91 protein-coding genes, 4 tRNA genes and 1 other RNA gene (2 of these 96 cut by a window edge) are annotated in these 115,343 nt (G+C 61.7%); 84 read left to right on the forward strand and 12 right to left on the reverse strand.

What is annotated here, in order from left to right:
• Nucleotides 1-45, reverse strand: the start of a protein-coding gene (gene rpiB / locus ACKUTP_RS06845) for a ribose 5-phosphate isomerase B (protein ID WP_035138007.1). It extends 423 nt beyond the left edge of the window; 45 of the gene's 468 nt are visible here — the first part of the coding sequence; the start codon lies at nucleotides 43-45; its stop codon lies off the left edge, out of view.
• Nucleotides 46-317: 272 nt separating this feature from the next.
• On the opposite strand from rpiB, the gene ACKUTP_RS06850 reads away from it, so the two are divergent.
• Nucleotides 318-1,637 (forward strand): serine dehydratase subunit alpha family protein, encoded by a 1,320-nt coding sequence (locus tag ACKUTP_RS06850; protein WP_409063902.1) that lies wholly within the window; start codon nucleotides 318-320, stop codon nucleotides 1,635-1,637.
• 189 nt (nucleotides 1,638-1,826) lie between these two features.
• On the opposite strand, the gene ACKUTP_RS06855 is transcribed toward ACKUTP_RS06850, so the two are convergent.
• A complete protein-coding gene (locus ACKUTP_RS06855; protein ID WP_409063903.1) occupies nucleotides 1,827-2,585 on the reverse strand; it encodes an HAD family hydrolase in 759 nt (252 codons plus the stop codon).
• A gap of 315 nt (nucleotides 2,586-2,900) precedes the next feature.
• On the opposite strand from ACKUTP_RS06855, the gene rpsA reads away from it, so the two are divergent.
• The 3 genes from rpsA to ACKUTP_RS06870 all read left to right on the forward strand — a co-directional run bounded on the left by rpsA (nucleotide 2,901) and on the right by ACKUTP_RS06870 (nucleotide 5,624).
• Nucleotides 2,901-4,067, forward strand: a complete 1,167-nt coding sequence (gene rpsA, locus ACKUTP_RS06860) for a 30S ribosomal protein S1 (protein WP_022095232.1) — start codon at nucleotides 2,901-2,903, stop codon at nucleotides 4,065-4,067.
• A 327-nt stretch (nucleotides 4,068-4,394) separates the two neighbouring features.
• Nucleotides 4,395-4,756: RNase P RNA component class A (gene rnpB / locus ACKUTP_RS06865), an RNA gene on the forward strand.
• Between the two features lie 229 nt (nucleotides 4,757-4,985).
• On the forward strand, nucleotides 4,986-5,624 hold the full coding sequence (locus tag ACKUTP_RS06870; protein ID WP_409063904.1) for a YigZ family protein: 639 nt from the start codon (nucleotides 4,986-4,988) through the stop codon (nucleotides 5,622-5,624).
• Between the two features lie 67 nt (nucleotides 5,625-5,691).
• On the opposite strand, the gene ACKUTP_RS06875 is transcribed toward ACKUTP_RS06870, so the two are convergent.
• Complete coding sequence (locus tag ACKUTP_RS06875; protein WP_409063905.1) at nucleotides 5,692-6,138, reverse strand: C-GCAxxG-C-C family protein; 447 nt, start codon at nucleotides 6,136-6,138, stop codon at nucleotides 5,692-5,694.
• A 230-nt stretch (nucleotides 6,139-6,368) separates the two neighbouring features.
• Here ACKUTP_RS06875 and ACKUTP_RS06880 point away from each other — a divergent pair, with 230 nt between their 5' ends.
• The 4 genes from ACKUTP_RS06880 to ACKUTP_RS06895 all read left to right on the forward strand — a co-directional run bounded on the left by ACKUTP_RS06880 (nucleotide 6,369) and on the right by ACKUTP_RS06895 (nucleotide 10,300).
• Nucleotides 6,369-7,652 (forward strand): O-acetylhomoserine aminocarboxypropyltransferase/cysteine synthase family protein, encoded by a 1,284-nt coding sequence (locus ACKUTP_RS06880; protein ID WP_250787382.1) that lies wholly within the window; start codon nucleotides 6,369-6,371, stop codon nucleotides 7,650-7,652.
• Between the two features lie 143 nt (nucleotides 7,653-7,795).
• Nucleotides 7,796-9,100 carry an MFS transporter gene (locus ACKUTP_RS06885; RefSeq protein WP_409063906.1) on the forward strand — a complete coding sequence of 435 codons (1,305 nt, stop codon included), beginning with the start codon at nucleotides 7,796-7,798 and terminating at the stop codon, nucleotides 9,098-9,100.
• Nucleotides 9,101-9,257: 157 nt separating this feature from the next.
• Nucleotides 9,258-9,836 (forward strand): xanthine phosphoribosyltransferase, encoded by a 579-nt coding sequence (locus ACKUTP_RS06890; protein ID WP_055286127.1) that lies wholly within the window; start codon nucleotides 9,258-9,260, stop codon nucleotides 9,834-9,836.
• 83 nt (nucleotides 9,837-9,919) lie between these two features.
• Nucleotides 9,920-10,300 carry a peptide chain release factor family protein gene (locus ACKUTP_RS06895; protein ID WP_409063907.1) on the forward strand — a complete coding sequence of 127 codons (381 nt, stop codon included), beginning with the start codon at nucleotides 9,920-9,922 and terminating at the stop codon, nucleotides 10,298-10,300.
• A gap of 87 nt (nucleotides 10,301-10,387) precedes the next feature.
• Here ACKUTP_RS06895 and ACKUTP_RS06900 read toward each other — a convergent pair whose 3' ends face one another.
• The gene (locus ACKUTP_RS06900; protein ID WP_409063908.1) at nucleotides 10,388-11,350 is read right to left on the reverse strand and encodes a diacylglycerol/lipid kinase family protein; all 963 of its coding nucleotides are present in this window, start codon (nucleotides 11,348-11,350) and stop codon (nucleotides 10,388-10,390) included.
• Between the two features lie 87 nt (nucleotides 11,351-11,437).
• Nucleotides 11,438-12,859, reverse strand: coding sequence for a chloride channel protein (locus ACKUTP_RS06905; RefSeq protein WP_409063909.1), 1,422 nt, complete (start codon nucleotides 12,857-12,859; stop codon nucleotides 11,438-11,440).
• Between the two features lie 210 nt (nucleotides 12,860-13,069).
• On the opposite strand from ACKUTP_RS06905, the gene glp reads away from it, so the two are divergent.
• The 22 genes from glp (at nucleotide 13,070) to ACKUTP_RS07015 (ending at nucleotide 35,183) form a co-directional block, all read left to right on the forward strand.
• Nucleotides 13,070-14,332, forward strand: a complete 1,263-nt coding sequence (glp, locus tag ACKUTP_RS06910; protein ID WP_409063910.1) for a gephyrin-like molybdotransferase Glp — start codon at nucleotides 13,070-13,072, stop codon at nucleotides 14,330-14,332.
• Between the two features lie 10 nt (nucleotides 14,333-14,342).
• Nucleotides 14,343-14,822 (forward strand): molybdenum cofactor biosynthesis protein B, encoded by a 480-nt coding sequence (locus ACKUTP_RS06915; RefSeq protein WP_250787388.1) that lies wholly within the window; start codon nucleotides 14,343-14,345, stop codon nucleotides 14,820-14,822.
• 203 nt (nucleotides 14,823-15,025) lie between these two features.
• Nucleotides 15,026-15,901: a molybdate ABC transporter substrate-binding protein gene (modA, locus tag ACKUTP_RS06920; RefSeq protein WP_409063911.1), complete on the forward strand. Its 876-nt coding sequence runs from the start codon at nucleotides 15,026-15,028 to the stop codon at nucleotides 15,899-15,901.
• 68 nt (nucleotides 15,902-15,969) lie between these two features.
• Entirely contained in the window at nucleotides 15,970-17,412 is a 1,443-nt protein-coding gene (gene modB, locus ACKUTP_RS06925) for a molybdate ABC transporter permease subunit (RefSeq protein WP_409063912.1), read from the forward strand.
• A 3-nt stretch (nucleotides 17,413-17,415) separates the two neighbouring features.
• Nucleotides 17,416-18,486 (forward strand): sulfate/molybdate ABC transporter ATP-binding protein, encoded by a 1,071-nt coding sequence (locus ACKUTP_RS06930; RefSeq protein ID WP_409063913.1) that lies wholly within the window; start codon nucleotides 17,416-17,418, stop codon nucleotides 18,484-18,486.
• 429 nt (nucleotides 18,487-18,915) lie between these two features.
• The gene (locus tag ACKUTP_RS06935) at nucleotides 18,916-20,199 is read left to right on the forward strand and encodes a double-cubane-cluster-containing anaerobic reductase (protein ID WP_409063914.1); all 1,284 of its coding nucleotides are present in this window, start codon (nucleotides 18,916-18,918) and stop codon (nucleotides 20,197-20,199) included.
• 184 nt (nucleotides 20,200-20,383) lie between these two features.
• On the forward strand, nucleotides 20,384-21,994 hold the full coding sequence (locus ACKUTP_RS06940; protein ID WP_409063915.1) for an ABC transporter substrate-binding protein: 1,611 nt from the start codon (nucleotides 20,384-20,386) through the stop codon (nucleotides 21,992-21,994).
• An 88-nt stretch (nucleotides 21,995-22,082) separates the two neighbouring features.
• A complete protein-coding gene (locus ACKUTP_RS06945; RefSeq protein WP_409063916.1) occupies nucleotides 22,083-23,036 on the forward strand; it encodes an ABC transporter permease in 954 nt (317 codons plus the stop codon).
• Complete coding sequence (locus ACKUTP_RS06950; RefSeq protein ID WP_409063917.1) at nucleotides 23,036-23,863, forward strand: ABC transporter permease; 828 nt, start codon at nucleotides 23,036-23,038, stop codon at nucleotides 23,861-23,863. The genes ACKUTP_RS06945 and ACKUTP_RS06950 overlap by 1 nt, the downstream gene beginning before the upstream one ends.
• Before the next feature lie 3 nt (nucleotides 23,864-23,866).
• Nucleotides 23,867-24,862: an ABC transporter ATP-binding protein gene (locus ACKUTP_RS06955; RefSeq protein WP_409063918.1), complete on the forward strand. Its 996-nt coding sequence runs from the start codon at nucleotides 23,867-23,869 to the stop codon at nucleotides 24,860-24,862.
• Nucleotides 24,852-25,637 (forward strand): ATP-binding cassette domain-containing protein, encoded by a 786-nt coding sequence (locus ACKUTP_RS06960; RefSeq protein ID WP_409063919.1) that lies wholly within the window; start codon nucleotides 24,852-24,854, stop codon nucleotides 25,635-25,637. The genes ACKUTP_RS06955 and ACKUTP_RS06960 overlap by 11 nt, the downstream gene beginning before the upstream one ends.
• A 76-nt stretch (nucleotides 25,638-25,713) precedes the next feature.
• Entirely contained in the window at nucleotides 25,714-26,877 is a 1,164-nt protein-coding gene (locus ACKUTP_RS06965; RefSeq protein WP_409063920.1) for a double-cubane-cluster-containing anaerobic reductase, read from the forward strand.
• A 154-nt stretch (nucleotides 26,878-27,031) separates the two neighbouring features.
• On the forward strand, nucleotides 27,032-27,796 hold the full coding sequence (locus tag ACKUTP_RS06970; RefSeq protein ID WP_409063921.1) for an acyl-CoA dehydratase activase: 765 nt from the start codon (nucleotides 27,032-27,034) through the stop codon (nucleotides 27,794-27,796).
• Between the two features lie 14 nt (nucleotides 27,797-27,810).
• Nucleotides 27,811-29,028: a glycosyltransferase family 4 protein gene (locus ACKUTP_RS06975; RefSeq protein ID WP_409063922.1), complete on the forward strand. Its 1,218-nt coding sequence runs from the start codon at nucleotides 27,811-27,813 to the stop codon at nucleotides 29,026-29,028.
• Nucleotides 29,021-30,070: a selenide, water dikinase SelD gene (gene selD / locus ACKUTP_RS06980; RefSeq protein ID WP_409063923.1), complete on the forward strand. Its 1,050-nt coding sequence runs from the start codon at nucleotides 29,021-29,023 to the stop codon at nucleotides 30,068-30,070. Before ACKUTP_RS06975 ends, selD begins: the two co-directional genes overlap by 8 nt.
• 61 nt (nucleotides 30,071-30,131) lie before the next feature.
• Nucleotides 30,132-30,758 (forward strand): sulfurtransferase-like selenium metabolism protein YedF, encoded by a 627-nt coding sequence (yedF, locus tag ACKUTP_RS06985; protein WP_409063924.1) that lies wholly within the window; start codon nucleotides 30,132-30,134, stop codon nucleotides 30,756-30,758.
• Nucleotides 30,759-30,777: 19 nt separating this feature from the next.
• Nucleotides 30,778-31,029 (forward strand): DUF3343 domain-containing protein, encoded by a 252-nt coding sequence (locus tag ACKUTP_RS06990; RefSeq protein ID WP_196025405.1) that lies wholly within the window; start codon nucleotides 30,778-30,780, stop codon nucleotides 31,027-31,029.
• The gene (locus ACKUTP_RS06995) at nucleotides 31,026-32,165 is read left to right on the forward strand and encodes an aminotransferase class V-fold PLP-dependent enzyme (RefSeq protein WP_409063925.1); all 1,140 of its coding nucleotides are present in this window, start codon (nucleotides 31,026-31,028) and stop codon (nucleotides 32,163-32,165) included. The genes ACKUTP_RS06990 and ACKUTP_RS06995 overlap by 4 nt, the downstream gene beginning before the upstream one ends.
• A gap of 77 nt (nucleotides 32,166-32,242) precedes the next feature.
• Complete coding sequence (gene brnQ / locus ACKUTP_RS07000; protein ID WP_409063926.1) at nucleotides 32,243-33,601, forward strand: branched-chain amino acid transport system II carrier protein; 1,359 nt, start codon at nucleotides 32,243-32,245, stop codon at nucleotides 33,599-33,601.
• A 91-nt stretch (nucleotides 33,602-33,692) separates the two neighbouring features.
• Nucleotides 33,693-33,769 (forward strand) — tRNA-Pro (locus tag ACKUTP_RS07005).
• Nucleotides 33,770-33,775: 6 nt separating this feature from the next.
• A tRNA-Gly gene (locus tag ACKUTP_RS07010) sits at nucleotides 33,776-33,849 on the forward strand.
• A 332-nt stretch (nucleotides 33,850-34,181) separates the two neighbouring features.
• Nucleotides 34,182-35,183 carry a hypothetical protein gene (locus ACKUTP_RS07015; protein ID WP_409063927.1) on the forward strand — a complete coding sequence of 334 codons (1,002 nt, stop codon included), beginning with the start codon at nucleotides 34,182-34,184 and terminating at the stop codon, nucleotides 35,181-35,183.
• Between the two features lie 141 nt (nucleotides 35,184-35,324).
• Here ACKUTP_RS07015 and ACKUTP_RS07020 read toward each other — a convergent pair whose 3' ends face one another.
• Both ACKUTP_RS07020 and ACKUTP_RS07025 read right to left on the reverse strand, forming a co-directional pair.
• A complete protein-coding gene (locus ACKUTP_RS07020) occupies nucleotides 35,325-35,801 on the reverse strand; it encodes a PIN domain-containing protein (protein WP_409063928.1) in 477 nt (158 codons plus the stop codon).
• Nucleotides 35,794-36,117: a type II toxin-antitoxin system RelB/DinJ family antitoxin gene (locus ACKUTP_RS07025; protein WP_409063929.1), complete on the reverse strand. Its 324-nt coding sequence runs from the start codon at nucleotides 36,115-36,117 to the stop codon at nucleotides 35,794-35,796. Before ACKUTP_RS07025 ends, ACKUTP_RS07020 begins: the two co-directional genes overlap by 8 nt.
• Nucleotides 36,118-36,544: 427 nt before the next feature.
• Here ACKUTP_RS07025 and ACKUTP_RS07030 point away from each other — a divergent pair, with 427 nt between their 5' ends.
• The 29 genes from ACKUTP_RS07030 (at nucleotide 36,545) to ACKUTP_RS07170 (ending at nucleotide 73,301) form a co-directional block, all read left to right on the forward strand.
• The gene (locus tag ACKUTP_RS07030; protein WP_022095206.1) at nucleotides 36,545-37,063 is read left to right on the forward strand and encodes a 4Fe-4S dicluster domain-containing protein; all 519 of its coding nucleotides are present in this window, start codon (nucleotides 36,545-36,547) and stop codon (nucleotides 37,061-37,063) included.
• A gap of 76 nt (nucleotides 37,064-37,139) precedes the next feature.
• Nucleotides 37,140-39,362 carry a formate dehydrogenase subunit alpha gene (fdhF, locus tag ACKUTP_RS07035; RefSeq protein ID WP_082421866.1) on the forward strand — a complete coding sequence of 741 codons (2,223 nt, stop codon included), beginning with the start codon at nucleotides 37,140-37,142 and terminating at the stop codon, nucleotides 39,360-39,362.
• 78 nt (nucleotides 39,363-39,440) lie between these two features.
• On the forward strand, nucleotides 39,441-40,058 hold the full coding sequence (locus tag ACKUTP_RS07040; RefSeq protein WP_409063930.1) for a 4Fe-4S dicluster domain-containing protein: 618 nt from the start codon (nucleotides 39,441-39,443) through the stop codon (nucleotides 40,056-40,058).
• Nucleotides 40,051-42,069, forward strand: coding sequence for a hydrogenase 4 subunit B (gene hyfB, locus ACKUTP_RS07045; RefSeq protein ID WP_215673407.1), 2,019 nt, complete (start codon nucleotides 40,051-40,053; stop codon nucleotides 42,067-42,069). Before ACKUTP_RS07040 ends, hyfB begins: the two co-directional genes overlap by 8 nt.
• A gap of 12 nt (nucleotides 42,070-42,081) precedes the next feature.
• Nucleotides 42,082-43,008 (forward strand): respiratory chain complex I subunit 1 family protein, encoded by a 927-nt coding sequence (locus ACKUTP_RS07050; RefSeq protein ID WP_022095201.1) that lies wholly within the window; start codon nucleotides 42,082-42,084, stop codon nucleotides 43,006-43,008.
• Between the two features lie 15 nt (nucleotides 43,009-43,023).
• Entirely contained in the window at nucleotides 43,024-44,481 is a 1,458-nt protein-coding gene (locus tag ACKUTP_RS07055) for a hydrogenase 4 subunit D (protein WP_055286165.1), read from the forward strand.
• A 13-nt stretch (nucleotides 44,482-44,494) separates the two neighbouring features.
• Nucleotides 44,495-45,148, forward strand: a complete 654-nt coding sequence (gene hyfE / locus ACKUTP_RS07060) for a hydrogenase 4 membrane subunit (protein WP_195363860.1) — start codon at nucleotides 44,495-44,497, stop codon at nucleotides 45,146-45,148.
• 3 nt (nucleotides 45,149-45,151) lie between these two features.
• Nucleotides 45,152-46,711, forward strand: coding sequence for a hydrogenase 4 subunit F (locus ACKUTP_RS07065; RefSeq protein WP_409063931.1), 1,560 nt, complete (start codon nucleotides 45,152-45,154; stop codon nucleotides 46,709-46,711).
• A gap of 3 nt (nucleotides 46,712-46,714) precedes the next feature.
• Complete coding sequence (locus ACKUTP_RS07070; protein ID WP_409063932.1) at nucleotides 46,715-48,487, forward strand: NADH-quinone oxidoreductase subunit C; 1,773 nt, start codon at nucleotides 46,715-46,717, stop codon at nucleotides 48,485-48,487.
• Nucleotide 48,488: 1 nt separating this feature from the next.
• On the forward strand, nucleotides 48,489-49,205 hold the full coding sequence (locus tag ACKUTP_RS07075; RefSeq protein WP_409063933.1) for a formate hydrogenlyase complex iron-sulfur subunit: 717 nt from the start codon (nucleotides 48,489-48,491) through the stop codon (nucleotides 49,203-49,205).
• Between the two features lie 2 nt (nucleotides 49,206-49,207).
• Complete coding sequence (locus ACKUTP_RS07080; RefSeq protein WP_006234107.1) at nucleotides 49,208-49,990, forward strand: NADH-quinone oxidoreductase subunit B family protein; 783 nt, start codon at nucleotides 49,208-49,210, stop codon at nucleotides 49,988-49,990.
• Complete coding sequence (locus ACKUTP_RS07085; protein WP_409063934.1) at nucleotides 49,991-50,572, forward strand: formate hydrogenlyase maturation HycH family protein; 582 nt, start codon at nucleotides 49,991-49,993, stop codon at nucleotides 50,570-50,572. It begins immediately after the preceding gene.
• Entirely contained in the window at nucleotides 50,572-51,075 is a 504-nt protein-coding gene (gene hycI / locus ACKUTP_RS07090; RefSeq protein WP_349127594.1) for a hydrogenase maturation peptidase HycI, read from the forward strand. The genes ACKUTP_RS07085 and hycI overlap by 1 nt, the downstream gene beginning before the upstream one ends.
• Before the next feature lie 39 nt (nucleotides 51,076-51,114).
• Nucleotides 51,115-51,954, forward strand: a complete 840-nt coding sequence (locus ACKUTP_RS07095) for a formate/nitrite transporter family protein (protein WP_349127593.1) — start codon at nucleotides 51,115-51,117, stop codon at nucleotides 51,952-51,954.
• A 121-nt stretch (nucleotides 51,955-52,075) separates the two neighbouring features.
• Entirely contained in the window at nucleotides 52,076-54,193 is a 2,118-nt protein-coding gene (locus ACKUTP_RS07100; protein ID WP_409063935.1) for a molybdopterin-dependent oxidoreductase, read from the forward strand.
• A 76-nt stretch (nucleotides 54,194-54,269) separates the two neighbouring features.
• A complete protein-coding gene (gene selA, locus ACKUTP_RS07105; RefSeq protein ID WP_409063936.1) occupies nucleotides 54,270-55,727 on the forward strand; it encodes an L-seryl-tRNA(Sec) selenium transferase in 1,458 nt (485 codons plus the stop codon).
• On the forward strand, nucleotides 55,724-57,691 hold the full coding sequence (gene selB, locus ACKUTP_RS07110) for a selenocysteine-specific translation elongation factor (RefSeq protein WP_409063937.1): 1,968 nt from the start codon (nucleotides 55,724-55,726) through the stop codon (nucleotides 57,689-57,691). Before selA ends, selB begins: the two co-directional genes overlap by 4 nt.
• A gap of 36 nt (nucleotides 57,692-57,727) precedes the next feature.
• A tRNA-Sec gene (locus ACKUTP_RS07115) sits at nucleotides 57,728-57,824 on the forward strand.
• A gap of 155 nt (nucleotides 57,825-57,979) precedes the next feature.
• Nucleotides 57,980-58,612 (forward strand): molybdenum cofactor guanylyltransferase, encoded by a 633-nt coding sequence (locus ACKUTP_RS07120; protein ID WP_409063938.1) that lies wholly within the window; start codon nucleotides 57,980-57,982, stop codon nucleotides 58,610-58,612.
• A 15-nt stretch (nucleotides 58,613-58,627) separates the two neighbouring features.
• Nucleotides 58,628-59,023 (forward strand): DUF3343 domain-containing protein, encoded by a 396-nt coding sequence (locus ACKUTP_RS07125; protein ID WP_138374436.1) that lies wholly within the window; start codon nucleotides 58,628-58,630, stop codon nucleotides 59,021-59,023.
• 256 nt (nucleotides 59,024-59,279) lie between these two features.
• A complete protein-coding gene (gene gdhA / locus ACKUTP_RS07130; RefSeq protein WP_117746384.1) occupies nucleotides 59,280-60,635 on the forward strand; it encodes an NADP-specific glutamate dehydrogenase in 1,356 nt (451 codons plus the stop codon).
• 241 nt (nucleotides 60,636-60,876) lie between these two features.
• Nucleotides 60,877-61,779 carry an FAD binding domain-containing protein gene (locus ACKUTP_RS07135; RefSeq protein ID WP_409063939.1) on the forward strand — a complete coding sequence of 301 codons (903 nt, stop codon included), beginning with the start codon at nucleotides 60,877-60,879 and terminating at the stop codon, nucleotides 61,777-61,779.
• A complete protein-coding gene (locus ACKUTP_RS07140; RefSeq protein WP_409063940.1) occupies nucleotides 61,779-64,610 on the forward strand; it encodes a molybdopterin-dependent oxidoreductase in 2,832 nt (943 codons plus the stop codon). Before ACKUTP_RS07135 ends, ACKUTP_RS07140 begins: the two co-directional genes overlap by 1 nt.
• Before the next feature lie 421 nt (nucleotides 64,611-65,031).
• Nucleotides 65,032-65,115: transfer RNA gene (locus ACKUTP_RS07145), tRNA-Leu, on the forward strand.
• Between the two features lie 88 nt (nucleotides 65,116-65,203).
• Nucleotides 65,204-66,505 carry a trigger factor gene (tig, locus tag ACKUTP_RS07150; RefSeq protein ID WP_409063941.1) on the forward strand — a complete coding sequence of 434 codons (1,302 nt, stop codon included), beginning with the start codon at nucleotides 65,204-65,206 and terminating at the stop codon, nucleotides 66,503-66,505.
• Between the two features lie 162 nt (nucleotides 66,506-66,667).
• The gene (locus tag ACKUTP_RS07155; protein WP_022095182.1) at nucleotides 66,668-67,288 is read left to right on the forward strand and encodes an ATP-dependent Clp protease proteolytic subunit; all 621 of its coding nucleotides are present in this window, start codon (nucleotides 66,668-66,670) and stop codon (nucleotides 67,286-67,288) included.
• A 1-nt stretch (nucleotide 67,289) separates the two neighbouring features.
• The gene (gene clpX, locus ACKUTP_RS07160) at nucleotides 67,290-68,696 is read left to right on the forward strand and encodes an ATP-dependent Clp protease ATP-binding subunit ClpX (RefSeq protein ID WP_238022719.1); all 1,407 of its coding nucleotides are present in this window, start codon (nucleotides 67,290-67,292) and stop codon (nucleotides 68,694-68,696) included.
• 284 nt (nucleotides 68,697-68,980) lie between these two features.
• On the forward strand, nucleotides 68,981-71,677 hold the full coding sequence (locus ACKUTP_RS07165; RefSeq protein WP_409063942.1) for a valine--tRNA ligase: 2,697 nt from the start codon (nucleotides 68,981-68,983) through the stop codon (nucleotides 71,675-71,677).
• A 280-nt stretch (nucleotides 71,678-71,957) separates the two neighbouring features.
• On the forward strand, nucleotides 71,958-73,301 hold the full coding sequence (locus tag ACKUTP_RS07170; protein ID WP_409063943.1) for a bifunctional folylpolyglutamate synthase/dihydrofolate synthase: 1,344 nt from the start codon (nucleotides 71,958-71,960) through the stop codon (nucleotides 73,299-73,301).
• A gap of 351 nt (nucleotides 73,302-73,652) precedes the next feature.
• Here ACKUTP_RS07170 and ACKUTP_RS07175 read toward each other — a convergent pair whose 3' ends face one another.
• Nucleotides 73,653-74,741, reverse strand: a complete 1,089-nt coding sequence (locus tag ACKUTP_RS07175; protein WP_409063944.1) for a M24 family metallopeptidase — start codon at nucleotides 74,739-74,741, stop codon at nucleotides 73,653-73,655.
• Nucleotides 74,742-75,254: 513 nt separating this feature from the next.
• On the opposite strand from ACKUTP_RS07175, the gene ACKUTP_RS07180 reads away from it, so the two are divergent.
• Nucleotides 75,255-76,589, forward strand: a complete 1,335-nt coding sequence (locus ACKUTP_RS07180) for an IS256 family transposase (protein ID WP_409063237.1) — start codon at nucleotides 75,255-75,257, stop codon at nucleotides 76,587-76,589.
• 217 nt (nucleotides 76,590-76,806) lie between these two features.
• Here ACKUTP_RS07180 and ACKUTP_RS07185 read toward each other — a convergent pair whose 3' ends face one another.
• The 3 genes from ACKUTP_RS07185 to ACKUTP_RS07195 are packed head-to-tail and all read right to left on the reverse strand — an operon-like array spanning nucleotide 76,807 to nucleotide 80,020.
• Nucleotides 76,807-77,205, reverse strand: coding sequence for a DUF1667 domain-containing protein (locus tag ACKUTP_RS07185; protein WP_409063945.1), 399 nt, complete (start codon nucleotides 77,203-77,205; stop codon nucleotides 76,807-76,809).
• A 3-nt stretch (nucleotides 77,206-77,208) separates the two neighbouring features.
• Complete coding sequence (locus tag ACKUTP_RS07190) at nucleotides 77,209-78,564, reverse strand: NAD(P)/FAD-dependent oxidoreductase (protein ID WP_409063946.1); 1,356 nt, start codon at nucleotides 78,562-78,564, stop codon at nucleotides 77,209-77,211.
• 1 nt (nucleotide 78,565) lies between these two features.
• Nucleotides 78,566-80,020 carry an NAD(P)/FAD-dependent oxidoreductase gene (locus ACKUTP_RS07195; protein ID WP_409063947.1) on the reverse strand — a complete coding sequence of 485 codons (1,455 nt, stop codon included), beginning with the start codon at nucleotides 80,018-80,020 and terminating at the stop codon, nucleotides 78,566-78,568.
• Nucleotides 80,021-80,427: 407 nt separating this feature from the next.
• Between ACKUTP_RS07195 and ACKUTP_RS07200 the strand changes: the two genes are divergently transcribed.
• From ACKUTP_RS07200 to ACKUTP_RS07265, 14 genes are all read left to right on the forward strand, one after another.
• On the forward strand, nucleotides 80,428-80,859 hold the full coding sequence (locus ACKUTP_RS07200) for a double zinc ribbon domain-containing protein (protein ID WP_409063948.1): 432 nt from the start codon (nucleotides 80,428-80,430) through the stop codon (nucleotides 80,857-80,859).
• A 216-nt stretch (nucleotides 80,860-81,075) separates the two neighbouring features.
• Nucleotides 81,076-82,839, forward strand: coding sequence for a threonine--tRNA ligase (thrS, locus tag ACKUTP_RS07205; protein WP_117757052.1), 1,764 nt, complete (start codon nucleotides 81,076-81,078; stop codon nucleotides 82,837-82,839).
• 750 nt (nucleotides 82,840-83,589) lie between these two features.
• Nucleotides 83,590-85,728: a hypothetical protein gene (locus tag ACKUTP_RS07210; RefSeq protein ID WP_409063949.1), complete on the forward strand. Its 2,139-nt coding sequence runs from the start codon at nucleotides 83,590-83,592 to the stop codon at nucleotides 85,726-85,728.
• Entirely contained in the window at nucleotides 85,725-86,630 is a 906-nt protein-coding gene (locus ACKUTP_RS07215) for a hypothetical protein (protein WP_409063950.1), read from the forward strand. The genes ACKUTP_RS07210 and ACKUTP_RS07215 overlap by 4 nt, the downstream gene beginning before the upstream one ends.
• Entirely contained in the window at nucleotides 86,627-88,507 is a 1,881-nt protein-coding gene (locus ACKUTP_RS07220; RefSeq protein WP_409063951.1) for a DUF2194 domain-containing protein, read from the forward strand. Before ACKUTP_RS07215 ends, ACKUTP_RS07220 begins: the two co-directional genes overlap by 4 nt.
• Entirely contained in the window at nucleotides 88,504-89,931 is a 1,428-nt protein-coding gene (gene pelF / locus ACKUTP_RS07225) for a GT4 family glycosyltransferase PelF (protein WP_409063952.1), read from the forward strand. The genes ACKUTP_RS07220 and pelF overlap by 4 nt, the downstream gene beginning before the upstream one ends.
• A gap of 3 nt (nucleotides 89,932-89,934) precedes the next feature.
• Complete coding sequence (pelG, locus tag ACKUTP_RS07230; RefSeq protein WP_409063953.1) at nucleotides 89,935-91,479, forward strand: exopolysaccharide Pel transporter PelG; 1,545 nt, start codon at nucleotides 89,935-89,937, stop codon at nucleotides 91,477-91,479.
• The gene (locus ACKUTP_RS07235; protein ID WP_409063954.1) at nucleotides 91,469-93,238 is read left to right on the forward strand and encodes a CotH kinase family protein; all 1,770 of its coding nucleotides are present in this window, start codon (nucleotides 91,469-91,471) and stop codon (nucleotides 93,236-93,238) included. Before pelG ends, ACKUTP_RS07235 begins: the two co-directional genes overlap by 11 nt.
• The gene (locus ACKUTP_RS07240; protein ID WP_409063955.1) at nucleotides 93,225-94,016 is read left to right on the forward strand and encodes a polyphosphate polymerase domain-containing protein; all 792 of its coding nucleotides are present in this window, start codon (nucleotides 93,225-93,227) and stop codon (nucleotides 94,014-94,016) included. The genes ACKUTP_RS07235 and ACKUTP_RS07240 overlap by 14 nt, the downstream gene beginning before the upstream one ends.
• A 3-nt stretch (nucleotides 94,017-94,019) precedes the next feature.
• Complete coding sequence (locus ACKUTP_RS07245) at nucleotides 94,020-94,685, forward strand: DUF4956 domain-containing protein (RefSeq protein WP_409063956.1); 666 nt, start codon at nucleotides 94,020-94,022, stop codon at nucleotides 94,683-94,685.
• Between the two features lie 52 nt (nucleotides 94,686-94,737).
• Nucleotides 94,738-95,709 carry a LacI family DNA-binding transcriptional regulator gene (locus tag ACKUTP_RS07250; protein ID WP_409064223.1) on the forward strand — a complete coding sequence of 324 codons (972 nt, stop codon included), beginning with the start codon at nucleotides 94,738-94,740 and terminating at the stop codon, nucleotides 95,707-95,709.
• Nucleotides 95,710-95,894: 185 nt separating this feature from the next.
• Nucleotides 95,895-97,295 (forward strand): PTS transporter subunit EIIC, encoded by a 1,401-nt coding sequence (locus ACKUTP_RS07255; RefSeq protein ID WP_409063957.1) that lies wholly within the window; start codon nucleotides 95,895-95,897, stop codon nucleotides 97,293-97,295.
• 106 nt (nucleotides 97,296-97,401) lie between these two features.
• Nucleotides 97,402-98,943: a glycoside hydrolase family 32 protein gene (locus ACKUTP_RS07260; RefSeq protein ID WP_409063958.1), complete on the forward strand. Its 1,542-nt coding sequence runs from the start codon at nucleotides 97,402-97,404 to the stop codon at nucleotides 98,941-98,943.
• Nucleotides 98,944-99,039: 96 nt separating this feature from the next.
• Entirely contained in the window at nucleotides 99,040-100,032 is a 993-nt protein-coding gene (locus ACKUTP_RS07265) for a PLP-dependent transferase (RefSeq protein ID WP_161116081.1), read from the forward strand.
• A gap of 134 nt (nucleotides 100,033-100,166) precedes the next feature.
• Here the strand turns inward: ACKUTP_RS07265 and ACKUTP_RS07270 are convergent, their stop codons facing one another.
• The gene (locus ACKUTP_RS07270) at nucleotides 100,167-100,511 is read right to left on the reverse strand and encodes a winged helix-turn-helix domain-containing protein (RefSeq protein ID WP_161116080.1); all 345 of its coding nucleotides are present in this window, start codon (nucleotides 100,509-100,511) and stop codon (nucleotides 100,167-100,169) included.
• Nucleotides 100,512-100,704: 193 nt separating this feature from the next.
• On the opposite strand from ACKUTP_RS07270, the gene ACKUTP_RS07275 reads away from it, so the two are divergent.
• The 10 genes from ACKUTP_RS07275 to dnaG form a co-directional block, all read left to right on the forward strand.
• Complete coding sequence (locus ACKUTP_RS07275; protein WP_055251158.1) at nucleotides 100,705-102,216, forward strand: IMP dehydrogenase; 1,512 nt, start codon at nucleotides 100,705-100,707, stop codon at nucleotides 102,214-102,216.
• A gap of 370 nt (nucleotides 102,217-102,586) precedes the next feature.
• On the forward strand, nucleotides 102,587-105,163 hold the full coding sequence (leuS, locus tag ACKUTP_RS07280; RefSeq protein ID WP_161116079.1) for a leucine--tRNA ligase: 2,577 nt from the start codon (nucleotides 102,587-102,589) through the stop codon (nucleotides 105,161-105,163).
• A 259-nt stretch (nucleotides 105,164-105,422) separates the two neighbouring features.
• A complete protein-coding gene (gene rimP / locus ACKUTP_RS07285; protein ID WP_152068090.1) occupies nucleotides 105,423-105,917 on the forward strand; it encodes a ribosome maturation factor RimP in 495 nt (164 codons plus the stop codon).
• 1 nt (nucleotide 105,918) lies between these two features.
• Entirely contained in the window at nucleotides 105,919-107,166 is a 1,248-nt protein-coding gene (gene nusA / locus ACKUTP_RS07290) for a transcription termination factor NusA (RefSeq protein WP_006234042.1), read from the forward strand.
• Nucleotides 107,167-107,257: 91 nt separating this feature from the next.
• Nucleotides 107,258-109,972 carry a translation initiation factor IF-2 gene (gene infB, locus ACKUTP_RS07295; protein ID WP_006234040.1) on the forward strand — a complete coding sequence of 905 codons (2,715 nt, stop codon included), beginning with the start codon at nucleotides 107,258-107,260 and terminating at the stop codon, nucleotides 109,970-109,972.
• Between the two features lie 11 nt (nucleotides 109,973-109,983).
• Nucleotides 109,984-110,394, forward strand: a complete 411-nt coding sequence (gene rbfA / locus ACKUTP_RS07300) for a 30S ribosome-binding factor RbfA (protein ID WP_006234038.1) — start codon at nucleotides 109,984-109,986, stop codon at nucleotides 110,392-110,394.
• A complete protein-coding gene (locus ACKUTP_RS07305) occupies nucleotides 110,387-111,430 on the forward strand; it encodes a DHH family phosphoesterase (RefSeq protein WP_409063959.1) in 1,044 nt (347 codons plus the stop codon). Before rbfA ends, ACKUTP_RS07305 begins: the two co-directional genes overlap by 8 nt.
• A 15-nt stretch (nucleotides 111,431-111,445) precedes the next feature.
• Nucleotides 111,446-112,378, forward strand: a complete 933-nt coding sequence (truB, locus tag ACKUTP_RS07310; RefSeq protein ID WP_161116076.1) for a tRNA pseudouridine(55) synthase TruB — start codon at nucleotides 111,446-111,448, stop codon at nucleotides 112,376-112,378.
• Entirely contained in the window at nucleotides 112,375-113,382 is a 1,008-nt protein-coding gene (ribF, locus tag ACKUTP_RS07315; protein ID WP_240126058.1) for a riboflavin biosynthesis protein RibF, read from the forward strand. The genes truB and ribF overlap by 4 nt, the downstream gene beginning before the upstream one ends.
• Nucleotides 113,375-115,343: the 5' portion of a DNA primase gene (gene dnaG / locus ACKUTP_RS07320; protein WP_161116075.1), read on the forward strand. The gene runs 140 nt beyond the window's last position; only the first 1,969 of its 2,109 coding nucleotides appear in the window; it begins with the start codon at nucleotides 113,375-113,377; its stop codon lies off the right edge, out of view. The genes ribF and dnaG overlap by 8 nt, the downstream gene beginning before the upstream one ends.

A 115,343-nucleotide genomic window follows, 5' to 3' on the forward strand; every position in this document is an offset into this window, starting at 1 on the left:
CTTGAGCTCGACGGCGGCGTGGTCGTTACCGATACCGATCTTCATGGATGGTTCCTCTCTGGTCTGTGCGGCGCAAATGCTAAAGGTGTTTACCGCGTTCGACTGCATGATAGCGCGACTTTTGCGTAAACGCTCGGGCGTTTTTTGGTCAAACGCTTTAGCATGCAACAAGACCGGCTTCTCGTGAATGAATGTCGTCAGTTTGCGCTTGAGCGCCGTCTGCCGGAACCATGGTTGCGGTTTTTGATGCATTGTTATCAAATAAAAGAACTAATTATTTTCGAGAGCTCAGTCCGTTATACAAGTAGGAGATACCTATGCCTACCGATTCCCTTCGTGATGCCGCGTTTTGCGATGTTTTGAACCGCGAGCTTGTCTGTGCGCTCGGCTGCACCGAGCCCATTGCCGTTGCCTATGCAGCGGCACTGGCGAGCCAGACGCTCGGTTGCGAGCCCGATCATATGGACGTTGCCTGCTCGGGCAACATCATCAAGAACGTTAAGAGCGTGACCGTGCCCAACTCGGGTGGTATGCACGGTATTGAGGCGGCAGCCGTGCTGGGTGCCGTGGGTGGCGACGCTAAGAGCGCTCTCGAGGTGCTCGAGAGCGTTAACGATGAAGACCGTGCACGCGTGGCCGAGCTCCTCGCCGACGCCGGCTACTGCGATGTGTCGCTTGTCGAGGGTGTGCCCAACCTCTACATCAAGGTGACTGCCACGGCCGGGGGCCATACCGCGGTCGTCGAGATTACCGATCATCACACCAATGTCACGTGCCATACGCTCGACGGTATTCCGGTATGCGGCAAGTCGGCGGGGGAGTGTGCCGCCTGCGCCGAGCGTGTGGTGGCCGAGCGGGCGACGGATAAGGCCGACACGCCCATGTCGATTGAGTCCATCATCGACTTTATTGAGGACGGCGACATTGAGGACGCCCGCGCTGCCGTTGAGCGTCAGATTGAGCTGAATGGCGCGATCAGTGCCGAGGGCCTTGCGCACGCTTGGGGCGCCGAGGTGGGCCGCACGCTGCTGGGTGCTCGTGCCGATGACGTCGCCTGCCGTGCCCGTGCCCGTGCGGCCGCCGGGTCCGACGCCCGCATGAACGGCTGCGCGCTGCCGGTCGCCATTGTGTGCGGCTCGGGCAATCAGGGCATTACCTGCGCATTGCCCGTCATGGAGTATGCCGAGTACCTGCGTTGCGACCACGAGCGCCTGGTGCGCGCCGTGATGCTGTCCGATCTTATCGCCGTGCATATCAAGAGCTATATTGGTGCGCTCTCGGCGTTTTGCGGTGCTATTTGCGCCGCGTGCGGCGCCGGCGCTGCGATTACCTGGCTGTGCGGTGGCACGCGCGAGCAGATTGGTGCGACGGTCTCGAACACGCTCGGTAACGTGGGCGGCATCGTGTGCGACGGCGCCAAGGCGAGCTGTGCCGCCAAGATCTCGGCTGCCGTCGATGCGGCGATTCTGGGCCATGATATGGCCATGCAGGGTCGCGGCTTCCGCGCCGGCGAGGGCCTGATCCAAGATACCGTTGAGCAGACAATCGCCAGCATGGGCTACGTGGGCCGTGTGGGTATGAAAGATACCGACGTCGAGATCCTCAACATCATGATCGGCAAAACCCAGGTGTGCTAGTTACGCGGTTTTACCAAACCGCGTAACCAGTCGACGCTGCAAACGCCCCTAAGCGGCAATCTGCCTTTCAATCGTCGGGCATGGCCAGAAGGCCTATGCCCTCCTCTTTCAAGGCACATTGCTCGCTTAGGGGCATTTTCGCTGACTTGTGCTCAACCTGCGGCGATATTTGGTTTGGAGCGAGGGGTCCTACGACAGTTCGTCGGCTACTTGGTGTTCGTAGAAGGCTTCTACTACGGCGTTAAAGTCGCGGGCGAAGTCTTCCATGGTTCCGCGCCAGGTGGCTCGGCCGGGTTTTCCCTGGCCAACATAGGCAGTTTGAATGCCGCAGGCGGGACTGGGGAAGTCGCGCTTGGGATCGTTGCCCACCATAAGGACCTCGTGCGGCTCGAGCCCCATCACCTGAAGCTGCTCTAGATAGTAGGTGGCATCGGGCTTGCAGCGGGTGGTGTTTCCCATGTGCGTGACGAGCTCAAAGGGGGCGTCGGCCAGGTCGCCCCAACCCATGCGGCACTCGATGGCCCCCTGCGGAAAGCTGGGGTTGGTAAAGAGCGCGCAACGTAGCCCTGCATCCTGTACGGCCTGAAGCGCGGCGTGTGCGCCCGGCATGGCGTGGGCGTTGATGACATCGTCGTTCTTGTACGGAAGAACTTCGCGGTCGTAGTAGGTAAACGCCTCGTAGATGAGTGGGTCCGAGAGGCAAATGCCGCACCGGCGCCCAACCTCTTCTTGGTAGAACTCAAGATTGGTGCGATTATCCGTGCCGCTTCGGCGATTGGCGTTGAGGTCGACCAAGATAGTGCCGAGGCGTGCCATCGTGCCACCGTGGCTGCGGCGACCGATATCCGCGAGCATCGACGAGACATCCTTAAAATAGCGAAGGATGAACGCGTTGAGGTTGATGCTGAGAAGCGTTTCGTCCATATCGAAAACGACTGCTTTGAGCACGCGGGCACCTTTCTCGATAAATCGTTCCAGAATCGTTGGCTCCGGATACTTTACCCCAAAGCCAAATGCCTGGCTGGTTATCGTCAAGTTGTGGAGACGTGTGTTCATAAGATTACGAAAAAGTCTCCACACGAGTAAAAAATCGCAGTTCACGCTTGAAATCGAACTCATTTCCCCGTAACCTATACGAACGTGATTGCATAAGCGTCACATTAGTATCTGTCGGCTCCCGAGTGTTCCTAAACGTTGTGTGCTTGTCGCACCCTTCTGTAGGTCCTAGCAATCGGGGCCCCGTAGTTCGAAAGGGGTCCACCTTTGAGTGAGATTCAGAACTCGTCCATTTTCTCTCTTGACGATGTCAATGAGGAGGAGATGAACAACCTCATCGACGGTACGATTACCGACTTTGATGAGGGCGATCTCGTTAACGGCACTGTCGTTAAGATCGAGCATGACGAGGTGCTCGTTGACATCGGATTCAAGTCCGAGGGCGTTATCCCGGTCCGCGAGCTGTCCATCCGCAAGGACGCTAACCCTGCAGACATCGTTGCACTCGGTGATCCCATCGAGGCTCTGGTTCTCCAGAAGGAGGACAAGGACGGTCGTCTGGTCCTGTCCAAGAAGCGTGCCGAGTACGAGCGTGCTTGGAACCGCATCGAGGAGAAGTTCAACTCCGGCGAGAACGTCGAGGGCGAGGTTATCGAGGTTGTCAAGGGCGGCCTGATCCTCGACATCGGCCTGCGTGGCTTCCTGCCCGCTTCCCTCGTCGACCTCCGTCGTGTCAAGGACCTCACCTCCTACATGGGCACCCGCATCGAGGCTCGCGTCATCGAGATGGACCGCAACCGCAACAACGTCGTCCTCTCCCGTCGCGTCGTGCTCGAGGAGTCCCGTAAGGCCGAGCGCTCCGAGATTCTGTCCAAGCTCAAGTCTGGCATGCGTCTCCAGGGCACCGTTTCCTCCATCGTCGACTTCGGCGCCTTCGTCGACCTCGGCGGTATCGACGGCCTCATCCACATCTCCGAGCTCTCCTGGAACCACGTCAACCATCCTTCTGAGGTTGTCAAGGTCGGCCAGGAGGTCGAGGTCGAGGTTCTCGACGTCGATCTCAACCGCGAGCGCATCTCCCTTGGTCTCAAGCAGACCACCGAGGATCCGTGGCGCGCATTGGTCAAGAAGTACCCTGTCGGCGCTATCGTCGAGGGCACTGTGACCAAGCTTGTCCCGTTCGGCGCTTTCGTCGACCTGGGCGAGGGCATCGAGGGTCTGGTGCACATCTCCGAGATGGCCAACAAGCACGTCGACCAGCCTTCTCAGGTCACCCACGTGGGCGACAAGGTTCAGGTCAAGGTCATGGAGATCGACCTCGACCGTCGTCGTATCTCCCTGTCCATGAAGTCCGCTGCTGAGACTCTGGGCGTCGAGATCGAGGTTACCCCGCTTCCTTCCGAAAAGAAGGACGAGGAGACCGACGCCGAGTAAATCGGTTTGACGATCACTTGTTTTAAGGGATCCGTCCGTAATGGACGGGTCCCTTTTTGCATTTGGTGCCGAGATACGCGATGCTGCCCATGCTGTACACAGGCTATTTGGTTGTCGGTGCATGAAAAAATGCCGACATCCCGCCTCGGGGAGGAGGCGGGAACGCACCGAGTAGACGGAGGGGTGCGGAGCGCGGTCGCGTCTCGACTGACGACGTTGCCCATCGACAACCCTATTGTACTGCATGGCGTGGTTCTTGGTTTATCGTGTCGAGCGCTTGTGTTGTGCCATTGCCTGTGGTGACGGTGTGCTACACTCTTGCACTGCTGAGTGGGCCAGACGGTTGCGCGATGTGCTGCTTGCAGTACGCGTGAGGAAAGTCCGGGCTCCAGAGGGCGGGATGCCGGCTAACGGCCGGGCGGAGTGATCCGACGGAAAGCGCCGCAGAAAAGAAGACTCCCACCTGCGCCGCAAGGCGTAAAGGGAAAAGCTGAAACGGTGGTGTAAGAGACCACCAGCGTCGTGGCAACACGGCGGCTTGGCAAGCCCCATCCGGAGCAAGCGCGAGTAGGAACGCTATGGGCCGGCCCGGTCCGCGTTCGGGTAGCGTGCGTGGAGCTGCATGGTAACGTGCAGACAAGATAAATGACCGTTCACGACAGAACCCGGCTTATAGGCCCACTTGGCAACTATGTTGACGCTGCGAACCCGTCAGCGCGGCAATCTGCCTTTCAAGCCTTCGGGCATGACCATAAGGTCAATGCCCTCGTCTTTCAAGGCACCTTGCTCGCGCTGACGGGTTTTCGCTGTTGGTGACGGTATCATTGGCGTTTCCGTTCTTGTTGGCGAGGGCAACAGTGCTGTCTTTGCCGTATTATTGAGGCTGTTTGTTGCTGCGCTTTATTCTGTTGAGGGACTTTGTTGGACAGCTATTTAACTCTGCAATCGAATATTGAGGTTTCGGGCGAGTTTGTGGACCGTAAGAGCCGGTTTATTGCCCAGCTGGTCCATATTGAGTCCGAGGATGAGGCGAATGCCTTTATCGAGATGGTTCGCAAGCGTCATTACGACGCTCGACACAATGTTCCCGCGTGGATTTTGGTCGATGGGCGCGAGCGCCAGAGCGATGATGGTGAGCCGAGCCGCACGAGCGGCATGCCGACGCTCGAGGTGCTGCGCGGTGCGGGGCTCAAAAATGTTTGCTGCGTGGTGACGCGCTATTTTGGTGGCACGCTGTTGGGGCCTGGTGGCTTGGTACGCGCCTATACCGCGGCGACGCAGGCGGCGGTGGCCGCGGCTCAGGAGGCAGGGCAGATCGTTGAGATGACAAGCGTCGTGCCGGTTGACGTGCATGTGGCCTATCCGCAGTATGAGCAGGTGCTTCGTTTGGCGCAGGATTCGGGTGCCAAGGTTTCGGATACCGATTTCGCGGATGCCGTGACACTTCATTTTGTGTTTAAGGCAGGGGAGCAGGAGTCGTTTTGCGTTAAGATGCGCGAGCTTATGGCGGGGCGCGAGGAGATCGAGGTCGGCGCTCCCGAGTTTGCCGAGTTCTAACGACGACGGCCGGCGTTCTTTTGGATGGATCCCAAACGCGCCGGCCGTCGTTTTATGTTGCTGCCGTTTACTCGGCGAGCTGCTTTAGCACATCGCAGGCGATCTCGACGGCATCGTCGATGCAGCCGGGGCAGCTGCGGAGCGGACCTTTATCCGATCCGATGCCCTTGAGCGTGCCGCAGACGGTCGTCGTGTTCTTCTCGCCAAATCGCTTGGCAATCTCGCGCGACAGCTTGTAGGTCTGGCCTTTGGTCTTGGGGTTCTCCATGCCGTTGCTCATTACAAAGCCCATGATGGCAACAGCGCCCGAGATGGCGCCGCAGGTCTCGGTCATGCCACCCATGCCGGCGCCAAAGCCCTCGGTGAGGGTAAAGGCGGTCTGGGGGTCGAGCCCGGCGGCAGGTGCGAGCGTGCAGGCAACGGCCTGTGCGCAGTTAAAGCCGCGGGCGTGGTATTCGGCAGCCTGAGCCTGGCAGGCGGCGGTGTCGAGCTGGGTGGTATCGATCTGCTTCATCGTTGTCTCCTTGGTCACGGTGTACCCGCCTATGGTACCCGTGACGGGGCATGTAATCATCGAGAGCTTCATGTATGCCTCATTTTTATCTATCGAGCAAATGCCCAAGGCTTGAGATAAATACCCCTAATCAATTTGTCCCATAACCTACCTTGGGGATGGGTTGAGAGGGGTGCAGGGTAGCGGTATCGTGAACCGAATAAAACGTAACCCAGGTAAGGGAGCTAGATATGAGCGAGCAGACTATCGGTACTACATGTGTTCAGGGCGGCTATCACCCGGGAGATGCGGAGCCGCGCCAGGTGCCCATCTACCAGTCCACCACGTGGAAGTACGACACGTCGGAGCACATGGGCAAGCTGTTTGACCTGGAGGAGTCTGGCTACTTCTACAGCCGTCTGCAGAACCCCACGTGCGATTTGGTTGCCGCCAAGATCTGCGAGATGGAGGGCGGCACCGCAGCGATGCTCACGAGTTCGGGCATGGCTGCGAACTTCCTCGCGATCTTTAACGTTGCCGGTGCCGGCGATCACGTGGTCGCAAGCTCTGCCATTTACGGCGGTACGTATAACCTGCTCGCCCACACCATGGGCCGCATGGGCGTGACCTGCACGTTCGTCGCCCCCGACTGCACCGATGAGGAGCTCGAGGCAGCCTTCCAGCCCAACACAAAGCTCGTCTTTGGCGAGACGATCGCAAACCCCGCCCTTGCCGTGCTCGATATTGAGCGCTTTGCCAAGGCCGCACATGACCACGGTGTGCCGTTGATGGTCGACAACACCTTCCCGACGCCCGTGATGTGCCGTCCCTTTGAGTGGGGCGCCGACATCGTTACGCACTCCACCACCAAGTACATGGATGGACATGCTGCCTACCTGGGCGGCGTGATCGTCGACCACGGCCAGTTTGACTGGATGGCCCATGCGGACAAGTTCCCGGGTCTCACCACGCCTGACGAGAGCTACCATGGCGTGACCTATGCCGAGAAGTTCGGTCGCGAGGGCGCCTTCATTACCAAGGCCACCGCGCAGCTCATGCGCGATCTTGGCCCCATGCAGAACCCGCAGGCGGCGTTCTTCTTGAACAGCTCGCTCGAGAGCCTGCATGTGCGCATGCCGCGTCATTGCGAGAACGGCCTGGCCGTTGCCAAGTTCCTGCAGAGCCATCCCAAGGTGCGCTTCGTGAGCTATCCGGGCCTGGAGGGCGACAAGTACTATGACCTCGCTCAGAAGTACATGCCAAACGGTACCTGCGGCGTTGTGAGCTTTGGCTTTAATGGTGGTCGCGCGGCGGCCGAGACCTTTATGAAGAGCCTCAAGCTCGCCCAGATCGCCACGCACGTGGCCGACGCCCGCACTTGTTGCCTGCATCCCGCTAATGCCACACATCGTCAGATGAACGATGAGGAGCTCATCGCCTGTGGCATCTCCGCCGACATGGTACGCCTGTCGTGTGGCCTCGAGGACACGGCCGACTTGATTGCCGACCTTGAGCAGGCACTCGAGCAGTGCTAGGCTAGCGTTCGCATAAGGCGCCGATGCTGGCAGAAAGCTTCGGCGACCTTTCGTTCCGATTCCGTAGGCGGGACCCCAATCGCGGCTGTTTGCAGGCGATCGGGGCCCCGTTTTTTTGCGTTAGGCCACTCGAAAGGATGGATATGGAGAAAACTGCAGAGCAGTTGCGCCGCGAGCACATTGCTCTAGAGGGTGACACCCATGGCAAGAACAAATGGGCGATTCTGTTTACCGTGCTCATCATGACGTTTATGGTGTGTCTGGATTCGACCGTCGTTACCGTGGCGCTGCCCGTGATGCAAAAGGAGCTGGGCGTGGGCCTCGATCGCATTCAGCTGGTAAGCTCGGTGTATCTGCTTGCGACATGCGTGGCTATGTTGCCGTTTGGCCGTCTGGGCGACGTGCGCGGCAAGGTGAATGTGTTCCAGCTGGGCGTCATCGTCTTTTCGGTCGGTTCGCTGCTGTGCGGCCTTTCGGCCTCGCTTGAGGTTCTTATCCTGGCACGCATTGTTCAGGGCATCGGTTGCGCGGCGGCCATGGCTAACAACATGGGTATCATCACCGAGTCGTTTCCGGCGCGCGAACGAGGCCGTGCCATGGGTATTCTCGCGACCTTTGTGGCCCTCGGCATGATGTGTGGCCCCGTGCTCGGCGGCATGCTGGTGGCAAGCTTTCCCTGGGAGAGCATCTTCCTCATCAACCTGCCCATTGGCGTGATCTCGTTTATCGTGGGACTCTACACGCTGCCGCATGTTAGGCCAGAGGCCGGCGAACGTCCCATGCCCCTTGCCGAGGCCGCTCGTCGCTGCTTTGCAAATTCGGCCTTCACCATCAACCTTGCCTGCATGCTCATCGTGTTCGTTGGCATTGGCGCATCCGAGTTTATTCTGCCGTTCTATTTTCAGGACGCCCACGGCTTTGGTTCTGACATTTCCGGATTGCTCTTTTTGGCGCTGCCAATGGTGAATGCCTTTATCGGCCCGCTTTCGGGAACGGTTTCGGACCGTGTTGGCTGCGAGGGTCCCACGGCGGTCGGCCTGGGCGTGTATGTGTGCGGTCTCTTTGCAGTAAGCACGCTCGACGAGCACTCCTCTATCCCTGTGATCGTGTGCTGCGTCGCATTTATGTCGTGCGGTACGTCGATTTTCCAGAGCCCCAACAACTCGCTGTACATGGGCTCGGCTCCGCGCGAGGCACTTGGCTTTGCGGGTAGTCTGGGTAGCCTGGCGCGTTATGCGGGTATGGCACTCGGCATTACGGTGGCGTCGAATATCCTGTATGGACAGATGAGCGTGGCGATGGGCGAGGCCGTGACCAGTTTTGTTGCAGGACGTCCGGATGTGTTCCTGTTTGGTTTCCGTTCGGTGTTCTATGTGTTGATGGCTGTGGCCGCTGTGGGCTTTGCGCTTGCCATGGTGCGTTTGGTGAAGATGCGCGCCCGCCATTAGCGTGTTGGGAGGCTGTCTGCCACGATTCGCGCCGTCCCAAAAAGACTGGTTTGTGGTGCGATGCGGCTTGTGGGACGGGCGGGGGTCGGTCCGTGGTAGACTATCGAACAACGTTTATTAATCGCGCGGTATCGTTGCCGCGAGAAGGGGTTGCGCCATGCAGGAGCTTGAGGATCGTATTCGCCATGACGGCATCGTAAAGGCCGGTAACGTCCTTAAGGTTGATGCCTTCCTCAACCACCAATGCGACGTTGAGCTGTTCGACCACATGGGCGCCGAGTGGGCCCGTCTGTTCGAGGGTGTCGAGATCAACAAGATCCTGACGATTGAGGCTTCGGGCATTGGCATGGCTTGCATCGCGGCTCAGCATTTTGGCGGCGTGCCGGTGGTCTTTGCCAAGAAGGCGCAGTCCATCAACCTCGACGGCGAGCAGTATGCCACGACCATCTACTCCTTTACCAAGCAGAAGGAGTACCCGGTCATTGTGGGTAAGCGCTTCCTGTCCGAGGGCGACAAGGTCCTGATCATCGACGACTTCCTGGCCAACGGCTGCGCGCTTGAGGGCCTTATTAAGATCTGCGAGGCTGCGGGCGCCGAAGTTGCCGGCATTGGCATCGCCGTTGAGAAGGGCTTCCAGGGCGGCGGCGATAAGCTCCGTAAGCGCGGCTTCCGCGTTGAGAGCCTGGCACGTATCGCCGATATGGACTGCGAGAACGGCGAGATCACCTTCGCCTAAGCGCGCAACACAAGCGATTGGTATGCGATGTGACAAAGGGACTGTCCCTTTGTCACATTTTTTGTATGAGGGGAGGTGTTGATATGGACGAGAACAAGATGGGATGGCGCGAGTATGCGCGCTATGCCGAGATGTCGGCCGAGGAGTTGGCGCGCGATTGCGAGGTACAGGTGTTTCGCGCGACTGGTCCGGGCGGACAAGGCGTCAACACGACGGACTCGGCGGTGCGCATGAAACATATCCCTTCGGGAATTACCGTGACGGCGCGCGAGAGCCGCAGCCAGTTCCTAAACCGTAGCAGCTGCCTACGTAAACTGCGCGCTGAGCTTGAGCGTCGCGGGCGTCCGCCGCGCCGCCGCGTCAAGACCAAAGTGCCACAGCGATCGCGCCAGCGCAGGCTCAACGACAAACACTTCAATGCGATTAAAAAGGCCAACCGTCGCAAGCTGGGCGGGGAGGAATGATCTTATCAATAAGTTGCGGTGAAATAGGGACTGTTTTGCGGCTTTAGCTACATAAACAGTCCCTATTTCACCGCAACTTAGGTGGGGTTAGCGGGTGGGATGCCAGACGTGGAGGACGCCGGCAAGGATGTCGACCTCGATGCGCGAGGCGACAACGGGCTCGCCGTCGGCCTGGATGGGGTAGTCGGGCTCCTCAAAGGTGAGCTCGACATGGCGGCAGCGGCGCATGCGAACCGGCGGCAACTTGGTATGGTGGCCGTCCTTGGCCGAAAGAAACATAGGCAGGGCAACCGCACGCGGAACGGGGCCGCAGGCGTAGCAGACGTCGAGTACGCCGTCGCAGGGGTCGGCATCGGGGCAGATGCGATAGCCCGAGCCATAGGTAGGACCCAGCTGGATGGCCATGATGATCGCCCGCACGCGCTCGGCGGGCGCGCCATCAAAGCTGATGGTCATGGGGTAGTTGCGATAGCGCAGGCCAAACTGCTCAAGTCCCGATAGGGTGTAGAGCGGAGCGCCGGCGAGGCCCGTCTTTTTGCGCAGCTCGGTGGTGCCCAGGCCGATGGCGGCATCGATGCCGACCGAGAGCGTCTGGTCGTAGTACTCAACGGTAGCCTCGCCGCTGCCGCTCGCAGGGCTCCACGAGCGAATGCGCCCGATGTCCTGACGCTGCAGCTCGCAGGTGAGCAGCGCGCCAAAATCCTTACCGGAGAAATCGTCGATGCCGAGCGTTTGGGCAAAATCGTTGCCAGAGCCCACGGGTAGGATGGCAAGAGCGGGGCGGGTGTCCTCCTCTTGCGTCATAAGCCCGTTGACGACCTCGTGAATCACGCCGTCGCCGCCAAGGGCGATAACGGTGCGATAGCCCTGGGCCTGTGTGGCCAGCTCCTTGGCGTGTCCCATGCGCTCGGTTAGCACCAAGTCAAACTGGGATGCGCGTGCAGTCATGTCCAAAAAGCGTTGCAGGCGCTCGGCAACTTCGTGCGCCGCACCCGACTGGGCGGCTGGGTTGGCGATGATGAGCGTGCGGCCAAAATCAGTTGCGTGCATGGGGCGACTCCCGGCGTATGACGTGACGGTGCGGTCGCGCTCAGGTCGAATTGCCCCCGATTGTGGCTGCACGTCGAATACTTACGTCTACTCTATCAGGTCGTTGTGGCGCTCGATAGCATCCGCTACCGTACCGCCCTCATCCACAATAAGCGAACGGCGCTTGGGCGAGATGATGCGCTGGGCGGGGTACACGCCGCGGTGTCCGGCAGTTAGGTAGCTGATAAAGGCCACGATGACAAAGAACCCGGCTGCCGTGCCGTGGAACAGGTCGATGGCCATCATGCAGGTGGTGATGGGCACGTTGAGGCCGGCACAGAACACGCCGAGCATGCCGAGAGCCGCCAGAAAACTGGGGTCGATTCCGACGAGGCAACCGATCCAGCCGCCGAGCGCCGCACCGATGCCAAACAGGGGCGTGACCTCGCCGCCTTGGAAGCCCGCACCCAGGGTAAGCGCTGTGACGACCAACTTGATGGCTGCGTCTGCCAGGGTGGTGTTGCCGGCAAATCCGGCGCCGGAAAGCCACGTGGAAAGGCCGGCGTAGTCCCAGGCGTCGAGAAGGGCATAGGCGGCCAAAACCACGAGTGCGCCTATGAGTGCGCGAACGAGGTAATTGGTGATAAAGCGACCGTACAGGCTCTTGACGGTTCGAACTGACCAGGCAAAGAGGCGTGCCGTCAGACCGAAGATAATGGCGCTGATAACAACGATGACAACCGTCCGTGGTGTCATGTTGGGAACGCTGGCGATAACATTCGCCTCGTACTCGGTACTCAGGGCGAGTGATGTAAAGTAGCCGGTAAACGAGGCGACCAGGCAGTAGATGCCCGCGGTGTAGTCGATCTTGCCGATAAAGCACATCTCCATGCCAAAGAAAGCTCCGGCAAGGGGCGAACCGAACACGGCGCCAAAGGCCGACGAGATGCCGGCGAGCATGAGGTCGTGGTGGTCATGCTTTTTGAGGTGGGCGAGGCTCGAGATGTTGCTGGCGATGGTGCCGCCAATCTGCACCGCAGCTCCCTCGCGACCGGCCGATCCGCCCGTTAGGTGCGTGAGCGTGGAGCAGACGAAGGTGAGGACGGCCATGCGCATATGGATGAGGCGGGTGCCCAGAGCGGAGTCGATGACCAGGTTGTTACCGCGTTTGGCGGCGAGACCGTGGTTTTTGTACACCCATGCGGTGGCAACGCCCACAACGGGAAGCAAGGCGTAGACCCACACATGGTGCTCGCGATAGTCGGTCGCGATATTCAACGAGGCCAAAAACGCCCAAGCGGCAACGCCCATGGCGAGCGAGACGATGACGACGAGTGCGAGCAACTTGGCGCTCGCGAGTAGGTTGCGGGCGTTGCGGCGCGTGTCGGCAGCCAAGAGATGCTCAGAGCGGGTGAGCTGATGCCTGCCTGCCGCGATGACGTCGTTCAGGGAGAAAAAACCGCCTTCGTCGAGCGGCTGGGAATGATCCTGCGCTTCGTTTGCGCTTTCGGGTTTGTCGTTATGAGCCATACGTTCCTCTTTTAGGTTGCAACGCAAGCATTATAAAACGCGGTAAACGCGACGAGCCGGTGGGTTGGTTTCCATTCTGTTTCGCGGCCTGCAACCGACAGGTGTATTTGCGGGTACAGGCCGAGTCGCGGTCGTGCGTCGGGGGATTATACTGAGACAAGCATAAAGAATCGGCGCCCCTGTTGTGCGCCGTGGCATTAAGAGGTGCATATGGCAGAGAAACTCATTCCGCTGGAGGACGCGCAGTCGATTGTTCTGTCGCACGTTGCTCCGACCGATCTCGTCGAGATTCCCGTGTGGCAGGCCGCCGGTCTTCCCTTGGCCGAGGACGCGGTGGCCGATATCGACATCTCGCCGTTTGCCAACAGCGCTATGGACGGATATGCCGTGCGCTCGGCGGACTTGGCGCAGGCGTCTGGCGAGGCGCCGGTGACGCTCGACGTTATCGGACACGAGGCTGCGGGACATGTGTTTGAGGGCGCTATCGGCGCGGGCGAGGCGGTCCGCATTATGACAGGCGCGCCGGTGCCCGAAGGTGCCGACGCCGTGGTGAAATACGAGATCGTCGATGTGCTCGACGGTGACGGCAACGAGGGCTCGCGTGCGAGGTTCTCGGCGCCGGCCAAGGTGGGGGAGAATGTTCGTTCTGCCGCCGAGGAGGCCCATGCCGGCGATGTTGTGATGCACGCCGGCGAGGTCGTGGCTCCGGCGGGCGCGGGCCTGCTGGCAAGCGCCGGATACGCGAGCGTGAAGGTGCACGCTGCCCCACGTGTGGGCATTATCTCGCTGGGCACGGAACTGGTCGCACCGAGTAAGGTGCCGGCGCGCGGCCAGATTCGCGATTCCAACTCCTCGGCGCTGATGGCCGAGGCGCTCGATGCCGGTGCCGAGCCCGTGTTCTACGGCATTGCACCCGATGATGAGCAGACGATTGCCGAGCTGGTGCATCGCGCCGTGCAGGAGTGCGATTTTGTCATTACGAGCGGCGGTGCCTCGGCGGGCGACTACGACTATGTGACGGCGCTGGTCCAGCGCGAGGGCGAGGTGCTGTTCGACCGCATCTCGATGCGTCCGGGCAAGGCCATCACGTTTGGCCTGCTTGGAGGCAAGCCGTATTTGGGGCTTTCGGGCAATCCCGCGGCGGCGTATGTGGGCTTTGAGATGCTCGCGCGCCCGGCGATTCGCAAGATGCGCGGCTTTGCCGAGGGCGTGCGCCCCGTGCAGCAGGCGACGCTCACACATGGCGTGAAAAAGCGACAGCATCGCCGCTTCTTCGATCGCGCCACGGTTTTGCGCGACCCCGAGACCGGTGAGCTGTTGGTGACCGAGGCCAAGACGCAGAATTCGGCGCTGCTCGGCACGATGCAGCGGGCCAATTGCCTGCTGCGCATTGACGAAGGACCGTGCGAGCTCAAGGCGGGCGACGTCGTGGGTGTCGTGCGTGTCGACCTGCCCGAGGGCACGGTGTTGTAGGAGGAAGACTATGGAGTTGAAGATTTCGATCGTGACGTGCTCGGATACGCGCGATCTTGCTCAGGACGAGGCTGGAGCCGCACTCGAGGAACTTATCAAGGCGCAGGGCTGGACGGTCGTCTCGCATGTGGTCGTGCGCGACGACGCCAGCGAGATCGGTGATGCCATTGTGGAAGCTGCCGATGAGTGCCACGCCAATGTCGTGCTCACCTGTGGCGGCACGGGACTTTCGATGCGCGACGTGACGCCCGAGGCGACGCGTGCCGTCTGCGACCGCGATGTGCCGGGTATTGCAGAGGCAATCCGTGCGTACTCCATGACCAAGACGCGCCGCGCTATGCTCTCGCGCGCTATTTGCATGCAACGAGGTCATACGCTTGTCGTAAACTTTCCCGGTTCTACGAAGGCCGCCCGCGAAAGCTGGGAGGCCATAGCAGACCAGCTGGAGCATGCGGCTCAGATGACAGCGGGCGGCGGACATACCAACTAAGCGGTTTACCTGCGGCGGGGCGACCTGAACGGCTGCTCCGCCTTTGTTTTCCGCCGAAGCGACGCCGAGGTGCACGGCAACTCGAAACTATATTCTCTGGCGAGAATAATTTCTCACTATCATTATTCTCGCGTAAGTATAATCTAGTAACAGAATAAAGCCTGCGGCGGGGTGCCCGGGCATAGCGTTCGAAAGGGTTGAATATGTTCGATATGGTTTCACGCCGCGGTTTTGTCTCGCTTTCTGCTGCCGCTGCCGCCGGCCTTGGCCTTGCCGGCTGCTCGGGCAACAAGACGTCCGAGCCCGCTGGCTCCGATGTCGGCTCCGCCAAGTCTTCCTCTAAGAAGAAGGCTGTCGAGCTGCAGGTCTTTGCCGCCAACTCGCTCGAGAAGGCCCTGCCCGAGGTTCAGGGGCTCTACACCGAGCAGACCGGCACTACGTTTGCCGACACGCAGTTTAAGGCGTCTGGCGACCTTGTCGAGCAGATGCGCGCCGGTGCCGCCGTCGACGTGCTCATCACGGCCTCCAAGGGCACCATGGACGACGCCGTGGCCGCCGAGCTCGTCGATACCGATACCCGCGAGGACATGTTCGTCAACGACCTCGTGATCATTCGTGCCGAGGGCTCCGACACCAAGGTCGAGGCCATCGCCGACGTCGCGAATCTGGACGGCAAGATCGCCATTGGCGACGCCAAGACCGTTCCCGCCGGCAAGTACGCCAACCAGGCGCTGGCTTCTGTGGGCCTTTATACCGGCACCGAGGGCGACGACGGCGAGTATGCGCCCGAGATCGCCGACAAGGTGGCCCTGGCCGACAAAGTTGGTACCGCCGCCGCCTATGTGTCCACGGGCGACTGCGTGGCTGGCTTTGTCTACAGTTCCGATATCTTCCGCTACGACGGCATCGAGGAGGCCTTCGTGTGCCCCGAGGATTCGCACAAGCCCATCGTGTATCCGGGCGCTGTTGCCGATGGCTCCGAACATGCCGACGAGGCCAAGGCGTTTATCGACTTCTGCCTGTCCAACAAGAAGGCGCAGAAGATTTGGGCGAAGTACGGCTTTGAGCTTTCCGCGTAGTGCGGCTTGGCGCGATAATTCCATCGTTTTGTGTTTTACTCCGTCCTTGTATTCGCTTGGAGCTTTTCGTGCTTAATAGATTCCGCATGCTTATCGCCTGTGCTTTGACCTTCGCGCTTTGCTGGGTGCCGGGATTTGCATTTGCTGGGGACGCTGAGGACGGGGCCCAGAACGCTGCGACCGCTCATGGGCTTTCCTATGGGATTGAGGGTTTTGAGCGGTTGGCCAAGGGGACCGCTCGTGCCATGGAGGGCCAGCCTGAGGGCTACCGGTTTCCCGTTGACGAGGACGTGGACCTTGTAGTGGCGCCTGCTGCCGACCGCGTTGTTGTGTGGATATCGCCCAAGGCGGTCGAGAAGTATGGATTGGATCCGCAGGACAACGAGTGCGTATCGGGTCTCAAGGCCCTCGTCTGTGAGCTCGACAGCGCAAACTGCATGGGAGGTGCGCAGCTAGGGGACGTGGATCTTCCTTGGTATGTCACGGCGGAAACAACGTTTGATGCCGGCGGGTATACCTATGGCTTTGACGAACGCGGTGCGGATGGGGACCGCTATGTGGTGATTGCATCAGCCTCGGGTGATGCCAAGGGCGGCGCGCGTTGGCTTGATAGCGCTCAAATGGTAGAAGCATCGTCTGTCGTGTTACGGGATGAGCAGGGGCCCTTGACCTCTCTGGCCTCCTTATTGGGCGACATCGACTACCGCCCGTTTTGGGTGTCCATTAAAACGAGCGGCCTTGCCCTGCTGATCTCCCTTGCGCTGGGCCTGTTCGCCGCGTGGAAGACTATGGGTACCCCGAGTCGCATCAAGGGCTTGCTCGACTCGGTCTTTACCATCCCCATGGTGTTGCCGCCTACGGTGTGCGGCTTTTTGCTGCTTATGCTATTTGGTCGATCGACCAATGTTGGCCAGTGGCTTATCGCGCACGGCGTCTCGATCGTCTTTACGTGGCCGGCGGCGGTGATCTCTGCTGTGGTGGTGTCGTTCCCGCTCGTCTACCGTACGGCACTCGGCGCCTTCGAGAGCCTCGACACGCAGATGCTCGATGCGGCGCGAACCCTGGGATGGTCCGAGCGTCGCATCTTTACCAAGCTTATGATGCCCCTTGGGTGGCCCTCAATCGCAGCGGGCACGGTGCTCGCCTTTGCCCGCGCGATGGGCGAGTTTGGCTGCACCCTGTTCTTTGCGGGCAACTACGCCGGTATTACGCAGACCATTCCCATCGCCATCTACTTTGAGTGGATGGGCGGCAATACGTCGGTGGCCCTCTTTTGGGTCGTGGTCGTAATTGCGTTCAGCTTCCTGGTCATCCTATTCATCAACATGTACACGGCGCATTCGCAAAAGTATCGCGAGCGGGGCCTTTCCCGTGCGGAGCGCAAGCAGGCCAAAGATCTCGCCGGACAGGGCGATTCGCTCGACCCGGCGGGCGGCGATGCCTTGCGTATCGATCGCGAGGCGTTGGTCGAGCTCATGCGCGATGATGCGGCGCCGCAGGGAGGTCGATAAGCTATGTCGCTCGTTCTGGATATTAAGAAACGTTATCCCGGGTTTGTGCTCGACATGCGGCTTGAGGCCGACGAGGAGCGCGTGGCGCTGCTGGGCGCCTCGGGTTGCGGCAAGAGCTGTACGCTGCGCTGCATTGCCGGTGTGGAGATGCCTGACGAGGGCAAGATCATCGTCAACGGCGTGACCTTTTTTGACTCGGCCGCGGGCATCAACCTGTCGCCCCAGGAGCGAAAATGCGCCCTGCTGTTCCAAAACTATCAGCTGTTTCCCAATATGACGGTGGCCGATAACGTATGTGCCGGCGTAAAGGACGCGGGCGACGCCGCGGCGCGCAAAAAACTTGCCGAGCGCTACCTGGGCATCTTTGGCTTGGCCGATTTCGCCGACCGCTATCCCGCGCGCCTCTCGGGCGGCCAGCAGCAGCGCGTGGCGCTCGCGCGCATGGTGGCGGCACACCCGGGCATCTTTATGTTCGACGAGCCCATGAGCGCGCTCGATTCCTATCTTAAGAGCGCCCTCGAACAGAACATGCTCGACCTGTTCGATGTATGCAACCGCACCGTGCTCTACGTGAGTCACGACATCGACGAAGCGTGCCGCCTGTGCCAGCGCATCTGCGTGATGCACGACGGGCATGTTGAGGAGATCGGCTCCGTCGAGGACGTGGTCCGCCGTCCGCAGACGCTGGCGGCGCTGCGCCTGACGGGCTGCAAGAATACGAGCCGCGCGCGCAAGATCGGCGACGAAGAAGTCGAGGCCCTTGACTGGGGCATGACCTTTAACGTGGGTCGCGAGGTTCCCGATAATGTGGCGTACCTCGGTATTCGTGCGAGCTACTTCCATGTGGACAACCGTGCCGAGCGGGGTCGCAACAGCTATGACCTGCATGTGGCCCGTGTGAGCGATTCGCGCTTTGAGCGGCTGGTGCTGCTGGACGTGCCGCGCGCTGATGCGCCCACGCGTCTGCAGTGGAAGGTCAACAAGGTGAACGTATCTGCCGACGGGCTGCCGCAAGCAGGCGAGACGCTGCGCATGCATTTTGATGCCAGCAGGATCCATTTGGTTTGTCGATAGCGCCGGGTAATGCCGTCGGGGATATAAGCCTCGGCGGCTTTGTCTTGCCGCTCGCTGAATGAAGGATGACAAACTCTTATCAATTAAGATAATTATTTATTAAACGACGGCACACGACGCTGTCGTACGCATGTCGGCGGTGTTCGTCTGGACGACAACCGTTGATATAGTTGACCTTAACTTGTAAAGGAGGGTGCGCACATGCCGCAGACGACATATATTCGCCGCGTTGCCGCGCGTGCCCTGTATATGGCTCGGAGCCGCATATGAGCAGGTATGTTCACGGCTCCGGGAGAGACGACGCACAACTAAATAACCGTCCGCAAGGCAGGTTCCCTAAAATTCCGGGTTTGAGCACGGCCGGGCAATCGCCGTCCGTCGTGCATCGATACCGCCGTTATCCGTTTTTGGTTCGAGAGGGGAACCGTCATGGCTGAAGAATTCGATTTCCATCCGATGTGGGAGAGTCTCGGCATGAATCTTGCCGACCACGACATGCTGCTGGGCGCCGTGGGCCAGATGTACGGCGATATGTTCCTGACGCAGAACAATCGCCCCAAGTCCACGTCCTATCTGGATTTTGTGGCCACCAACATCCATAGCGGCCGCATTAAGGAGATGCTCGACAAGAAGGAGGCCGGCGAGGCCACCAAGATCGTGGGCTCGTTCTGCGTGTACGTGCCCGAGGAGATCGTGCTTGCCTGTGACGGCATTCCCGTTGGCCTGTGCTCGGGTGCCGACTGGGCAACCGATAAGGTCGAGGAGCACCTGCCGCGCAACACCTGTCCGCTTATCAAGAGCTTTGCCGGCTTTAAGCTGGGCGAGGTCTGCCCCTACATCGAGTCGAGCGACCTGGTGGTAGGCGAGAACACCTGCGATGGCAAGAAGAAGGCCTACGAGTTCTTTGCCACGCAAAAGAATATGTACGTCATGGATATTCCCAACGTGCACGACGAGTCGACGCTCGTGACCTGGAAGGCCGAGGTCAAGAAGCTCGCCGCCAAGATCGAGGAAGAGTGCGGCGTCAAGATTACGCCCGAGCGTCTGAAGGCCGCCATTCACGCCGTCAATGAGAAGCGTCGCGCCCTGCAGCGCCTCGCTGCCACGCGCGCTGCCGACCCGGCGCCCATCAGCGGTCTCGACAGCCTGCTGACCGTTCAGGCCGCCTTTATGGACGACACGCCGCGTCTGACCGGCGCCATCAACGAGATGGCGACTGAGTGCGAGCAGCGCGTTGGGGCCGGCGAGGGTGTGGCGCCCAAGGGCACCAAGCGCATCCTGTACACCGGTACGCCCATGGCCGTGCCCAACTGGAAGCTGTTCAACCTTATCGAGAAGGCCGGTGGCGTCGTGGTGGGCGAGGAGTCCTGCACGGGCTCGCGCTACTACAAGGACCTGGTCGATGAGTCCGGTGAGACGGTTGACGAGATGCTCGATGCCATCGCCGAGCGCTACTTTAAGATCAACTGTGCTGTCTTTACGCCCAACGACCAGCGTATGAAGGACATTGTCCAGATGGCCAAGGACCTGCATGCTGACGGCATCGTCGACGTGGCCCTGCAGTTCTGCACGCTCTACGAGATGGAGTCGTTTGCCGTGGAGAAGGCCGCCGAGCAGGCCGGCATTCCGTTTATGCACATCACGACCGACTACGCCGGCGAGGACGCCGGTCAGCTCCAGACCCGCATTGAGGCCTTCCTCGAGACGATTTAGCCGCACCTGCGCCAAGCTGTGCCGCCGGGTGTTCCTATCCACGCGATAGGGATTTCTTTGTTGCCATGCCGGTCGGTGTCCGGATGCACCGCAGGGCGCCGACCGGCTTCGCATGGCTGCCGGGGCGGGGATTTCCGCCGTCCCGGCAGATTCTGTCCGTTTGTTCAGACACGAAAGGAACTCAATGAACAACGACCTTTTCAAGGCGGGCGTTTCCCGTCGCGGTTTTCTGACCGGCTCCGCTGCCCTGTGCGTCATGGCAGGCCTCGGCCTCACCGGCTGCGGCGGTTCGGGCGCCGAGAGCGGTAGCGCCGCTGCCTCCGGCCAGGATGTGGAGTATCGCGACGAGCTGCAGATCGCGTTACCGGCGAGCCCGGACGGTCTCGATCCGCACACCACGTCGTCGCTTGTGACCATGGACATCATCTGCAACGTCGTCGAGCCGCTCTTTGGCCTCGATAGCGATTACGAGCCCCAGCCCGTGTTGGCCAAGGGCTATGAGGTCTCCGACGACGGCCTGACCTACACCATCAAGCTGCGCGAGGGCGTCACCTTCCACAACGGCAAGGAGTTTGGCTCCGAGGACGTTGTGGCCTCGATGAACCGCTGGCTCACCGTCAACGACCGCGCCGCGAGCCTGCTGCCCGGCGCCACCTTCGCCGCCTCGGGCGACCACGAGGTCACCTGCACGCTGACCGAGCCCGCCATCGACTTTCTGATCATCCTGGGCAACCACTCCCAGTATCCGGGCATCTTCCCCTCCGAGGTCATCGAGGCCGCGGGCGATACCGGCGTGAGCGAGTACGTGGGTACCGGTGCCTACAAGTTAGTGGAGTGGAAGCAGGACCAGTACATCCATCTCACCCGCTACGAGGACTATGTCGCCGCCCACGGCAAGGCTTCGGGCTACACCGGCAAGGTCTCCGCGCCCACCAAGGACATCTACTATCAGTTCGTGACCGAGGCCTCCACGCGCGTGAGCGGGTTTGAGACCGGCGAGTACGATATCGCTGGCGAGATCCCCACCGAGAACTACCACGACTTCGACGGCAATGACGACGTCAAACTCTACACCCATAACGCCGGCGTTCTGACCGCCTTCCTCAACATGAACGAGGGCATCTTCGCCGACGAGGAGATCCGCAAGTGCGCCCTCATGGCTATCGACTGCGAGGCGGCCGCTCTTGCCGCCTATGGCGAGAAGGAGCTCTTCAACATCGATCCCAACCTTGGCAACCCCGAGAACACTCAGTGGGCGACCGACGCGGGCAAGAAGTACTTCAACCAGGCCGACGCCAAGGCCGCCAAGAAGGCCCTGGCCAAGACCTCCTATGCCGGTGAGACGGTCAAGCTGCTGACCACCCCCGACTACAAGGATATGTACAACGCCACCGTCGCGCTGCAGGAGCAGCTCGAGAAGGCCGGCTTCACCGCCGAGGTCGACAGCTACGAGTTCGCGACCTTCATGGACATCCGCTCCAACAAGCCCGAGCAGTGGGACCTCTTTGTGGCCTCCACCAACTACAAGCCCATCCCGGCCCAGTCCCTCTCGGTCTCCAAGGCCTTCTATGGCCTGTCCGACGAGAAGGCGCTCAAGCTCGTGGCCGAGACCCGCACCGCCAAGGACACCGACGCCGCGGCCAAGAAGTGGGCCAAGGCTCAGGAGCGCCTCTATGAGATCGCCGTCATCGAGCCACTTTGCCACTACGCTTCCATCACGGGCACCCAGGCAGACGTCGAGGACGTCGAGGTGCTCGACGGCGCCATCGTTTGGAATGCCAAGCGTCCGGAGTAATGCAATAGATGGCGTGGCGGCTTGAGGGGTCTGGTCCCCTGTGGCCGCCACGCCCTGTCCACGTTCAGAGGGGAAATAGACGCCTCGCATGTTGAAGTACACGCTCAAACGCATAGGCGCGATGGTTCCGGTGATGCTCATCATCTCGGTCGTCGTGTTTTTGATTATCTATCTCACACCGGGTGACCCGGCCTCTTCGATGCTCGGCATGGAGGCTTCGGCCGACCAGATCGAGCGCGTCAACGATAGCCTGGGACTCAACGAACCGCTGCCGCAGCGCTACGTTGAGTGGATGGGCGGCGTGCTTACCGGCGACCTGGGCGATTCGTATTTTATGCGCCAGCCCGTCACGCAGGCGATCGCCGAACACTTTGGCCCCACGCTATCGCTCGCGCTTCTGGCACAGCTCATCGCGCTGTTGATTGCGCTGCCCTGCGGCGTCATCGCTGCCCTCAAACATGGGTCGCGCACCGACGCGGTCTTGCGTGTCGTTGCTCTTTTGGGCGTGGCGATTCCCGGCTTTTTGATGGCGCTCATGCTTATGTGGCTGTTTGCCGTCACGTTGCGTGTGTTCCCGGTGGCCGGCTATGCGCCACTATCGAAGGGCTGGTTCAGCCATTTACGCTATCTTGCGTTGCCGGCCATATCGCTTGGATGCGTGCAGGCGGCCCTGCTCATGCGCATGACCCGTTCGAGCGTTATCGAGGCCATGCAGCTCGACTGCGTCAAGACGGCGCGTGCCAAGGGCGTCTCCGAGGTTCGTGTGGTTTTGGCCCATGCCCTGCGCAACGCAGCGCTGCCGATTCTCACCTCGGTCGGCTATTCTTTTGGCGCCCTGATTACGGGCGCCGTGGTGACTGAGGCCATTTTTAACATCCCCGGTTTGGGCCAGCTGGTCACGAGCTCTATCGAGCGTCGCGACTATCCGGTGATTCAGGGCGTGCTGCTGGTCGTCGCTTTGTTGAATTCGGTGATCAATCTGGCCGTCGACCTTGCCTACGGCGCTTTTGACCCGCGCGCTCGCAAATGGGGCGATGCATGATGGCAAACTTTAAGAAGGCTCTTGCCAACAAGGGGTTTGTGGTCGGCGGCTGCATTTTCCTAGCGATTGCGCTGATCGCGCTCGTCGGTCCGCTGGTGTGGACGGTTAATCCCAATGCGCAGGAGATGACGTTGCGACTTTCGGCACCTTCGCTCGCGCATCCCTTTGGCTGCGATGACTTTGGCCGCGACCTGCTTGCCCGCGTCATCGCGGGCGCGCGCGTGTCGCTTGGCGTTGGCATTGCCGTCACGCTTGCGACGAGTGCGCTCGGCTTGGTGATCGGCGCCTACGCATGCTGCGACGAGAGGCTCGATCATATTCTCATGCGCATCTGCGACGGTCTTATGTCCATTCCGGGCGTACTTTTGGCTATCGCACTCATGGCCATGATGGGCGCCTCGGTCTGGAACGTCATCATCGCGCTCTCCATCGTCTATACGCCCAGCATGGCGCGCATCGTGCGCTCGCGTGCGATGGTGGTCAAGGAGGAACCCTTTGTGGAGGCCCTGCGCGTGCAGGGCGCCTCGACCGCGCGCATCGTGTGGCTGCATATCGTGCCCAACGTTATGGCACCCTTCCTGGTGCAGGCGACCTTCGTCTTTGCCGAGGCCGTGCTCTCGGAGGCCGCCCTCTCGTTTCTGGGCCTGGGTATCAAGGCACCCGACGCCAGCTGGGGAAACATCCTGCAGGCGGGCAAGAACGTGATGCGCAAAGCCTGGTGGATGATCTTCTTCCCGGCAGCGGCCATCATCGCGAGCGTGCTTTCGCTCAATCTGGCCGGCGACGGCCTGCGCGACGCTCTCGACCCCAAGACCAAGGAGGACTAGCCCATGGCTCAGCATCTTTTGGACGTGCGCGACCTGTGCATCTCGTTTGTGGGCCGCGATGGCAACGCGCTGGAAGCCGTCAACAAACTCAACCTACATATCGATGCCGGCGAGATCGTTGGTGTTGTCGGCGAGTCCGGCTGCGGTAAGTCGGTGTTTGCCCAGAGTGTCATGCGCCTATTGGAGCATGAACAGAAGATGGCCTATGAGGGCCAGATTGTGTTTGATGGCGAGGATCTGCTGGCGCGTCCGCTCAAGACGATGCGCAAGGTGCGCGGCTGTGACATCGCCATGATTTTCCAGGACCCTTTGAGCTCGCTTAATCCCGTCATGACGGTCGGGGCCCAAGTCGTCGAGGCCGTGCGGGCCCACCGTAAGGTGAGCCGACGCGAAGCCCGCAACGAGGCTCTATCGCTGTTGGAGCGTGTGGGAATTCGAGATGCCGCGGCCCGCTTCGACATGTATCCGAGCGATTTTAGCGGCGGTATGCGCCAGCGCGTGATGATTGCCATGGCGCTCGCCGGGCACCCGCGCCTGCTTATCGCCGATGAGCCCACCACGGCACTCGACACGACGACTCAAAAACAGATTTTGGATCTTCTGCGCGACCTCAACAGTTCCGAGGGCATGGCGGTGCTTTTTATCAGCCATGATTTGGGTGTCGTCACGAGCATCTGCTCGCGCGTGCACGTCATGTATCTGGGCCAAATCGTAGAAGAGATCGACGCCTGCGGACTTATGGAGCGCCCGAGCCACCCGTATGCCCAGGGGCTCATCGCGAGCATTCCGCCGCTCGAAGGCGAGCGAGTTGACACGCTGGCGGATATTCCGGGCACAGTGCCGCCGCTTACGGCAATACCCTGTGGATGTCGCTTTGCGCCTCGTTGCGCCCGGGCGGACGAGCGTTGCCGCGCGCAGGAGCCTCCGCTGTTTGCCGTGAATGCGTGCGACCGGTCTAAATGCTGGCTTGTCGAGAAAGGGGAGTGCCATGGCTGTTGATAGCGAAGCCCTGCTTAGGGTCTCACATCTGACTAAAACGTATCCCATGCCGGGCTCAGGTTTTAAGCGTCAGGCCTTTACCGCCGTGGACGATCTGTCGTTTGAGATTGCGCCTGGCGAGGTCTATGGCCTGGTTGGCGAATCCGGATCGGGCAAGTCGACGACTGGACGTCTGATCTGTGGTCTCGAGCGCGCGGATTCCGGCTCGATTGTCTATCGCGGGCACGACCTCGCCACGATGCCGGAGCGCGAACGCAAGCCGTTTCGCCGCGAGATCCAGCTGGTATTCCAGGATAGCTCTACGGCTTTTGACCCGCGCAACCGTGTCGGCCGCATTTTGGAGGAGCCGCTGATTATCGCCGGCGTGCGCGATGCGGATGAGCGCCATGAGCGCGCGCTCTCGGTCCTGGCCTCGGTCGGTCTTCTGGCAGAGCATTATGACCGCTATCCGCACGACCTTTCGGGGGGACAGCGTCAGCGACTCAATCTGGCACGGGCGCTTATTTGCGAGCCGCGCCTTGTGGTATGCGACGAGCCGGTCTCGGCGCTTGACGTGTCCGTTCAGGCCCAAGTGCTCAACTTGCTTCGCGACCTGCAGCGCACGACGGGCGTGGCGCTGCTGTTTATCACGCATGATATGCGTGTGGTTCGGCATATGTCCGACCGGATTGGCGTGCTCTACCGCGGTCGTCTTGTCGAGGAAGGCGCGGCCGAGGACGTGATCGCGCACCCGAACGATCCGTATACGCAGGAGCTTATCGACGCCATTCCCTAGAGGATGCTTCCTTTTGGGTATGGCGTGGGTTTGTTGTTTAATTGTCGGTATATCGGTACAAGAGAGGGGAACTACTATGGCCGATATCGAGGAACAGCCGTTGCCGCGCACGTTTGAGGAGTTCAACGAGCAACGCAAGGCGGCATTTATTCGCGTTAAGGATTACAAGCAGGCCGGTAATCGTCTGGTCGGCTTCTTGTGCAGCTACACGCCGCTCGAGATTATCGATGCCGCGGGGGCTGCGAGCGTGGCGCTGTGCGGCACATCCGACGAGGTGATTCCCGAGGCCGAGAAGGTGCTACCGGCAAACCTCTGCCCGCTCATCAAGTCGACGTACGGTTTTGCCTATTCGCAAAAGTGCCCGTTTACGTACTTTAGCGACATGATCATCGGCGAGACCACCTGCGACGGCAAGAAGAAGATGTACGAGCTGCTCAACGAGCTCAAGCGCACGCACATTCTGCATCTTCCGCAGGGTCGCGATCGCGCCTACGAGCGTGAAGGCTGGTACGAGGAGTGTCGCCTGCTCAAGGAGGAGCTCGAGGGTTTCTACGGCATCACGATTACCGACGATGACCTGCGCGCTGCCGTCCGTCGTCGCAACCGCTTGCGTGCGGCCCAGCTCGAGATGTTTGCGCTGCAGGCCAACCAGCCGGCGGCCATGAGCGGCGTCGACCTGATGAGCACCATGTTCGCGGGTACGTTCAGCTTTGATATCGAGGCCTATACGCAACAGCTGGAGCAAAAGATTGTCAAGCTGCACGAGGCCTACGACGCGGGCGAGCGCCCGGTTGCGGCGGACGCCAAGCGCATTCTGATCACCGGTTGCCCGGTGGGCGGTGTGATCAACAAGATCGGTCGCACCATCGAGTCCAACGGCGGTGTGGTCGTGTGCATGGACGACTGCTCGGGCGAGCGCACGGCGGCCATGATGATCGACCCGGAGGCTCCCGACATCCTTCGCGCCATCGCCGACCGCTACCTGGATATCAACTGCTCGGTCATGACGCCCAACGACGGTCGTATGGAAAACACGCTGGCCATGTGCGAGAAGTATCATGTCGATGGCGTGGTAGAGAGCGTGCTCCAGGCCTGCCACACCTTTAACGTGGAGAGTGCCCGCATGCAGGAGGCTGTCGAGGGTGCGGGTATTCCGTATATGAAGATTGAGACCGACTACAGTAACGGCGACATGGGCCAGATCGAGACTCGCATCGCCGCCTTCATCGAAACCCTCTAGCTTCCTCAGGCACCGGATCTTGCCCCTCAAACCGTCGCTTGCGTACCAAAGTACGCTGCGCTCCTCTTTCGGGGCAACCTCCGGCACCTGAGAAACCTAGAGCTAAGGCGCCTGAACGCGCCGCTGTCTTTGATGTTTAGATTGGGAGAGAGCCATGATAGGGATCGGGATCGATATCGGGTCTACGGCGGCTAAGGCTGCTGTGGTCGACGGGGAGGGTTCGGTGGCGTGGACGTGCGTGCAGCCAACCGGGTTCTCCTCGGTCGATGCTTCCGAGCGGCTGCGCGAGGCACTGGCAGCGGCTGGCTATGACGTGGCTGCCGACGACGTGCGCGTGATCGCGACCGGCTACGGCCGTGTCGCCGTGCCCTATGCGCACAAGGTCGTGACCGAGATCACCTGCCACGGCACCGGTGCCGTGCGCCTGTTTGGCGACCACGGCACCGTGATTGACGTGGGCGGTCAGGACACCAAGGTCATCCAGCTTAAAGGCGGCCGCGTGGCCAAATTTGCCATGAACGACAAGTGCGCTGCCGGAACGGGGCGCTTTTTGGAGATCATGGCCGACCGCCTGGGCATTTCCCAGCAGCAGATGGCCGACCTGGCGCGTTCCGGCGAGCGCACCAAGATCAGCAGCATGTGCACGGTGTTTGCCGAAAGCGAGGTCATCAGCCTCATCGGTCGCGGTGAGCCGCGCGAGAACATTGCGCGTGGCGTGATCGACAGCGTGGTCTCGCGCGTGGCGACCATGGCCGGGCAGGCCGCGGGCGCCCCGTACTATCTGACCGGCGGCCTGTGCGAAAACGCCTATGTCGTTGAACGGTTGGGCGAGCTACTGGGGTCGCCGGTGACCACCTCGCCTCAGGCTCGCTTTGCCGGAGCGATCGGCGCGGCTGTCCGCGCCGCCGCCTTGGCCTAGGGGTGTACCGCGACATGCGCATCCTCAATATCTCGGCACAAAAACCAGATAGCACTGGCAGCGGCACCTATCTTGCCGCGCTCGTGCGCGAGCAGATCGAGACGGGGCATCGCGCCGCCGTGCTTTGCGGCGCGGCACCGGGTGATACCCAAGGCGAGCTGGACCGGCGTGCTGCCGTGTTTGCCGTACCGTTCGAGTCGCCCGAGCTGCCGTTTCCCATCTGCGGTATGTCCGATGTCATGCCCTATCCCTCCACACGCTATCGTGATCTGACGCCTTCGATGCTCAAGGCATTTGAGCGGGCATTTGCTGCTGCAATCGATCGGGCGGTGGCTGAGTTTCGTCCCGATCTGGTGCTCTGCCATCACCTGTATCTGGTGACCGCATTGGCGCGCGAGTTCGTCCGGGGCGTGCCGGTTGTTGCCGTGTGCCATTCGACCGACCTGCGCCAGCTGCGTTCGCATGCGCTCGAGCGCGATCGCATCGTAAGTGCGGTTCGTCGGCTCGATGCCGTCTTTGCGCTCCATGCTGAGCAGGCTGAGCAGATTGGCCTGGTGTGCGGCGTCGATGCCGATCGCATCCACGTGGTTGGGACGGGCTACGACCATCGTGTCTTCTGCCGCGACGCAAGCGTGACGAGGCAGCCGGGATCGCTTGTGTACGTGGGCAAGATTTGTTTTAAAAAGGGCGTCGAGTCGCTGGTTCGAGCCGTGTCATTGCCGATTGACGATGACGTCCGCCCATCTGGCTTGGTACTTGTGGGCGGCCGCGGGGACGATGCCGAGTACGCGCGTATCGAGCACTTGGCCGCGGCCTCGGATGTGCCGGTGACGCTGGCGGGGCGCCTGGATAGCGATGGGCTCGTGCGTGCCTACCGCAGTTCCGACGTCTTTGTGCTGCCTTCGTTTTACGAGGGTCTGCCGCTCGTGACGATCGAGGCCCTCGCGTGCGGCTGCAAAGTTGTGGCGACCGATTTGCCCGGCGTTCGTCCCTGGATGGAGGCGATGCTTCCCTGTGCTCCCGTGACGTGGGTGGCGTCGCCGCGTATGACGGATGTCGACACGCCCGTGGCGGCCGACCTTCCGTTGTTTGAGCACGCGCTGGCGGATGCTATCGCGCAGGCGCTTGCGGCACCGCCTTCGACGTTTGAGCCGTCGGTGGTCTCTTGGGAAGCGTGCCTGGGGCGTATACTTAAAGTCGTTGATTTGTTGGAAGGGGGTTCGTATGGCTAAGGACACCATAAGGCTCACGTCCATGACGGCCGCGAGCGGTTGAGCCGCTAAGTTGGCCCCCGGAGCCCTCGCCCAGGTCCTGGGCGATTTACCCAATGTGCATAACGACAACTTGCTCGTGGGGTTCGATACCTCCGACGATGCGAGCGTTTTCCGCGTAGGGGAGAACCTGGGGCTCGTGCAGTCCATCGACTTCTTCCCACCGATGGTCGATGACCCGTTCCAGTTTGGCCAGATCGCTGCGGCCAACTCGCTGTCGGACATCTACGCCATGGGCGGGCGGCCGAGCCATGCCATGAACCTGCTTTGCATCCCGAGCTGTCTGGGCGTTGAGGTTGCCGGTCAGATTCTGGCGGGCGGCGCCGACAAGTGCGTCGAGGCGGGTTGCTCCATCGCGGGCGGCCACACCATCAACGATGACGAGCCCAAGTACGGCCTGTCCGTGAGCGGTTTTGTGCCACTCGACCGCATGCTCGCCAACAGCGGCGCACGCGTGGGCGATGTTCTGCTGCTGACCAAGGCGATCGGCTCGGGCATTATCACCACGGCCATTAAGGGCGAGCTCATCGAGCAGGACGAGGCCGCAGCCATGTTTGACTCGATGTGCACCCTCAACGAGGGGCCGATTCGTCTGGCCGAGGGGCTCGAACTTCACGGCTGCACTGACATTACGGGCTTTGGCCTGATCGGGCACGCGTGTGAGATGGCCGAGGGCTCGGGCGTGCAGGTTGAGCTTGCGTCGGGGGCGGTGCCGCTCTTTGACCAGGTGCTCGATATGGCGCGTCTGGGCATTATTCCCGCGGGCTCCTACCGCAACCAGGACTTCTTTGGCCCGCGTGTGGCTGCCGACGAGGACCTGGAGCCGGGTATGCTCGACGCGCTGTACGATCCACAGACGTCTGGTGGCCTGCTTATCGCGGCACCTGCTGCCGATGTGGATGAGCTTGCGCGTCGCCTGAATGCCGAGGGGCGCGTTGCCGCCACAATCGGCCGCGTGTGCGAGCCGGTGCCGGGCGGTCCTGCCGTTCGCGTTGTTCGCTAGCCCGCACGTTTATGTAACTGTTTACCGTTCTCTAGAACGGTTCTTTCGAAAGGATTTTGCTATGTCTACCAAAATTGAAGTCAATGCCATGGGCGATGCCTGCCCGCTGCCCGTCGTCAAGACGCTCAAAGCCCTGAAGCAGCTCGATGGCGAGGGTGCCGTGGTGACCTCGGTCGACAACGAGACCGCCGTCAAGAACATCTCCAAGATGGCGCAGGAGAAGGGCTGCACGGCCTCGGTCGAGAAGATCTCGGACGCCGAGTGGCACGTGGCCGTGGCGACTTCTGACGCCGTTGCCGTGGCCGATCCCGAGCAGGATGGCGCTGCCTTCTGTGGCGCCAGCGCCGGCAAGGGCAAACTCGTCATTTCCGTTTACACCGACTGCATGGGCCGCGGCGACGACGAACTGGGCCACAAGCTCATGAAGGCGTTTATCTTTGCCGTGACGCAGCAGGAGGAGCTGCCCGCGACCATGCTGTTCTACAACGGCGGTGCCAAGCTCACCGTCGAGGGCTCGCCGGTGCTCGATGACCTGAAGGACCTGGCCGAGCAGGGTGTCGAGATTCTCACCTGCGGTACCTGCCTGGACCACTTTGGCATTAAGGACCAGCTTGCGGTGGGCGAGGTCACCAACATGTACGTGATCGTGGAGAAGATGGAGCAGGCCGTGCGCGTCGTGCGCCCGTAGCGTATTGGTTGGAGTTGCCATGAGGGAGAAGCGCCCGGCGCTTGTCATCACGTTTCCCACCACGGCGGCCGCCATGGGTTGCGAGTCCCTGTGCATTGAGCGCGGCCTTCCCGGGCGAACGATTCCCGTGCCCGGGGAGGTCGCTGCCGGCTGCGGTTTGGCGTGGAAGGCGTTGCCTGCCGATGAGGAACTGCTGCGCGGCGAACTTGCCTCGGCGGGCGTTCCCACCGAGGGCTTCACCGTGATCGATATGTGGGAGGTCGTGCGATGATCTATCTGGATAACGCGGCAACGACCATGCACAAGCCGCAGGCGGTCATCTATGCCGTGACGCAGGCGATGTGCTCGCTCGGCAATGCCGGGCGCGGCGCCACGTCGGGTGCCCTCGATGCCGCTCGTACGATTCACGCTTGCCGTGCCAAGCTCGCGCGCCTTTTGGGTTGCCCGAGGGCGGACCATGTGTGCTTTACGCCCAACTCCACGGCGGCGCTCAACACCGCCATCAACGGAGTGGTGCGCCCCGGCGACCATGTGGTCACAACGGTGCTCGAGCACAACTCCGTACTGCGTCCGCTCAACCGCCTGGCGGCAGAGCAGGGTGTGACGGTTGAGCATGCGGGCTGTGATACCAACGGCGTGCTCGACTACGACGAGCTCGAGCGGCTTGTCACGCCCGGTACGCGTGCTGTGGTGGTGACGCACGCCTCCAATGTGACCGGCAACGCGGTCGACATTGCGCGCGTGGCTGCCATCGCGCATGCGGCCGGCGCGCTGGTGATCGTCGATGCTTCGCAGTCTGCCGGCACGGCGAAGATTGACATGGATGCCATGGGGCTCGACGTCGTGTGCTTTACCGGTCACAAGGGGCTCATGGGTCCGCAGGGGACCGGCGGCCTGGCCGTGGCGGAGGGCATTGACGTGGCTCCGTGGGCCATGGGCGGCACGGGCGTGCACAGCTTCGATGCGCTGCAGCCGCTTGGGTGGCCCACGCGCCTTGAGGCGGGCACGCTCAACGGTCATGGCATCGCGGGACTTTCCGCTGGTCTCGACTTTATCGAGGCCCAGGGTGGGGTCGAGGCGATTGCTGCCCACGAGCGTGCGCTCGCTGATCGCTTCCTTGCCGGTGTGCGCAAGATTCCGGGGATTAAGCTCTACGGTGCCTTTGACCAGCAGGCGCGCTCTGCGATTGTGTCGCTCAACGTAGCCGATATCGACTCTGCCGAGATCTCGGATGCGCTCATGCAAGGGTGGGGGATTTCGACGCGCCCCGGCGCCCATTGCGCCCCGCTCATGCACCGTGCGCTGGGGACCGAGCGCCAGGGCGTCGTTCGCTTCTCGTTTGGGTATTTCAACACGGACGAGGAAGTCGACACCGCGATTGACGCTTTGCGCGATTTAGCCTGCTAAAGCTGCTAGACCGTTTATACTTGCGGGATGGGTGTTTTTGCCCGTCCCGTTTTTGTTTCGACCCGAAAGGTGTGCCTATGGTCTCATCCGCACCGCGCGGTCTGCGCTCCGACCATGTCGTTACCGTCGGCATTGCGCTGTTCTCGATGCTCTTTGGCGCCGGTAACCTCATCATTCCGCCGTTGCTGGCACTTCAGGCCGGCGCGGCCACGCCGCTTGCCATGATTGGCTTTTTGATTGCCGCCATCGGCCTGCCCGTCATGGGCTTTATCGCCGTCGCGCTCGCCGGCACGGCCCGCGAGCTGGCCGGGCGCGTGCATCCCAAGTTTGGCGAATTCTTCGTTGCGGCAGTATATCTGGCCATCGGCCCGTGCCTTGCCATTCCGCGTACGAGCTCCACGGCGTTTGAGATGCTGGTACCGTTGCTACCCGAGGGCATCTCGCTTGGCACCGCGCGCTTGGTCTTCGCCGTCGCCTTCTTCGTGGTCGCATTTGCACTTACGCTGCGCCCCGGCGTCATCACGCGCGTGCTCGGTCGCATTACGGGCCCCGCGCTCATTGCGCTTATCGTACTCGTTGTCGGCGCCGCCGTGATTTCGCCGCTGGGACCGGCTGCTGCCCCGCAAGCTCCCTATGATGCCGGCGCTGCGGTCCAAGGCTTCTTGACCGGCTACCAGACCATGGACCTGCTTGCATCGCTCGCCTTTGGCATCATCATCGCCGAGACCATCCATGAGCTCGGCGTTACCGACGATAGGCGCGTGGCCTTCGAGATCTCGCGTTCGGGTGTGATCGCCGGCGTGCTTATGGCCATCATCTACTGCGGCCTGGCGCTTGCCGGCATGCAGCTCGGCACGGTTATGCCCGATGCCACCAACGGCGCCGCGATCCTTGCGCGTTCGGCCTCTATGCACTTTGGTCTTGCTGGCACGGTTGTCGTCTTTGCGATTTTCTTCCTCGCCTGCATGAACGTGTGCATCGGTCTTATTAGCTGCTGCTCGCGTTACTTCTGCGAGACGTATGTGGTCGAAGGGGGAGCGGAGGCTTCCGAGGAGGCCATGCGCCGCCCCTTCGCGATGCTCGCCTTTGTGTTCGCGGCGTTTTCGTGCGTGCTCTCCAACGTGGGTCTCGACGTGATCCTTATGTTCTCGGTGCCTATGCTCAATGCCCTGTATCCCGTTGCCATTGTGCTGGTACTTATGGGCCTGATGCACGGTTTTTGCGACGCGCATCCGCAGGTGTGGGTTTGGGTCGGCGGCGTGGTCGCGGTGCAGAGCGTGATCACCTCGGTCCGCGACGCGTTCTTTACTGGTGCGTGGCTGCCGTTCGATGCGTTGCCGCTGGCAGATATCGGTGCCGCGTGGGCACCAGTCGCCGTGGTGGCATTTGTGATCGGTCTGCTCCATAGTCGTTTTGTTGCACATTCGAGGAGCTAAGGCATCAATGCTTGCACAGGCGGGGAGTCTCCCCTATAATTTCCTTCGCTTTGGGACACGCAAGGTTTAGACCTTAGCTGCTCAACACCTTCGGGACGTGGCGCAGTTTGGTAGCGCGCCTGCTTTGGGAGCAGGATGTCGCAGGTTCAAATCCTGTCGTCCCGACCATATCTTGCGGGCGTAGTTCAATGGTAGAACCCCAGCCTTCCAAGCTGATGACGCGGGTTCGATTCCCGTCGCCCGCTCCATAAGATAGATGAATGGCTCTGATTCCTTTTGGGATCAGAGCCATTTTCATATACATGCCGGGACCCCACATCCCCACCTAAGTTGCGGTGAAATGCGGACTGCTTTCCGGCTTTTATGGCCCATGTAGTCCGTATTTCACCGCAACTATTTGTAAGGTTGGATTTTGATGCCGTTGGGAGGGTCGTAGCGACCGTCTACCGAGAATGGAAATATTTTTTGAAGCTCTGACCTGCGACGTCAAGCTTTTGGTCAGCTTTTGGCAAGGCCTGCGGACGGAAGCATGCGATAGCGTAATGGTATTTTCTCCGCCGTGATGGTTATGGGGTTGGCCATGCTCGATAAAGGCAAACATTTTCCGCAGTCATATGCAAGGATGCTATTCTCGGCCCTTGGAATTCATCAAGATGGACAGCTGCTTATAACAATTGATCCTTGGGAAGAACGCCGTGCGCGCGAGCTTATGCAGGAGGAGCTCATGCTTCGTCTTTACAACCACGTGTATGCGGATCCGGTCTATTGGAATAATCTTGGGGTTGAAGATCGCATCTTTCAGCTGGCATCCGCTATTGCGGTCGTTGAACCGGATGCTGTGTTTTGCGGATCGACGGCAGCGCTGCTCTTTGGCATCGGCTCGGCTTATACGCTTCTGGATAAAGTGCAAGTGCTGCTGCCTCGGTCTACAAGGCGCGATACGTATGAGTTCGTTGAATACAAGCGCTGGCGGGCGGGCGAAGTGTGGCGGCTCGGTCTGTTTACGCTGACGGATCCGTATCGAACGGTTGTTGATATCGCCCGAACGAGCGCCTTTCGCTATGCGCTGGGCTATGTCGATGGCTTGGCCCGCGAGTACGATGTCGAACGTGAAGAGCTGCGAGCATATGCGCAGGCAAATTGCCGAGGGTTGCATGGCATCGCGCGTGCTTTTGACGTTTTTGAGCATATGGACGGCAGGTCAGACAATGGCGGCGAGTCCGAGGCGAGAGCAGCAATGATTCTTGCTGGGGTTGCCGCGCCTGAGCTTCAAGTTGAGATAACGCGACCGGGAAACGCTGGTTATTATCTAGCAGATTATGGCTGGCAGATGCCAGATGGCTCATGGACGCTGGCAGAGCTGCATGGGCTGGGTAAGTTTGAAGACGAAGCTCAAAATGATCCGGAGCAAGCGGCGGCAAAAACCTATCGAGCGGCCCTCATGCGCGATGCGAACCTTCGCGCCATGGGCCACAACGTCATTCATTTCAAACTCTCGGACACCTACGAAGTAGAATCGTTCGGTGCCATGATGCGCGGTTACGGTATTCCGACAACAAAACCCTACGCCGACTCCCGATAGAGAAATCGTTCGCAGCCAACCTTCAATAAGTTGCGGTGAAATACGGACCATCGAGGCCTTTAAAGGCATGAAACAGTCCGTATTTCACCGCAACTTAGGAGGGGATGGGGCTGAGAGGCGGGCGATGCCGTTGCCTGCCGGTTAGCTGCGGGGGCGGTGGCGGAGTTTGTCGATGGTGGAGTCGGTGCTTCGGCTGCGGGCTTCGGCGGCGCGGTCGCGGGCGTCGGCAACTGTTTGGCGCTTGCGACGGTAATCGATCATGCCTTGGATGATGGGCTTACCAAAGCTCACGACATCATCGTTGTAGATGGCGGTTCGGGCTGCGAGGAGGCAGTCGGTAAAGTCCATATGCGTTTTGCCGAACAGTTTGACGGCAAGGGCGACAACGGTGGGCTCGTCGACCATGACGTCATCGAGCAGCCTTTTCATGGCCGCAGCAATCTCAACGCGGGGAACCTTATAGACGTCTCGCAGTGTGACCACGACGCGCGTGATGATTTCGGGGTAGACGCGAGCGGTGCGCGTGGCGATGACCTTGGCGGCGCGCGGTGACAGGACCTCGTCGTCGTTAAGCAGGTAGCGCAGGATGACGGTCTCGTCGATGATGGTGCTACTCATGGATATCTACTTCCTCGGGACCCAAAACCGACTCATCGCTTTCTGTGGCTAGGTATTCAATCCAGGCATTGCGCTCCTCGGCGCGGCGATTGGGGTCACCATATGGTTTGAGCGATCCATAGGCGGCGGTGCCGTCCTTTGAGCGCACGGCGACCGGCTGAAAGGGGAGCTTGCGCATCAAAATGCTTTGCGCGACAAATAAGCGGACAGCCTCGGCGAGCGATGTGCCCATGGCATCGTAGAGATGCTCGGCATGCTGCTTGTCTTCCTCGCGAATGCGCACCTGCAGGATGGCTCTTTTTTGAGTCGATGACATCACTGGCCCCCTTAATGAGCGTGCATTATAGTCGGTCAAATGCGGCATGTGCCGATACTTGAGCATCTTATAACGATTACTTTATTTCACTCAAGTTGATAACCATAAACACGAATACAAGCGTAGTACATCCAAAATGAGAGCGCATAAAAATCTCTGAGGCGTACGCATGTAATACACTCACCTTTATAGCTTCTAGAGAATAATTCCAACCTGCCAAAACCCCTGCAATACACCCGTATTGCAGGGCCTATGCTCAAGTTTGCCACCTGCAACTGCGTATATTTAGCCTGTATATCGTTGGAGGAACTCTATCGAAGTGCCTGTTTCGCCGCATGCACTCGATACGCCGATGCCGGACCACGGGCGGTCCGGGGCAACGTCGACAGGGTCTCTCCGGCATGGGATTCAGGAGGGAGTGAACAACATGGGCAATAAACGAGTCGTGGCTGATTCTTCACGCTGCATTGGGTGTCAAACCTGTATGGCGGCGTGCATCGAGGCACACGATATTCCCGGCAACATCGCCGCGCCGCGCCTGCGCGTGACGCGTACGTACGAGATCTCCGCACCGGTGGCTTGCCATCACTGCGAGGATGCCCCGTGCGCGAAGGCCTGTCCTACGGGCGCCTTGTTCTTTGATCCAAAGAACCATCGCATCGGCGTCAACGAGGACAACTGCATCGGCTGCAAGAGCTGCGTCATGGCATGCCCCTTTGGCGCCGTGAGCGTGGCGACCACGCAGGTCCCCGTCTTGATGGGTGACGTGCGAGTGGGTTCGCAGACTAAGAGCTTCGTGCTCAAGTGCGACCTGTGCGTGGACCGTCCCGGCGGTCCGGCATGTGCCGAGGCGTGCCCGACCAAGGGCCTCACCCTGGTAGACGAGGAGCGCCTGGCAGAACTGACTGCCGAGCGCGCCCGCGCCACCATCGAAAACGAGGCATAGGCGGGCGGCCATACAAGCCCAACGATTGTCAAATACGTACCGAGCATTCGGTAGCAGAGAAAGGAAGGAGGGTGTCATGGAGAAGCATAAAGTGATCTGCCCGTACTGCGGCGCCGGTTGCCAGTTTAACCTCTTGGTCCAAAACGGCCAGGTCGTGGGTACCGAACCGCTCAACGGCATCACCAATCAGAGCGAGCTGTGCCTTAAGGGCATGAGCGGCTACGACTTCATCAACGACACCAAGATCTTGACTCCTCGCGTACTGCACCCGATGATCCGCCGCACTAAGGGCGCGGATCTTGAGCGCGTAAGCTGGGACGAGGCACTGGATTTCACCGCATCTAAGATGCAGGCCATAATTGACGAATATGGTCCTAACGCTGTCATGACCACCGGCTCTTCGCGAGGCGGCGGCAATGAGGCGAACTACGTCATGCAGAAGTTTACGCGTGCGTGCATCGGCACCCACAGCGTGGACAACTGCGCCCGTACTTGACACGGCCCTACTGTCCTCGGTCTGATGGACACGGTTGGTTCAGGTTGCATGTCATGCTCCATCCCCGGTATGGAGGATGCGGGCTGCATTTTCCTCTTCGGCTATAACCCTGCCGATTCGCACCCCATCGTCGCAAGGCGTATCGTGCGAGCCAAAGAAAAGGGTTGCAAGATCATCGTCGCCGACCCGCGCCATATCGAAACCGCGCGTATCGCCGATCTCTACCTTCCGATCAAGAACGGTTGCAATGTCGCGTTCCTCAACGCCTTTGCCAACTGCTTGGTCAACGATGGCCTCTACGACAAGGAATTCGTCGCCGAGCACACGAACGGCTTTGACGAGTGGTGGGAGACCATCAAGAATTACACTCCCGAATCCGTACAGGACATCACGGGTGTCGAGCCCGCGTTGATCCACCAAGCTGCCGAGATGTACGCCACGGCGAAGCCCTCTGCCATCATTGGCTGGGGTATGGGCGTATGCCAGCAGAAGCAGAACCTGAAGACGGTGCACACCATCGCCTCCATCGCCTGCGTTGCCGGCCAGATCGGCAAACCCAATTCCGGCCTCGCGCCCGTGCGTGGTCAGAACAACGTCCAGGGCTCCTGCGATATGGGCATGCTGCCCAACCTGTACCCTGGCTACCAAAAGGTCACCGACCCGGCAGTGCGTGCCAAGTTTGCCAAGGCTTGGGGCGTGCCCGAGGAAAAGCTCCCGCTCGAGGAGGGCTACAAGCTCACCGACCTGGGTCACCTGGTCGACGAGGGCAAGGTGCACTGCTTCTACAACTACGGCGAGGACCCGGTCCAGACCGAGCCCGATTCGGCCGGAATGCGCAAGACGCTCTCCGAGCTGGATCTGTTCATCTGCCAGGACATCTTTATGACGCAGACGACCATGCTCGCCGACGTCATCCTGCCCGCTACCTCTTGGGGCGAGCACGAAGGTGTCTTTACCGCATCCGACCGTAGCTTCCAGCACTTTGACGCGGCCGTTCCTCCCAAGGGCGAGTGCCGTCACGACTGGGAGATCTTCGCGGACCTGTCTACACGTATGGGCTACCCCATGCACTACGACAACACCGAGCAGATCTGGAACGAGTGCATCAGCCTGTGCCCCAACTTTGTGGGCGCGACCTACGAGAAGATGGCTCCCGAGGGCGGTTACGCCCAGTGGCCCGTCAAGAGCACCGATGTGAACGACCACGGTACGCCCGACATGTTCGCTGGTGGCAAGTTCACCACCAAGGACGGCCGCGCCAACCTGATGGCGCACGACTGGGAGGCGCCCTCCGAGCTTCCCGACGATGAGTACCCGCTCATCCTGTGCACCGTCCGCGAGGTCGGCCACTACAGCTGCCGCTCGATGACCGGCAACTGCAAGACGCTGGCGCTGCTTGCCGACGAGCCCGGCTTTGTCCGCATGAATCCCGCGGACGCCCAGGCGCGCGGCATCAAGAATGGCGACATCGTCTCGATTCACAGCCGCCGCGGCCAGGTATACAGCCGCGCCGACGTGAGCGATCGCATCAACAAGGGCACGGTCTATATGACCTACCAGTGGTGGATCGGCAAGTGCAACGAGCTGACCATCCATAAGGTCGACCCGGTCTCGCATACGCCCGAGGACAAGTTCTCCGCCTGCCAGGTCGACGCTATCGCCGACCAGGTCTGGGCCGAGGGCGAGGTCGAGCGTCAGTACACCGAGCTCAAGCAGGCTCTGGTGGACGCCGCCGCTCCCCAGGACGTTGAGCCCGGTGCCGCCAAGTTCGACGACGAGACGCACGTGAATCAAATCGTGTAGTCCCGTTCTCGTTGGCTATTTGGGCCGGGCGTCCCGTACGTTCGGGAGCCCGGCCCGTTATTTTGAAAGGAAGTGGGGATGAACCGCTTCATCGACATCAACCCGGAGAGATGCATCGGCTGCGGAACATGCCAGTCCGCCTGTGCCGACGCCCACCGGATGCAGGGCCTTCAGGATACGCCGCGCCTGGCGCTCGTGAAGACCGGCGGTATTTCGGCCGCCCTTGCCTGCCACCATTGCGAGGGTGCCCCCTGCGCCGAGGTTTGCCCGGTGAATGCCTTCGAGCACGATGGCGACCGCATCCACGTCAAGGAGCAGGAGTGCATCGGGTGCAGGCTGTGCGCCATAGCGTGCCCCTTCGGAGCCATCCATCCCGATGGCACGTCTATCGCCGGTGTCGCAGGCATGTGCGACCCGACGCCTTCGTATCCTAAGTCCCTGAGCAGCCTGCTTACGTGGGCTCCTGGCCAGTACACCTGCGCTATCAAGTGCGACCTGTGCGCCTTCGATCCGGACGGCCCGCATTGTGTGGCGGCGTGCCCCACCAAGGCGCTGACCGTCATGGGCGGCGCGGCCGATCGCGAGCTCGACGAGGCCAAGCGCTTGCGCTCGATCGAAAACGGTCCGGTTGTCGACGTTACCGCTGTGGCCCAGGGCCTGTCCGAGAAAGCAGAAGGGAGCGAAAACAATGGATAGCATGACGCTGTTTATCGCATCGCTTGCCGTCTCGTGCATCGGTGCGCTCGCCTCGGTTCTGCTGATCAAGGCCGATAACGCCGCCAAGACCGCCGGCTGCCTTATCGGCGCCGTCGCCGCGGTGCTTTCGTTTGTGGCCGGTATCCAGGCCGTGCTGGGCGATGTCACGTCGGTCGACACCATCGTGTTCTTCCCGTTTGCCCATTTCCAGCTGCTGCTCAACCAGCTGTCCGGCCTGTTCGTGGCGCTCATCTCGGTGCTCGCGTTTGCCGGTTCGATCTACGGTCTCAACTACTTTGATGAGTACCCGGGCAAAAAGGGCCGCGCCGGTTTCTTCTTTAACACCTTCGTGGCGTCCATGATGCTCGTCATTACCGCAGACAACGTGTTTTGGTTCCTGGTCGCCTTCGAGCTCATGTCGCTGACCTCGTACTTCCTGGTCGTGATCGAGGAGAACGAGAACTCCATCCATGGCGGTTGGCTCTACTTTGTGATCGCGCACGTGGGCTTTGTGCTCATCATGGCGAGCTTCCTCACCATGACCAACTTCGCCGGTGGCTCGTTTGCCTTTGCGGATTTCCGCGCCACGCAGTTTAGCCCTGCGGTCGCATCCGTGTGCTTCGTGCTCGCCTTCTTTGGCTTTGGCGCCAAGGCAGGTATCATTCCGCTGCACGGCTGGCTGCCCAAGGCACATCCCGAGGCGCCGTCCAACGTGTCGGCCCTCATGTCCGGCGGCATGATCAAGATCGGTATCTTCGGCATCCTCAAGGTGGGCCTCGACCTGCTTTCCGCCTCGGGCGTTCAGGTCTGGTGGGGCCTTATGGTCATGGTCTTCGGTGCGATCTCGTCGGTCCTCGGCGTGGCCTTCGCCCTGCAGGAGCATGACATCAAGCGCCTGCTGGCCTATCACTCCGTCGAGAACATCGGCATCATTCTGCTCGGCGTCGGCGCCTCCATGGCCGCTATGGCGCTCAACTCGGTCGGCATCGCCGTCCTGGCTCTGATGGCCGCCCTCTACCACACGTTTAACCACGCGATGTTTAAGGGCGAGCTGTTCTTGGGCGCCGGTGCGCTGCTGTACTCCACGGGTACGCGCAATATGGAGAAGATGGGCGGCCTGTTCCGTCGTATGCCGGCAACGGCCATCTGCTTCCTCGTTGGCGCGCTTGCCATCTCGGCCATCCCGCCCTTCAACGGCTTTGTTTCCGAGTGGTTTACCTACCAGTCGCTGTTTAATGCCGCCATGCAGGGCGACAAGGCCGTCATGATCGTGGCCGTGTTCGCTGCCGTCGCGCTTGCCATTACCGGCGCGCTGGCTGTCACGTGCTTCGTCAAGGCCTATGGCGTCTCCTTTGCCTCCGCGCCCCGTTCCGAGGCTGCGGCCAATGCCAAGGAGGTTCCCGCCCCCATGGTGTTCGCGCAGGGCCTGCTCGCGGCCATCTGCGTCGTGCTGGGCATTGGCGCTCCCGTGATCGCGCCCGTGCTGGTCGATGTCGCCGCGTCCGTGCTGCATCCGTACGGCGGCGTGTTTGCCGCCGAGGGCATGGAGCTCATGAACCAGTACTCCGGCGCTGCCACCTCCACGCCCGCGATCGCTATTGCGCTCGTGGTGCTCGTCGGTCTTGCCTGCGGTTATCGCAAGCTCAAGACCGTCGGCAAGGTGCAGAAGTCCCAGCCGTGGGCATGCGGCTATGCTCCTAACGAGCATATGCCCGTCGTGGCCACGACCTTTGCCTCCGAGGTGTCCTGGTTTATGCAGCCGCTCTACACGCTGCGCGACCGCTGCACGGCCGTCTGCTGGTCCATCGCGCACTTCTTCCAGAAGCTCACCGGTGTGGCCGAGGCTGTGGAGCCCGTACCCGACAAGGTTCTCGTCGATGCCCCGCATAAGGGTGTCGAGAAGCTCGCCGACCTCGCGACTAAGCTCGAGGGTGGCAACTACAGCATCTATATCTGCTACATCGTCGCGGCACTCGTGGTGTTCCTCGTGCTCGCCGTGCAAATGGGTTAAGGAGGGGAGAGCATGAACAACATCGTACTTGCCGTTCTGCAGGGCGTGGTCGTCATGGCCGTCGCGCCGTTCTTCTCCGGTCTCGGCCGCGTGATCCGCGCCAAGATGCACAACCGTCGCGGCCCCAGCATCATGCAGGACTATCGCGACCTGGCCAAGCTCTTTGCGCGCCCCGAGTCCCAGAGCGAGGACGCGAGCTTTGCGCTGCGCATTATGCCGCCGCTGTTCTTCGCCGTCGCCTTTATGCTCGCGATGGGCCTGCCGCTCTTTACGGCACAAAGCCCCATCCCGGTCTTTGGTGACGCCATCACCATCATGTACAGCCTGGCGCTCGCCCGCTTCTTCTTCGCCCTCTGCGGCGTGGATTCGTCCAACGCCTATGCCGGTATCGGCGGCGTCCGCGAGCTGCTCATGAGCGTGCTCATCGAGCCGTCCATGCTGCTGGCGCTGTTTGCCGCCGCCCTGGTGTGCGGTTCCACCGACATCGCCACCATGGGTCAGCACATCATGACGGGCGCCATCGACGCGCCGGTCGCCGTAATCCTCGCCGGCATCGCCTTTGCGATTGCCTGCTACATGGAACTCGGCAAGCTGCCGTTTGATCAGGCCGAGGCCGAGCAGGAGCTTCAGGAGGGCCCGCTCGCCGAGCTTTCCGGCCCGTCGCTTGCGATGGCCAAGCTCGCCATGTCCATGAAGCAGGTCCTGGTCGTCGCCTGGTTCTGCGCGATCTTCGTCCCCTGGGGCGAGCCCGCGACCGTGGGCGCCGCCGCCGTTCTGGGCGCAGTCATCTTCCTGGTGAAGTGCCTGATCGACTTTGTCGTATGCGGCGTGATCGAGAACTCCTGCTCGCGTTCGCGCTTTAAGGTGCTTGGCAATCAGACCTGGGCTGTCGTGGGCATCGCCGTGCTGGCGTTTGTCTTCGTGGTCGTCGGCGTGTAGGAGAAGGGAGAAACAATGTCATTTGCAGTCAGTCTGTCCCTTCTCGGCTTGGTCGCTATCGCGGCCCCGATGGTGGCCTCGGTGCTCGTCGCCCTGTTCCCCCGTCCGTACGCCAAGTGGTTCAGCGTTTTGGGTGCCGCCGTCTCGACGGTCTGCACCATCGCCCTCGCCGCGAATTTCGCTGGCGCCGGCATGCCCGACACGCAGGTCCCCCTGATCTCGTTTGGGCAGACCCTCGTCATGGGATTCACCTTCGATCGCATGAGCACGCTGCTCGCGCCCGCCTTTGTGGGTATCGGCCTGCTTGTCGTGATCTATTCGATTCCCTATATGAGCGAGAATAACCGTGAGCATCCCGACGCGCCGCGTCGTCGCTTCTACGCGTACCTCGCGACCTTCATCGGCGCCATGGCCGGCCTTGTGTACAGCTCGACCCTTTTGGGCCAGCTCGTGTTCTTTGAGATCACGGGTGCGTGCTCTTGGGGCCTCATCAGCTACTACATGTCGCCTACGGCCAAGAAGGCCGGCATGAAGGCCCTGATCATCACGCATATCGGTGCGCTCGGCCTGTATCTGGGCGCCGCCATCGTGTTTGCCCACACCGGTACCTTCGCCATTACCGCGATTGCCGGCCTCGATGCCAAGCTCAAGGCTATCGTCCTTTTGCTCGTGCTGTTTGCGGCCTGGGCCAAGTCCGCACAGGTCCCCATGTACATGTGGCTGCCTTCGGCCATGGAGGCGCCGACGCCTGTTTCGGCCTACCTGCATGGTGCCTCGATGGTCAAGGTCGGCGTGTGCGTGTTCGCGCGTGCACTCGTCTCTGCCGGCGAGATTCCCGAGATCGTGGGCTGGGTCGCCATTATCGACGCCATGGTCACCATGCTCTTTGGTTTCCTTATGTACCTGCCGCAAAAGGACATGAAGCGCCTGCTGGCCTTCTCCACGATCGCCCAGCTCTCCTATGTGTTCTTTGGTCTGGGCCTTTCGGTCTTTGGCAGCCAGCTGGCCTTTGATGGCGCAGTTTGCCACATCTTTAACCATGCTTTCGCCAAGACGCTGTTCTTCCTGATCGCCGGTTCGTTCTCCTTTACGCTCGGCACGCGTATGCTGCCCAAGCTTCGCGGCATCGTAAAGAAGTACCCGATCTCGGGCGTGGGCTTTGGTGTCGCGGCACTCGCTATTGCCGGCGTGCCGCCCATGAACACGTTCTTCTCGAAGTTCCAGATCATTGCCGGCGGCTTTTCTGTGGGTGCCGGCAACGTCGCGATCCTGGTGCTCGTGTGCATCATGGTCGCCGAGACCGTCGCCACCTTCGCCTGGTTCCTCAAGTGGATGGGCTATTGCCTGCCCGGCGAGCCGAGCGACGAGGTCGCTGCGGGAGCCCCGCTTCCCCGCGCGATGGCGTTTGTGTTCATCGTGCTCATCATCATGGTTATCGTCAGCGGCCCGCTTTCGGCCAGCTGGATCGGTTAGGAGGTAGAACGACATGGGTTATTCGATCGTCAACATCCTTGGCGGCCTTCTGATCGTCACGTCCACCATGGTGGTCGTCTCCAAGAACATCAAGCATGCCATCAGCTGGTATGCGGTGCAGTCGCTGGTGCTCGTGGGTCTGCTCGCTACGCTCGGTGCCACCACCGGTGCGCAGGAGCTGCTTATGTGGGCTGGATCTGCCTTTATCACTAAGGTCGTCCTGGTCCCTTACATCCTCAACCGCGCATACAAGAAGATGGGCGAGCCGAGCGACGCATCGCTCAAGGCCGGCCTCAAGCCCGCGTGGGCCATTTGCATCATCGCCGTCGAGGTTGCGATTTGCTTTGCCGTCGTGACGCAGATCAGCCTGCCCACGGCCGAGGTCGCAACGCCTGCGCTCGCTATTAGCTTCGCTCACTTCTTTGTGGGCCTCACCTGCATCATTTCGCAGCGCAACATCATGAAGCAGATCTTTGGATACTGCCTTATGGAAAACGGCAGCCATGTGACGCTCGCGCTTTTGGCCCCCACCGCTCCCGAGATCATCGAGATCGGTATCGCCACCGACGCCATCTTTGCCGTCATCATCATGTCCATCGTCGTGCGTCGCATTTGGGACGACTCCCACTCGCTTGATGCGCGCGACCTGTCCGAGCTGAGGGGGTAGTCCATGGAAACGTTGATTCTCGCCCTGCTCGCGACTCCTTTGGTGTTCTCGCTGGTCATGGCGTTTTTGCCCAAGAACACGTCTTATAACGTGTTTGCCGGTCTTAACCTGGTCTCCGTCGCAGCCGTCCTGGTGCTGTCGATTATGACGGCCGGTGACGTCCTTATGAGCGGCGACACCGCGAGCGCTCTTGGCCTGTGGTTTCACCTCGATTCGCTGGGCGCCATCTTTGTGCTGCTCATCGGCTTTATCGGTTTTCTTACGGGGCTGTTCTCGCTGCCCTATGTAAAGGCCGATATCGAGGAGGGCTCCATGCCCGCCGAGCGCGCCAAGCAGTATTTTGCGCTGTTTAGCCTGTTTGTGTTCACCATGCTGCTCGCGTGCCTTTCCAACAACATGATCCTCACGTGGGCCGCCGTGGAGGCAACCACGCTTTCCACCGTGTTCCTCGTAGGTATCTACAAGAACAAGACGGCCCTCGAGGCTTCTTGGAAGTATGCGATGGTCTGCACCGCCGGCGTGGCCTTTGGCCTGTTCGGTACGCTGCTGATCTACGCCAACGCCGCCGACGTGATTCCCAACGCCCACGAGGCCGCATTCCTGTCGTGCGTGCTGCCGTATGCCGACCAGTTCGACCCGACGCTCATGCGCCTCGCCTTTGCGTTTATCGTGATCGGCTTTGGCACCAAGGCCGGCCTGTTCCCCATGCACACTTGGCTGCCCGATGCCCACTCCCAGGCCCCGAGCCCTGTCTCGGCCCTGCTCTCGGGTGTTCTGCTTAAGTGCGCCATGCTTGTGATCATGCGCTTCTACGGCTTTACCATCCAGGCCGTGGGCGCCGAGTATCCGCAACTTTTGCTGTTGATCGTCGGCACGCTGTCCATTTTGGTGGCGGCACTCTCGATGTTTCGCCAGGACGACCTCAAGCGCCGCTTTGCGTACTCGTCTGTGGAGAACGTGGGCGTTATCGCCCTGTGCCTGGGTATCGGTGGCCCTTTGGGTATCGCCGCGGCCCTGCTGCACTGCGTGTTCCACAGCTTTACCAAGACGCTTGCCTTCTGCGTGTCCGGCAACATCCAGCACGCCTTTGGCACGCGTAGCCTGGCTAAGATCCAGGGCGTCGTCGAGGTTGCCCCCGCAACCGCCGCGCTCGCCGTCCTGGCGCTGCTCGGCCTCGGTGCCTTCCCGCCCTTCGGCATGTTTATCTCCGAGTTCCTGACTTTTGTCGCCGGTGTTACCGCCGGTCCCATGTGGCTGGTCGTCGTGGTCGCCCTCGGTCTTACCGTGGCCATCTCCGCGCTCACCCGTATCGCACTCAAGTCGGTATTCGGCCATGCGCCCCAGGGCATGGGCAAGCATGAGGCCCCGGCGCTCATGCTTATCCCCGAAATCATCCTGGCCGTCATGATCTTGTGGTTTGGCATCGCCACCCCGCTGCCCCTCGTGCACGGTGTGGAGACCGCGACCGGCATCGTGCTCGAGCAGAGCACCGAGGAACTTCACGCGACGCCGATGTACCGCGCTGTGTTCGGTACCGAGACCGCTCAGAGCGAGGTGGAGTAACGAATGATTGAAACTGAGAACAAGGTGTATGCCCGTCGCTGCGAGAGCCATGTCGAGGCCCTGCGCCGCGCCGTTCCGGGCTGCATCGAGAAGGTCGAGTGGCAGTGCGAGGACCAGCTGACGATCACCGTCAAGCAGGACAAGCTGCCCGAGGCCGTCCACTACCTGTATTACGAGCGCTACGGCTGGATTCCCGTGATCATCGGCAACGACGAGCGCAGTCTGTGCGGCCGTTACGCCGTGTACTACGTTATCTCCATGGAGGGGGAGGACCCCGGCTGGGTGACCGTGCGCACCGAGGTCGATCCCGCCAAGATGACGTTCCCGTCCGTGACGCCGTTCGTCCCCGCCTGCGTGTGGGGCGAGCGCGAGCTGCGCGATATGTTTGGCCTGATCCCTGAGGGTCTGCCCGATCGTCGTCGCCTGGTGCTGCCCGACGATTGGCCCAGCGGCCTGTACCCGCTGCGCAAGGACTCCATGGACTACCGCTTCCGTCCCGCTCCCGCGAGCGACATGGAAAACTACGAGTTCTTGGCCGATACCAAGGGCAAGGAGACGACGCTCGTCCCCATGGGCCCGCTGCACATTACCTCCGACGAGCCTGGCCACTTCCGCCTGTTCGTCGAGGGCGAGACGATCGTCGATGCCGACTACCGTCTGTTCTACGTGCACCGCGGCATGGAGAAGGTCGCCGAGACGCGCCTGAACTATGACGCCGTGACGTTCCTCGCCGACCGTATCTGCGGCATCTGCGGCTGCGCTCACTCGGTGGCCTATGCCGAGGCCGTCGAGCGCGCGCAGGGCATTCATGTCCCGCCGCGCGCCCAGTACATCCGTGCCATCATGCTCGAGGTCGAGCGTCTGCACTCGCATCTGCTCAACATTGGCCTGGCGTCGCACTACACGGGCTTCGACTCCGGCTTCCAGCAGTTCTTCCGCGTCCGCGAGAAGTCCATGGACCTGGCCGAGAAGCTCTCCGGTCACCGCAAGACCTACGGTCTCAACGTGATCGGCGGCGTGCGTCGCGACATTTTGGCCGAGCAGAAGCTCTCCACGCTCACGACCATCCACCAGCTGCGCTCCGAGGTTCAGGAGCTCGTCGATATGCTGCTCTCCACGCCCAACTTTATTGAGCGTACGAGCGGTATCGGCATTCTGGACCGCAAGATCGCTCGCGACTTCTCGCCGGTCGGCCCGCTCATGCGTGGCTCTGGCTATGCCCGCGACGTGCGCTTTGACCATCCCTTCGACGGCTACGCCGATCCGGATGTCCAAAAGATGCATGCTGCCACGGCCGACACCTGCGATGCCTTCGGCCGTACCGCCGTTCGCATCCAGGAGGTCTACGATTCGATCGACATGATCGAGACCATGCTCGAGAACTGCCCGTCGGGCCCCATCCTCACCACGGATTGGGAGTACACCCCGCACAAGTACGCCATCGGCGCCACCGAGGCGCCGCGCGGCGAGGACGTGCACTGGGCCATGCTCGGCAACAACCAGAAGTGCTACCGCTGGCGCGCCAAGGCGGCCACGTACAGCAACTGGCCGGTCCTGCGCTACATGTTCCGCGGCAACACCGTGGGCGACGCGGCGCTGATCGTCGGCTCGCTCGACCCGTGCTACTCCTGCACCGACCGCGTGACGGTGACCGATGTCGCCGCCAAGCGCGACCACGTGCTCGACAAGGAGCAGTTCGAGAACGTCTGGCGCGACAAGTCGCCGCTTGCGGGCGAGGGCACCATGGCCGCTCCGCTCGATGAGGAGGCGCTCTAATATGCTGAAGCTTTGGAAGGTTAACGCCAAGGCCGGCGACGCGACGGTCAAGTACCCGTTTGCGCCGTTCCCCACCAATAAGGACATGCGCGGCAAGCCCGAGCACAATGCCGAGCTCTGCATCGCCTGCGGTGCCTGCGGCGTGGCGTGCCCGGCCGATGCCATTCGCATGGACACTGACCTTGCGGCCGATACCATCACCTGGTCGATCGACTACGGCCGCTGCATCTTTTGCGGCCGCTGCGAGGAAGCCTGCCCCATGGAGGCCATCAAGCTCACCGAGGAGTTTGAGCTGGCCGTCATGAGCAAGGACGACCTCACCAGCAAGAGCGTCTATACGCTCGAGCACTGCTCGCGCTGCGGCAAGCCGTTTGCCCCGCACAAGGAGATCGACTACGCTAAGCGCCTGCTGCAAAAGGACGGCGGCATGGAGGCCGAGCAGGCTGCCCGTACCGTCGGTATGTGCCAGGAGTGCAAGCGCGAGCTCGACGCCCTGCGCGCCGCCTCGGCCGTAAAGACCGGCAACGCGCACGGCATGGCTGCCAACGAGACGCTTGCGTCCGGTGAGCCCCAGGGCCCCGGCATGGAGTATCTGGGCGGCCACGGCGTGAACCCGGAGTATATCGACCGCGAGCTCAACCCCGATGCGCCCGAGATTCCCGCCGGTCCGGCACCGGTCGAGGGCATCATCATGGATTTTGATACGAAGGAGGAGTAACCATGGCCGAACCCACGCTTTTGCCCGAGCGGCTTCAGTACCGCCCGACCAAGATCGAGCTCGACGAGAGCATCGAGAAGGCCAAGGCGACCCTTCTTAAGAAGATCAAGCGCTCGGTGTACGTCTACCGTGTTGACTGCGGCGGCTGCAACGGCTGCGAGATCGAGATCTTCGGTTCCATCACGCCCGTCTTCGACGTCGAGCGCTTTGGCATCAAGGTCGTGCCCTCGCCCCGTCACGCCGATGTGCTGCTGTACACCGGCGCCGTGACGCGTGCCATGCGCATGCCGGCCCTGCGCGCCTTTGAGGCCGCACCCGATCCCAAGATCGTGGTGTCCTATGGCGCGTGCGGCTGCACCGGCGGCATCTTCTATGACAACTACTGCGTCTGGGGCGGCACGGATAAGATTCTGCCGGTCGATGTCTACATCCCCGGCTGCCCGCCCAGCCCCGCGCAGACCGTCTACGGCTTTGCCATGGCGCTCGGTCTGCTGGACCAAAAGCTCCATGCCGAGACCACGGTGGAGGCCGCCGGCGAGCAGGCCGATATCCTGCACCCCGGCGTGCCGTACAAGCTGCGCGTTGCCATCGAGCGCGAGGCTCGCGCCATGAGCGGCTACCGTTACGGCCGCGACCTGGCCAACGAGTTTATGGATACGCTCGAGGGCGCGCCCAAGGGCGATATCCGCGGTGCCATGGCGCTGCTCATCGACAAGCAGGACGATCCGCGCCGCGTCGAGGTGTACTCGGCGCTGCAGGATCTGGTGCTAGCCGGAGGTCGCTAGATGGAGCTCACGGACCGCTCTGGTTACTTTGCGGGCCCCGGCATGCTCGGCGGTTCTTTTGGCGATGCCTCGCGCGCAAGCGACGAGGCCGCCGAGGGCGTCGCCGACCCCTGCCTGGGCCATGCGCCCGACCAGGTGGTCTTCTATGAGCTCACGCGTAAGTTTGTGGAGACCGAGGAAGACGTTCCCCAGGAGGCCTGCGACGTGCTGTACTACACGCTCGCCGTGGGCCACCACACCGGCGTGCTCGATTGCTTTGAGCCGCGCCTGTCGGTGCCGGTGGATGTCTTCTATTCGCTCGTCGATGCACTGCCGGAGGGGGAGGCCAAGACCAAGTTCGAGGCCATCCGCTCCTTTGGCGAGTGCCAGCTTGACAAGGCGGCGGTGCCGTCGCTGCTCGAGGCCTGCGACACGCTGCTCGACGAGCGCGGTTTTCGCGGCTCGGCCAAGACCGGCATCTCGGTGTTCGACGACGACTTTGGCCTGCATGCCCAGCAGGTCGCGTTTATGATGAAGTTCCGCGATCTGGTTGAGCGCGTGCGCGATGTGTCGGGCGTGTATCTGACGGGAAGGTTGCAGTAATGGGTCGCGTTGTGGATGGCCGCGTGAATGGCGCCCCGTTTGCGGGCATCGTGCTCACGGCGGGAAGCGTGCTGCGTGCCGACGATGCCGCCGGCCCCGTGCTCTCCAAAAAGATGGAAGACGCACCCATCGCCGGTTGGTACACCATCGACGGAGGCCAAACGCCCGAGGACGACATTATCGAGGTCAAGCGCGAGCGTCCGCCGCGTCTGGTCTTGGTCGATGCCGCCGACATGGCGCTGCCCGTCGGCGCCATCCGCCTGCTCGATAAGCGCGATGTGGCCCGCAAGTCGATGTTCACCACGCATTCGCTCCCTTTGTCGATTCTGATCGAGGAAATCGAGCAATCGTGCGAAGATATCGTCTTCATAGGGATTCAGCCGGGCGATACGGAGTTTTACAACCCTATGTCCCCGGAGGTCTTTGACGCCGTCGACGCCGTGTACGACGCCGTGGTCGCCAACGACTTTTCCCACTTTGTCCGCTTGGGACAAGAGCAATAGGAGCGCTTGTCCCTGCTGATTAGGAAAGAAGTGATTGACATGGCAGATTCCAAGGCGGAGTACCCCGCTCCCGATTGCCTGGCGCCCGCCGCGATCGAGGCCAAGACCGAGGGCGCCGGCGTGACCAAGGCCAACCTGCCGGTCGCAAAGGCCTTTGTTTTGGCGATGTTCGCTGGTGCGTTCATTGCCTTCGGCGGCCTGTTCTTTACCGTGTTCTTGAGCGATAGCACGCTGGGCTGGGGCGCCCAGCGCGTCGTGGGCGGCCTGTGCTTTTGCCTGGGCCTGGTGCTCGTGCTGGTGTGCGGCGCCGAGCTGTTTACCGGTAATTCGCTTATGGTCTGCGCGCTCAAGAGTAAAAAGATCACCCTGGTCCAGATGCTCAAGGCCTGGGCCGTCGTATGGGTCGGTAACTTTGTCGGTGCCCTGTTCATCGTCTTTTTGGTGTACATGGCCGGCATTTACAAGCTCAACGGCGAGGCGGTCGCCAATTCCATGGTGAGCGTCGCCGCCGGCAAGGTGACGGTCGACTGGGTGACGATCTTCTTCCGCGGCATCCTGTGCAACATCTTTGTGTGCCTGGCCGTGTGGATCGGTACCGCCGGCAAGACCGTGGTCGATAAGGTTGTGGGCATTCTGCTGCCCATCGCCGCCTTTGTGGCATGCGGTTTTGAGCACTGCGTTGCCAACATGTACTTTTTGCCCATGGGCGCCGTGATGCACGCGTGCGGCTATGGTGCCGACGTTGCCGGCGCCGATGCCCTCAACGCTGCGGGCATTGCGTTTAACTTGTCCGCCGCCACGCTGGGCAACATCGTGGGCGGCGCGGTTCTGATCGCGCTCGGCTACTGGTTTATCTACGCTAAGAAGTCCGAGGCGTAAGGTACCGTCTGTTTGATGTTGGGCCTCCCGCGGGGCGTTGCCGTGCGGGAGGCTTTTTGGGTCTGGGCTCGTTGCCGTGCTTTTGGCCTGTTGTGTTTGGCTGATGAAAGGGGTAATCGAGATGGCATCTGCTGTGAAGCGCGACGGTCGCGCCGTGGTGACCACATGCGGGGGATGCTATGCCGATTGCGCCTTTGCGGCACGCGTTGAGGGCGGTCGCGTGGTGGCCGAGCTGCCGGTGCCGGGGCATCCGTGCGCGGCGCGTGCCCTCTGCGCCCGCGGACGGCATCGCCTGGCAATGCCGTTTGACGAGCGTGACCGGATTTTGCATCCTATGCGCCGACGAGCTGATGGCTCGGGGTTCGATGTGATTTCGTGGAACGAGGCGTTCGCGCAGATCGCTGCGCGCCTTGGGGGGATTGTTGACGGGCATGGTCCGCGCGCGCTGGGCATGACGCTCGGCGTGCCCTCGTTCGACCGCTACTGGGCGTGTCGTTTTATGCATGCGCTGGGCTCGCCCAACGTATACGGTGCAGACGGTGCCTGCGAAGTAAGCCGACTTACCGGTTGGGAGCACAGCCTGGGCTATAGTCCCGCCTCCGACCTCGCGCACACCGATTGCATCATGTATCTGGGGCGTTCCATTGTCGATTCATCGACGATGGGGGCCGTTGATGCGCTCAACGATGCCCGTCGCCGTGGGACGAAGATTATCGTGGTTGACCCTCGGCGCAGCGGTTCGGCTGCTATTGCCGACCGCTGGCTGCGCGTGCGTCCCGGATGCGATTTGGCCTTGCTGCTGGGCATTGCGCATGTCTTGATTGCCGAGGACCTGTATGACCATGAGTTCGTGACCCGCTATACCACGGGTTTTGACGAGCTGGCGCAGGCGGCCCGTGCTTGGACGCCCGAGTGGGCCGAGTCGATGTGCGACGTGCCGGCCGCAGAGATTGTCGCCACGGCGCGCGATCTCGCTGCCGCCGCGCCTGCCGCTGTGGTGGACGCGGGCTTTCATGGCGGCATCGGTATCGCGTATGCCAATAGCACCCAGACCGCGCGCGCTATTTGCTTGGTCGATGTGCTGCTGGGCTGCATCGGACACGCGGGCGGCGCGCTCAACCCGCCCACGCCGCTTGTGTTGGGCGACCTCGATCCCGCACGCTTTGCGACGCCGCCGGTGCCACGCGGGCCCAAGCTGGGGTCCGAGCGCTATCCACTGGTCGATCCGGTGCGCGGCCTGTGTACGACCATCGGTCAGTCGATTCTTGCCGGCGATTTACGTGGGCTCATCGTCTATGCCAGTAACCCCGGTGCGGGCTATGGCAATGCACAGGCTTGGTTGAGTATTTTGCAGCAGCTTGACTTGCTCGTGACAATTGATATTCGCTGGTCCGAGACGGCGCGCGCTTCCGACTTCGTGCTGCCCGACGTGACGTATCTGGAGGCCGACCGCGGCGTGGGTACGGTCGTGGGCCGCAACGACGCGCGTGTGTTCTACCGCAATGCCGTGTTGCCCGTGTTGCATGGCGACACGCGTCCCGGTCGGGAGATTTTTGCCGGTTTGGTTGCGGCCTGCGGCGTGGGTGAGTACTTTCGGTTTACGTCCGACGACCTGGCGGCTGCGCAGGTGGCGCCGTTTGGGATCGATCTGGACGAGCTCAAGGAGCGCGGCTGGGCCGATACGGGCATGGCGCTGCCGACGCGCACGGGTGAGCCGGTGATTCCGCTTGCCGGCGGCAAAATTGCGCTTGCAAGTGACGTATGGGAACGAGCCGGTCTGGGTCGTGTACCCAACTGGATCGCGCCCATGGTGGAGCCCGGCCCGGGGATGTTTCGCCTCATTAGCGGCAACCGTCCCTTTGAGTCGCATACCTCGCGCAGGCTCGCGGCCCAAGGTGCCGCCGAGGCTGGATCGGACCTGGATGCCGTGCAGATGAATGCCGATGCTGCTGCGCGCATGGGTATCGCCGATGGCGAGGTCGTCGAGCTTGTGAGCGACATGGGCCGTGACCGCGTGCGCGTGGAGACGACGCCGTATCTGCATCCGGCGTGCATCTTTACGTCGGCCGCCCCCGGCGGGCGTTCGTTTGGCGCCGATGCCGCTGGCGCTCAAGCCTTGGGCGTGGGCCCGCTCGACCATACGCCGCTGCGCTGGGACCCGTTGACGGGTGCCGCGCTCACCCAGGAAAACGCCGTTCGCGTGGAAAAGATCGCGGCGCGCGAGGATAATAGCTATTGATTGACTCAGCCGATCGAATTGGCTGATAGTTTGACGTTCGAACGATTGATTCACCTTTGGTTTTGAAAGGCCGCACATGAGCGATAGCCAGAACATGTCCGATGAGGTGCGCGCCCGCCTGCGCGCCATTCCCTCCGTCAACGAGCTGCTTGCCGAGTGGCCGGTAGTGAAGGCGGCGGGGGAGACCTGCGACGCGGTGGTGCATGCCGCCGTGACGGCCGAGCTCGACGAGGAGCGCGCAGCCATTCGCGCCGGTGTCGCCCCACGCTCTAAGCGTGACTTGGCCTCGGCGATCGAGTGGCGTGCGCATCGCTCCGCACTGCCGAGCCTGCGCCCAGCAGTTAATGCCACGGGTGTGGTCATCCATACCAACTTGGGCCGCGCCCCGCTCGCGGAGTCGGTCGCCAAGGCCGTGGCCGAGGTTGCGCGCGGGTACAGCACGCTCGAGTACAGTGTGGACACTTGTTCGCGCGGGTCGCGCAAGGAGCACGCCGCGCAGCTGATCCGCTCGCTCACCGGTGCCGAGGACGCGCTCGTGGTCAACAACAACGCCGCCGCGGTACTGCTGGTGCTGGCGACCCATGCCACAGACAAGGAGGTTATCGTCAGCCGCGGCGAGCTTGTCGAGATCGGCGGCAGCTTCCGCATCCCCGATGTCATGGCGGCTTCGGGCGCCAAACTCGTCGAGGTCGGCGCCACCAACCGCACGCATTTGGACGACTATGAGCAAGCCATCACGCCCGATACGGCGATGATCCTTAAGGTCCATCCTTCCAACTATCGCATCGAGGGTTTTCACGAAGAGGTGGGTTCTCGGGAGCTTGCGGCGCTTGCTCACAAGCATGGTCTGCTGTTCTACGAGGACCAGGGGTCGGGCGCGCTGTTGCCCGATGACATCCTGGTGCGCGGCGGTGAGGAGCCCACGCCGGCTTCGGTCGCGGCGGGGCTCGATATCGTGTCATGCTCGGGCGATAAGCTGCTCGGTGCCGCACAGGCGGGCATTATCATGGGCCGTCGCGATCTGGTCCAGGCCTGCGGGTCGCATCCGCTTATGCGTGCCCTGCGCCCGGGCAAGCTCGCACTGGCGGCGCTCGAGGCTACACTGCGCATTTACATGGATGGGGCGGATGTGGCCCATCGTGAGGTGCCGGTGCTCAACATGCTCACGCTTCCGCAGGCTCATCTGGAGCGTCGCGCACGCAAGCTGCGCGATCTGATGGTGGCAGGCCTCGATAAGGCTGGCTGCGCGTGTGCCGTTGAGTTGGAGATTGTCGAGGAATCGTCGACCCCCGGTGGCGGCTCGCTGCCTACCGTGGAGCTGCCCACGATGTGCGTTGCCGTGCGTCTTGTTGACGAGCGCCCGTCCGTCGACGCGCTCAAGCGCTCGCTCGTCCAAGATTTCGACACGCCGGTCGTCACGCGCGCCTCGCACGATCGCATTTTGTTTGACGTCCGTACGCTCGTGGGCGACCGCGATATCGAGACGGCGGCGTCGACGCTTGCCGCATGCGTTGCCAAGGCGGTGCGCCGATGAGTAAGGCAGAAGAGTTGGAGGAATGCCCCGTTATCGTAGGTACGGCGGGCCACGTCGACCACGGTAAGTCGGCGCTGATCGAGGCACTGACCGGCAAGAATCCCGACCGTCTGGAGGTTGAGCGCCGTCGCGGTATGACCGTGGAGCTGGGCTTTGGCGAGCTGGCGTTGCCGAGTGGCAAGATCGTTGGCCTGGTCGACGTGCCGGGCCACGCGCATTACTTGCGGGCCATGGTGCAGGGCGCCACGGGCATCGACGTTGCCGTGCTGGTGGTCTCTGCCGTGGAGGGCGTGATGCCGCAGACGCGCGAGCACGTGCATGTGCTGGAGTTGCTGGGTGTAACGCATATGGTGGTCGCGCTGACCATGTGCGACCTGGCCGATGCCGAGATGACCGAGCTTGCCGAGCTCGATGTCGATGACTTTTTGTCGGGTACCGTGTTTGCAGGCGCGCCGATTGTGCCCGTGTCGTCTAAGACGGGCGAGGGGATCGACGGGCTGCTTGCGGTGCTCGACGAGCAGGTAAGTGCCTGCTGGGATGCCTGCCGCGACCGTGCCGAGCGGAGCGATGCCGCGCCTCGCCTGCCGATTGACCGCTGCTTTACGATTAAGGGCGTCGGCACCGTCGTGACGGGAACGCTGCACGATGCGCCAGTTGCCGTGGGCGATGAGCTCGTCGCGCTGCCGTCGCGCACGGTCTGCCGTGTCCGCGGGATTCAGGTGCATGGCGATACGCCGCGCGCGCTGCCTGGGCAACGCGTGGCGCTCAACCTGGTTGGTGACGGTGTCGCGGCGCTTGACCGTGGCGAGATGCTGGGCGTGGCGGACCGCTTTGGTCAGACGTTGCGCTTTATGATTACGTTTACGTATTTGGGTCGCGAGGGAGCCAAGCCGCGTGTGCTCGAGTCGGGTGCGCGTGTGCACGTGATGGCAGGCACAGCCGAGGTTGTCGGTCGCATCATGTTCATGGAGGGCGAGGCCCCCATGGCGGTGGGCGAGACACGAGTGGTGCAGGTACGCTTGGAGGAACCGCTGCCGCTGCGCGCCGGCGACCATGCCGTGGTGCTGTCGTATTCGCCCGTTATGCTTATTGGCGGCGGACGTGTGCTGCTTTCGCGCTGCCGTCGCTCGCGCGAGCTTTCGGCGGGGGAGCGTGCACTGCTTGCGGCACTTGAGGCCGGCAATGCCGTTGCTGGTGTTGAGGCGTGGTTGGCGCTGCAGACGTTGCCGGTCGTGGCTGCCGACGTTGCCGCGGCGCTGGATCTTGTTTCCGGTGGGGCCGATGCCGCGCTGAAAGAGTTGGTGGCGCGAGGTGCTGTATACGAGCTTGCCGGCTCGGGCGATGCGCTGTATGTGAATGCCGCCGTGCTCGACGCTGCGATGGATTCACTGGCGGCGACCCTGTCAGCCATGCACGCGGCGGCTCCCAAGGAAACGGGCTTTACGCCTGGCGCCGTTGCCCATGCTGCGTGGCCTGCCGCTGATGAAGGCGTTGCCGCGGCCCTGATTGCCGAGGGCTGCTCCCGTGGCGTGTGCGCCGCCGAGGGCGCCGAGGTATTCGATCCGCATTCGGCCGCCGCGGCGGCACGCGTGGTGCGAGAGGCTTGCGAGCGCATCGTCGCGCTGCTTGACGAGGCTGGCCTGGATGCACCGGCGCTTCCCGAGGTGGGCGAACAGCTGCAGCTCGGTCGCGACACCATGACGCGTGCCCTGCGCGAGCTTTCGCTCAACCGCGCAATCGTTAAGGTCGAGCGCGACGTTGCCCTGTCTGCTGCCGCCGAGGCCCATGCGCGTGAGCTCGTCGCCGCCGCCATTGAGGCAGCCGGCGGCGCTGCCACCACGAGTGTGCTGCGCGAGGCCCTGGGTGTGTCGCGCAAACGCGCCATCAGCATCTTGGAGCACCTGGATGCCGTACGCTTTACGGTACTCGACAAGGAAGCCGGCGGCCTGCGCTCCCTGCGCTAGATCGGCTGCTCGGTTTGGTAAAATACCGCCGCACTTGGGAACGGATGGGCTCCGGTGGGCTCCGCGGTCCTCAAAACCGTTGCGAGGCGTGCAAAACGTCTTGGATGTGTTCGATTCACATACGTTCCCGCCATACGCTACCAGCGCTTTTGTGCTCGCGGTCTTGCTGCGTGCCGCAAAGGCGCTGTTTTGTTTTTACACAGGTTTGCCGTGCCGCCCGCTTTATCGGCGACGGTATTTGGCTTCGTGTGCCGGGTTTTGAGCATGCCGATGGAGGTGTTTTGCCGTATGACTACCGTAAGACGTGCCGATCTTTCTTGTGTCGTCCAAGCGGGCGGGCTGTCCTCTCGCATGGGCTGCGATAAGGCTCGCATGGCGTTTTGCGGCGAGCCGCTCATCGAACGTGTGCTGGGTCGGCTGGCGCCAGTTGCCGGCGAGTTGGTCGTGACGACGTCGCGTCCCAGCGAGCTTGCCTTTCTTGAGGAGTGCGCGTTTGGCGGCTTGGTGCCGCGTGTGGTGGCGGACCTAGAAGGGTCGGCGGGTGCCATGCGCGGCATCGCGAGTTCGCTGACTGCGGCCCGGCTGCCTCTCGTTGCTATCGTCGCCTGTGATATGCCGTTTGTCTCTTCGGAGCTAATCGGTGCCCTTGCTGGCTGTGTCGAGGCCGAGGCGCTCGACGTGTGCGTGCCGCGCGAGGAGCGGGGGATTGAGCCGCTTTGCGCCGTCTGGCGCCGTGACGCGTGTGCGCCGGTTGCCCAAGAGCTGCTCGCCGATGACCGTCAGCGAATCCGCTGCCTGATCGACCGGGTGAATGCCGGGTATTTGGACGAGCCTCAGATTGTCGCGGTCGCCGGCTCGACGCTCTGCTTCGAGAACGTCAATACGCCCGAGGAGTTTGCGGCGGCCGAGTTACTCGCCTAGACGATTGGAGTTGCCATGTCTCACGATATTTGTCCCGACACGGGAGAACCTTGCACTTGCGATGGGTCCGAACCCTGTACCTGCGGTTGCGGTGGCTGTGGACATACTGCGGAAGAGGAAGCGGCCGCCGCGGCGTATCGCGATGCACACCGCGAAGGCCCGTCCGGTGATGCTCTCGACCATGAACGCAAAATCATCGTGTCGTTCGACAGCACCTTCGATGTGATGGAATGCGAACAGCTGTGCCTTGCCGCCGGTGTTCCTGGGCGCATCATGCCGCTGCCCGGCTCCATCACCGCCGGCTGCGGACTGTGCTGGGCCATGCCGTTCTCGGGCGATGCCCTCGCCGCCTTCCGCGCCGCCACCGAGGGCCGCGTAACCCCCGCCGACTACCACCAGCTCGTCCTCTAACCACCAACACCACCACAAAGGTGCCTGTCCCCAATGTGGTGGTTTAGAACACGTGGACGAAACAGGTTTGAAACACGGGTTTTGCACGTCAGGCACTCAAAAACGCCTCTACCTGCATCGTAATCAAAACGAAACATCCGCTCGTCGGCTTATGCGAAACTTTGCTGCAACAGTGCGATATTATCCATACTCGATAAAGTTCGCGGCGCATAGGGTGCCGCGACCAACATTTTCGTTTCCCATCATTGGAGGAAGCATGAGCTACACGCAGAAAGTTCTCGACGAGCTCAAGGCCCGCTATCCCGAGCAGCCTGAGTTCATCCAGGCCGCGACCGAGATCCTCGGCACCATCCAGCCGGCGCTCGACGCCCATCCCGAGTACGAGGAGGCCGCCCTGCTTGAGCGCCTCGTCGAGCCCGAGCGCATTGTTATGTTCCGTGTCCCCTGGGTCGACGACCAGGGCAAGGTCCAGGTCAACCGCGGTTACCGCGTCGAGTTCAACTCTGCCATTGGACCCTACAAGGGCGGCCTGCGCTTTAACCCGACGGTCACCCTGGGCATGCTCAAGTTCCTGGGCTTGGAGCAGATTCTCAAGAACAGCCTGACCACTCTTCCCATGGGCGGCGGCAAGGGCGGTTCCGACTTTGACCCCAAGGGCAAGTCCAACAACGAGATCATGCACTTCTGCCAGTCCTTCATGACCGAGCTCTATCGCCACATCGGCCCCAACACCGACGTTCCCGCCGGCGACCTGGGCGTTGGCGGCCGCGAGGTTGCCTACCTGTTCGGTCAGTACAAGCGCCTGACCAACGAGTGGACCGGCGTCCTTACCGGCAAGGGCCTCTCCTTTGGCGGCTCGCTCGCCCGTACCGAGGCCACCGGCTACGGTCTGGCCTACTTTGTGGACGAGTACCTCAAGAGCCGCGGCGACTCCTTCGAGGGCAAGAACGTCGTCGTGCACGGCTCCGGCAACGTCGCTATCTACGCCGTCCAGAAGGTCTCCCAGCTCGGCGGCAAGGTGCTGGCCTGCTCCGATACTCACGGCTGGGTCGAGGATCCCGACGGCATCGACTACACTGTGCTCGAGCACGTCTACAACAAGAAGCGCTCCGGCCACGACAAGGGCGTTACGCTCGCTATGTACGTTGACGAGAAGCCCAACGCCGTGTGGCACGAGGGCGACGGCCGTGGCGTTTGGCAGCTGCCCTGCGACATCGCGCTGCCCTGCGCTCGCGAGAACACGCTGCTGCTCGAGGACGCCCAGGCGCTCGTCGCCAACGGCTGCAAGGTGGTCGGCGAGGGCGCGAACATGCCCACGACCATCGAGGCCACGACTTACTTCCAGGAGAACGGCGTCGCCTTCATGCCCGGTAAGGCTGCTAACGCCGGCGGCGTGCTCGTGTCCGGCCTGGAGATGAGCCAGAACGCCGAGCACCTGTCCTGGACCTTCGAGGAGGTCGACGGCAAGCTCGAGCAGCTCATGCGCGGCATGTTCCACAACGTGGACGACACCGCCAAGGAGTATGGCCAGGAGGGCAACTTTGTCATGGGCGCCAACATCGCCGGCTTCCTGAAGGTTGCCGACGCCATGCTCGCCCAGGGCGTCTGCTAATTCTTCGCTCGACATAGCATGTGATGAGGCTCCCAGCTATCTGGCTGGGAGCCTTTTCTATCCCGGAGGACTCTTCATAACTTGCGGTGAAATACGGACTGTTTAGCGTCCCAGAACGGCTAATCAGTCCGTATTTCACCGCAAGTTATGGATGGGTGGGTGGATTTTGTCCTAAAACGGTGTGCGGCCCCTCGTTTGGTACACTTAAAAGTACTGGACAAGTGAAGAGATGGGGGAGAACGTGCTCAAGTTCGGTACCTACGTCCGTGTTGGAAACGCGGCCGAAGCCTATGAGCTCTTGCAGAAGAACCGCAACAACAAGATTGTGGGCGGTGGCATCTGGATGCGCCTGGGTTCGCGTCGCGTGGCGACGGCGATTGACCTTTCGGCCTGTGGACTCGATCAGATCGAGGAGACCGATACCGAATTTCGCATCGGTGCCATGTGCACCCTGCGCCAGCTCGAGCGTCATGCCGAGCTCAACGCGCTTGTCAACAATGTCTTTGAGTTTGCCGTCCACGATATCGTGGGCGTTCAGTTGCGCAACACCGCCACGGTGGGCGGCAGCATCTACGGCCGCTTTGGCTTCTCTGACGTGCTCTCGGCCTTTTTGGCGCTCGATTCGTATGTTGAGCTGACGGGTGCCGGCCGCGTGCCGCTCGCCGAGTTCGTTGACATGGGCTACGTGCGCGACGTGATCGAGCGCGTCGTGGTCGTCAAGCACGATTACCGTGCGAGCTACGAAGCCGTGCGCAAGGCCGCGACCGACTTCCCCTCGCTGAACGTCACCGCCGCCTGGTGGGACGGCTCCTGGCACGTCACCGTGGGCGCTCGCCCGCTTCGCGCGACCTTGCTTCGGGGCGAGGCATGCGGCCTTACCAGCGAGCAGCCTTCCGAGGACGAGCTGCGCGCCCTAGCCGCATCCGTGCGTGCCCTGAGCTACGGCACCAACCTGTGGGGCTCGGCCGACTACCGCCGCTGCATCTCGGCCCCGCTTGCCGTGCAGGCCGTGCGCCGCGCCGCCGGCATTGAGCTTTCGGCCGCGCTTGCCCGCGAGCTCGAGACCGTGCAAGTGCCTAAGTTTGCCACGGACGAGTATTCCTGCCGCCGCGTGCCCGGCGTCGATTCTAGCGAGGTGCGCTAATGGCTGCCAAACTCATCGATCTTTCCTTTACGCTCAACGGCCGTAAGGTCAAGGTTCAGATTGCCCCCGACACCATGCTCTTTGCGCTGTTGCGCGAGCAGGGCTGCGCGTCGGTGCGCTGCGCCTGCGAGACCACCAACTGCGGCCTGTGCACGGTGTGGCTCGACGGCGACCCGGTGCTGAGCTGCTCGGTTCCCGCCGCTCGCGTCGAGGGCCACACCATCACCACGCTTGAGGGCCTTAAGGCCGAGTCCGAGGCACTCGCCCGTGCAATGGCTGCCGAAGGTGCCGAGCAGTGCGGTTTTTGCGCCCCCGGCCTCATCATGAACGTGCTGGCGCTCGCCCGCGCTGCCAAGGAGGACCCGAGCCTCGTCGCCACGCGCGAGGAGCTCTCGCGCCAGCTCGCCGGCAACCTGTGCCGTTGCAGCGGCTACGAGAGCCAGCTGCGCGCCATCGTTCGCTTCCTCAACGAGTCTGGCGTGCAGGTGGGCTTTGAGATGCCCGAGCTGCCGGTCAATAACACCAGCTGCGATGGCGTCTCGTATAAGCAGATCACTCACAAGCAGCCCAAGAAGGACTCGAAGGCCCTGCTCGAGGGGCGTCCCGTCTACACGGGCGACCTGGTGCCTGCCGGCGCCCTGATCGTCAAGCTCAAGCGCAGCCCGTATGCCCGCGCCAAGATCCGCTCCATCGATACGTCGCGCGCCCTGAAGGTGCCCGGCGTGGTGGGCGTCTACACTTACGAGGACGTGCCCAAGCGCCGCTTTACCATCGCCGGCCAGAGCTATCCGCAGCCGAGTCCCTACGACCGCCTGATTCTCGAGAATCTCGTCCGTTACCAAAACGAAGAGGTGGCTATCGTCGCCGCCGAAACCGAGGAGGCCGCCGACAAGGCGCTCAAGCTCATCAAGGTTGACTACGAGGTACTCGAGCCCCTGCTCGACTTTACCCAGGCGCTCGATAATGACATCGTGGTCCACCCCGAGGGCGATGTGACCTTTATGTTCCCGCAGGGCGGCGACGTTCCGCGCAACCTGGTGTGCAGCGGTACGAGCGACTTTGGCGACCTGGACGAGGCCTTCGCCCAGAGCGACATCGTCTTTGAGCGCACCTACACCAGCCAGGCCACGCAGACCGCGCCCATGGAAACCTTCCGCGCCTTCGCGACGACCGACGCCTTCGGCCGCATCTCGGTGACCACCTCTACGCAGGTGCCCTTCCACGTGCGCCGCATGGTCGCGCAGTCGCTCGACATTCCGCAGTCGCAGGTGCAGGTCATCAAGCCGCGCATCGGCGGCGGTTTTGGCTCCAAGCAGACGGGCTGCTGCGAGATCTTCGTGGCGTTCGTGACCCAGCAGACCGGTCGTCCGAGCTACTGCTGCTACACCCGCGAGGAGACCATCACCGCGGGCAACTCGCGACATCAGATGCAGATGACTGTCAAGCTGGGCGCCATGAACGACGGCACCATCACGGCCATCGACCTGCACACGCTGTCCAACGCCGGCGCCTATGGCGAGCATGCCACCACGACGATCGGCCTCTCGGGCCACAAAAGCCTGCCCATCTACAACCATGTGAAGGCGAGCCGCTTTAGCTGGGACGCCGTCTACACCAATACCAACCGCGGCGGCGCGTATCGCGGCTACGGTGCCACCCAGGGCCAGTTTGCCGTGGAGAGCGCCGTCAACGAGCTCGCCGACATGCTGCACATGGACCCCGCCGACCTGCGCCTTAAGAACATCGTGCGCGAGGGCGAGGTCATGCCGCAGTACTACAACGAGAAGCTCAACGCCTGCGCGCTCGACCGCTGCCTGCTGCGCGCGATGGACATGATCGGCTGGCGCGACAAGCCGCTGGCCGTTGACCTGGGCGACCGCGTGCGCGCCCTGGGCTGCGCGCTCACTATGCAGGGCTCGGGTATCTCCAATGTGGATATCGCCGGCATCGACATGCGCCTTGAAGAGGACGGCTTCATTACCATCGGCACCGGCGCCACTGATAACGGCATGGGCGTCGACACGATTCTGGCGCAGATTGCCGCCGAGGAGCTGGGCGTGGAGAGCTCGCTTATCGTGGTGCGCGGCGTGGACACCGACGTGTCGCCGTTCGACGCCGGCTCGTACGCGAGCTCGGGTACGTACGTGACGGGCCTTGCAGCCAAGAATGCCGCGACCGAGCTGCGCGAGAAGATCTGCGCCAAGGCCGCCCAGATGTGGGACGTGGACGCCGCCGATGTGGTCTTTGATGGTCAGTACGTGCGCCTGTCCGACGAGCGTGCCGCGCGCGAGCAGAACCGCTACCTCACGCTGCGCGACTTTGCCAACCTGTGCGTCAAGAACATCGCGGGCGGGGACGCGCTGACCTCGCATGCCTCTGCCTGCCTGCCCGTTTCGCCTCCGCCGTTTATGGCCGGCATTGCCGAGGTCGAGGTCGACAAGGCCACCGGCAAGGTGACCGTGGTGGATTACGCCGCGGCCGTCGACTGCGGCACCGTGATCAACGAGGCGCTCGCGCGCGTCCAGGCCGAGGGCGGCATTGCCCAGGGTATCGGCCACGCGCTCTACGAGATTGTCGAGCACGATGATCGCGGCCGCCTGCGCACCGGTAACTTTATGAGTTACAAGCTGCCCACGCGCCTGGATATCGGCAGCATTCGCGTGGCCTTTGAGCCGAGCTACGAGCCGACGGGCCCGTTTGGCGCCAAGTCGATCGGCGAGGTCGTCATCAACACGCCGCTCGCCGCCGTTGCCTCGGCCGTGGCGCACGCCACCGGACATCAGGTTCGCTCGCTGCCCATCACGCCCGAGAAGGCGCTGCTGGGGGAGTAGACGAGGCGCCGCCGCCCTTTGGCAAGCCCGGGGAAACCGCATCCCGCTTTTCGTCCGAATTGCGGGATGCGGTTTCCGTTTGAGGCCCCTGGCGGAAAGTGCATCCCGGAATAGGGGCTCAAAACGGGTTGCAGTTTCCGGTTGATGGCTATAGCGGAAATTACATCCCATTCCGAGGCCCCAAACCGGGACACGCTTTCCGGCGCATGGCCAGCATCGCCAGGCTGCCGAGTCCCGCCGAAGTTGCGGTGGAATAGGGACTGTTTTGGAGGACTGGAGCCCCAAACAGTCCCTATTCCACCGCAACTTCGATGGGGCGGCGGGGGATCCGATGCGCACTCGTGGTGAGGTCGTGAGCTTGTAAAAGGTGTGCGTGCGCTTGTCGTTCGTATCTGCTATCATTCCTAGTCTGTGCGCTCATGCGGGCGTGGCGGAATTGGTAGACGCGCCAGATTTAGGTTCTGGTGGGATTCCCGTGAAGGTTCGAGTCCTTTCGCCCGCACCAACGCACCAGCGTCGGCCTCGGCCGTCGCGACACTTTGTTGCATAAAGGTACCAGCACCTCAGATAAGCTGGGCAGTATGAGGAGGAACGTGTTGAACATCACCGCTTCTGACGTCAAGGACGCCAAGCTCACCGCTACGGTCACCATCCCGGCCGCCGACGTCGACGCCGCGATCAAGAAGGCTTACAAGGACACCGCCAAGAAGTACCGCTTCCCGGGCTTCCGCGCCGGTAAGGCTCCTCGTCCGGTCATCGACTCCGCTCTTGGCGCCGAGGCTACCCTCGCTCAGGCCACCAACGACCTGATCGCCGCCAACGAGCCCGCCGTCCTCAACGAGCTGGACATCGTCCCCACCAAGAACGGTGACTACAAGGAGCTCGACCTCGCCAAGGATCACGAGGACTACACCTACACCGTCGAGTTCTCCCTGCGTCCTGCTGCTGAGCTCTCCTCCTTCGACGCCGTCGAGATCGAGATGCCTCCTGCGGAGGTCACCGAGTCCGAGATCAACAATCAGGTCGAGATGCTCCTCAACTACCGTGCCACCTTCGAGGACGTCGAGGGTCGCGCCGTCGAGGCCGAGGACTACGTCACCGTCGACCTCAAGGCCGTTGAGAACGCTGACAACTTCGCCGCCGAGGGCCGCATGCTCATCGCCGGTAGCGACAGCAACCCCAAGGAGTTCAACGAGGCCCTGATCGGCGCTAACGTTGACGACGTCAAGACCGTCACCTGGACCGACGAGGTCGAGGAGGGCGAGGAGGCCGAGACCCACACCGTCGAGGTCACCGTCAAGGGCATCAAGGTCCGCAACACCCCCGAGCTCACCGATGAGCTCGTCAAGTCCGACTTTGGCTTTGACGGCATCGACGCCATGCGCGACGCCATCAAGATCGAGATCGAGCAGGACAAGGCTTCCCGCCTGCCGGCTGAGAAGGAGAACCGTTGCGTCTCCGCTCTCGCCGAGCGCCTGCAGCTCGACGAGATGGATGCTGACTACGAGCAGTCCGTCTTTGAGGAGCTTGGCCAGAACTTCCTGTCCAACCTCGCTGCCCGCGGCATGACCCTCGACACCTGGCTGCCGGCTTCCGGCCTGACCATGGAGCAGTTCGTCGGCGACCTTCACAAGCAGGCCAACGACGTTGCCCGCGAGTCCCTGGCGCTCGACGCCCTCGCTCGTGAGCTCAAGATCGAGGTCACCGAGGACGACATCAACGCCGAGTTCGAGAAGGCCGGCGTCAAGGACGTCGAGGCTTCCAAGGCCGAGTTTATCGCCGATGGCCGTATGCCTGCTGTCCGCGAGTCCATCCGTCGCTCCAAGGCCGTCGACCACCTGGTCGAGAACGCCAAGGTGACCGAGGTCGACGAGACCGCCAAGGACGCCGAGTAATTCTCGCCACCTTTTCCGCGAGCGCATGGATGCGCCCGTGATGGGGTAAAGTTATAAGCCGGTTATCCGGTTGCTTCGTACGGTGCCAGCCAATGCATAGCATGCGGGCACCGTACGTTTGTCTAGAACCACTATTGGTCCATAAGAGAAATGGAGATGCGTATGATCGCTAAGTTCGATTCCGCCCTCGTGCCATACGTTATCGAGCAGACGCCGCGCGGCGAGCGCAGCTACGATATCTATTCGCGTCTGCTCAACGACCGCATCATCTTCTTGGGCGAGGAGATCAACTCCGTCAGCGCCAATCTGGTCGTTGCCCAGCTGCTGCATCTTGAAAGCCAGGATGCCGAGAAGGATATCTCGCTCTACATCAATTCGCCCGGCGGCGAGGTTTACTCCGGCCTGGCGATTCTGGACACCATGAACTTCATTAAGCCGCAGGTCTCCACCATCTGCGTCGGTATGGCTGCGTCCATGGCCGCCGTGCTGCTTTCGGCCGGCGCCAAGGGTAAGCGCTTCTGCCTGCCGCACTCCAAGGTCATGATTCACCAGCCCAGCGGCGGTGCCCAGGGCCAGCAGACCGAGATCGAGATCGTGGCCGAGGAGATCAAGAAGACTCGCCGCGAGCTCAACCAGATCTTGTCCGACGCCTCTGGCCAGCCCATCGAAAAGGTCCAGGCCGATACCGAGCGCGACAACTACCTGACCGCTGCTGAGGCCCTCGACTACGGTCTGATCGACCGTATCGTCACCTCGCGCGATCTGGCCGCGAAGGACGCCTAGGATGGCAGGTAACATGCAGGACAACTTTGACGAGAACGGCAACCCCATCCGCTGCTCCTTCTGCGGAAAAGAGCAGGGCCAGGTCCGTCGCCTCGTAAAGGGCCCGACCAACATCTTTATCTGTGACGAGTGCGTCGCCGCTTGCTCCGAGATTCTGGAGGAGTCGCTGGCTTCGGACTTTATGGACGCTGCCCGCAACGGCAAGCTGCCAGGCTTCCTCAACGACCACGGCCAGGCTGCTGGGCAGCCCGCCGTGGACCCCGAGACCGAGGGCTTTGAGCTCGAGGACGACCGCCAGGTCATCACGCACGTGCCGACGCCGCACGAGATCTATGACGAGCTTTCGGCCTATGTCATGGGTCAGGAGGACGCCAAGCGCGCTATGTCGGTTGCCGTGTACAACCACTATCGCCGCGTGATCGAGGGCGGCGCTGCGGTGTCCGCTTTTGACGGCGGCATGGGCTCGCAGTTCGACAACGATATGGACGAGGTGGAGCTCGCCAAGTCCAACATCTTGCTGCTCGGTCCCACTGGTACCGGCAAGACCCTGTTGGCCCAGACGCTCGCGCGCATCCTCGAGGTGCCGTTTGCCATCGCCGATGCCACCGCACTCACCGAGGCCGGTTACGTGGGCGAGGACGTGGAGAACATCCTGCTTAAGCTCATCAATGCTGCCGATGGCGATATCGAGCGCGCGCAGGTTGGCATTATCTACGTGGACGAGATTGATAAGATCGCCCGCAAGGCCGAGAACCTCTCCATTACCCGCGATGTCTCGGGCGAGGGCGTTCAGCAGGCGCTGCTGAAGATCCTTGAGGGCACGGTGGCCAGCGTTCCGCCCACCGGCGGCCGCAAGCATCCTCAGCAGGAGCTGCTGCAGATCGACACGACGAACATCCTGTTCATCTGCGGCGGTGCCTTTGTGGGTCTGGATAAGATCATTGCCGACCGCGTGGGCAACAAGGGCGTGGGCTTTAACTCCGAGATCGCCGGCCCCACCTCGGTCGACGAGAACGACCTGCTGCGTCAGGTGCTCCCGCAGGACCTCAACGCCTTTGGCATGATTCCCGAGTTTGTGGGACGTACGCCTGTCGTCACCCAAACGCAGGCGCTCGACGAGGACGACCTGGTGTCGATCCTGACCGAGCCCAAGAACGCCGTGGTGCGCCAGTACCGCAAGATGTTCCAGCTCGAGGACGTTGAGCTTGAGTTTGAGGACGCGGCCCTGCATGAGATCGCCCGCATGGCGCTTGCCCGCAAGACCGGCGCCCGCGGCCTGCGCTCCATCTGCGAGGACGTGCTGCAGCAGACGATGTTCGACCTGCCCAGCGAGGAGGGTGTCGCCAAGGTCATCGTGACCGAAGCCTCCGTAAAGGGCGAAGAACAACCCCAACGCATCTACGGCTAAACCAGCCAAAAACGTGCTTGCAAATAGCCTCCGACCACCCGCGGTCGGAGGCTATTTTATATATACGCAATAACCCCAACTACCTGTGTTATTCTGTGTGTTTGTTTAAGCCTCAGCGAAGTCATTACAGACTGAAGTAATCGATACCTAAGGCGTGTCCGCCTGCTTGGTTTTCGTAGATTCCGCACGAGCCGAAGAGCACTTAATGTGCTCTTCGTGCGAGCCAGGACCTGACCGAGCGAAAACCAAGCAGGCGGACACGCCGGCGGGACAGGGAGAGATATATGGAAGAAATGCCCAAGAACTACGATCCGTCGACCAACGAGCCGGCGATCCTGCAGAAGTGGCTCGACGGCGGCTACTACAAGCGCCGTGAGGGCGTGGGCGACTGCACCGTCACCATTCCGCCTCCCAACGTGACCGGTAAGCTCCACATGGGTCACGCTACCGACGACTCCATCCAGGACGCCATCATTCGTATGGCCCGCATGCGCGGCAAGTCCACGCGCTGGGTGCTCGGAACCGATCACGCCGGTATCGCCACGCAGACCAAGGTCGACAAGAAACTCAAGAGCGAGGGCATTAGCCGCCTGGAGATCGGTCGCGACAAGTTTGTCGACGCTTGCTGGGATTGGACCCACGAGTACGGCGGCATCATCGTCGAGCAGATCAAGCGTATGGGCTGCTCCGTTGACTTCGATAACGAGCGCTTTACTATGGACGAGGACTACGCGCAGGCCGTGCGCAAGGTCTTCTGCGACTGGTACCACGACGGTCTGATCTACCGCGGCAAGCGCATCGTCAACTGGTGCCCCAACTGCACCACCGCCATCTCGGACGACGAGGCCGAGTACAAGGACGAGAAGGGCCATCTGTGGCACCTGCGCTATCCGCTGACCGAGCCGGTCAACGGCCAGGACTACATCGTCGTCGCCACCACGCGCCCCGAGACCATGCTCGGCGACGCAGGTGTCGCCGTCTCCCCGAAGGACCCCGAGAAGGCCGCCTTCGTGGGCAAGACCGTCAAGCTTCCCATTGTCGACCGCGAGATCCCCATCTTTGAGGATTGGCATGTTGACGCCAACTTTGGCTCCGGCTTTGTCAAGGTCACCCCGGCCCACGACCCCAACGATTACGCTATGGGTCAGGCTCACGACCTGCCGCAAATCAATATCTTCGATGAGCACGCGGTGGTCGTCGAGGGCTATGGCGAGTTTACCGGCATGAACCGCGACGAGTGCCGCGAGGCCGTCATCAAGTGGTTCGAGGAGCACGACCTGCTCGATCACGTCGAGGACCTCGATCACTCCGTCATGCACTGCTACCGCTGCGACGCTGCGCTTGAGCCGTGGCTGTCCGAGCAGTGGTTTGTGGCTGTTGACAAGCTCAAGGGGCCGGCGCTTGACGCCGTTAACTCCGGTAAGGTTACCTTCCACCCCGCGCGCTGGACGCAGACCTACACCACCTGGATGGAGAACCTTAAGGACTGGTGCATCAGCCGCCAGCTGTGGTGGGGCCACCGCATCCCCGTGTTCTACTGCGAGGACTGCGGTTGGGAGGACGCCCTGACCGAGGACACCGACGTGTGCCCCAAGTGCGGCGGTCATCACGTGCACCAGGACGAGAACGTGCTGGACACGTGGTTTAGCTCGCAGCTGTGGACCTTCGCCACGCAGGGCTGGCCGCAAAAGCCGGAGCTGCTCGAGGGCCATCACCCCACGACGGCGCTCGTCACCGCGCGCGACATCATCGCGCTGTGGGTTGCCCGCATGGTCATGAGCTCGTTGTACTTCCTGGACGAAGTGCCGTTTAAGGACGTCGTCATCTACCCGACGATTCTTGCCAAGGACGGAAGCCGTATGTCCAAGTCCAAGGGCAACGGCGTTGACCCCATGGACCTCATTGGCATGTACGGCGCCGACGCCATGCGCTACAACCTGCTGACGCTCTGCACCAACAACCAGGACGTCAAGTTCGACGCGAACATCGACAAGAAGACCAAGAAGCTCATCGACAGCCCGCGTACCGACCAGGCCAAGTCGTTTGTGACCAAGATCTGGAACGCCAGCCGCTTCCTGCTCATGAACATGGAGGGCTACACGCCCGGCGAGCCCGTCGTGGAGACGCCGGCCGACGCTTGGATGTTCAGCCGCTTGGCCAAGGCCGTGAAGATGGTCACCGAGGGGATTGAGAACTATACCTTTGGCGATATGGCCCGCGGCGTGCAGCAGTTCTTCTGGAACGAGGTCTGCGACTGGTACGTCGAGGTCACCAAGGCCCGCCTGAAGGGCGAGGGCCGTCTGCAGGCTCAGCGCAACCTGATCTTTGTGCTCGACACCTCCATTCGCCTGATGCACCCGCTCATGCCGTTTGTCACCGAGGAGATCTGGGACAACATGCCGGCGAGTGTGCTCGATCTGGACGCCGAGGGCAACGTGAACCGCGCCGAGGCGCTCATGATCGCCAAGTGGCCCGAGCCCGCCGACTACGCTAAGTATGTTGACGAGGACGCCGAGCGCGCGTTTGAGCTGTGCCGCGCCGTCGTTTCCGCCGCCCGCGCCACGCGTTCGCGTTACCGCTTGAGCCCCAAGGCCGAGCTCGACGTGGTCGTGCGCGCCGGTGCCGAGGACATCGAGAAGCTCGAGAGCCTGCGCTCGACGATTGAGCCGCTGGCGAACACGGCTTCTCTGGTCATGGGCACCGACGTTGAGAAGCCGGCTGCGAGCATCGCCGTGGTCGACAGCGGCGTCGAGGTCTTTGTGGTGCTCGAGGGCAAGGTTGACCTTTCGGCCGAGAAGGCGCGCCTGGAGAAGGAGATCGCCGCGGCCCAGAAGGAGCTCGCCGGCTGCGAGAAGACACTCGCCAACGAGGGCTTTGTGGCTAAGGCCGCGCCCGCGGTGGTCCAGAAGAAGAGGGACCGTGCAGCAGAGCTCAAGGAGATCCTGGCGGCACTGACTGCTCAGGTTGCTGACTTCTCGTAGGCGTAACTTGGGGGCGCGTCCCGATGCTTTGCTCTCCGCTGCGAACAGTCCTGCGCAAGACGGACAGCACATTAAGTGCTGTCCTTTGCGTGCGGAACTTGCGGCGAGCAAAGCATCGGGCCGCTCCTAGTTCGTTTACGTGGTTGTTTGCATCTGGCGTGTTGGGGCCACTGGGTTGTGGCCTTGATCTTGCTGCAATCGGGTAAAGGCTGAAATTGTCAACGCGAGGGGCTCATTCTTTTTGATGAGCCTCTTTTTCTGTTATGGGGGACTTTGGGTTATGGCTAAGCGTTCTGGGTCGTATGTCGTTCCTTTCTCGTTTGAGTTGCTTTCGTTTGATGAGGCTGTGGGGCTGGCTGCTGATACGGGGCGGATTTCTGGGGATGCTGGGCCTCTGCTTGAGACGGTTGTCGATATGCTCGATGAGCTTGGTCGTCCGGACGAGTATTTCGATTGCATTCAGGTTGCCGGCACCAATGGCAAGACTTCGACCACGCGTTTTTCGGCTGCCATTCTTCGTGGTGAGGGGCTCAAGACCGCGCTGTATACGTCGCCGCAGCTTGTTCGCTATCCCGAGCGCATGGAGGTCGATGGACGCGTCGTGAGCGACGAGGCCTTTGCCCGTGGCGTTTCTGCCGCTGTTGAGGCGGGACGTCGGGTGAATGCGCACCGTGTGGCGACGGGGGAGCGCGCCTATACCATTACTCCGTTTGACCTGCTGACGGCCGCCGCGCTTGTGGTGTTTGCCGAGGCCGCGGTGGATGTTGCCGTGCTCGAGGTTGGCATGGGCGGTCGTTGGGACGCCACGAGTGCGACTGATCCCGTCGCCGTTGCCATTACGGGTATTGGGCTCGATCACACACGTATTTTGGGCGATACGCTCGAGGCCATTGCGGGTGAGAAGGCTGCGGTCATTAAGCCCGGACGCCTGGTTGTTCTGGGCGAGGGCACGCATGAGGCAAGTGTTCAGCGCGTGATGGATGCCCGTTGCCGCGAATGCGGTGTGGTGCCGCTCGTGGTGAGCCATGTCACGACTAAGGTGCCGGCGCATGTGGGCGACACGGTTGAGTTCAGCTGCACCACGCCGCGTGCGATCTATACGTCGAGTATGGTCAAGCCGGCATATCAGCCGCAGAATGCCGCGTGTTCGATTATGCTGTGCGAGGGCTATCTGGGCCGCGAGCTCGACCACGAGTCGCTCGACGCTTCTCTTATGGGCTGCCCCACGCCGGGTCGCTTTGATGTGCTGGGAACCGATCCGCTCAAGCTGATCGACGCCTGCCATAACCCCCAGAGCTGCGAGAACTTTGTGAGCGCGTTGGACGAGATCGATCCGTGCGTGGAGAATCGCCCCACGCTGCTGTGCGCCGCGCTGGCAGACAAGGACGTGGCGGGTATCGTTGACGTGCTGATCCCGGCTTTCCCGCGCGTGGTCGTGACGCAGACCGATTCCGATCGCGCCCTGCCGGCAGAGGAGCTCGCCGCCCTCGTTGATGCCGATAAGCTCGCGGGCGTATACCCCAGCGTTTCCGAGGCCCTTGCAGCTTTCAAGGCCGCGGGCGAGCCCTTCGTAGCAGCCGGCACCATCACCCTAGTCGGTGAAGTAGCCGGCCTGCTCCGCTAACCCATCCCCTCATCAGTTGCGGTGAAATAGGGACTGTTTTATGGGCTAGAAGCCTTAAACAGTCCGTATATCACCGCAACTCAAAAACAGCTAATTTGGGACGGGGCTTTTTTAGCTGCCCTGTGCCTCGAGTTGACTCGCTTGCCACGAAATGGGGCTATCTACTACGTTTTGGCGACTACCCTCGACCACACGGAAAATCGTGAAATCAAAACCGCAGGTAGACGGCTTGTTGATTTTCAAAAAAGACCCGCATGGTCGACCCATGCAGGTTAAATGTAGTAGATAGGCCGTTTTCGTGGCATAGTGTAATCGGAATGCGACAAAGGGACTGCCCCTTTGCCGTATTGCCTAGTCTAGGCAGGCTGGATCGTGGGGATAGGCGTTGAGAATCTCGACGCCGGACTCGGTGACCAGGGCCAAGTCCTCGATGCGGACGCCGGTGCGGCCGGGGAGGTAGATGCCCGGCTCGATGGAGAAGGTCATGCCCGGCTCGACAACCTGCTCGTTAACGAGCGAGACGTCGCCCGGTTCATGGTCCTGCAGGCCGATCGAGTGACCCAGGCGATGCGTAAAGTACTGCCCATAGCCCGCATTCTCGATTACGTTGCGTGCGGCACGGTCCAGGTCGCACATACGCACGCCCGGCGCGATGAGCGCCTCGGCAGCCTCGTTGGCGCGGCGCACGATATCGTAGATGCGCGCCGTCTCCTCGTCCGGCTCGCCCCAAAAGAACGTGCGCGTCATGTCCGAGCAGTAGTTGCAGCGGCGTCCGCCAATGTCGAACAGCACCACGTTGCCGCGCTTGAGCACGGTATCGTCGGGTTCGTGATGCGGGTCGCCGGCGTTGGCGCCAAAGCTTACGATGGGCGGAAAACTAAAGCCCTCGCAGCCGTGCTTGCGATACAGGCCGAGCATCTGGTCGGCAATTTCGCGCTCCGTCACGCCCTCGTGGACGAGCTTGATGGCGTCGGCCATCACGGCGTCGTTAGCGGCCGAGGACGCGCGCATAAGCTCCTGCTCGGTGACATCCTTGTGGGCGCGTGCGGCGGTGACGGCAAAGTCGCCCAGGAAGAACTCGCTCGCGGCGTGACGATCCATAAGGGGCATCAAAAAGCCGGAGCGCATAACGGTGTCGATGCCGAGCGGTTTGGTCGGATCGATCTCGCGAACGATGGCGTCGGCCACAACGTCAGTATCGGTGTGATAGGCCACGCGGGCATTGTCGTACTCGGGCAGCTGATGCAGCGCGTTGACCAAGATCACGGGCTCGCTACCGCGCGCGAGCAGCACACCGCAAAAACGCTCGAACATATCGGCATAAAAACCGGTCAGGTAGTAGATCGACCACGGGTCGTTTACGAGCAGCTGCGCGCCGGGGTGCTGAGCCTCGAGCGCATCGAGCACGCGCGCCACGCGCTGGTCATCGACATGTGCCATAAAACATCCTTTCGCTAGGGTGCCACCATGGTATCCCCAATGCCAGGGTAGTCAATTTGCGGCGGGGCTATTTTAGCTGCGTCAAACATACGGAATGATTTTTCTGGGACGGGGATTAAATAATCATTGGGTGCTGAATGATTATTTAATCCCCGTCCCAGAAAAATCATTTGAGCGAACGTTCGGGCAAAAGTAGCTAAAAGAGGCCCGTCCCAAATGGGCTGGTTTCAAAAGTATGGCGGATTACGGGGCTGGACCTGTATTACTTGACCATGGGAAAAATCGCTAAATTAAAACCGCAGGTAGACGGCTTATCAAAAATCGAAAATTGCCGGTATGGATGGGGGTCTCCGAATCAGCCCCGTAATCCGGCATAGTTTTGAGATGGCACTAAAGTAGGCAGGTAGCGCACAGAGATGTGGTGTAAGAGGCGGGGCATGCCCCGCCTCCGCCCTTTCTTGAAAGGGAGGGGACACCGCCTAGAATTCGTCGTTGGAGTAATGAAGGTGACGAATGGAAGGAAAGGCGATGCCCCAAGAAGAGAGTGTACTGCGCCTCGGTCGCGACGAGGCCCTCGAGGCGGCGAGGCTTTGGCAGGAGTGCGGCGACGCGCGCGAGTTCGCGTGCAGGGTGCTGGGCGGCGTGATGAACGCACTGATGGACTCCGAGGCCCAGCAGATGTGCGGCGCGAGCCGCAACGAGCGCAGCGACGGCAGGGAGAACAGCCGCAACGGCTACCGCCCCAGGTCGCTCAAGACCGCCGTGGGCGACGTGGAGCTCGAGATACCCAAGCTCAGGCACGGCACCTACTACCCCGAGGGCATGCTCGCGCGATGGTCGCGCGTCGACACCTCGGTGGCCGCCATCGTGCAGGAGATGTACGTGTGCGGCGTGTCCACCCGCAAGGTCGAGCGCGTGGCGTCCAAGCTGGGCATATCCTCGCTGTCGAGCTCGGAGGTCTCGAGCCTCTGCTCCGACCTCGACGCCGAGGTGGCGGAGTTCCGCCGCCGCGACCTTTCGGGCACGCCGTGCTGCTACCTGTGGCTCGACGCCACCTACATGAGCTGCAGGGTCGGCTCGTCGGTCGTCTCGCAGGGCGTCGTGACCGCGATCGGGCTGGGCGCCGACGGGCGCAAGCACTTCCTGGGCTGCGACGTGGTCGACACCGAGAGCGAGGACTCCTGGGCGGCATTCCTCGGCGGGCTGCGCGAGCGCGGGCTGGCCGGCGTCCGCCTCGTGGTCTCCGACAGCCACGCCGGGCTCGTGGCCGCCGTCTCGCGCCTGTTCCAGGGCTGCGCCTGGCAGCGCTGCGTGACGCACCTGCAGCGCAACCTCCAGAGCGCCTGCTCGGGCAGGCCCGAGGACTCCAAGGCGGCCGTCAGGGACCTCGTGCACGCCGCGGTCTACCAGGACGACCCCGACCTCGCGCGCTGCGTGTGGGCCGAGGCGGCGCCCTGGGTGGCGTCGGTGTCCGCCAGGGCCGGCGAGGTCTTCGAGCAGGCCGAGGACTCCGCGCTGGCGTTCACGGCCTTCCCCAGGGCGCACTGGGCCAAGCTCCGCACCAACAACGTCCAGGAGCGCGCCAACCGCGAGATCAAGCGCCGCTACAGGGTCGTGCAGTCCTTCCCCTCGAGGGAGTCGATGCTGCGCCTGACGTGCGCGAGCCTCATGGAGACCGAGGGGCAGTGGTCCCAGCAGCGCGTGTTCTCCGAGGCCTCGGCCGCCGAGGGCTTCGCCGAGACCGCGGACAGGCCGGCCCCGACAGAGGGGAGGCGCCGCGCGCTCGGGCGGCGCGCCAGGGAGATAGTGGACGAGATAGTCGAGAAGCGCGGCCTCAAGAAGGAGTAACATCGGGGCTTGCAGCGACGGACCTCAGGACACTCTTACACCACGTCTGCGCGCGCCACCAGTAGGCACAAGCTAAATACCGATCCCAAGGCAAGTTGCGGTGGAATAGTTCCTAGATGCCGGGGTTATGGCGGAAATCAGGATCTATTTCACCGCAACTGAGGAGGGCAGGGTGGATGGCGGGGTAGCTAAAAGGCCCCCGTCCCAAATGGGCTGCTTAGACAGGGCCGATGTCCATGCTGGCGATTAGGTTGATGTTGGTGTCTAGGAGGTTCTCCAGCACGATGTCGCCCATGCGGATGGGGGCGTCGATGACTAGGCCGCGGATGCGGGCCATGGCTTGGGCGTGGAGTTCTAGCGGGATGGCCTCGGCGGTGCGGACAGGCAGCAGCGTCTCGTCGCCGCCGGATACAGCAACGGTGGTGGTGAGTACGCGCATGGGGCGGGTGGGCTCCTGATGTGCGAACTTATCACCGCGCGGGCAGCTGTTGCCGGTTACGGAGCGTACTTCCGCCACGTGGCCGTCGGCGGTGCGCTCGACTTTCACGGTCAGGAGGCATTCGGATGGGCAGGTTGTGCAGTTGAACTGCAGCGTTTCGATTGCGTTATCGCTCATGGACTACGCCTCCTCAACAGGGTCGACGGATAGGACAATCTCGCTGACGCCCAGGTTGAGTGCGCGTTGAATCACCTTTGCCGGCAGCGGGAAGCTCTCCATTACGCTTGGCTTAAACGCGCGGACCTTGCCTGCGAATAGCTCCTCGTTGCCTGCCAGAATGCGCACGCGGGCGGCGTCGACCGGCCGGCGTACACGGAAGTTGAGTTTGGTGAGCGCCATGGCCGTAATGCGTCCCGGCAGCGCGTAGCCCGCGATACCGGCAGGGGAGACCGTGAGTTCGCAGCCAGGCGTCACACCCGCGCCGCCACCCAGCGCCCACGCCGCCGCAGCTGCGCCAGCCCCCTCGGACTCGGTCGTCACGTTGTCGGCCAGGTCGTGCACGTGCAGCACGTTTCCGCAGGCAAAGATGCCCGGCACGCCCGTCTGCAGACTCTGATCCACCACGGCTCCGCGCGTGCGTGGGTCAAGCTCCACGCCTGCGGCAACCGAAAGCTCGTTCTCGGGAATCAAGCCCACCGAAAGCAGCAGCGTGTCGCACGGAACAATGCGCTCGGTCCCCGGAATGGGCGCCAGACGCTCGTCTACTTGGCTCACCTCGACGGCTTCCACGCGGTCGTGGCCGATCACGCGTGTGACGGTGGTGGACAGGTGCAGCGGAATTCCAAAGTCGTCCAGGCAGTTCTTGACGTTGCGGCGCAGGCCGTTGGCGTACGGCATGAGCTCGTACACGCCCTCGACCGAAATTCCCTCGAGCGTGCAACGGCGTGCCATGATCAGCCCGATGTCGCCCGAGCCCAAGATGACGGCACGCGAGCCGGGTTTGAGGTTTTCGATATTGATGTATCGCTGCGCCAGGCCGGCCGTAAACACGCCGGCGGGACGACTGCCGGGTATCTTGATCTCGCTGCGGGTGCGCTCGCGGCAGCCCATGGCAAGGACGACCACGCGTCCGGTGAGTTGCAACATGCCGGCGGGGCTCATGAGCGTGACGGTGTGGGCTTCGGCGTCGTTCGCGTCCGGAGCGTCCGAGGCCTCATCAATCCCAAGCACCATACTGTCCAAGAACAGCGCAATGTCGGTTGCGTGCACCTGGTCGATAAAGCGCTGCGCGTATTCGGGACCGGTGAGCTCCTGTTTAAAGTGCGACAGGCCAAAGCCGGGGTGGATGCACTGGCGGAGGATTCCGCCCAGGTGCTGTTCGCGCTCCACGATGGCCACGCGCGCTCCGGCCTTATGCGCGGCCAGCGCGGCCGCCATGCCGGCAGGTCCGCCGCCGATAACGACTACTTCGAAGGCTTGCGTTTGTATGGCTTCTACGACGCCGCAATCAATCGCGCTCGATTTGAATTCCGCCATCCTAGCGCACCCCCTTCAACGGTCCCTCAACCAGCCAAGATCCGGTATCCTCCAACAGCACCTCGCTGGGGTCGCAGCACAGCTCGCGGGCAAGAATCGTCACTACACGGCTCTGGCAAAAGCCGCTTTGGCACCGGCCCATGCCGGCGCGACAGCGGCGCTTGACGCCTTCGACCGAGACCGCGCCTGGCTGGCGTCGGATCGCGGCCACGATCTCGGCCTCGGGCACCGTCTCGCAGCGGCAGACAATCTGGCCCCACGCGGGATCGGACTCGATCAGCTCCTCCTTGCGCGCCAGCGATATGCGGTCAAAATCGTCCGGCGCGCGGCGAATTGGGTTCCAGTCCGTCCGCTCGTGCAGCTCCACGCCCGCCTCGCGCATCACAAGCTCCATGCGCTCGGCAATGGCCGGCGCGCTCGCCACACCCGGCGACTGAATGCCCGTCGCCTGGAACAGCCCCGGCACCACGGCTGACTGTCCAATAAAGAAGTCGTTCGTTTCCTGAATGACCGGACGCCCGCCGGCAAATGCGCGCACCACGCGTCGCGTATCAAGATCGGGCACCAGCTTGCGCGCGCCGGTCAGCAGCGCGCTCACATCGCTCGCATAGGTCTGCGTGTCGCCCGGCTCGCGCACGGCGGCGGTCGCGGTGATCACGGTGTTGCCGTGCACGGTGCCCGTCACGATAACGCCCTTCGACACCGGCGTCGGCACGGGGTAGAGCGGCATGAGCGTGCGCGGTTCCTTGTCCAGCACCACGATGTTGCCCTGACGCCAGACCATCTGAAACTCCTCGGCGCCCGCCATATGCGAGATTTCGGCTGCGCCGTTGCCCGCGGCGTTGATCAAGTAGCGGCAGCGCACGTTGCCAGCGGGGGTCGCCAGCGTAAAGTGCGCGTCGTCGCCCGAGCCCGCGACTTCAATTGCTTCCACCGACGCGGACCGCATAAACGTCACCCCGTTGGCCACGGCGTTCTCCAGCGCGGCGATGGCAACCTCAAACGGGTCGACAAACCCAGTCGAGGGGCACCACAACGCGCACGTTGCATCGGCACTGGCGCGCGGCTCCAGTTCGTGGATGCGGTCGGGTCCGACGATCGACAGCTCGGGCACGCCGTTCGCCAGGCCATTCTGGCGCAGCTTTTCCAGGTGCGCGCGGTCCTCGTCGTTAAAGCCCAGCACCATCGACCCGGTGCGGCGGAACAAAAAGCCTAGTTCCTGAGCCCACGTGCCATATAGCTCGCAACCACGGGCGTTGACCTGTGCCTTTACGGTGCCCGGCGCCGGATCGTAGCCGGCGTGCACCAGGCCGCCGTTGGCCTTCGACGCGCCCAGCGCGATGTCGTTGGTCGCCTCGACCACGCAAATGGAAAGGTCAAATCTCGCGAGCTGTCGCGCGATAGCGCATCCGGTGATGCCCGCGCCGACAATCGCGATATCAAACGTTTCTGCCACAGTGCCTCCCAGACAAGTTGACAGGCTGTCAATAAGACTATCCTACGGTCTGCACGCCCCCAGCGCGGCGGCAATGCGGCGAACAGCCACGCAACACCCGCCAACGGCAGGCGAGGGGAGACCCGGCAATGTCGAGAACCTCGTCTGCCGACAACTACGGCAACCGTTCGTCTCGATCTGTAACAGTTAGACGAGGATTCGGGTTACAGATGTTACAGATCGAGATGTTAGTCTGGCGGGTCCTCCGTTTGTCTCGACCTGTAACATCTAGACCCGGATTCCGCTTCCACCTGTTACAGATTGAGATGTTTGTGTCCGCGCCAGCCCCGCCCCTAGCCGTGGTCCCATATAAACAAACCCCGTGGTAAACTTGACCGGACTGTAAATATCCCGAAAGGTACACCCCAATGTCCAAGTACATCTCCGAGCTCATGTCGCCGCAGCTTATGGGCGTCGTCTATGCCTTCGTTGGTTTTATCATCGCCCTGTATGTGCTGTCGGTCGTCTATGTGTTCATCGACGCTCGCCGCCGCGGCGCCAGTGCCTACGTGGCATGGGGCATCATCGCCCTTATCCCGTTTGTGGGCCTCATTGCCTACCTGGTCCTGCGCCCGCACTCCTACGCGTCCGACCGCGAGGAGCAGGAGCTGGACATGGCCCTGCGCGAGCGCCAGCTTGCCCAGTACGGCACCTGCCCGCAGTGCGGCGCGCCCATCGAGAAGGATTTTATTGTCTGCCCCGTGTGCGACACCCAGGTTCGCAACGTGTGCCCCAGCTGCCATCGCCCGCTCGACGCGCACTGGAAGGTCTGCCCCTACTGCCGAACTCGCATCCAGTAACGCATCCATCGACGGGCCGGCTGCAAGCCGCGGGCGCCGCGCATCCCGCAGCCCCGCCCCCACACGATGAAGCATGCGTAGAAAATCGCCCGCCGTGCCATTAAGGTGCGGCGGGCGCTTGTATACCAAGGCAACCTGCCTATAATGATGCAAGTCAAAAACGCCGAGCGCATCGCGCGCACTTGCATCAGGCATCCGAGAGGAGAAAACATACCCATGAAGGCACTCTACAATGACGGTTCGGTGGCCGAGCTCCCGCAGGACGAGGTCACGCACGTCATCCGCCACTCCGCCGCGCACATCATGGCGCAGGCCATCAAGCGTCTTTATCCTGAGGCCGACTTTGCCTACGGTCCCGCGACCGACAACGGTTTTTACTACGACGTCGACCTGCCCGAGGGCGTCAAGATCAGCGAGGACGACTTCCCCGCGATCGAGGCCGAGATGAAGAAGATCGTCAAGGAGAACCTCAAGTTCTCCGTGTACGAGAAGCCCCGCGCCGAGGCCATCGCCCTTATGGAGGAGCGCGGCGAGAAGTACAAGGTCGAGCACATCGGCGACCTGGACGACGACGCCCGCATCACCTTCTACCAGCAGGGCGACTACATCGACATGTGCGTCGGCCCCCACATCTGCTACACCAAGGCGCTCAAGGCCTTTAAGCTCACCGGCGTCTCGGGCGCCTACTGGAAGGGCGACAAGGACAACAAGATGCTCACCCGCATCAACGGCGTCGCCTTTGCCACCAAGGAAGAGCTCGACGAGCACATGCACATGCTGGAGGAGGCCAAGAAGCGCGACCACCGCAAGATCGGCCGCGAGATGGACCTCTTTATGATGCGCGACGAGGCCCCCGGCTTCCCGTTCTTCCTGCCCAACGGCATGATCCTTAAGAACACGCTGCTGGACTACTGGCGCGAGATCCACCACAAGGCCGGCTACGTGGAGATCTCCACGCCGCTCATCATGAACAAGCAGCTGTGGAAGACCTCGGGCCACTGGGATCACTACAAGGACAACATGTACTCCACCGTCATCGACGACGAAGAGTACTGCATTAAGCCCATGAACTGTCCGGGCGGCGTGCTGGTGTACGCCTCCAAGCCGCACTCCTACCGCGAGCTGCCCATTCGCGCCGGCGAGATTGGCCTGGTGCATCGCCACGAGCTGCGCGGCGCCCTGCACGGCCTGTTCCGCGTGCGCTGCTTTAACCAGGACGACGCCCACCTGTTTGTGCGTCCCGATCAGCTGACCGACGAGATCGTGGGCGTGGTCAACCTTATCGACTCCGTGTACCAGAAGTTTGGCTTTAAGTATCACGTTGAGCTTTCCACCCGCCCCGAGGACTCTATGGGTTCGGACGAGGACTGGGCGCGCGCCGAGGAGGGTCTGCGCACCGCTCTGGAGCAGCTGCACATGGACTATGAGGTCAACGAGGGCGACGGCGCCTTCTATGGCCCCAAGATCGACTTCCACCTGGAGGACTCGCTCGGCCGTACCTGGCAGTGCGGTACCGTCCAGCTCGACTTCCAGATGCCGCTCAACTTTGACCTGGAGTACGTGGACGCCGACGGCACCAAGAAGCGTCCCATCATGCTGCATCGCGTGTGCTTTGGCTCCATCGAGCGCTTCATCGGTATTCTGATTGAGCACTTTGCGGGCAAGTTCCCCACCTGGCTGGCCCCCGTGCAGGTCAAGGCGCTTCCTGTCTCCGAGAAGAGCCGCGACTACGCCCACGAGGTGTGCGCCAAGCTGGAGGAGGCCGGCATTCGCGTGGTCTGCGACGACCGCGACGAGAAGATCGGCTACAAGATCCGCGAGGCCCGCAGCATCGACCGCGTGCCCTACATGCTCATCCTGGGCGAGAAGGAGGTCGAGGCCGGTAACATCTCCGTCCGCGATCGCTCCAACGAGACTGTTCAGATGAGCGTTGACGAGTTTGTGGCTAAGGTGCTCGAGGAGATCAAGACTCGCGCCTAGCACAAACTATACAAGAATTAACAAAGGCGATCGTCCTCGCGGGCGGTCGCCTTTTTTGTTGTCTATAGAAGAAAAGCCGCTGGTTAGAGCGGCTTTTTTGTTGTGCAAAAAGGTACAGGTTTTTGTAGAGGCGTATGGAGATGCACCCATTCGCGGCGCATTTTGTGCAATCTGGGAAAACGCGAGCAGTTTGCTCGTATAATGAACTCCGTCGAAAGATACAAAAACCTGTGAGATTTTCTGCTTGCATGTATCTTTATTGACGTGTTGTTGCTCAGTCTTAATTCGCTACGGTTTTCGGTAGAGGATTGACTGGAATTGTGCTTTTCCTAACAGTTTCAACTGTGATGAGGCTTTGCGACAGAACGTCTGACTTTGTCCGTGGGAATCGCCGAAAATCGGCTTTCGCGTTTACGGGCTGTTTTCCGAGGGGTAATTGTTGCGTTTCCACTTCCGACACTCGCTGCTACCGTAGTTTTCCGGAAGCGCGGGGAAACGGAAACCGCCGAGCACAACCAGATTTTTCCCGACAAAACCGTGGGTGGCGGAAGTCTAAAACAGGGGGTCTGGTCTGCGGACCTCGGTTTTTCACCGCACTTCCGGATTGGGTGCGCATTTAGCACTCTCGATGCCCCCACATCCTCTAAAAAAGTTCTTAAAACAGCCTTAAAGGCGTTCCAGCTCGTGTTAACAGCGTAAAATACGCATGTTTGACTATGACAAAAGTGGATTTTAGGGGAGGGGTGCGCCATGGAGGTGCTGGTTGTTGGCAACACCGCATATGTTGACGATGACTTTTGTGCCAAGGCGTTCCCCGGGGACCATGTGCAGGTCGTAGCCGCGCAGGACGCGTACCGCGACGAGTCGTCGCCCCATGCCTCGTGGAAAGAGCTGCTCCAGCACTTGGAGCAGGCCTACGAGTTCGACCGCATGGTCTACCTATCCAATTACCTTACCCCGCATACCGATACCGTGGGCGATATCGAGCTGCTGCGCACGGTCTTTCGTGCGTGCGCGGGTCGCCGGGTCCAACTGCTGTATATAGCAGGGCCCGCGGGTGCCGAGGGTGCCGCCGATGCCGCGGGGCGAACGGGCAAGGGCATTATCGCGCGCGCAGCCAACGACCTGTGCCGCTACTACGCTGCTCGCGAGGGCGTTCAAACCAAGATCCTGCGCGTACCGTTCCTGTATACCGCGTCCGCCGCGCTGGAGGACCCGTTTTTGGTGTCGTTGTTCGATGCGTGCTCAACCGGATCGGTCGCTCTACAGGGCGCGCAGGATGCGGCGTTTCCCCTGCTGTGTGCCGAGGAACTTGCGGTGCTGGTACGCCGTATCTTCGACAGCTGGGATGGCAACTTTGAGACACTCGACGTAGCCGATACCTTCCATCACACGCCAGGTGAGGTGGGCGAGGCCCTCAAGGCGTTGTTCCCCGGCCTTGCCGTTGCCTATGGCGATTCTGCTGGCTACGCCCTGCCCGCCAGTGACGTCGCTCGCGTGCGCTATGGCTGGTTTCAGCGTTACGACTTGCTGCGCGATCTTTCGACCATTCAAGCGCGTTGGGATGCTGGCCGCGCAAAGAAGGTCAACCCGCTGCGTGCCGCCATCGACCGCATCCAGATGCGCGCGCTGCCTATTAAATGCCTGGAGACGGGCGTTGCCTGGGTTCTGTTCGAGGTGCTGGAGCATCTGTTCTCACAATCGGCCCAGCTCAACGTGCTCGATTATCGCCTGCTCTACGTGGTGTTGATCGGCACGCTGTATGGTTTGGACTTTGGCCTGGTTGCGGCGCTGCTGGCGTCGGTGGGTTTGGCCGCGAGCTACTTTACTCAGTACGGCTATACCTTCCAGGGCCTGTTCTACGAGCCGTCCAACTGGCTGCCGTTTATTGCGTACTTTGTGGTGGGTGCCGTGTGCGGCTATGTGCAGCTGCGCAACAGCGAGGCCATTAGGGCGGAGCGCGATCAAAACGAGCTCGTGCGCAACCGCAATACGTTCCTCACACAGCTCTACCACGACGCGATCGAGGACAAGCGCGCGTACAGGCGCCAGATCGTGGGTCGCCACGACAGCTTTGGCAAGATCTTTGCCGTGACACAGGAGCTCGACGTGCTCAACCCACGCGATATCTATCGCAAGTGCTGCGAGCTTCTGGGCGAGATCCTCGAGATCGATTCGGTGGCGATCTACCATGTTTCGGGCGGGGCATTTGCACGCCTGGTGGCAGCAAGTCCCGCGATTGCCGAAGATGCCGCACGCTCACTCACGCTTGAGCAGCTTGCACCTCTTTTGGGTGACGGGGGTCGTTCGAACCTGTGGGTGAACCGCGAGCTGACGCCGGGGCTTCCCATGTTTGGATACACGATCGAGCGCGACGGGGCACCCGCCGTGTTGATCTTTGTGCGTCGTGCGGCCGAAAACCAAATGACCCTCTATTATCAAAACCTGTTCCGCATCTTGTGCGGGCTGGTCGAAAGCGCGCTGGGCCGTGCCTTTGACTATGAGGCGGTGGCGCAGGATAAACGCTGCGTTGACGGTACTTGCGTGCTCAAGCAGGCGGCCTTTGGCCAAGAGCTCGCGGCGGAGCAGGCGCTGGCAGATAGCAAGATGGGGAGTTTTTTGCTCCTTCGCGTGGTACCGGGCATGGAGCCTGTCGGCGAGCTGGTGGGCGCAATTGGGTCAGCAATCCGCGAGAGCGACGCGGCGGGCTTGGTCGACGGCAACGTGCTCTACCTGCTTATGCGCCAGGCAAAGGCGTGCGATCTTCCCATTATCCGCGAGCGCCTGAGCGCAAAGCAGATTGCGGTGGAGCCCGTCGATGGCGAGGATATCGTGGCGCTGCTGCAGCACATCTCTTACACCGGTGACGGTGAGGGGGGTGCCGCTTGATCTCGCTTGTTGTTGCTGCCGTCTTGCTGCTGATTCATGCGCTGGTTTGCCTGATGCTGTGGACGCTCATGAAGCTGGGCCTGTTGCCGGTGCGCGGGCACATGTTGGCTGTGATAGTGCTTGTGCCGCTGTGGGGCCCGTTGCTGGTGGTTTTGCTATCGGTCCGCAGCGCGGTGTTTGGCGAGGGGCTGAAAGAGTCTGCGCTGGAGTCGCTGCGCTTTAACGACGACCTGCATCGCAGCATCCTGGTGCACGACCGTGACGCCGATGCGGCCGTGGTCCCGCTCGAGGAGGCGCTCATCGTCAACGACCCGGCATACCGGCGCCGTCTAATGCTCTCCATGCTCACCGAGGAGCCCGACGCGTACCTGGCGCAGTTGCAGGCGGCTAAGCTTAACGACGACGTTGAGGTGGCGCACTATGCCGCGACGGCGGTGGCGCAGATCTCCAAGGAGTCCGACCTTAAACTGCAGCAGCTGGAGCGCGCCTTTAAGACGGACCCGAGCGCGCAAAACCTCATCGAATACTGTGATTTTCTTGGTGAATACTTGGGCTCGGGCTTGGCCGAGGGGCGCGTGGCTCAGATTCAGCGCCAACAGTACGCGCGCCTGCTTGCGCGTCGCTGCGAGCGCGAGGATACCCTTGAGCTGCGCATTCGATACGCGACGGCGCTGGCCGATGTCGGACAGATCGACGAGGCGCAGGCCGTGACCGACCAGCTGGTGCTCGACGTGCCCGAGGAGCAGGAGGTTTGGATGCTTTGCCTGCGCCTGGCCGTGATGCGCCGCGACGGTGACGAGGTCCACCGTGTGATCGATGCGATTGACAAACAACATGTGTATTTGAGCGCCGACAACCGCGAAAAGTTGGCGTTTTGGCGCGACGGGGAGGAGGCCAGATGAGCGTGGCGCAACATATTCGCGACCGTACAGGCCGCTTTCGTTGGATGGGACTCCTCGTGGTGTGGGCGGTCTTTATTGCCATGGCCGCCGTGCTGCTGGTGGAGCGTGCCGGCGTGCAGTACAGTGCGGGCCGGCATAAGCTGGGGATGCTTGCCGCCAACGATGCGGTGCCGGCCTCCTCGGCAATCTTTGGCCAAAAGCCCACGTGCCTGGTCATTACCGACTCGGACCAAGATGGCGTCGACAATGTCAAAGACCAGTTCGACCAGATTTTGCTGGACATGAAGATTGCCCATCGCGATGTTGATATTGCCACCGACGGTGCGGACGCGATCCCATCGCTCGCGTCGTTTGATCGCGTGATTGTGCTCATGCCCTCGCTTGACGGACTGGGTACGCATCTGACCGATCTGATGAGTTGGGTGAGTGCGGGCGGCTCACTCATGCTGGGCATGACGCCAGATAACTCGAACTGCCTGCAGGCTATTGCTTCCAAGTTTGGGATCGAATCGGCCGGATATGACTATGCGACAGCCGAAAGTATCGTTCCGAGTGAGGACTTTATGCTGGGCGGAGGAGAGCGCTACGAGTTCTCGGATCCCTTCGATTCTTCACTTTCGGTTTCATTGCGCGAAACGGCGCACGTCTGGGCAAAGACCGGTGACGCGGGCACGCCGCTCATTTGGTCTAACGATTGCGGCAGTGGTCACACCGTGGTGTGCAACATTGGCATCTACGACAAGGTCATGCGTGGGTTCTATGCTTCGGCCATAAGCTTGCTGGGTGATGCCACGGCCTATCCGGTCATCAACAGCGCCGTGTTCTATTTGGACGACTTTCCTAGCCCCGTGCCCTCGGGCGACGGTACTTATATCAAGCGTGACTACGGCCTTTTCATTGCCGATTTTTACACCAAGGTCTGGTGGCCTGATCTGCAAAAGCTCGCGCAAAAATACGGCATTCGCTATACCGGCGTGATGATCGAAAACTACGAGGACGCGGTCAACCAGACCGAGCCCGCGCGACAGGCCGATACCACGCAGTTCCGCTATTTTGGTGGCATGCTGCTGCAGATGGGCGGTGAGCTGGGCTTTCACGGCTACAACCATCAGCCTCTGGCGCTCTGGGACACCGACTACGGCACGCTGTACGTCTACAAGACCTGGAAGAACAAAGAGACGCTCGTCGCTTCGCTCAACGAGCTTATAGCCTTCCAGGACGAGGTCCTGCCCAACGCTCACGGCTCGGTTTACGTACCGCCGTCGAATATCCTTTCGGCCCGAGCGCGCAAGCTCATTGGCACTGACGTTCCGCGCATTAAGACCATCGCCAGCACGTATTTTGAGGATGGCACCGACCTGCCGTACGTGCAGGAGTTTGGCGTGGCGAGCGATGGCATTGTGGAGCAGCCACGTATTGTTTCGGGCGGCATGGTCAACGATTCCTATATGCGTCTGGCAGCCGTGTCCGAGCTCAACATGCACTACGTGAGTACGCATTTTATGCACCCGGACGACTTGCTCGATCCCGATCGTGGTGCCAAGGAGGGCTGGGAGGTCTACAAGGGCGGCCTGGTCGACTACCAGGAGTGGCTTACCAAATCCGCGCCCGACCTGCGGCACCAGACGGCGTCGGAGTGCTCGGGCGCCATTCAGCGCTTTTCGTCGGTTACGGTGAGCGTGGATACCAGCGCGGATGCCTGGACGCTCAACCTGGGCAATTTCCACGACGAGGCGTGGCTCATGTTCCGCGCCAATAATGGCGAGCCGGGTGCGGTGACGGGTGGCGAACTGACGCACCTTACGGGTAATCTGTATCTGCTCAAGGCAAATGATAAGACCGTGACGATCGAGTGCAAGGAGGGTGGCGATAAATGAGAATCTGCTTGGTACTCGAGGGTTGCTACCCCTATGTGCACGGCGGCGTATCTACCTGGATGCATGGCTACATTACGGCCATGCCCGAGCACGAGTTTGTGCTGTGGGTGATCGGCGCGCATGCTGCCGACCGTGGCAAGTTTGTCTACGAGCTGCCCGGCAACGTGGTCGAGGTGCACGAGGTGTTCCTGGACGATGCCCTGCGGCTTTCGGGCGAGCAACATGAAGCCAGTTTTAACGACCGTGAGCGTGAGGCGCTACGCCGTCTGGTGTCGCTCTCCAATCCGGACTGGGACGTGTTATTCGATATCTTCCACCGCCGTCGCGTGCATCCGCTCTCGTTTTTGCAGAGCCGCACGTTTATTGATATCTTTCGCGACGTGTGCCTGGCCGAGTACCCCTACACGCCCTTTGCCGATGCATTCCACACCATGCGCTCCATGTTGCTGCCCGTGCTCTACCTGTTGGGCAGCGAGGTGCCGGTGGCCGATGTGTACCATGCCATCTCGACTGGCTACGGTGGCCTGCTCGCCTGCCTGGGCTCAAACGTTCACCATGCGCCGGTGCTGCTGACCGAGCATGGCATCTATACCCGCGAGCGCGAGGAAGAGATCATTCGCGCCGATTGGGTGGTGCCGTCGTTTAAGGACCGCTGGATTCGCTTTTTCTACCTGCTTTCGGAGGAGATCTACCGCCGCGCCTTTCGTGTGACGAGTTTGTTCCATAACGCCCGCAAGACGCAGGTCGATATGGGCTGCGATGCGGACAAATGCCTGGTCATCCCCAATGGCATCCAGTTCGACCGCTTTAAGGACATCCCCTTAAAGCCCGATGACGGCTGGGTGGACATTGGCGCGGTGGTGCGCCTGGCGCCCATCAAGGACGTCAAGACCATGATTTATGCCTTCTTTGAGCTGCACGAGCGCCTGCCCAAGGTGCGCCTGCACATCATGGGCGGCGTGGACGACGAGGAGTACGGCGCCGAGTGCCACGTGCTGGTCGAAACCCTGGGCGTGCGCGACCTGATCTTTACCGGCCGCGTCAACGTGGTCGAGTACATGGAAAAGCTCGACTTTACCATTTTGACGAGTATCTCCGAGGGCCAGCCGCTCAGCGTGCTGGAGTCGCTTGCAGCGCGCCGTCCCTGCGTGACGACCGAGGTGGGCTGCTGCCGTGAGCTGCTCGAAGGCGCCCCGGGTGACGACTTTGGCGTGGCGGGTTTTGTGACGCCGCCCATGTATCGCAAGGGCTTGGCCGATGCCATGGAACGCATGTGCGTGAGCCGCGCTCGTCGCATTGAGATGGGGGAGCGCGGCCAGCGTCGCGTTGCCACGTACTTTTTGCACGAGCAGATGCTCGCCAACTATCGCGCACTGTACGACGAGACTGCGCGTGCGTTTGACCTGCCCAGAGAGGGGGAGTAGCCGGTGGCCGGAATCGGTTTTGAGCTCAAGCGCCTGTTTAGGCGCAAGGGTCTGTTTGCCACGATGCGCGCCTATGGCTACGCTGGCATTGTGTGCACGGGCCCCATGCTGCTGGGTGTGTTACTCCAGGTGGGTATCTTGGTGCTGTGCGGTCTGTGGGGCGTGGGCCGAGCCAACCAGGACCTGCTGGTGTGCATGGTGACCTATACGCTACTGGCGTCGCTCACGCTCACAAGCTTTTTCTCTATGCCGGTCACGCGCTTTTTGGCCGATATGCTTTTTGCCGAGCGCGAGGATGAGATTCTGCCTTCGTTTTGGGGCTCCAACGCCATCATGCTCGTTGCGGGCACGGTGCTCTACGGTGTCTTTCTGCTGTTCTCGGGCGCCACGCTGCTGCAGGGGCTGCTATGCCTGTGGCTGTTCAATATTATGATCGTCAACTGGAACGGCATGAGCTATCTCACGGCCATCAAAGACTACCGCGGCATCCTGCGCAGCTTTGCGGCCGCCATTGGCCTGGCGTGCCTCTGCGCCCTGGCCGCGCTGGCACTGGGGCTGCCGCCGGTCGAGGGCCTGTTGGCATCAATTGCTCTGGGCTACGGCGTCATGCTCGCCTGGGACGTGGTACTGCTGTACCGGTATTTTCCTCAGAGCGACCGCAGCCCCTGGCTCTTTTTGCAGTGGCTCGATCAGTTTATGTCGCTGGCGCTCACGGGCCTATTAACCAATCTGGGACTCTTTGCGCACCTGGTGATTATTTGGGCCGGTCCCATTGGCGTGCAGGTCAAGGGCTTGTTTTATGGTGCGCCCTACTACGATGTGCCGGCGCTCATCGCGTTTTTGACGATCCTGGTCACGACCGTCAACTTTGTGGTCTCGGTCGAGGTCAACTTCTATCCACGCTACCGCGACTACTACAGCCTGTTCAACGACGGCGGCGTGGTAGGCGATATTGTGGTGGCCGAGGAGGAAATGCTTGCCACGCTCAACCGAGAACTGCGCTTTTGTGCGCTCAAGCAACTGTTTGTGACGGCGGCGGTCATCTCGCTCGAGACCACGGTGCTGTCGGCCCTACCGTTGGGCTTTAACAACCTGATGCACGGGTATTTCCGCACGTTATGCGTGGGCTACGGCCTGTATGCCGTGGGCAATACGTTGTTGCTCATCTTGCTGTACTTTACCGACTACAAGGGGGCCGTGCTTGCCTCGGGGCTGTTTGCCGGTGTGGCCGGGCTGGCGACTGCCGTTTCTCTGCTCTTGCCGCAGCAGTTTTACGGCTTTGGCTTTTTGTTGGGTTCAGCGGTGTTTTTTATCGTGGCGCTGCTGCGGCTCGATACCTATACCGCCAACTTGCCGTATCGTATCCTGAGCCAGCAGCCCATTGTGGCTACTGACAAGACGGGCTGGTTTACACAGCTGGGCCGCTTGCTCGATCGTGCCGAGCAGCGCTATGAGGAAGGTCGCCATAAGGGTGAGCCACATGGCGCGTTTGAGCGCACGATGGTCCGTGTGTATCGCAACCATTGGGGAGGTTCTGATGACCGATAGGATGATGTCTCGCCGTCGCCTGATTGAGGCGGCTGCCGGCGCGCTGTTGCTTTCGGGCTGTTCGTCTCAGGACGAATCCTCGACTAAAAAGGTCAAAAAGCAGGACAAGATTAAAAAGGCTGAGGCCTCGAATGAGGCCAAACACCTGCGCGACAAGGACGAGCTCTACGAGGTCTACGACGACTCGGGTATTGTGACCATGTACCTGACGGTCTCGCGCGGCAACAGCTCCGAGAACACTGACCACAGCTGGGCCGAGATCAACACGTACTCGGTGTATGACTATGCCGACATGGGCGTGACGCGCTATCAGGTTATGGGCCTGCTGCAGCCGGGCGACGAAGAGGGACCAGTTGCCGGCGAGGTTGGCTATGGCGAGGAAGCGCCCAATGCTACCGTGCAGGTGCGCGGCCAGACCTCGAGCAATAACTCGCAAAAGAATTACAAGGTGGAGCTCAAAAAGGGCAAGGGTACCTGGCGCCAACAGCGCGCGATTGCGCTCAACAAGCACATGGGCGAGGGTATGCGTTTTCGCAACAAGATGGCCTACGACCTTATCCGTGGGATTCCCCAGATGATGGGCCTGCGCACACAGTTTGTGCATCTGTGGGTGTGCGACCAGACCGAAAAGTCCAACGACACCTTTCAGGACTACGGCCTGTTTACGCAGGTGGAGCAGCTCAACAAGACGGCGCTTAAGGCGCACGGCTTGGATAAGAACGGGCATCTGTATAAGGTGAACAGCTTCGATTTCCATCGCTACGAGGACACCATTAAGCTCGCCGACGATCCCGACTACAACCAGGCAAACTTTGAGGGCATGCTCGAGATTAAGGGCGATTCGGACCACACCAAGCTTATCGAGATGCTCGATGCGCTTAACGACGAATCGCAAAAGATCGATGACGTGCTCGACACCTACTTTGATTCCGAGAATCTGGTTTATTGGCTGGCGTTTCAGATTCTGACGGGCAACTGCGATACGCAGAACCGTAACTGCTATCTGTACAGTCCTCTCAACTCAAATACCTGGTACTTTTTAGATTGGGATAACGACGGCATGCTGCGTAAGCTGGAGCTATCTCTTACCGGGTTTTCGGACTACGCGAGCTGGGAGCGCGGCGCAAGCAACTACTGGGGCAACGTACTGTTCAATCGTGCGCTTCGCAGCAAATCGTTCCGCAGCGAGCTCGACCGCGCCGTCAAGGACCTGCGTTCGTATATGACCGAGGCACGCCTGAGCAAGATGATCAAGCACTACCGCGAGGTTACTGAATCGCTGGTCTTTGCTTCGCCCGATATCGACCATCTGCCTGTCACCAAGGACCAATACGAGCAGATCGCCGCGGCGATTCCCTCCGAGATTGAGGAGAACTACAAGAGCTTTCGCGAGAGTTTTAAAAAGCCCATGCCGTTCTACATCGGCGTGCCGCAGATCGATAACGGTAAGCTGCGTATTAACTGGGATGCGTCCTACGACTTTGAGGCGCGCGACATTCGCTACACCGTGGAGCTTGCGCGTGACTATGCAATAAGCGACGTGGTCTTTAAGGCCGAGGACGTGCTGCTTCCCGAGGTGACCTGCGATGCGCCCGATGCCGGCCAGTATTTTGTGCGCGTGCGTGCCAACAACTCCGACGGCTATACGCAAGATGCGTTTGACTACTATGTGACCGACGACGGCAAGCACTACGGCATGAAGTGTTTTTACGTGCAAGACGGCGGTAAGGTCGTGGAGGACACGTATGAGGAGGGCTAGCGCGCTGCTTGAGCGCTTGGCGGCCCCGCCTGTGCGTACCACGCGGGAGCGTTACCGCCACGAGCTCAAATATCTCATTAACGAGGGCGAGCACGCTGCGCTTGCCTGTCGCATGGCGCCGGTGTTTAAGCTGGACAAGCATGCGCGGGCGCGTGGTTACACCATTCGCAGCCTGTATTTTGACGACTACTGCAATTCGGCCTACGAGGAAAAAGACGCCGGTATTCTCATGCGCAAAAAGTATCGTGTACGCATCTATAACGGCAGCGACAAGGTTATTAAGCTCGAGCGCAAAAAGAAGTACGGCAGCTGGATTTACAAGGAGGATGCGCCACTTACGCGCGGCGAGTTTGAGCAGATTCTGGCTGGCGACTACGACTTTTTGCTGAGGAGCCCCTATCCGCTCTGTCGCGAGTTCTACATCGAGTGCATCTGCAACGTGATGCGCCCGAGGACCATCGTGGACTACGAGCGCGAGCCGTGGGTGATGGACGAGGGCACCGTGCGCATTACGTTTGACATGAACGTGCGTGCCGCGGTGGGAAGTTTCGACATCTTTGACGCGACGCTGCCCGCGCTGCCGGTCCTGGAGCCTGGCAAGCTGGTGATGGAGGTCAAGTTTACGGAGTTTTGCCCGCAGCTGGTGCGCGATATGGTGCCGCCGGGAGCGGCCGAACTCACGGCGGTCTCTAAGTACTGCCTGTGTTATGACAAGACCGCCTACCTGCGCGGATTTAATTACTGGGAATCGGATTTTGAGAACCGAGGGGATATTTAGACCATGAGCACCAGGGACTTTTTTAAGAACTCCGTCTTGGAGGCGTTTGGCCAGGTCGACCCTGCCAAGATTGGCCTTTCGCTGCTCGTGGCGCTCGCCATGGGCATCCTGATCTATTACGTGTACAAGCGCTTTTTTACCGGCGTGGTGTATTCGCGCAGCTTTGCCGTGACGCTTGTGGGCATGTGCGTGCTCACCTGCATGGTCACGCTCGCGATCTCGACGAACGTGGTCATCTCACTCGGTATGGTCGGTGCTCTGTCTATCGTCCGCTACCGTACGGCGGTTAAGGACCCGCTCGACCTGCTGTATTTGTTTTGGGCCATTACCACGGGCATTACGGCCGGCGCCGGCATGTACGCGCTCGTGGGGCTCACGGCTGTGGTGATCGTGGTGATGATTGCCAGCTTTGCGAACCATCAGGACAAGGCGCGCGTGTACATGATGGTCATTCACTACACGGGCCAGACCACCGGCGACGATATCGTGCGTGCATTTGGCCGCACCAAGTTTACCGTCAAGTCCAAGACTATGCGCGGCGACAAGGTGGAGATGGCCGTCGAGGTGTTCTCGGACGGTGTTGACATGCCCTATGCGGACGCCATTCGCGCGCTCGACGGCGTGGAGGACCTGACGCTCATCCAGTACAACGGCGAGTATCATGGATAGTTGGGTATCATGGTGCTTGTGAATTCGTTGTCAGGGGTGCTTTTTGGTACGTATGAAAGATGTGGCCGAGCTGGCGGGCGTTTCGAGCGCTGCCGTCTCGCGCTACCTCAACGGTGGATATATCTCGGCGGATAAGGCCGAGCGCATTAAGCAGGCGATTGAGCTGACAGGATACGTGCGGTCCAGCCAGGCTCGCGCGCTGCGCACCGGCTCCACCAAGCTCATCGGCGTCATCGTGCCTAAGATTAACTCGGAGTCCGTGAGCCGCATTACCGCCGGCATTGGTCAGGTGCTCGGTCGCCGTGGCTACCAGATGCTGCTTGCCAACACCGACAACGCGGCCGATCGCGAGCTCGAATACCTCGATTTGTTCCAAAACCACCCAGTTGATGGCATTGTGCTGGTTGCAACCATGATCACCGACGAGCACCATTGGGCGATTGAGTCGTGCCGCGTGCCCATCGTGCTGATCGGCCAGAATGTTGAAGGCGCGGCGTGCGTCTATCACGACGATTACGAGGCCGCCTTTGAGCTGGGCCATGCGCTTGCGGGCCGTGTGGACGGCAAGATTGCCTACATTGGAGTTACCGAAGAGGACCGCGCGGCCGGCTATGACCGCCGTCGCGGTTTTGAGGCCGGCTTGCGCGCCGCGGGCGTGGCGCTTGATCCGAGCCTGATTCGCCTGGGCTCGTTTACGCTCGACTCGGGCTATGGTGCGGCGAGTGAGCTGCTTTCCGTCGCTCCCGATGTTTCGTTTATCGCCTGCGCGACCGACACCATGGCGGCGGGCGCGCTGCGCGCCATCGACGAGGTTCGAGGCATGGGCGAGGGTATACACTCCGTGAGCGGTTTTGGCGACAATGCGTTTTTGCGCGCGCTGACGGGCGGCATTCCCACCGTGCATTATGGCTACCTGACCAGTGGCGTCGAGGCGACCAATATGTTGCTCAACACGCTCGATGGCGTGGAGGGGGAGAGCGGTCTCAAGACGCTTAAGCTCGGCTATCAGCTTATGAATGTCTAGTCCTTGATCGTGCCTGCCTACCTTTGAGTCCCCCCGTTTTTGTCCCAAAACTACCATTCGCCGGCTTTTTCCTACCGTTCACCCTACTATGAAAACGATTACAGACATATGAAACTGAAAACGATTACAGTGTAAGTGTCAAAGATGGCCGGGTGCAAATGCGCCCGTTGGAGGAAAGGGAAGTCATGGACTACCGCAAATCAGCCCAAGAGGTGCTCGACAACATCGGTGGCGCCGACAACGTTGTTTCGGCCGCACACTGCGCCACGCGTCTGCGTCTGGTGATCGCCGATAACGCCAAGGTCGACAAGGAAGCCCTCGAGAATATCGACGGCGCCAAGGGCGTCTTTGAGGCCCAGGGCCAGCTGCAGATTATTTATGGCACCGGCACCGTCAACAAGGTCTACGAGGAGTTCATCGCGCTCAGTGGCGTCGAAGCTGCTACCAAGGCCGAGGTCAAGGAGGCCGCGGCGCAGCGGCAGAACATCTTTATGCGTGCCATTAAGGTGCTCGGCGACGTCTTTGTCCCCATCATCCCCGCCATCGTGGCTTCGGGCCTGCTGCTGGGCATTATGAGCGCCCTCAACTTTATGGCCTCCAACGGCTTTATCGCGCTCGACACCAATAACTTTATCTACAAGATCGCCGACCTGGTCTCGGGAACGTCCTTTGGCATTCTGCAGATCCTGATCGGTTACTCCGCCGCTAAGGCCTTTGGCGCCAACCCGTATCTGGGCGCCGTCGTCGGCGGTGCGTTTATCAACTCCTCGCTGCAGAGCGCCTATACGGTTGCCTCCGAGGGCGTGCAGACCATGGTCACTGTCATTCCCGGCGTGTACAGCTTTGAGTGGGTCGGTTATCAGGGCCATGTGATCCCGATCGTCATCGCCTGCGCCATTCTGGCCTTCCTCGAGAAGCGCCTCCACAAGGTTGTCCCCGAGATGTTTGACCTCTTTGTGACCCCGCTCGTCTCGGTGTTCGTGACCGTGCTCGTGACGCTCGTTGCCGTCGGCCCCATCTTCGTGTGGGCCGAGAATGCCATCCTCGGTCTGATCCAGGCCCTGCTGACCCTGCCCTTCGGCATCGGTTCCTTTATCGTCGGCCTGTTCTATGCTCCCACGGTCGTTACCGGTATCCACCAGATGTACACCGCCATCGACCTGGGCCAGCTCGCCCAGTATGGCGTGACCTACTGGCTGCCCATCGCCAGCGCTGCCAATATCGCCCAAGGTGGCGCCGCGCTTGCCGTTGCCTTTAAGACCCGCGATGCCAAGATTAAGGGCCTGGCGCTTCCTTCGGCTCTGTCCGCCTTCATGGGCATTACCGAGCCTGCCATCTTCGGCGTGAACCTTCGCTTCTTTAAGCCCTTCATCGCCGGCTGCATCGGTGGCGGTTGCGGTGCCTTGGTCTGCGCGCTCACCTCGCTTGCCGCCTCCGGCACAGGCGTTACCGGCATCTTCGGTATCCTGCTGTGCCTGGCCCAGCCCGTGCAGTACGCAATCATGTTCGCGGTTGCCGCGGTCGTGTCCTTTGCCATCTCGTTTGTCCTGTACAAGGACGAGCCTAAGGCTTCCGAGCAGGCCTAAGAGCTTTTGATTGAGGGGTGCCCGCGGGTTGTATGCTCGCGGGCGTTTCCCGTATCTGTTGCCGATCTCTGGCGCCTTGTTACTTTCGATCCGTTAGGACTTTGATATGTCTAATGCACTTGATCGCGACCTTGCAAAGCTGGTTGCCGCTGTTGACGCTGCCGCCTCTGAGTGCGGTCATGGCGCGTATGGCCAGCACTTCCATATTATGCCGCCGGCGGGTTGGCTCAACGACCCCAACGGTCTTTGCCAAGCGGACGGCGTGTTCCACGCTTATTTTCAATATGCGCCGTTTGATGTCGAGGGTGGCGTTAAGGTCTGGGGTCATGTGACGAGTCGCGATCTTATGACGTGGGACTACGTTGGTGCCCCGCTGCTGCCAGACGAGCCGTTCGATTGCCATGGCGTGTACTCGGGCTCGGCTTTGGTCGAGGACGGTCGCATTCGCGTGCTCTATACCGGCAACGTTAAGCTCCCCGACGCGGACGGCGTCTTTGACTATGTCAACTCCGGTCGTCGCGCCGACACCGTGTATGTCGAGAGCGTTGATGGCCTTGCCGGTCGGGAGTTCAGCCAAAAGCGCGTGGTGCTGGCGTCCGAGGATTATCCCGAGGATTTGACCTGCCACGTGCGCGACCCCAAGGTGTGGCGTGACGCGGACGGGCGTTATCACATGGTGCTGGGTGCGCGTCGTCGAGTTGACGGGCCGCACGTCGAGAGCCGTTTTTGCGCCATGCATGGCGAGGGTGCCGGACGCGACGTGGGCGAGATCCTGGTGTATGGCTCGGCCGATATGCTGAGCTGGGAGCTCGAGAGCCGCGTGTCTACGCCCGAGCGTTTTGGCTTTATGTGGGAGTGCCCGGGGTATCTGGAGATTGAGACGGATGGCGGTGTACCGGCGAAATGGCTGTCCTTCTCGCCCCAGGGGCTCGAGGGCGGTCGTTGGGACCGCGGTAATGTGTATGCCGCTGGCTACTTGCCTGTAACGGGTGACATCACCGGTGGTGACGGTGCCTATGAGCTGGGCGAGTTCCGCCTGTGGGACGCCGGTTTTGACTTCTATGCTCCGCAGGAGTTTACGTCCGAGGACGGTCGCCACATTTTGATCGGCTGGATGGGCATGCCCGATGAGCCGACCTATGGCAACGCGCCCACCGTGGTGTGCGGCTGGCAGCACTGCATGACGGTGCCGCGCGAGCTTACAGCCGGTGCCGGCGGCGTGGTGCTGCAGCAGCCGGCGCGCGAGATTGAGCACCATTATGCCTCGGTGCGTGTGGGGGAGGGCTCGTTTGAGGTTGCCGACGATACCTGCTTTGACGTTGTTGTCGACGGTGTCGACGGCGCGTTCACCGCGACCGTTGATGGCGAGCTGAAGCTGGCGTTTATGCCCGCCGAGGGCGAACTGCCCTCGCGCTTTGAGATGCGATTTACCGATGAGAGTCGCGCTTCTGCCGGCTGCGGGCGTACCGTGCGCTGGGAGCCCGTCGACGGGGTGCGCAACGTGCGCATTGTCGGCGATGTCTCGTCGGTCGAGGTGTTTGTGAACGATGGCGCGCTCGTGTTTTCGACGCGCATCTATCCCGAGGCCTATGGCGTGACCGTTGACGCCCCGGGTGCGAGCGTGACCTATCACACGCTCAACATCTAGGCGATTCGTCGCATATCGGCGCTATACTGCAGCCGTTGCCCACGATGCGGGGAACACCCGCATCGTGGGTTTTTGTTTGTGAAGGGACGGTGCCTTGTGGATGTACAGCAGCTAGAAGAGGCCTGGGCTTTGAGGGCCGGCTCGCGTGAGGCGCGTCTTGTTGCGGCCCCGCATGTGCCGGCAGCGCTGTCGCTGCTGGGAATCGTGCGTCCCGGTGACCGCCTGGTGGCCTTTGCGGATGACTTTACCGAAGCGTTTGCGAGCGGCTTTGATGCCTGCGATGTGGCTATGGTGGATGAGCCGTCGGCCGCAGCGTTTGCCGCCGCGTCCGAGGGCTTTGCCGGCTCGTTTGATGCCGAGGGGCTGCACCTGTGGTGGTTTGTGAACTCAATCGGTGGCCTTGGCCTGCGTGTGCCCGATCTGCGTGCGCTGGGTCGGGCAGCGCGTGAGGCCCATGCGCTGCTGGTTGTGGACAACACCGTGGCTGACGTCTTTGGCTGCGATCCGCTGCGGCTGGGTGCTGTGCTGTCCCTTGAGGCACTCGACCGCGCGTGTGCCGGTAAGGCGCCGCGCAAACTCGTTGCCGCTTCGGTCGCGCGCTCGCAGCTCAAGCGCCATCGTGTGGATGCTGCTGCCGAGTGCGCGCATGCGTTGATCGAGGGGTGCGGATTGGGCGCGCTCGACTTGTCCTCCGATGAGGCTGAGGTTCTAGAGCACGGGCTCGACACGCTCGACACCCGCATGCAGGCACACTTCGACCGCGCGCGTGCACTGGCCGAGTATTTGGCCGCGAACGAGATGGTGCGCGATGTGCACTATCCCGGGCTGACCTCGCATCCCGACCATGCCATCGCGACCGGCATCCTGGAACACGGTTTTGGCCCGGCAGTAGAGTTTAACCTGATGGACTGCACCGCGGGCGAATTCTTCAGCATGCTACCGGACGAATTCCGCACATCACCCGCAGGCGGCCCAACAACGCGCCTTTCGGCTCCGCGTGGCAAGCAGGGGAGCACCATCCGCCTCTTCGCCGGCATCGACGACCCCCTGGTCGTAGCGTCCACCCTAGACAACGCCCTTCGCAACTAGCTAAATCATCCTCGACTCCATAAGTTGCGGTGAAATAGGGATTGATTTACGGCTTTAACCGCATAAACAGTCCCTATTTCACCGCAACTTATGAGAAGGGGTTGTGCAGCTAAAAAAGCCCCGTCCCAAATTAGCTACTCTTTGATGCTGGCGATGAGAGCGTCGGCTTTGGCAGCTATGACCTGGTTTATGTCGGTCTGCAGCTCCTCGTAGACCGCTATGGCTCGCTCTCCGGCGGGCGTGAGCGTGGATCCGCGGGCTCCGTCGCGCTCGATGAGTTTGCAGCCCAGCTGGCCTTCGGCCTCGTTCACGATGCGCCAGGCCTTGGAATACGCCATGCCCATGCTCTTGGCGGCGCGGTTGAGCGAATGCTCGCGGGCGATGCCCTGCAGCAACAAGACGCAGCCGTGGCCGAACACGCCCGGCAAATCCTTGTCGCACGCTTGAATGACCAACTTTGCCGTCGTTTTGTACTCCATACGCTCCACGTCTCCCCGCTAAAGTGTTTGCTGGGCAAACGCAAAGCCTGCGTCAAACCCTCGTGTGCTCTTCTTAAATCATGCATTGTAGCAGTCAAAGTGCGTTAAGATACTTCCCCAGTATTGGGCGCCCAAGGTTGGGCTGGGTCCTACGAGGCCTGCAGCCGACCGGTCGCATGGAAAAAGGAGAAACATGGCTACGTTCTTTCCCGGTGAGTCCCACACGTTTTCGGAGTATCTGCTGGTCCCTGGTTACTCGTCCTCGCAGTGCATCCCCAACAACGTCTCTCTTAAGACGCCGCTAACCCGCTTTAAGCGCGGTGAGAAGCCGGCAATCACCCTGAACATCCCCATGGTTTCCGCCATCATGCAGTCCGTCTCGGGCGTCGATATGGGTGTCGCGCTCGCTACCGAGGGCGGCCTGTCCTTCATTTACGGTTCCCAGAGCGCCGAGTCCGAGGCCGCTATGGTCAAGGCCGTCAAGGATCACAAGGCCGGCTTCGTTCAGTCCGATTCCACGCTGACCCCCGACATGACCATGGAGCAGGTCATCGAGCTCAAGGAGAAGACCGGTCACTCCACTATGCCGGTCACCGACGACGGCACTCCCAAGGGTAAGCTCCTGGGCATCGTCACCAGCCGTGACTATCGCCCCAGCCGCGATGACCACCAGACGAAGGTCTCCGAGTTCATGACCCCGCGTGAGCAGCTCATCGTGGGCGACAAGAACATCAGCCTCAAGGTTGCCAACGACGTCATCTGGGACAACAAGCTTAACGCCCTGCCGATCGTCGACGACAACGATCACCTCATGGGCATCGTCTTCCGCAAGGACTACGACAGCCACAAGACCAACCCCAACGAGCTGCTCGATGGCGACAAGCGCTACATGGTCGGCGCCGGTATCAACACCCGCGACTATGCCGAGCGCGTGCCGCTGCTCATCGAGGCCGGCGCCGATGTCCTGTGCATCGACTCCTCCGAGGGCTTCAGCGAGTGGCAGAAGCGCACCATCGAGTGGATCCGCGCCAACTACGGCGAGGACGTCAAGGTCGGTGCCGGTAACGTCGTCGACGCCGAGGGTTTCCGTTTCCTGGCCGACTGCGGCGCCGACTTCATCAAGGTCGGTATCGGCGGCGGTTCCATCTGCATCACCCGTGAGACCAAGGGTATCGGCCGTGGCCAGGCCACCGCGCTGATCGACGTCTGCCGCGCTCGCGACGAGTACTACGAGGAGACCGGCGTCTACGTACCCGTGTGCTCCGACGGCGGTATCGTTTACGACTACCACATGACGCTCGCCCTTGCCATGGGTGCCGACTTCATGATGCTGGGTCGCTACTTCGCCCGCTTCGACGAGAGCCCGACCGAGCGCGTCAACGTCAATGGCCAGTACATGAAGGAGTACTGGGGCGAGGGTTCTGCGCGTGCCCGCAACTGGCAGCGCTACGACCTGGGCGGCGCCGCGAAGCTCAGCTTCGTCGAGGGCGTCGACTCCTACGTTCCCTACGCCGGTTCCCTCAAGGACGGCGTGGGCGGCACGCTCTACAAGGTTAAGTCCACGATGTGCAACTGCGGTGCCCTCTCGATCCCCGAGCTCCAGGAAAAGGCACGCCTGACGCTGGTAAGCTCCACCTCCATCGTCGAAGGCGGCGCCCACGACGTTGTCGTCAAGGATTCCCAGCAGAGCGTCAGCTACCGCTAAGCGGCTTTCCCAAGCACCGCACCTTGCCGTTCAAAGCGTCGCTCGCGTACCAAAGTACGCGTCGCTCTTCTTTCACAGCAATCTGCGGCACTTGGAAAACCCGACCATGCTTGGGCGGGTGACAATTAGTGGTTGATTCAAAACCACGTTATTTAGATAAAGCGAGATGCCCGCAAGTCGCAGGCATCTCGCTTGTCGTATTTGCTATCATCAGTCAAGTTAACCTTAGGGTCGGTCGGCTTAGCTTTGTTCGCTACAAGTTCCGCACGCAAAGAAGAGCACTAAATGTGCTCTTCGTCTTGCGCAGGACTGTCCGCAGTAGCGAACAAAGCTAAGCCGACCGACCCCAGCTAAGATTAAAGGAGCTGATATGTGCGATTGCACAGATCATAAGGACGAGATTCCTGCCTACGACGCGCAGGCCATTGAGTCCCGGTGGATGAAGGCCTGGGAGGACTCCAACCTCTTTGCCGTCGACACCGACGACAGCAAGCCCAAGAAGTACGTGCTCGAGATGTTCCCGTATCCGTCGGGCGACCTGCACATGGGCCACGCGCGCAACTACACCATCGGCGATGCCATGGCCCGTCAGGCCCGCATGCGCGGCTACGATGTGCTGCACCCCATCGGCTTTGATGCCTTTGGCCTTCCTGCCGAGAACGCCGCTATCAAGCACAACACGCAGGCTGCCGCCTGGACGTATAAGAACATGGACCAGGCGCTCGCCACGATGAAGCGCATGGGCTTCTCCTACGATCTGGATCGCATGGTCAAGACCTGCAGCCCCGACTACTACCGCTGGGGCCAGTGGATCTTTGAGAAGATGTGGGAAAAGGGCCTGGTCTACCGTAAAAAGAACCCGGTCAACTGGTGCCCCACCTGCAAGACCGTTCTGGCCAACGAGCAGGTTACCGAGGGTAAGTGCTGGCGCTGCGGCACCGAGCCCGAGAAGCGCGACCTTGAGCAGTGGTACTACAAGATTACCGAGTACTCTCAGGAGCTGCTCGACGACCTGGAGAAGCTCCCCGGCTGGCCCGAGCGCGTCAAGCAGATGCAGGCCAACTGGATCGGTCGCTCCGAGGGCGCCGAGGTCGACTTTACCCTGTGCGACCGGGATGGCGAGCCCATCGAGGGCGATGAGGGTAAGATCACCGTTTTCACCACGCGAGCCGATACCCTTTTTGGCGTCTCCTTCTTTGTCCTGGCTCCCGAGTACGCCGGCCTGCACGAGCTCGTCGAGGGCACGGAGTACGAGGAGGCCGTCACCAAGATCGTCGAGAACTCCAAGCATATCTCTGCCGTCGAGCGTGCCCAGGGCACCCTCGAGAAGCACGGTGCCTTCACGGGCCGCTATGTGGTAAACCCCGTCAACGGCGAGAAGGTCCCCGTGTGGGTTGCCGATTATGTCGTTGCCGACTACGGCACCGGCGCCGTCATGGCCGTTCCCTGCGGCGACCAGCGCGACTTTGAGTTTGCCCGTAAGTACGACTTGCCGATCGTGCCGATCATCCTGGACGATGACGATCGCGCTGCCGTCGAGGCCAGCGGCGAGACCATTGATACCTTCCATGCCGAGACCGTCGACTGGGATTGCGCTCACGCTGCCGAGGGTACGCTCGTACAGTCCGGCAAGTACACTGGCATGCGCGGCGGCAAGCACTCCGAGGGCGAGGCTGCGATCGTGGCCGACCTCGAGGCCATGGGCTGCGGTCGTCGCAAGGTCGAGTTCCGTCTGCGCGACTGGCTCATCAGCCGCCAGCGCTATTGGGGCAACCCCATCCCGGCCATCCACTGCGAGCACTGCGGTATCGTGCCCGTGCCCGAGGATCAGCTGCCGGTGACGCTGCCCGAGAACCTGGACCTGGGCGCCGGCGAAACCCTTGCCGAGTGCAAGGACTTCTACGAGACCACCTGCCCGGTCTGCGGCCGCCCGGCCAAGCGCGAGACCGATACCATGGATACCTTTACCTGCTCCAGCTGGTATTACCTGCGCTATACCGACCCGCACAACACCGAGCTGCCCTTCTCCCGCGAGGCGGCAGACCGTTGGATGCCCGTCGATAACTACATCGGCGGCATCGAGCACGCTATTCTGCACCTGCTCTACAGCCGCTTCTTTACCAAGGCCCTGCGCGACCTTGGCCTGCTGAGCGTGGACGAGCCCTTCACCAACCTGCTGTGCCAGGGCATGGTCAAGGACGAGAACGGCGACACCATGTCCAAGTCCAAGGGCAATGTCGTGCCCCCGAGCTCGGTCATCGAGCCCTACGGTGCCGACACCATGCGTTTGGCGATCCTGTTTATCGCCCCGCCCGAGAAGGACTTCGACTGGGATCCCAAGGCCGTCGAGGGCGCCAACCGCTTTATCAAGCGCGCCTGGCGTATCGTTTGGCAGCTCGTCCAGTCCGGTGACGCCAACGTGGCCTTCGACAAGTCCGCGCTCGACGAGGTTGCGATGAAGCTCTATCGCGAGCGTCACCGCACCATCGCCAAGTGCACTGAGGACTTCGACCGCGGCCAGTTCAACACCGCGATCTCGGCCGTCATGGAGCTCGTCAACGCGGCGAGCGCCTACCTCAACGCCACCGAGGGTACCGCCCGCGACAAGGCGCTGTGCTACGGCGTGGCCAAGGACATCGTGAGCGTCCTTGCCCCCATCTGCCCGTTCTGGGCCGACGAGCTGTGGCACGAGGCGCTCGGCTGCGAGGGCAACGCCTACACCGCCGCCTGGCCCGATTTCGACCTGGCCGAGTCCGTTGAGGACACGGTGCAGATCGTGGTCCAGGTGCTCGGCAAGGTCCGCGGCCGCGTCGACGTTGCCCGCGATGCCTCCAATGAGGATATGCAGGCTGCCGCCGAGGCCGCCGTCGCCAAGTGGCTCGACGGCAAGACGGTCGTCAAGGCCATCTGCGTGCCCGGCAAGCTGGTCAACCTGGTGGTCAAGTAAGCATTGCGCGCCTAGCTGACATGAAAAGGCGAGGGGGGACGATTCCGTATGGAGTCGCCCCCTTTTTGGTTATGTATACTTGCGACAACACCCAATTATCCATTTCTTGTGGAGAACCTGTGCTCACGCTGACCTGCGGGTTTGTGTTGTGGTTGCACGTTTGTGCAGGTATTGGTATAGTTTGCTTGCAAATGAAGTTGTAATTGAAAGAAGTGGGGTTTCGGCCCCGCTTCTTTTTTGTATGGATGGAGGTGCCGCAATGGTCAAGACCAAGACCGAGCAGGCGATCATCGACGCGCTCGAGGCCGTCGCTCCCCAGCACGATATCGACATCGTCGACGTCGAGCTCGTGGGTGCCACCAAGGCCCCCTGCGTGCGCGTGCGTATCGAGGGTGCCGAGGGTCAGAGCCTGTCGCTCAACGACGTCACGGCCAACACCAAGTGGGTCGGCGATGTGATTGAGGAGCTCGACCCCATCTCTTCGAGCTATACGCTCGAGGTGTCGAGCCCGGGTATGGCGCGTCCGCTGCGCCGCCCGTGCGACTTTGCCCGCTTTGTGGGCGAGAACTGTGAGCTCACCTCCACCGCCACCGAGGGCCGTCGCAAGTACGCCGGCAAGATTGCCGCCGCAACCGAGACCAACGTGACCCTCGAGCTTGAGGACGGCGAGTCCGTTACCCTCGATTTCTCTGATGTTAAAAAGTGCAAGTTGAAGCCCACCTACGACTTCAAGCCCGCGAAGGAAGGAAAGTAAGATGGCAGCATCCGACATGATGTCCGCCCTGATGGAGCTTTGCCAGGAGAAGCACATCGACCAGCTCTACCTGATCGACCGCCTGGAGCAGTCGCTCGCCAAGAGCTATGCCGAGATCCTGCATCTTGAGTGGGGCGCCAAGGTGACCATCGACCGCACCACCGGCAAGATCTACGTCTACCGCCTGGAGCCGATCGACGATTCCATGGACGAGGAGGGCAACTTCACCGAGTTCGAGGAGATCGACGTCACCCCCAAGAACACGAGCCGCATTGCTGCCCAGCACGCTAAGGCCGAGATCAACGCCATCGTGCGCAACTCCGCCCGCGAGCAGATCTACGAGGAGTTCTCCGGCCGCATCGGCGACCTCATCAGCGGTACCGTGCTGCAGTCCACGCCCGACTTCACGATCGTCAAGATCCGCGAGGGCGTCGAGGCCGAGCTTCCGCACTTCGACCAGCGTCGTTACGAGAACGAGCGCAACGAGCGTCCGATGGGCGAGCGCTACCTGCACAACCAGCACATCAAGGCCGTGATCATCGACGTTCGCGACCCCAACTCCAACCTGCAGCCGGTTCGCGGCGAGCACAGCCGTCCGCCGATTGTCATCTCCCGTACCCACCCCGAGCTCATGCGTCGTCTGTTTGAGCAGGAGGTGCCCGAGATCTATGAGGGCACCGTCCAGATCAAGTCGATCGCCCGCGAGCCCGGCCAGCGCTCCAAGGTCGCCGTCCACTCGCTTGACGATCGTCTGGATCCCGTGGGCGCCTGCGTCGGCCCCAAGGGCAGCCGTGTTCGCGCTGTCGTGGGCGAGCTCCGTGGCGAGCGCGTCGACGTCATCCTGTGGGATGCCGATCCTGCCGTCTATGTCGCCAACGCCCTGTCGCCCGCTAAGGTCACCCGCGTCCTCATTGACGAGGAGAAGGCCTACGCCGGCGTCATCGTGCCCGACGACCAGCTGTCCCTCGCCATCGGCAAGGAGGGCCAGAACGCCCGCCTCGCCGCGCGCCTGACCGGCTGGCACATCGACATCAAGTCCGAGACGCTTGCCGCCGACATCCTCAAGAACGTTCCCGTTCACGAGGAGCCCGCCGCCGACCTGATCGGTGACGAGGAGGACGAGGACGTCCGCCGCTGCGAGTACGTGTCCGAGGACGGCATCCAGTGCCGCAACCAGGCTCGTCCCGGCTCCCGTTTCTGCGGTGTCCATGACACCGACGCCTTCGATGATGCGGAGGACCTGATCTAGCGCGCGGTCGCGCCGGGCGGGTCCCGGCGCGTCTCCCACGCTCGTTCAGTCTCTAGGCACCCAAGGTGCCAGAAAGGGTAGGTGAAGTCATATGGCAAAAGTCCGTGTGTCCACCCTGGCCAAAGAGTTCGGCATGACCTCCAAGGAACTGATGGGTCATCTCGCCGATATGAAGATTCCCGCTAAGTCCGCTTCCTCCACCTTGGAGGACGCCTATGTCGCCATGGTCCGCAAGCAGCTCGCCTCGGTGATCGAGGCCCGCGCTCAGGAAGTCGAGGCCGCCAAGCAGGCCGAGGAGCAGGCAGCTGCCGCCGAGGAGGCCGCTCGCGCCGCTGAGGCCGAGCGCGAGCGCATCGCCGCCGAGAAGGCCCGCGAGGAGGAGCGCCGCCAGTTTGCCGCAGCCCAGGCTGCCGAGGAGGCTGCCCGCGCCGAGGCCGAGGCCAAGAAGAAGGCCGAGCAGGAGCGCCTTGCCCGCGAGAAGGAGGAGGCTGCCCGCGAGGCCCAGCGCCGCGCCGTTCCCGCTTCCGACTCCGGTTCGCGCTTCCGTTCGCTGCTCGACCAGATCGCCGCACAGGAGACCGTGCTCAAGGAGAAGAAAGACGCCGAGGACAAGGCCAAGGCCGAGCGCGCCGCCGAGCGCGGTAACCGTCGTGGCGGCAACAACGACCGCCGCGGTGGCCGTCGTAACGATCGCAACGCCTCCGACAACAACTCCGAGCGCAACGCCTCCGAGAGCCGTCCGCACAGCCATCGCACCAACGCCAGCAACAACGTCGCTGCTGGCATGGACTTCCCCAACCCCGACAAGCAGGGCAAGGGCAAGAAACGCAAGGGCGGTCACAACAACGAAGAGGACCACTACAGCCGCATGGCTCGCGAGGCCGAGGAGTACAGCCGCGAGAAGGTGCTCGAGGAGGCTCGTGCTGCCGTCGAGGAGGCCTCTCGCGAGTCCACCGGTCGCCGCAAGAAGCGCAAGGAGAAGCGCGAGCGCGAGGCTGCCAAGGCTCAGGAGGAGCGCAAGATAGAGGAGGCGCTGGCCCAGGGCGTGAACCCCGAGGACCTCGACGCCATCAAGGTCTCCCAGGGCGTTACCGTCCAGGAGCTTGCCGAGGCGCTCGACGTTCCGGCCAACGACATTATCAAGCGCCTGTTCCTGCTGGGTACGCCGCTCACCATGACGCAGTCCATGTCCGACGACCTCGTCGAGCTTGTTGCCGACGACCTGGGCCGTCAGATCAAGATCATCACCCCCGAGGAGGAGAACACCTTCTCGTTCTACGACGATCCCGCCGACCTCAAGCCGCGCGCCCCGGTCGTCACCGTCATGGGTCACGTCGACCACGGCAAGACGTCGCTGCTCGACGCCATCCGTCACACTGGCGTTGCTGCCGGCGAGGCGGGCGGCATTACGCAGGCCATCGGCGCTTCGCAGGTCATGATCAACGACCGCAAGATCACCTTCATCGATACCCCGGGTCACGCTACCTTTACGGCCATGCGTGCCCGTGGCGCCAAGGTGACCGACATCGTCATTCTGATCGTGGCTGCCGACGACGGCGTCATGCCCCAGACGGTCGAGTCGATCAACCACGCCAAGGCCGCCGGCGTTCCCATCGTCGTCGCCGTCAACAAGATCGATAAGCCCGGCGCCAACCCCGACCGCGTGCGCCAGGAGCTCACCGAGTACGGCGTCATCCCCGAGGAGTGGGGCGGACAGAACATGTTCGTCAACATCTCGGCCAAGCAGAAGATCGGCATTGATGACCTTCTGGAGACCGTGCTGCTCCAGGCAGACGTGCTCGAGCTCAAGGCTAACCCGGACACCTTTGCCTCCGGCAACGTCCTCGAGGCCAAGCTCGACAAGGGCCGCGGTTCGGTCGCTACCGTGCTCGTGACCCGCGGTACCCTGCACGTGGGCGATACGCTGGTCGCTGGCCTTACCTACGGCCGCGTCCGCGCCATGCTCGACCCCAAGGGTCGCGCCGTCACCGAGGCCGGTCCCTCCGACGCTGTCGAGATCCTGGGTCTGCAGTCCGTGCCCAACGCCGGCGACGAGTTCCGCGTGTTCGAGGACGAGCGCGAGGCTCGCGCCCTTGCCGACGAGCGTTCGCTCAAGGCCCGTATCGAGGAGCAGAGCCGCGTGAAGCACGTCACGCTCGAGAACCTCTTCGAGACCATCGCCGACGCCGAGGTCAAGGAGCTCAACCTGATCATCAAGGCCGACGTCCAGGGTTCCATCGAGGCCCTTCAGGACTCGCTCGACAAGATGGATCAGTCCGAGGTTCGCATCAACACGATCCACTCCGCCGTTGGCGCCATCAACGAGACCGACGTCGTCCTGGCCGACGCCTCCAACGCCATCATCATCGGATTTGGCGTCCGTCCCGACGGTAAGGCCCGCTCCGCCGCCGAGCGCGAGGGCGTCGAGATCCGTTGCTACGACGTCATCTACAAGTGCCTCGAGGAGCTCGACGCCGCCCGTATCGGCATGCTCAAGCCCACCGAGGTCGAGGTCGCCACGGGTACCGCGACCGTTCTGGACACCTTCAAGGTGCCCAAAGTCGGTATCGCCGCCGGTGTCCGCGTCGAAGAGGGCGAGATCGCCGCGACCGATTCCGTGCGCCTGGTGCGCGACGGTATCGTGGTCTTCAACGGCAAGATCGCCTCGATGCGCCACTACAAGGACGAGGCCAAGAGCCTCAAGAGCGGTTCCGAGGGCGGCATTGGCCTGGAGAACTTCCAGGACATCAAGCCCGGCGACCAGATCGAGGGTTACCGCATCGACCAGGTTGCCCGTACCGAGTAGGGGGTAGCTCTATGAAGCAAACGCAGGCAACCCGCCGTCTGGGCGAGCAGCTTCGCGAGAAGCTCGGTTATATCCTGCTCTTTGAGGTTTCCGATCCGCGTCTCGACCTGGTTACTTTGACCGCGGTCGAGGTCGCGGTGGACCGTTCGTTCGCGCGTGTGTACGTGTCGTGCGATGCGAGTCGCTACGACGAGGTCATGGAGGCGCTCGCTAGCGCTAAGGGCCGTATTCGCAGCCTGTTGGCTCGCTCGCTCGATTGGCGTGTTACGCCCGAGCTCGATTTTCGCATCGATCGCTCGACCGATGAGGCCGAGCGCATCACGCGTGCGCTGGAAAACGTTCCCGCCACGCTTGCGATCGAAAAGGACGAGGACGGCTATCCGATAGCAGATGCCGCCCAGGAGGCAGCTTTAGATGACTAATTCCGCCGACCTCGCCTCGTGCGAGTCTGCAGATATTCAGCGACGCATCCTCGAGCTCATCGAGGGTGCGTCCTCCATTGCGATTTCGGGACATACTTCTCCCGATGGCGATGCCTTGGGCTCCGTGTTGGGTCTGGGCCTTTCGCTCATCAAGTTTTTTCCCAACAAGGACATTGCGCTGCTGCTGGCAGACGATGACCCGGTTCCGCGCATCTACCGCTTTATGGAAGGCTCTGATCGCCTGGTGCCGGCATCTGCGTACACTGGCAATCCGGACCTGTTCATCTCGGTGGACGTACCGGTCGTCGAGCGCCTCAACGACTCTGCTGAGGTGCTTCGTCGCTCCAAGCATGTGGTGTGCTTCGATCACCATCCGGCTCGCGAGGAGTTTGCCGAACTGAGCCTGAGGCGTGTTGAAGCTGCAGCCTGCGCTATGATCATCGACCGCTTCTTGGACAACTGTGGCATTGTCGCCCGTGATGGCGTTGCGACCTGCCTGCTGTGCGGCTTGGTTACCGATACCGGCCGTTTTCAGTACCAAAACGCCGATGCCGCTGCGTTCCATGCAGCTTCGCGACTGGTTGCCCACGGTGCCGATCCGGCGCGTGTGGCACTCGAGGTATATCAGAGCATGCGCGTTGAGTTTTTGCACCTCAAGTCCATCGTTATGGGCCGCATCAAGACAGTGGCCCACGGGCGCGTCGCGTATAGCTACGCGTACCAGAGTGACCTTGAGGCTTGCGGTGTCACCTCGGATGAGTGCGACGGCCTGGTTGACGTGGTGCGCTCAGTGATGGGCGTCGAGGTCTGCCTGTTCCTGAAGGGTATCGAGGGCGATACAAAGGTGCGCGGCAATCTGCGCTCCAAGGGCGACCTCAACGTGTCCGAGATCGCTGCTGCCTTTGGCGGTGGCGGGCATCATGCTGCCGCCGGTTTCTCCAACAACGGAACGATTCTCGAGACGCTCACCGTGGCACTTCCCATGCTGGCCGAGCTGGTAGGGGAGGATCCCGCTTCGGTGACCGTCGAGCTTTAACTTTTTGGATGGTACATGGCTCGTCGTACGCCTTCACAACTGAATATGCTGCTCGCCGTCGATAAGCCGGTGGGCTGCACGTCCCACGATGTGGTCTCGCAATGCCGACGCGCCCTCCATGAGCGGCGCGTCGGCCATGCCGGCACGCTCGACCCCATGGCATCGGGCGTCATGGTGGTGGGTGTGGGCCAGGCCACCCGTCTGCTGGGCATGCTCACGCTCGATACCAAAAGCTACGTCGCCGATATTTCGTTTGGCGCCGAGACCAATACCGATGATGCGGAGGGCGAGGCGGTCCGCACGGTGGCTGTTGCCAACGAGCTCCGCGATCCTGCCTATGCTCGTGAGCGCTTGGCCGCCATGCTGGGCCCGCAGATGCAGGTGCCGCCGGCGTTTTCTGCTATCTCGGTCAATGGCGTTCGCGCCTACAAGTCTGCTCGCGAGGGCAATGCGGTGGACCTACCTCCGCGCCCCGTCGAGGTCTATGCCGCCGCCCTGATCGCCGTGGGCGGCGAAGGTGATACGTGTGTATGGACCGTGGCGTTCTCGGTGAGCAAGGGCACCTATATCCGTGCGCTCGCTCGCGACCTGGGCCGCGCTTGCGATAGCGCTGCGCATATTTCCGCGCTGCGCCGCACGGCCTCCGGTGTTGTTTCCATTGGCGCCTGTCATGCGGTCGAGGAGCTTTCTCCCGAGTCCGCGGCTGGCTTTGCCCTGGATCCCATTGCGGCCCTGGGCGCCACACGTGTTGACTTGCCGGGCAATCTTGCCGACGACCTTCTCTGCGGCCGACGCATTCCCGTTGAGCGTGCGCTTGCCGATTTCGATGCCTCGAAGGCGCCGTTTGCGTTGGTGCTCGATGGGGGACTCAAGGCGCTCGCCCGCATTGAGGGTGGCCGCTTTGTTATGGAGCACGTGTTTCCGCAGGCAATCGGCGGTGTTCGATGATGTTGTCCGTTCGCGAGCTCGCGCGTATCTTTTTCGCGGGCGAGTCGGACGAGGCTCGCATCGTTACTGCCGATACGTTTGATGAGTGTGAGCACTTGGGTGCCGCTTCAATCGCCATCGGCGTGTTCGACGGCGTTCACCGTGGACACCAGGAGCTCATTGCGGCGCTTGTCCGTGATGCCCGTGCCCATGGCTGCAAGGCGGTCGTAGTTACCTTCGATCCCGACCCGGACGTCGTGGTGAGCCCTTCGCCCGCTCAAAAATTGATGACGACGGCCGACCGTCTGCATGCCTTGGCTCAAACCGGGGTCGATGCGGTGGTGGCCGTTCCCTTTACGCCTGAGGTTGCGGCGCTTGACCATGTTGATTTTCTCTCGCTGGTGTCGCGTCTGGTCGACATTCGATCGATTCGCGTTGGCAGTGACTTTAGGCTGGGTCGTGGCGGTGCTTCTGGTGTTGCCGAGATGCGCTCCTGGGGTTCCGAGCACGGCGTTGACGTGTATGGTCACGACCTGCTTTGCGAGGGCGGTGAGGCCATTTGCGCCACCCGCATTCGTCATGAGCTGGGACAGGGCCATGTGGAGCTTGCTGCTGGGTTACTCGGCCGTCCGTATATGGTGCGTGGCGGTGTTATTCGCGGCCGTCACGAGGGTTCTGGCATGGGCTTTCCCACGGCAAACTTGCAGGTTCCCGACGGCATTCAGGTGCCAGCCGATGGCGTGTATGAGGGTCTGGTGCTGGTCGATGACACCGCGTGGCCCGCTGCCGTGAACGTCGGACTGCCGCCGACGTATGCCGACGATGCGGCATCTGCGCATCTCGAGGCTAATTTAATTGGTTATACGGGCGACCTGTACGGCGCCTCCGTTTCGCTGGCGTTTACGCGCTGGCTGCGCCCGTCGCGCGTGTTCGATTCGCTGGATGAGTTGATCGCGACCGTCGAGGGTAATATCGAAGATATTCGTCACAACTTGGGTGAGCAGGGGGTGAGCATCCGTGATTAGCGATGAAGAAAAAGACCAGGTACGCGCTGCGTCCGATTTAGTCGCCATCGTGCAGGAAACGGTTGAGCTCAAGCCTCGCGGCCATGAGTTTTGGGGCTGCTGCCCCTTTCATGGCGAAAAGACGCCGTCCTTCCACATTATTCCCGCCACGCAGGTGTGGCATTGCTTTGGCTGCGGCGAGGGTGGCGACGTCTTCACTTATATCATGAAGCGCGAGAACCTGAGCTTTCCCGAGTCAATCCGTTATTTGGCCGACCGCGCGGGTATTGAGCTGCATGACACCGGAGATCGCCGCGAGCGCGGTACTAAGCGTGCGAGAATCTACGATCTGTGCGCCGAGACTGCTCAGTTCTACCACACCATGCTTATGCGTGGTAAGGACGGCCGTCCGCGTGAGTACTTTGCCAGCCGCGGCATGGGTGGCGACGTCTGCCGCCGCTACTGCCTGGGCTTTGCGCCGGGCCGCAACGCGCTGGTGTTGCACCTGTCCCAGGCGGGTTTTACCCCGCAGGAGATGATCGACGCCAACGTAGCCGTGAGCCGCGGGCGCGGGCAGCTCGCCGACCGCTTCTACGACCGCGTGATGTTCCCCATCTTTGACGAGCAGGGTCACAACATTGCCTTTGGCGGTCGCATCATGGGTGACGGCCAGCCTAAGTACCTCAATACCGCCGAGACGAGCGTATTTCATAAAAAGCGAAACCTCTACGGCTTTAATTGGGCCAAGGAGTTTATCGTCGCGCAGGATACCGCCATCGTGGTGGAGGGCTATACCGACTGCATCGCCTGTTGGGAGGTGGGGATTAAAAACGTTGTCGCCACGCTGGGCACTGCGCTCACGGAGCATCACGTCAAGACGCTCACTCGCTTTGCCAAGCGCATTGTGTATATGTTCGATGGCGACGCTGCCGGTCAAAAGGCCGCGCGCCGCGCGATTCAGTTTATCGAGCAGGATTCGATGGACCTGCGCTGCGTGGTGCTGCCCGACGGCAACGATCCCATGGAGTTCATCACGGCGCACGGCGGCCAGGAGCTGCAGGAGCGCATCGACGCGGCCGAGCCGCTTATGGATTTTGTTTACCGTTCGCTGCAGGAGTCGAGCGACATCACCACGCCGGGCGGTCGTGCCAAGGCGCTGGAGGATGCGCTGACGCTTATCTATCCGCTGCACGACAGCTATATGATCGATACGTACTTTATCCAGATTGCCGATCTGCTGGGTTTGGATCTGGAGACCGTGCGTGCGAGCTCGGGTCGTGTGTTTCGCGATGTCGCCAAGCGCGAAGATGCGGAACGACGTCGTGAGCAGAACTATGAGCGCCAGCGGGCACAGGCTGAGCGGTCCGGTAGCGCGGGCGGTCGGGCGTCGGGCTCTCGCGATGCCGGTCGCGGTGCTTGGGCGTCGGGCGCGACGCCGCCGGTGTCCGCGCCGGTCGAAGAAGAGCCGTACGACTATGTCCCGCTCGATGCCTACGGTGCCGCGCCCGTAGAGGTCGTCGATGATCTGCCGCCGATCGATGTGCCTGATGGTATGGGCGCTGTGCCTGTGCCTGATGGTTCGAACGCACCGGCTGCGGCGGCGCCGATGGTTTTGACCGATCTAGAGCGCAAGTCCTTGGCAGGGGAGCGCGAGCTGTTGACGATGCTCACGAGCTACCCCGACCTGTTCCGCACGTATGCCGACCGCATCTGCTCCATCGAGTGGGTTGACCCACGTCACGAGTCCATCGCATGGGCCGTTCTGGCAACGCCGCCGGGAACCGATCCTGCAGCCTGCATGGATGCGGCACGCTCGGTGTGTCCCGAGGCGGCAACGCTTGTGAGTGCCGGGCGCATCTCGGCGACGAGCAAGCACCCCACCGAGACGAACATCGTGTTTATGCTCGATACGCTCGAGCTCTACACCATCAAACGCCGCATGCGTGCCGCACAGGCCAAGCTGCGCCAGGACCGTTCGCTCG

The sequence above is a fragment of the Collinsella sp. wc0529 genome, from assembly GCF_046116875.1.
Taxonomy (GTDB): Bacteria; Actinomycetota; Coriobacteriia; order Coriobacteriales; family Coriobacteriaceae; genus Collinsella.

Excerpts from the sequence above, each read along its gene's own strand:
- ACKUTP_RS06850 (WP_409063902.1), top strand. The coding sequence starts at position 318 with ATGCCTACCGATTCCCTTCGTGATGCCGCGTTTTGCGATGTTTTGAAC.
- ACKUTP_RS06875 (WP_409063905.1), bottom strand. The coding sequence starts at position 6,138 with ATGAAGCAGATCGATACCACCCAGCTCGACACCGCCGCCTGCCAGGCT.
- ACKUTP_RS06880 (WP_250787382.1), top strand. The coding sequence starts at position 6,369 with ATGAGCGAGCAGACTATCGGTACTACATGTGTTCAGGGCGGCTATCAC.
- ACKUTP_RS06885 (WP_409063906.1), top strand. The coding sequence starts at position 7,796 with ATGGAGAAAACTGCAGAGCAGTTGCGCCGCGAGCACATTGCTCTAGAG.
- ACKUTP_RS06890 (WP_055286127.1), top strand. The coding sequence starts at position 9,258 with ATGCAGGAGCTTGAGGATCGTATTCGCCATGACGGCATCGTAAAGGCC.
- ACKUTP_RS06895 (WP_409063907.1), top strand. The coding sequence starts at position 9,920 with ATGGACGAGAACAAGATGGGATGGCGCGAGTATGCGCGCTATGCCGAG.
- ACKUTP_RS06900 (WP_409063908.1), bottom strand. The coding sequence starts at position 11,350 with ATGCACGCAACTGATTTTGGCCGCACGCTCATCATCGCCAACCCAGCC.
- ACKUTP_RS06905 (WP_409063909.1), bottom strand. The coding sequence starts at position 12,859 with ATGGCTCATAACGACAAACCCGAAAGCGCAAACGAAGCGCAGGATCAT.
- glp (WP_409063910.1), top strand. The coding sequence starts at position 13,070 with ATGGCAGAGAAACTCATTCCGCTGGAGGACGCGCAGTCGATTGTTCTG.
- ACKUTP_RS06915 (WP_250787388.1), top strand. The coding sequence starts at position 14,343 with ATGGAGTTGAAGATTTCGATCGTGACGTGCTCGGATACGCGCGATCTT.
- modA (WP_409063911.1), top strand. The coding sequence starts at position 15,026 with ATGTTCGATATGGTTTCACGCCGCGGTTTTGTCTCGCTTTCTGCTGCC.
- ACKUTP_RS06930 (WP_409063913.1), top strand. The coding sequence starts at position 17,416 with ATGTCGCTCGTTCTGGATATTAAGAAACGTTATCCCGGGTTTGTGCTC.
- ACKUTP_RS06935 (WP_409063914.1), top strand. The coding sequence starts at position 18,916 with ATGGCTGAAGAATTCGATTTCCATCCGATGTGGGAGAGTCTCGGCATG.
- ACKUTP_RS06940 (WP_409063915.1), top strand. The coding sequence starts at position 20,384 with ATGAACAACGACCTTTTCAAGGCGGGCGTTTCCCGTCGCGGTTTTCTG.
- ACKUTP_RS06945 (WP_409063916.1), top strand. The coding sequence starts at position 22,083 with ATGTTGAAGTACACGCTCAAACGCATAGGCGCGATGGTTCCGGTGATG.
- ACKUTP_RS06950 (WP_409063917.1), top strand. The coding sequence starts at position 23,036 with ATGGCAAACTTTAAGAAGGCTCTTGCCAACAAGGGGTTTGTGGTCGGC.
- ACKUTP_RS06955 (WP_409063918.1), top strand. The coding sequence starts at position 23,867 with ATGGCTCAGCATCTTTTGGACGTGCGCGACCTGTGCATCTCGTTTGTG.
- ACKUTP_RS06960 (WP_409063919.1), top strand. The coding sequence starts at position 24,852 with ATGGCTGTTGATAGCGAAGCCCTGCTTAGGGTCTCACATCTGACTAAA.
- ACKUTP_RS06965 (WP_409063920.1), top strand. The coding sequence starts at position 25,714 with ATGGCCGATATCGAGGAACAGCCGTTGCCGCGCACGTTTGAGGAGTTC.
- ACKUTP_RS06970 (WP_409063921.1), top strand. The coding sequence starts at position 27,032 with ATGATAGGGATCGGGATCGATATCGGGTCTACGGCGGCTAAGGCTGCT.
- ACKUTP_RS06975 (WP_409063922.1), top strand. The coding sequence starts at position 27,811 with ATGCGCATCCTCAATATCTCGGCACAAAAACCAGATAGCACTGGCAGC.
- yedF (WP_409063924.1), top strand. The coding sequence starts at position 30,132 with ATGTCTACCAAAATTGAAGTCAATGCCATGGGCGATGCCTGCCCGCTG.
- ACKUTP_RS06990 (WP_196025405.1), top strand. The coding sequence starts at position 30,778 with ATGAGGGAGAAGCGCCCGGCGCTTGTCATCACGTTTCCCACCACGGCG.
- ACKUTP_RS06995 (WP_409063925.1), top strand. The coding sequence starts at position 31,026 with ATGATCTATCTGGATAACGCGGCAACGACCATGCACAAGCCGCAGGCG.
- brnQ (WP_409063926.1), top strand. The coding sequence starts at position 32,243 with ATGGTCTCATCCGCACCGCGCGGTCTGCGCTCCGACCATGTCGTTACC.
- ACKUTP_RS07015 (WP_409063927.1), top strand. The coding sequence starts at position 34,182 with ATGCTCGATAAAGGCAAACATTTTCCGCAGTCATATGCAAGGATGCTA.
- ACKUTP_RS07020 (WP_409063928.1), bottom strand. The coding sequence starts at position 35,801 with ATGAGTAGCACCATCATCGACGAGACCGTCATCCTGCGCTACCTGCTT.
- ACKUTP_RS07025 (WP_409063929.1), bottom strand. The coding sequence starts at position 36,117 with ATGTCATCGACTCAAAAAAGAGCCATCCTGCAGGTGCGCATTCGCGAG.
- ACKUTP_RS07030 (WP_022095206.1), top strand. The coding sequence starts at position 36,545 with ATGGGCAATAAACGAGTCGTGGCTGATTCTTCACGCTGCATTGGGTGT.
- ACKUTP_RS07040 (WP_409063930.1), top strand. The coding sequence starts at position 39,441 with ATGAACCGCTTCATCGACATCAACCCGGAGAGATGCATCGGCTGCGGA.
- hyfB (WP_215673407.1), top strand. The coding sequence starts at position 40,051 with ATGGATAGCATGACGCTGTTTATCGCATCGCTTGCCGTCTCGTGCATC.
- ACKUTP_RS07050 (WP_022095201.1), top strand. The coding sequence starts at position 42,082 with ATGAACAACATCGTACTTGCCGTTCTGCAGGGCGTGGTCGTCATGGCC.
- ACKUTP_RS07055 (WP_055286165.1), top strand. The coding sequence starts at position 43,024 with ATGTCATTTGCAGTCAGTCTGTCCCTTCTCGGCTTGGTCGCTATCGCG.
- hyfE (WP_195363860.1), top strand. The coding sequence starts at position 44,495 with ATGGGTTATTCGATCGTCAACATCCTTGGCGGCCTTCTGATCGTCACG.
- ACKUTP_RS07065 (WP_409063931.1), top strand. The coding sequence starts at position 45,152 with ATGGAAACGTTGATTCTCGCCCTGCTCGCGACTCCTTTGGTGTTCTCG.
- ACKUTP_RS07070 (WP_409063932.1), top strand. The coding sequence starts at position 46,715 with ATGATTGAAACTGAGAACAAGGTGTATGCCCGTCGCTGCGAGAGCCAT.
- ACKUTP_RS07075 (WP_409063933.1), top strand. The coding sequence starts at position 48,489 with ATGCTGAAGCTTTGGAAGGTTAACGCCAAGGCCGGCGACGCGACGGTC.
- ACKUTP_RS07080 (WP_006234107.1), top strand. The coding sequence starts at position 49,208 with ATGGCCGAACCCACGCTTTTGCCCGAGCGGCTTCAGTACCGCCCGACC.
- ACKUTP_RS07085 (WP_409063934.1), top strand. The coding sequence starts at position 49,991 with ATGGAGCTCACGGACCGCTCTGGTTACTTTGCGGGCCCCGGCATGCTC.
- hycI (WP_349127594.1), top strand. The coding sequence starts at position 50,572 with ATGGGTCGCGTTGTGGATGGCCGCGTGAATGGCGCCCCGTTTGCGGGC.
- ACKUTP_RS07095 (WP_349127593.1), top strand. The coding sequence starts at position 51,115 with ATGGCAGATTCCAAGGCGGAGTACCCCGCTCCCGATTGCCTGGCGCCC.
- ACKUTP_RS07100 (WP_409063935.1), top strand. The coding sequence starts at position 52,076 with ATGGCATCTGCTGTGAAGCGCGACGGTCGCGCCGTGGTGACCACATGC.
- selA (WP_409063936.1), top strand. The coding sequence starts at position 54,270 with ATGAGCGATAGCCAGAACATGTCCGATGAGGTGCGCGCCCGCCTGCGC.
- selB (WP_409063937.1), top strand. The coding sequence starts at position 55,724 with ATGAGTAAGGCAGAAGAGTTGGAGGAATGCCCCGTTATCGTAGGTACG.
- ACKUTP_RS07120 (WP_409063938.1), top strand. The coding sequence starts at position 57,980 with ATGACTACCGTAAGACGTGCCGATCTTTCTTGTGTCGTCCAAGCGGGC.
- ACKUTP_RS07125 (WP_138374436.1), top strand. The coding sequence starts at position 58,628 with ATGTCTCACGATATTTGTCCCGACACGGGAGAACCTTGCACTTGCGAT.
- gdhA (WP_117746384.1), top strand. The coding sequence starts at position 59,280 with ATGAGCTACACGCAGAAAGTTCTCGACGAGCTCAAGGCCCGCTATCCC.
- ACKUTP_RS07140 (WP_409063940.1), top strand. The coding sequence starts at position 61,779 with ATGGCTGCCAAACTCATCGATCTTTCCTTTACGCTCAACGGCCGTAAG.
- ACKUTP_RS07155 (WP_022095182.1), top strand. The coding sequence starts at position 66,668 with ATGATCGCTAAGTTCGATTCCGCCCTCGTGCCATACGTTATCGAGCAG.
- clpX (WP_238022719.1), top strand. The coding sequence starts at position 67,290 with ATGGCAGGTAACATGCAGGACAACTTTGACGAGAACGGCAACCCCATC.
- ACKUTP_RS07165 (WP_409063942.1), top strand. The coding sequence starts at position 68,981 with ATGGAAGAAATGCCCAAGAACTACGATCCGTCGACCAACGAGCCGGCG.
- ACKUTP_RS07170 (WP_409063943.1), top strand. The coding sequence starts at position 71,958 with ATGGCTAAGCGTTCTGGGTCGTATGTCGTTCCTTTCTCGTTTGAGTTG.
- ACKUTP_RS07175 (WP_409063944.1), bottom strand. The coding sequence starts at position 74,741 with ATGGCACATGTCGATGACCAGCGCGTGGCGCGCGTGCTCGATGCGCTC.
- ACKUTP_RS07180 (WP_409063237.1), top strand. The coding sequence starts at position 75,255 with ATGGAAGGAAAGGCGATGCCCCAAGAAGAGAGTGTACTGCGCCTCGGT.
- ACKUTP_RS07185 (WP_409063945.1), bottom strand. The coding sequence starts at position 77,205 with ATGAGCGATAACGCAATCGAAACGCTGCAGTTCAACTGCACAACCTGC.
- ACKUTP_RS07190 (WP_409063946.1), bottom strand. The coding sequence starts at position 78,564 with ATGGCGGAATTCAAATCGAGCGCGATTGATTGCGGCGTCGTAGAAGCC.
- ACKUTP_RS07200 (WP_409063948.1), top strand. The coding sequence starts at position 80,428 with ATGTCCAAGTACATCTCCGAGCTCATGTCGCCGCAGCTTATGGGCGTC.
- thrS (WP_117757052.1), top strand. The coding sequence starts at position 81,076 with ATGAAGGCACTCTACAATGACGGTTCGGTGGCCGAGCTCCCGCAGGAC.
- ACKUTP_RS07210 (WP_409063949.1), top strand. The coding sequence starts at position 83,590 with ATGGAGGTGCTGGTTGTTGGCAACACCGCATATGTTGACGATGACTTT.
- ACKUTP_RS07220 (WP_409063951.1), top strand. The coding sequence starts at position 86,627 with ATGAGCGTGGCGCAACATATTCGCGACCGTACAGGCCGCTTTCGTTGG.
- pelF (WP_409063952.1), top strand. The coding sequence starts at position 88,504 with ATGAGAATCTGCTTGGTACTCGAGGGTTGCTACCCCTATGTGCACGGC.
- ACKUTP_RS07235 (WP_409063954.1), top strand. The coding sequence starts at position 91,469 with ATGACCGATAGGATGATGTCTCGCCGTCGCCTGATTGAGGCGGCTGCC.
- ACKUTP_RS07240 (WP_409063955.1), top strand. The coding sequence starts at position 93,225 with ATGAGGAGGGCTAGCGCGCTGCTTGAGCGCTTGGCGGCCCCGCCTGTG.
- ACKUTP_RS07245 (WP_409063956.1), top strand. The coding sequence starts at position 94,020 with ATGAGCACCAGGGACTTTTTTAAGAACTCCGTCTTGGAGGCGTTTGGC.
- ACKUTP_RS07250 (WP_409064223.1), top strand. The coding sequence starts at position 94,738 with ATGAAAGATGTGGCCGAGCTGGCGGGCGTTTCGAGCGCTGCCGTCTCG.
- ACKUTP_RS07255 (WP_409063957.1), top strand. The coding sequence starts at position 95,895 with ATGGACTACCGCAAATCAGCCCAAGAGGTGCTCGACAACATCGGTGGC.
- ACKUTP_RS07260 (WP_409063958.1), top strand. The coding sequence starts at position 97,402 with ATGTCTAATGCACTTGATCGCGACCTTGCAAAGCTGGTTGCCGCTGTT.
- ACKUTP_RS07270 (WP_161116080.1), bottom strand. The coding sequence starts at position 100,511 with ATGGAGTACAAAACGACGGCAAAGTTGGTCATTCAAGCGTGCGACAAG.
- ACKUTP_RS07275 (WP_055251158.1), top strand. The coding sequence starts at position 100,705 with ATGGCTACGTTCTTTCCCGGTGAGTCCCACACGTTTTCGGAGTATCTG.
- leuS (WP_161116079.1), top strand. The coding sequence starts at position 102,587 with ATGTGCGATTGCACAGATCATAAGGACGAGATTCCTGCCTACGACGCG.
- rimP (WP_152068090.1), top strand. The coding sequence starts at position 105,423 with ATGGTCAAGACCAAGACCGAGCAGGCGATCATCGACGCGCTCGAGGCC.
- nusA (WP_006234042.1), top strand. The coding sequence starts at position 105,919 with ATGGCAGCATCCGACATGATGTCCGCCCTGATGGAGCTTTGCCAGGAG.
- infB (WP_006234040.1), top strand. The coding sequence starts at position 107,258 with ATGGCAAAAGTCCGTGTGTCCACCCTGGCCAAAGAGTTCGGCATGACC.
- rbfA (WP_006234038.1), top strand. The coding sequence starts at position 109,984 with ATGAAGCAAACGCAGGCAACCCGCCGTCTGGGCGAGCAGCTTCGCGAG.
- ACKUTP_RS07305 (WP_409063959.1), top strand. The coding sequence starts at position 110,387 with ATGACTAATTCCGCCGACCTCGCCTCGTGCGAGTCTGCAGATATTCAG.
- truB (WP_161116076.1), top strand. The coding sequence starts at position 111,446 with ATGGCTCGTCGTACGCCTTCACAACTGAATATGCTGCTCGCCGTCGAT.
- ribF (WP_240126058.1), top strand. The coding sequence starts at position 112,375 with ATGATGTTGTCCGTTCGCGAGCTCGCGCGTATCTTTTTCGCGGGCGAG.